We start from the raw sequence: 93690 nt of genomic DNA, 5'->3' as shown, positions 1-93690 counted from the left end.
CAAGGGCCGGTCGTTCATGAAACAGTCCTCCTGCGTGATAAGGCCTCGGTCCGAGTCCGCGGCCGGTACATGAGCGGGCGCCCCTCGACAGCAGACCATCGGGGGCACCGCGGACCCGAGGGCCCGGGATCACGCCGGAGAGGACGATCTGTCGGTCTCCGTCTTCCCCGCCCGCGCGACGCCGGCCCCTCGGCCGGTGCAACAGTGCCGGCCGCACCTGCTGTTCCCGCCGCACACGGGAACACCTCTGGGCCTCGGCGGCGGCCCCCGTGGCGTGGCTCAAGGGGCACATCTCGCAGCGCAGCGGACCGACGGCCTGCTCGCTCTCGTCGACGGCCGCCCAACGGATGCCCCAGCCGCACTTCGCGACGAACAGTCCAGGTCCGGGCATGGCCACTGAAGTCGCGGACATGCTGCACCGCCACGGAGTCGCTTGCGCAGTGGGTGCACCGGGACCCTTCACCAACGGAGCGCTGGTCGGGAGCGATCCTGACCAGCACTTTCTGCATTGAGTGAACTGCGGATCCCACTGTCAGAACGCCGACAGTCCGTTCGGGGTGCCGTTGCCGGTGGGGGGCGTCGTAGCCCGGAACCGCTGTGCAGAGGTAGTCGCCGTCGCAGGTGCCGGTGGAGCCGTCGGGCACGTCGTTGAGGCCCGCCGCACCGGCGGAGTACAGGCGCGAGGCGTCGGGGAAGGCGGCGGGGTCGCCGGCGAGTGCGATGACTCCGGCCAAGAACGGCGCCGAGGCACTGGTCCGCCCCACCACCGTCCAGTCACCGTTGCCCCGGGGCACGGAGGTGACGTAGACGGCGAGGCCGGTGTCGGGGTCGGCGACGGCGGACACGTCCGCGATCGTGCGGCCGGGGCAGTCGGTGTCCTGCTGCCAGGCCGGCTTGTCGACCCAGGCCGGGCAGCCGCTGCCCGACCCGGCCCAGGCGGACTCCTGCCAGCCGCGGTCGTTGTCGGCACGGGTGAGCGAGGTGCCCCCCACCGCGATGACGCTGGAGTATGCCGCCGGGACGGTCGGGACGGTGTAGCCGGAGCCGCCGGAAGAGGCGACCACCGCCACGCCGGGGGTGGATGCGCGGATTTTCGGGGTACGTGACCGAGGGATCGTCGTCAGGCTCGCTGCCGGGCACTGCGCAGTCGTCGAGTCGACGAATGTCACGCTGCAGGCACGCGCACGAGTCACTGGCCTCGCCGGGCGCTTCAACGCCCTGGTGACCGTGCGGCGATTCGGCCGGGACGCCACCGGCCTCCTGCGGCAGTAGACCGAGCGGGGCCGCACGGAGCTCACTGCTGCGGATGTCCGTGCCGACGCCGCCGTCATGGCGTGGGACGGCGGTGCCGACCAGCTCCGTTCCGAGGGCGCGACCGCCGTCCCGCGACCGCCGTCCACGACGTTTCCGGACGCCGCCGAGCGGCCGCGCCCGCCGAAGCCGCCGCGCGCTTCTCCTTCGCCTGGCACACCGGACGTGCCCTGAAGCCGGTGCCCTGAAGCCGCGGCACCGTGACGTTGCGGGTCGTCTCGCGTGGCACGGTGCGGCTCATCGGCAGCATGGAGCAGGCTTTCGGCGTGGAGGAGCTCGCGTGTCTTGCGGGCGGGGACGGGGCCGTCGGGCATGCGGAGGTACGGGGCGGGGGTTCGGTGGTGCTGAAGTGCGACGCGTGGCCGGAGTGGCCGGCGCCCCCTGGCTTCCTGTGTCTTGGCGTCGGGGACGCCGACGTCGTGCACTGTCGGGCCGTTGCGGTCGGCGGTATCTCGGTCACCGGGGTCACTCACGTGTTCTTCGGAGACCGGGTCGGTCGGGTACGCGATCCGCTGGGCGGCCTGTACCGGATCCGGACCCGTGTGGAGGAGCTGAGCCCACAGGAAAGGGAACGACGCCTCAAAGACCCGGAGTTCACCGAGGCTGTGGGGTACGTCCAAAGTGTCGACTTCTTCCCTTGAGCGCGTGCTGTGTTGGCTAGGCGGACCGGGTCCGGTGGCCGTTCGTTCCGTCGGAGCCGGAGCCGGAGCCGGAGCCGGAGCCGGAGCCGGAGCCGGAGCCGGAGCCGGAGCCGGAGCCGGACGCGCCGTGCGCTTGCGCCTGCTCACCCGCCTGCGCGCCCTGCGCCGCGGCGATCGGTCCCAGGTGCCGGGCGGCGCTGTCGAGGAGTCCGAGGTCGGCCTTGGTGTGCGCGATGGCGGCGTCGATCAGAATGGCGACCAGCGGCTCGTCGGTGTGGGCCCGGCGCTGCCGGGCCAGCCCGGCGAGTTCGGACAGGTAGGTCTGTCGCTGCGCCTCGATCAGCGTGGTCAGTGCCTCCGGGCCCAGGGCGGCGGCGCCGAGGAGCTTCAGGAACAACTCGTCGCGGAAGCCGCCGACCCGTACCCAGGACGTGGTCGCCCACGTACGCAACTCGGCCTCGCCGGCTTCGGTGAGCGTGTACAGGTTCTTGTCGGGCCGGTCGGCCTGGGTGACCTGCGAGCGGGAGACGTAGCCGTCACGGACCAGCCGTTCGAGGATCTGGTACAGGTGACCGATGTTGAGGCCACCCCACTGGGGGCCGATGGTCTCCTCGAACCGGGCCTTGAGTTCGTATCCGTGGTTCGGTCGCTGGGTCAGCAGCGCGAGCACGGCGTGGTGGAGCGGCATGTACCTCCCTTCTACGTTGTGACAACATACCCCTACATTGTGACAATGTATGAGGGCGAGGCTGCATCTATGGCTGTGAGCGTGGCGCTGCGCGGGGTGAGTCGCCGATACCCTGGGCTGACCGCTCTGGACGGGGTGGACCTGGAGGTCGCGGCGGGCGAGGTGGTGATGCTGACCGGGCCTTCCGGTGCCGGCAAGTCCACCGTGCTGCACCTGACGGGTGGCATGGACCGGCCCGACGAGGGGCACGTCGAGATCGACGGGACCGAGCTGGTGTCCCGGAGCCTGGACGCCCACCGGCGGCGCATCGGCTTCGTCTTCCAGCGCTTCCATCTGCTGCCCGCCCTGACGGCGCTGGACAACGTGCTCGCCCCCGTACTGCCGCGCCGGGTGGATTTCGACCGACGCGAGCGCGGCACGGAACTGCTCGAAGCGGTCGGCCTCGCGGACCGGTCCGATGCCCTGCCTTCGCAGTTGTCGGGTGGTCAGCAGCAACGCGTCGCCGTCGCACGTGCGTTGGTCAACCGGCCGGGACTCCTGTTGGCCGATGAGCCGACGGGCAACCTCGACAGCGTCATCGGACGGGAGATCATCGACCTGCTGATGTCGCTGCGCGAGCGGTACGGCATGACGATGCTGATCGCCACCCACGACGCGGAGGTCGCCGCCAACGGAGACCGGATCGTGCGTCTGCAGGACGGCAGGATCACCTCCGACCAGTGCGTCACGCCGTCCGGCGACGTGCTGAACCGGCTGGGGGGCCTGCGCCCGTGATAACGATGAACCTTGATCAGCTCCGGCGGCGGCGCGGGCGCGCGCTGGCCCTGGCGGCCGGGATCCTGGTGGCGGCGACCAGCTTCACCCTGCTGACCGCGACGGTGAGCACGAGCAGAGCGACCACCGTGGGCACGGTACGGAAGAACGCACGGTCCGCCTATGACGTCCTGGTGCGTCCGCCCCACGCGCAGACGGACGTCGAACTGCAGAGCGGAATGGTCGCGCCGAACTTCCTGTCCGGCACGTTCGGCGGTATCACCATGGACCAGTACCGGCGCATCCGCGCCATGGCCGGGGTCGACGTGGCCGCACCGGTCGCCAACATCGGCTACCTCATGGTGGCGACCACCGTCAGCGTGGACGTGTCCCGCTTCCTGGACAGCCAGGCGTCCCGGCAGATCCTGCGCCTGCGCCCCACACTCACCGCCGGGCTGGGCACGTACCGCACATCCGACGAGTACGTGTACCTCACCCGCAGCCCCCTGACATCGGGCTCGTCCGCGGACAAGCTCTTCCAGTCCGACACCCTGGAAAAAGGGGCGATCGACAAGAGCACTCAGCGCTACCAGCTGAAGGGGAAGTACGACGTCTGCTTCTACTTCAACCGGGACAAGTCCGAGCAGACCGAGTTCAACCTGGAACTGCCGCTGAAGCCGAACATCATCGCCGAGGACCTCAGGGCGAAGTCGCCGTTCGACCCGGACCTGAGCTCACTGATGAACTGTCAGTCCGGGCGGGACAAGGCCACGATCGACGTTCCGGTCGCCTACCCCGTACTGCTGTCCGCCATTGACCCGGCGGCCGAGGACCGGCTGGTGGGTCTCGGCACCACCGTCACCTCGGGCCGCATGCTCACCGAGCAGGACAAGCCATGGGTACTGTCCTCCGCCAAGAGCGTTCATGGACAGCGCGATTCCTACATCCCGGCGATGCTCAGCAGCAAGCCGGTGACCGCCGGGAAGCTGACTGCCTCCGTCGAGCGGCTCGACATCGGTGACCCGGTCAAACTCCCCTCCGAACTCGGCAATCCGACAGCCGACAGCTTCGTCCGCGGCCTGCACGGCACCCAGGTGGGGCACGTCGGCGTCGACCTGAGCAAGGGCTACCGCAAGGCGCTGGGCGAGGACTCCTTCGACACCGACGTCTACTGGACGGTCGGCCCGGTCGCGTACCGCCGCACGGCCGGCGGTGACCTCGCCGTCGAGGCCCAGCAGCCCCAGAAGCCCGGCCTGTGGGTGACCAACGGGGACCAACAGCCGTTTCCCTATGTTCCCGAGGAGAACCAGGGCAAGCAGTACCGGAAGGTGACCAGCCACGCCTCCACGAGCTGCATCGGTCTCGGAACCTGCGACGGTGTCGACTCCGGACGCCTGCCCAACCCCTTCGTCCAGCTGGTCGGCCGCTACGACACCGGCAGGCTGCCCGGTTTCTCGCCCTTGTCCGACGCACCGCTGGAGACCTACCAGGCACCGCAGGTCACCGGCGCGGACGACGGCACCCGCAAGGCCCTCCACAACAAGCCACTGCAGCCCGACCGCAACCTCGGCGGTTACGTCAGCCAGCCGCCCACCATGCTGACGACGATGGACTCCATCACCGCGCTCACCAAGAGCCGTCGGGTGCCGAGCCTGCAGGACAAGGCGCCGGTCAGCGCGATCAGGATCCGGGTGGCAGGAGTGACCGGCGTCGACACCGCCTCCCGGGCGCGGGTGAACGCCGTGGCAGGGGCGATCCGGGCCGCCTACCCACGACTCCAGGTCGACGTCACCGTCGGCAGTTCGCCCGCCCCGCGGACGGTGGCCCTGAACGCCTCGGCACAGGTGACGGAGCGCTGGGTCGCCAAGGGGGTGGCGCTGCGGATCCTCAGGGCGGTGGACACGAAGAGCGCGGTGCTGTTCGTGCTGGTCCTGGTCGTGTGCGCGCTCTTCCTCGGACAGGCGGCGCTGGCCTCGGTGCGCTCACGCCGCACGGAGATCGGCACACTGCGCTGCCTGGGCTGGAGCGGTGGCGAGGTACTCCGTCTGGTCCTCGGTGAACTCGTGTTGATCGGCCTCGCCGCCGGAGCCGCGGGCGCGGTTCTCGCATATGTGCTGGGCCGGATGCTGGGACAGCCCGATGCCGGCGGCAAGTCGTTGCTCGTGCTGCCGGTCGCGCTGCTCCTGGCCACTGCGGCGGGTCTGATCCCCGCCTGGCTCGCCACCCGCCTCGGGCCGATGGAAGCCGTCCGGCCCCCGGTGACCGCCGCCCGCCGCGCGCGCCCGGTGCGTTCGGTGGCCGCACTGGCCATGTTCAACCTGCTGCGGGTACGGGGTCGCACACTGCTGGGCGCGGCGGGACTGGCGCTGGGCGTGGCCGCCTTCACCGTGCTGCTCGCCCTGACACTGGCCTTCCGCGGCGAGGTGGCCGGGTCACTGCTCGGAAGCGCCGTGGTGGCACAGGCACGCGATGCCGACTACCTCAGCGTGGCACTGTCCCTGCTGCTGGGCGCCGCCGGTGCCATCGACGTCCTGGTCCTCTCGCAGCGCGAGCGCGCCGCCGACCTCGCCGTGCTGCGGGCGACCGGCTGGACCCATCGCGAACTGGCGCTGCTGACCGTCTACGAGGGGATCGGACTGGCGCTGCTGGGCGGCCTGTCAGGCGCGGTGGCCGGCCTGATCACCGTGGTCTCGCTCGGCCAGGGCCTGCTGCACGGCCGCCTCCTCGCGGTCGCCGGCGCCGCGCTGCTGGCCACGCTGGCTGCGACCGTCCTGGTGTGCGCGGCACTGACCGTGCCGATCCGAGGCCTTTCCCGCATCGCCCCTGCCCGCCTCCTCGCCGCAGACTGACACCCGCATACGTCTCCTCCCCGGGCCCGTCACCTCCCTCCGCCGAGGTGACGGGCCCAGCAACGGCGGGCGTGGACGTCAGGCGATGGTCCAGTCGCCGAGCCGGCGGGCGAGACCGGCGACGCCGAGGGCTCCGCAGGCCGTGCCGCACATGAGCGCCGCGGCCGCCTTGGACCGGCAGCCGAGCGGCATGTGTGTCACGGGTCAGGCAGGCCTCGGTGGTGCTCGGGCTGAGCAGGTGCATGCCTTGGTGCGGTGACATGAGCTCATGGACGTGCAGTGGCAGAAGTTCGAGCCGTTACTGCCCGCCCACGGCAAGCCCGGAGGGCAGTGGGCCGATCACCGCGCAGTAGTCAATGGTGTGTTGTACCGGGCCGGTACCGGGCTGCTCCGGCCGGACCTGCCCGAACGGTACGGCCCTTGGCAGACCGTCTACGAGCGCCACTGCCGCTGATCGGTGGACAGCATCTGGCGGCAGATCCTGGACGAGTTACAGATCGAGGCGGTGCCACCGATCCCGACGGGACACTGGCCAAGGCGGTAGAGGCGGAGACTGCGCAGCGCAGACGGGATGGGCGGTGAACACCGACTCCACGTCCTGCCGACCGCATCAGCACGTGGCCGGGGCCCGTCACCGGCCGCCGCGCGACCTTCCATAAAAAGGGGCGGTGCGCGTGTGGGGGAGGATGGGCGGGAGGCACTGGGGCGCTGGCTGACCAGCAAAATCCATCTGTTGGCCGACGGCCGGGCCCACCCACTGACCTGGCAGATCTCGCCGAGACAGCGGGGCGACAGCCTCATGTTCATCCCCGTGTTGGAGGGCGTACGGATCCGTCGGCGCGGGCCGGGCTGGGGCTGGGGACGGCGTCGTTCCTGGAGGAGGTGATCGGCCACCGGCCGGCGACGCCATCGGCCAAGAGAGCGTGAGCATCCGGCACCGAATGCGGCAGCCCCCGCACCCGCTCGAATTCCCTGTGCACCAGCACACCTTCAGACATGATCGGCGTGGTAGGCACACCTGCCGGCTCCAACCACGAACCAGTGAGCTTCGGAGCGGAGTTCGGTGACCGGCTGCCTGGTCGCTCAGCCTCAGACGCGGTGTCACCCGAGGTTGTTGCCCCAAAGAGAGGTGTCGGTGCTCTTGAGGCTGGGGACGCCGCCGTACGTGCCGCCGTCGACGGTGACGAGCGGGGCGGAGAGCTGGTCTTCCAGAAGTCCGTCGCGGACCCGCACGATGGTGCTCTCGTGGTCGGTCCTGCCGGGCTTGAACGTCTTACCGTCGATCGCGGCCTTCAGGTAGTACAGGGCGTACTTGGCATAAAGGTTGGTCGGCTGGGACACGGTGGCGTCGATGTTGCCGTCGGAGATGTTCTCGAGTTCCCTGGGAATGCCGTCGTTGGAGACGACGAAAACGTGTTTCTCGTCCTTCGGGCTGACCAGCAGCCCTTCCTGCTTGAGCACGTGGAGCGTGCCGGAAAGGGCCAGGCTGGACTGCATGTAGATGCCCTTGATGTCCGGGTGGGCTGTGAGGTCGGTCTGGAGTTTCTGCGCGGCGACGGCGCCGTCCCAGTTGGTGGCCTCGCCGAACACCTTGATGCCCGGGTAGTTCTTCTTCATGCAGTCGTTGAATCCCTCGGTACGGTCACGGCCGTTGATCGATGCGAGGTCGCCCTCGAGCATCACGACCTTGCCCTTGCCGCCCAGCTTGGTGCCCAGGTACTGGCAGGCCTTCTCGCCGTAGGCGCGGTTGTCGGCGCGGACCACCATGTAGACCTTTCCGGTGTCCGGACGGGTGTCGATGGTGACGACCGGTATCTTCGCCGCCTGCAACTGCGCCAGGATCGGTGCGATGGCAAATGTGCTCTGCGGGGCCATCGCGATGCCCTCGACGCCCTCGAGAATGAGGGTCTGCGTGTTGGTGGCGAGTCTGGCGATATCGTTCTGCGAGTCGGTGGTCTTGAGTGAGAGACCGAGTTGCTTGGCGTACTCCGGTGTGTACCTGATGTACGCGTTCCAGAAGTCGGTGTCGGACCGCGGGTAGTCGACGCCGACCAGCGGCTTGACGCCGCTCGACGTGGCCGTGCTGTCGCCGCCGCTGCAGGAGCTGAGCAGCACCAGTGCCGAGAGGGCGGAAGCAGTGGAGCAGAGGACGGATCTCAACCTCATCGGTACTTCCTTGCGCTGGGTCCCGAAGCGCCTGCCGTCTACCCGTCGGAAGGGCTGACTGTGACATCCCAGCTCAGTCGGACCACGGGATGGTAGCGGATGTCATGTGACCAGCAGATTCACATCATCAATCGTGTCGAATTTTTGATCGGGTCTGTGCAGGGAGAGATGGGCATGTCACGTCCGGCCTGCACCGGATTACCTCGTCACCCGACATGTATATGAAAACGCTTTAATTGTATCTAGTTATTTATCCTGCATGTCTGTTGACGTGGACGGGATGGCCGCGGCGCTGGGCGGTGCCGCGGAGAACGCCAGAGTGACCATGTGGGAAACGTCCGCCACGAATCCCTGCTGCATCTGCTGCACGAGTCCCTCCCCGAGTACCTCGGCGGTCTCAGGACCGCCACCCCGCTCGCGGCTGTCACCCGGACCATGAAGCACCTACATGCATCAGGTGGCCGCGCCGTCCCCGTCCCAGCCCAGCACGATCGGCGCCCCGGCGCCATGCCCGGGCCGCTGCGGGCATCACCGACGCCGCCAGTGGAGGTGTCAGGCGCGCCCGTGCGCCTGCTGCGTGAGTCGGGACAGTGAGTCAACGACCACCGCGGCGAAGAGCACCCCGCCCGTGATCACCAGCTGGACGGCGGTGGGCGTGTCGGTGAGGGCCATGCCCGAGGCGATCGACTGGATGACCAGGATGCCGAGCACCGCGGACCAGGTTGTACCGCGTCCTCCGAACAGGCTGGTGCCGCCGATGACGGCGGCGGCGATGGCGTTGAGCAGCAGGACGCCGGAGCCGGAGTTCTGGCTCACCGACGTGATGCGCGAGGCCAGGAACAGGCCGCCGGTCGCCGCCAGGGTGCCGGAGACTGCGAGCACGGCCGTCTGTACGCCGGTCACGCTGACACTGGCACGACGGGCCGCCTCGACGCTGCTCCCCAGTGCGTAGACCTGGCGTCCGTAGGGCGTGCGCCGGAGCATGATGTCGAGGCCCGCCACCATGGCGAGGAAGATCAGCAGAGCCAGCGGCAGGCCCTGGAACTGGTTCAGCAGGTAGGCGGAGACGAACGCGATCACCGCCACTACTCCTGTGCGCACCCCGATGGTGTGCAGCGGGCGGTGTGGCATGCCGACGGCCCTGCGGCGGTGCCAGCTCAGGTAGGAGGTGAGGAAGACCAGAGCTGTGGTGAGTGCTGCCACCGCGTAGGCGACGCCGTCGTCGGTGAAGTAGTAGCTGGTCAGGTGGGCGATGAGCCCGTTCTCGTCGAGGTTGATGGTGCCGCTGGTGCCGAGGATGGCGAGCATGAAGCCGTTCCACGTCAGCAGCCCGGCGAGGGTGACCACGAAGGCCGGCACCCGGGTCCTGGCGACGGAGTACCCCTGGACGGTCCCCGCCACGGTGCCCGTCAGCACGGCGACGATCAGGGCGAGCCATTCCGGCACGCCGTTGTTGACGCTGAGCACGGCGAAGACCGCGGCGGCGAGCCCGCTGATCGAGCCGACCGACAGGTCGAGTTGACCGAGCAGCAGCACGAAGACGATGCCGACCGCGATGAGCCCCGTACCCACGATGTCCACGCTGAGGTTGGACAGGTTGCGGGGTGAGAGGAAGGTGGGGTTGATGCACTGGAAGATGATCCAGACCGCGGCGAGGACGAGGGTGACGGGAAGGCGGCCCAGCTCACCGGCGCTGAGCCGGTGCCACCGGAGGGCGATCCAGCCCGCCACAGCACGGGTGGTTGCCCGCATGGCGCGGCGCTGTCGGGCTGCTACGAGATCGGCCCGCGTCTCATCCGGCATGTCGCGCATCCCTTTCACCACTCGGCCTCGCGGTGGGCCGGCCGACGGGGCGTGTTGTCCGTGGCGCCCGTGATGGAGGAGACGATCTGCTCCCGGGAGGTGGTGCTCACGTCGAAGATGCCGTTGTCGCGGCCGAGTCGCAGCACGGCGGCCCGGTTCGCGAGGGCCTCCACATCGGCCATGTTGTGGCTGATGAGCGGGATCCCCAGGGCGTTGTGGCGGAGACGGTCGAGGAGGTCGAGAACCTCGGTGGTCTGCCCGAGCTCCGGCGCCGCGGTCGGTTCGCCCAGAAGAAGGGCGTGCGGATCGCCGAGAAGCGAACGGGCGCTGGCGACGGTCTGCCGCCGGCCGACGGACAGTGGCACCAGGGGACCGCGCAGCTCGGGGACGCTCCGGGTCAGGCGCTCCAGCAGCTGCCTGCTGCCGCGTTCCGTCTCCACCTCGTCGAGGAAGCCGAACCTGCGGATCTCTGGTCCGAGGAAGAGGTCGCCGACGGCGTCGAGGTCTGTGCACAGCGCCAGGTCCTGGCAGACGGTGGCGATGCCGAGGTCCCGGGCTTCCTGGGGACGCGGGATGTGAACGGTCCGGCCCTCCCGCTCGATGCTCCCCTTGTCCGCGGGAGCGACCCCGGAGATCACCTTGACCAGGGTGGGCTTGCCGGCTCCGTCGTAGCCGAGCAGGATCAGTGCCTGGCCGGCGTGGGTTTCCGGCTCGATGTCCCGGAGGGCCTCGATGACGCCGAAGCGCTTGCACACACCGTCCAGGGCGAGCAAGGGGGGCGGCAAGGGAATCATCTCCTTCCCGGGCCCGGCCGACCGGTCCCGCCTGTCAGGTCAGCCCGGACTTGTGGCATTCGCCCGCGAGCGGCGGGGCACAGATCTGTTCGAGCGTGTACACGCCGTCCTTCACCAAGGTGTTCTTGATGGTGTCAAGGGTCACGGGCACCGGGGTGAGCAGCACGGCCGGCACCTCCGCGCCGGTGCGGGTTTTCACCCGCCTGGTGGCCGCCCTGTCGAGGCGCTGTCCACGCGCGGCGGTAACCGCCATGGCGCCGCCGGCGGCAGCCTCGGGTCCGAACGGCTTGTAGACCGTCATGTACTGATCGCCGCTGACGATGCGCCGAACGGCTGAGAGCTCGGCGTCCTGCCCGGTGACGGGCGGCAGCGGGCTGACCTTGTTGGCTTTGAGGGCGGCGATACTGCCGGCGGCGAGGCCGTCGTTGGCGGCGTAGACGCCGTTGATGCCGGCGGCGCCCAGGGCGGAGATGGCCCCGGACATGTTCAGGTTCGCCGCCTCCGTGCTCCACTGGGGTGTGTCGTACTCCTTGGCGATGGTCACCTTCCCCTGGAGTTCGGACAGTGCGCCCTGTTTGAACCACAGCGCGTTGGGGTCGCCGGGGTCGCCGTTCATCATCACGATCCGGCCGCCGTGCGCCTTGGCGCCCATGGCCGTCAGCAGCGCCCGGCCCTGGAGCCTGCCGACCTCCTGGCCGTCGAAGGAGACGTAGCCCGAGATCGGGCCCTCGGCGAGGCGGTCGTAGGCGATGACCGGGATGTGCGCGGCCGCTGCTTTTCCGACCCAGGCGCCCATGGCCCTGGCATCGACGGCCGCCAGCACGATGGCATTGACCCCACTGGCTATCGACGAGTCCATCTGTTCCTGCTGGATGGCCACGTCGCCCTTGGCGTTGGCGTGCTCGATCGTGCATTCACGGCACAGCTGCCGGATCTTCTGATCCAGCAGAGGCCTGTCCTGCGTCTCCCAGCGGGCGGTGGTGGAGTCCGGCAGCAGCACGCCGATCTTCCGCGCGCTCCCTGGCCCGGAGGTGTTCCCGGCGCCCCACCCGCAGGCGGTGAGGGACACGGCCGTCGAGATCGCGGCCAGGGCGAGGGCGGTGTCCCGAACGCAGACATTCATGCGCGAGGCCTCCCTCCTCCCTGGAGCCATGCGGTTGCAACCGCGGTGCAGCGGCGTGGCCCACCGGGGCGGGGCGGGGTCTCGTCCCGTACCCGCCCGGACCGGGTGAAAGCGGCAAAACGACCTCCTCGCCAGTGTGACACCGGCCATCGCGAACTGTGAACTCGGTGCCGCGCAGCCCGAGGTGAAGTCAATCTGTCCTGTTCATCCCTCTATATGATTCTGGTAGGGGGGCCAACGGCGGCCGGTCGGCACCCCGGCACGGACGGGAGGTGGGTGCGGACATGCCTCACAACGGCAGTGCCCAGGCCGGAGTTTCGCGGCCGGGGACAGCCGAGGCGGGCGTCGCGGACACCGGTTCACGACCGGGGCCGGAGACCCCGGTGAGCGTCCGCGCCCTGACGTTCGCCGGAACGGCGCCGGCAGTGCTCTATGCGCCCGGCGCAGGATCTGACGACCTTCGGTCGGAGGACGCGGCCGGATGCGTACCTGCCGAGTACGGACTGCCGGAGCGCTTGGTCCTGTCCGGCGGCTCGCCAGCGGCCCACGCCTTCCGTGCGCCCCACCCCTTGCGGCCGACCCCCTTGGCACTCGCCTCCTACCCTGAGGGCTGTCCCGCGCCGCTGCGAGTCTGGGCATCGCTCGGCGCGTTGCTCCTCGGCGCCAACGGCAGACGGCTCGGCTGCCTGATCGTCGCGGGCGCCGGTGAGAACGGCTTCGAAGCCGATCAGCAGCACTTCCTGGAGCGCTGTGCCGACGCGGTCGCCGACGTGCTGGAGGCCGGGGCCGAGGCAGGGGTGCCGTCGGCGCCCTTGAGTTCGACGCTGTGCGAACCGGTCCGGATCGGGCCGGACGACTTCGACGGCAAGGCGGACTCCCTGCTCGCGCACGTACTGCCGGAAGACTTGCACGCGCTGATGTCGGTGCTGGATCCGTCCGTCCAGACGGCCGGCCGACGGGAACCGGACTTCCGCGTCCGATGCCCCGCCGGTGAGATGAGCCGGCTGAGTCCGAGGTGCCGGGTGGCGGCAGGTGCCGACGGCCGGCCGGATCAGGTGCTGGGCGTGGTGACAGCGACCTCGGTCCTGCACCGGGGCGCCGATCGAGTGGCCCTCGCCGAGCCGCGGCACGAGCGGCTCCAGGTCACCCTGCTCGCCCCGCCGCAGTCTGCTGCCCGGCCGCAGGCATGGCGTCTCCAGTCGCCTTGGGGGTGGCCCGACGCACCCTTCAGCGCCCTGCCGGCCCTGCAGATGACACTGGGAGACGGTCGTATGGACCTGTGGCCGACAGGAACCGCCTTCGAATCGGGACTCGACGGCATCGGCCCCGGAGGCCTTGCGGTTCTGTCGCTGCCCGCCGGGGGCCAGGCCGCCGGCCCGCTGCCGCGACGTCTGCCCGAGATTCCCGGCGGGATCGCCGTCGCCCGCTACCTGTCCGCCCGGCGAGGACTGCAGGTGGGCGGCGACTGGTACGACGTGATCGCTCTTTCCGAGGACCGGGTGGCGCTGGTCATCGGCGACGTGCAGGGGCACAGCGCCGCAGCCGCGGCGATCATTGGCCAGATGCGTACCGCCGTCAGGGCGTACGTGGTGGAGGGCCACCCGCCCGACGTGGTCGTCTCGCACGCCAACCGCCTTCTCGTCGGCATGGAGACGGATCTCTTCGCCACCTGCTGCTACGCAGGACTGGACATGGACGAGGGCGACGTCCTGTTCGTCCGGGCCGGGCACGTCGCACCGCTGCTGCGTCATCCCGACGGCAGCACCGATGAGGTCCGGGTCGAGGGCGGCCTTCCGCTGGGTATTTGCACGGAGGCGGACCTCCCCGTGACCGCGGTGGCACCGGCGACCGGAACGATGCTCGCCCTACTCGCCGATGGGCTGATCGAGGCCGCCGACCTGTCCCTGGACGAGGGCATGCGCCGCACGCGCGCCACCCTCGCCACCGGACGCGAGGACGGTGACCGATCATGACGTACCGTAGTCGAAGCGTGGCGTCCCGTACGCGGTATGTCATCGCCGCGCTTGTCGCGGGCCTGCTGACCATGCCCTCGGCCGCCTGCACAGGAGGGGGAAAGGCCACCACGGACAGCTTCACCGTCGGCCTGCTGCTGCCGAGCCGGGTGGTGCCACGCTGGGAGAACTCCGACAAGCCGCTGATCGAGCAACGGGTGAAACAGCTCTGCCCACACTGCAGCGTCACCTATGCCAACGCCGACGACGACTCGGCGGCCCAGCGGCAGCAGTTGACCGCCATGATCACCAAGGGGGTCAGGGTCCTCATCCTCGGCGCCACAGACAACAGGGCGCAGCGCTCTTCCGTCCAGGAGGCGTACAACGCGGGCGTCCCCGTCATCGCCTACGACAGGCTCGCCGACGGTCCGATCTCGGGCTACGTCAGCTTCGACGGCGTACAGGTCGGCACGCTGCAGGGCCAGGCCCTCCTCGAGGCCATGCACGCCCCGACCAAGGACCGGACCATCGTCATGATGAACGGCGACCCGACCAGCCCCAACGCCGCGTGGTACAGGAGGGGTGCGCTGTCCGTCCTGCGGGGCAAGGTGAGGATCGGCCGTTCCTACGACACCCCGGGCTGGAGCACGGACAACGCGAACGCCAACATGTCCGCCGCCATCTCGGCCCTGGGCCCGGACCGGATCGACGGCGTCCTGGCCGCCAACGACTCCATGGCCGCAGGCGTCATCTCCGCACTCAAGAGCGCCCACGTCAGGCGCCTTCCACCGGTCACCGGCCAGGACGCCGACCTCGACGCGGTGCAACGCATCATCAACGGCGAGCAGTCCATGACGGTATACAAGTCCTTCCGCGCGGAAGCCGAAGCAGCCGCTGCCATGGCCGTCGCCCTGGGCCGCGGCGAGAAGCTGCACACCATCGCCACGACGACGACCGACAGCCCCACCACCCACCACATCCCGTCCGTGCTCCTCACCCCGGTCACCGTGACAACCGCCAACATCAAGCAGACCCTCGTCAAGGACGGCGTGTACACCATCGCCCAGATCTGCACACCACAGCTGCGGGCCGCTTGCGCTAGGGCAGGGTTGACTCCGTAGACGGGTGTGTCAATTTGACGGCTGATCGAGGTTGCTGGGACTCTCCCAGGTTTTCAGGCGTTGAAACGAGACGCCCTCCTCGCGTATCAGGACCCGCAGGCCCTCGTGAGCTCTTCTGCTCATGCCGCGAGGGCGAGGCCACAGTGGGCGTGACCTGTGTGTTCGCCGAGAGCCGGTAGTCGTGGCTGGAGGCCGCCACGCTCCGGTCCCGCACCGGGATCAGAGTGCCGTCCACGATCCACGACCGCTCCGCGGTCCCCGCCGGGTGGTCGACGCGTTCGATCGCGAGCAGGGGATCCAGCTGCTGAACGCGACCCGGCAGACCGTGGAGGGGGAGTCCCTTGATTCCACAGAACACGTACTACGCGGAGTCGAGCTTGTCAGGCGTGCCGGGGGTTCAGGCGCAAGATCTGGCTGGCACGGGCGGATCAAGGTTTGCTGGTGCAATATCCAGACCGTGTGAGCGCCTTTTTCATTTGTCACGTTGCATCGTTGTCGGCACTTAACACTTTCGGCCTTCCGCCTGTCACACAATGTGTATGTTTTGGATAGAGTGGATGTATGTCCTCGATGCCCGTGCACCGCCGCCAGCCGACTCTGAGCAACCCGCGTGTCCAGCGCACTCGTGCCCGCATCATGGCCATCGCGCGGGAGCTGTTGCGCGAGGTCGGACCGACGGGGTTGAGCTACGCGATGCTGGCGGAGCGGGCCGAGGTCACCCGTCAGACGGTTTACCGGCACTGGCCCAGTCGTGCCGCTCTGCTTCTCGATCTCATCCTCGAAGGACCGGACCTCGGTGACTACCCCGAGCCGGGCAGTGATGTGCGCGCCGTGGCCACCGCCTGGCTCATAAGTCTGCGCAACGGCACCAGCGACCCCGCCACCCGGTCCGCTGTCCTCGCGGTCACGGCCCACGCCGACCACGACTCCGACAGCGCCCAGGCCCTCGCCCGTCTCATCCAGGACCGGCGCGCGGCCCTGAACATGCTGTTGGAACCCTCGGGCGTCCACATCGACGACGACGAATTCACCATGCTCTACGGGCCCGTCCTGGCCCGGCTCCTCGTCGACCGCGGCGAGGTCACCGACACCTTCGTCAACGTTGTCGTCACTCAGTGGCTCGCCACTTTGGAACGGGCAGGGACCGTTTCCCAGCCGTGCGCCCCCGCCGGGACCTGAGCTCAGGCGCACGCGCCCACTACCAGGCCACCCCCGGCGCCTCCCGGTGTCACGGAGCAACAACGAAGCGGCAAGCTCTACCGGTGCAGCCGCTCCCACTTCGTACAGGGCGTCCAGCCCCTGCGGGTACCTCGCTCTCCTCGGCTGAATGGCATTGCCGGCGCGGGCGGCATCCGCGACAGGTGCGCGGATGCCGGGCCCGTCTTATGGGGTGTCGCCGTGGAGGGCGGTGATGAACTCGGCCAGGACTGCACCCCGGGGGCGAGGGCGTACAGGCCGCAGTCGGCGTAACCGTGGTTGATCTCGCCTTCGGCAGATCTGGCGGGGTTGGGTTCGGTCAGAACGGGACGGAGTCCTTCATCAGGCGCGCCAGGATCGCGTCGAACACTTCATCGGTCACGAGGAAGGCGATGTGGCCACCTGGGTGAACCGCCCCCAGTCGACGGGGCGGGGGCAGCCGTCAGGCCGGCCAGGAACGCGGCGGACTGCCGCCGGTCGCGGGAATGGACGATGATGTGGTTCAACTCGTTGGCCATGTCGGCTCCTTGGGCAGGTGCGGGGCCCGCTGTGGCGCGGTGGGATCACGGGCCCACATCAGCGATTCGACGAGCCTGAAGGCGCGGTGCCTCCGGCTCGGGCCATGGATCTGCGCTGCGGACGGGGCTTGCCCCGATGGCCCGGTGCTCCTGCCCGACGGCTCATGGCCGGCTCGGAAGGTGCGGCTTCCGCGGGATGTCCGCTGCCGGTCCTTCGCTGCCGCGTGCGGCTCCTTCCTCATGCCCGCCTCGCAGGCCTGGTCGCATCGGGCCGGGCCGGTCAGCCGGCGATGCCGTCCAGGTCGGCGACCGCGTCGTCCGGCAGGGCCAGGCTGGTGGCGCTGATGTTGTCCTGCAGGTGCTCCGGGGAGGAGGTGCCGGGGATGAGAGCGATGTTGGGTGACCGTCGCAGCAGCCAGGCCAGTGCCACCTTCTGGGGTGAGGTCTCCAGACGGGCGGCGACCTTGGCCAGTGTCTCGGACTGCAGCGGGGAGAAGCCCCCGAGGGGGAAGTAGGGCACGAAGGCGATGTTCTCGGCCGCCGTGCGCTCCATGAGGGCGTCGTCCTGCCGGTTGGCCAGGTTGTACAGGTTCTGCACGCTGACGACGGGCGCGATCGCCAGAGCCTCGTCCAGCTGCGCCGGGGTGACCGTGCTGAGCCCCAAGTGCCGGATCAGTCCCTGCTCGCGCAGCTCGGCCAGCGCGCCGAACTGGTCGGCCAGCGAGTCGCCGTTCGGGGCGTCCGCGGTACCCAGCCGCAGGTTCACGACGTCCAGGGCTTCCAGGCCGAGGTTGCGCAGGTTGTCGTAGACCTGTGCCTTCAGGTCCTCGGGGTGACGGGACAGCATCCAGCTGCCGTCGGCTGCGCGGCGGGCGCCGACCTTGGTGACGATGTGCAGCTCTTCGGGGTAGGGATGCAGGGCCTCCCGGATGAGCTCGTTGACGACCACGGGCCCGTAGTAGTCGGAGGTGTCGATGTGGGTGATGCCGGCCTCCACCACCGCGCGGAGCACCGCGAGCGCCCGGGCGCGGTCCTTCGGGGGGCCGAAGACGCCGGGTCCGGCCAGCTGCATGGCGCCGTAACCCACGCGGGTCAGGGTCAGGCCGTCGGCCGGAGTGATGGTGCCGCCGAGCTGTGCATTCATTTCGTACCTCTCAGGTTGTCCGGGCCACCGTCGTCGGGCCGTGGCCTCGCTTGGTAATCATACATACTGTGTGATACACCGAAGGTAATCACACGCACTGAATGATTCAGTGGTGGGGATTGCCTACCCCTCGTTTCCAGGAGCTTTAGATGTCTGCTGCGATCACCTACTCCCAGTACGGCGCGCCCGATGTGCTGACCCTGTCCGACGTCCCCACGCCGCAGCCCGGTCCGGGCCAGGTCCGCGTCCGGGTCCGCGCCGTCGCCGTCAACCCCATCGACCTCAGGGTCCGTTCCGGCGGGATGGCGGGGGTCTTCCCGGTCCGGTTCCCGGTGATCCCCGGCCAGGACGTCGCCGGCGTGGTCGACGAGGCGGGCGAGGGATCGGGCTTCTCGCGCGGTGACGAGGTCTTCGGATCGGTTCACGGCGGCGGCTACAGCGAGTACGTCCTGCTGGACCAGCCGTTCGCCAAGCCGAGGGACCTGTCCTTCGAGGACACGGCGGCCCTGATCACGGTCGGTGAGACCGCCTACCGGGCTCTCGAACACCTCGCCGTCGCGCCCGGGCAGACCCTGCTGGTCCACGCCGCGGGCGGCGCTGTCGGCGCCGTCGCGGTGCAGCTGGCCGTCGCCCGCGGCATCACGGTGGTCGGCACCGCCGGCGACCACGACCTCGACCGGGTCCACAGCCTCGGGGCCACGGCCGTCCGCTACGGCGAAGGCTGGGCCGAGCGGGTCCGGGCCGCCGTACCGGAGGTGGACCACGTGCTCGACACCGCAGGCGTCGGTGTCCTCGCCGACTCCGTCGCCCTCACCGGCGATGCCGCGCGCGTCGTCACCATCGCCGACATGACCTTCGCCGAGCACGGAGTGCTCTTCACCGGACTCGACCCGGCCGACCGGTTCCCGCAGGCCCTGCCCCTGCTCGCCGACCTCGTGGCCGGCGGCCGGCTCTCGGTGCCGGTGTGGCGCACCTTCCCCCTCGGCGAGGCCGCCAAGGCCCACGCCGAGATCGAGGCCGGCCACAACCGGGGCAAGGTCGTCCTCCTCCCCTGACCGGCGGCGTCCCCCACCGGCGCGACGGCTGCCCGGTGAGGGCCCGCAGCCCCTTCGGCACCACAAGAAAGCGAACCGAACATGAGCACCCAGACCGCAATACCCGACGCCGACCTCGTCAGGATCGTCCAGGCGTACTACGACGCCGTCGACTCCAGGGACGCCGCCCGCGTGGCCGGCACCTACCTCGACGTACCGACCACGACCCTGCAGTTCAACGCCGACGAACCCATCATGACCGCCGAGGCCGTCAGGGAGTTCACGGCCGGGTTCTTCCGCATCACGTCCGTCAGGCACACGATGATCGAGATCTGGACCAGCCCGCTCATGGGTGATGTCGTACCGGTCGACCTGCCGCCTGAGCGGTCCCCCTCGACCATGACCGTGGTCTCCACCGCCCTGCCGACCTTCTCCGTCGACACGAGGTCGGGCGTGAACCGTCTCGCGCTGCCGGCGACCTCGATCTTCACCGTCGACGTCGCATCGGGGAAGTTCGTCTCGGTCCACAACATGTTCGACATCGCCAAGGTCTACGCCGCCCTCGTCGGCTGACCGGACACGGACGCCCACACGCAGGCCGCGAGTACGGGGAGCGGTCCCGGACAGGACGGGCTCGGTGCGGCATTCGCCCGAGCTCGCACAACGCAGCCGGACCCCGCGCTCAGGTCCCGCGCCCGACCAGAGGCGTACGGCCGTCGGCGCGGGACCGACGGCGCGCGACCGACGGCGCCACATTCGGCCGACACCCGACCGGACCGAACCGGAGGTACCCGAAATGCTCAAGAAGATCCGTGAGGACCTGTGGGAGACCCGGGGCGAATCCCCGTTCCCGGGACTGACCACACACGCATACCTGTGGACCCCCCGGTCCGGAGGCAACGTGCTGTTCTACTCGACCGTCACCGATACCGACTTCGATGAGATCGAGCGTCGCGGCGGCATCGCGCACCAGTATCTGAGCCATCACGACGAGGCCGGGCCGATGGTCCGCGAGATCGCCGACCGGTTCGGCGCCCAACTGCACGCCGGACGCGGCGACGCCAAGCGGATCGCGAAAGTCCTCGACGGCGGCATCTGGCTGGACCACCGGCAGGTGGACGACAACGGTGTAGAGGTCATTCCCACGCCCGGCCACACCCCCGGCAGCACCTGCTATCTGGTGAACGGCGTGACCGGCGAACGCTACCTGTTCACCGGCGACACCATCTACACCGAGCGCGACGGCTCATGGGCTGCCGGAAATCTGTCGTTCAGCAACCGGAAAGCCCTGGCGAGCAGCCTGGAACTGATCGCCTCCCTGCGGCCGGACGTGGTGGCATCCAGCGCCGCTCCGGGCGGTGTCGGAGTGCACGACCTGCAGGGCGTCGACGACTGGGCGGGCAAGGTACGTGAAGCGCTCGCCCCTCTCAGCCGCTGACCGACCGGAGGACGTGTCACTGGTCGTCGATGTCCCGTCGGGCATCGACGACCGGCAGCAACTCGCGTGGGTGGGACCAGACGGTGTGGGGACATCCGCGAGGCGCTCCAGGACCATGACGAACGCTGACCTGTGCCGGGCACCAGAAGGGAAGGGCCAACCGAGGTGGTGCGCGTCGTGTGACGGAACTGTGGAACCTGGCGAAGGGCCTGCCGGCGCCCGCAACAGAGGCAGGGCCCGCCCCAGGACTGCGAGCCTCGGTTTCGCTGACGACGCCAGCGGAGGCGGGTGGCAGCTCCGCCGGCGAGCGAACGCCCCGGTGGCGTCGCCCGCGTCGACGACGGCTTCACCGCCTCTGAACTTGGCCGCCCCGTACTCACTACGCGAGGAGACTGAAATGCATACGCGCACCCTGGGCCAGGGCCTCGAAGTCTCAGCCATCGGGCTTGGCGCCATGGGCATGTCCCAGTCCTACGGTCCCAACCCGGGCGACCGGCAGGACATGGTCGCTGTCCTGCGGCGCGCCCTGGAACACGGCGTCACGTTCTTCGACACCGCCGAGGTCTACGGCCCCTGCGCCAACGAGGAACTGGTGGGCGAGGCCCTCGCGCCCGTGCGCGACCAGGCGGTGATCGCCACCAAATTCGGCTCGCGTATCGAAGACGGGCAGACCACCGGCCTCGACAGCCGCCCGGAACAGATCCGGCGCGTGGCCGACGCCTCCCTGCGCCGCCTGCGCACCGACAGGATCGACCTGTTCTATCAGCACCGCGTGGACCCCCAAGTACCGATCGAGGAGGTCGCAGGCACCGTCGGCGACCTCATCAAGGCCGGCAAGGTGCGCCACTTCGGGCTGTCCGAGGCGTCGCCCTCCACCATCCGCCGCGCCCACGCGGTCCACCCCGTGACCGCCGTGCAGAGCGAATACTCCCTGTGGACCCGCGACCCCGAGCCCGAGGTACTGCCCGCGATGGCCGGACTCGGCATCGGATTCGTGCCCTTCAGCCCGCTGGGCAAGGGCTTCCTCACCGGTACGGCCGACGCGGCAACCACCTTCGCAGAAGGGGACATCCGCGCCACGATCCCATGCTTCACCAGCGACAATCTCACAGCGAACCAGGCACTGGCCGACCAGGTCATCCCGCTCGCCCGGAGCAAGAACGCCACCCCCGGCCAGGTGGCCCTGGCCTGGCTGCTCTTCCAGCGCCCCTGGATCGTCCCCATACCCGGCACGCGCCGTATCGAGCGGGTGGAGGAGAACACAGCAGCGACCCAGGTTGCGCTCTCCGCTGATGAGGTAGCCGACCTCAATGCCGTGGCAGCGCGCATCGGCGTGCACGGAGACCGGTACGACGAACGGCACATGGGCTTCGTCAACGGGTGATCCCGTAAGACAGTCAGTGCCGGACGCCGGACGCCGAACGGCACCGAAGGGCACCCTTGACGGGCCGTCCCGGCTCACTCGGGCCCCGGCGCTCACCGAACTTCCCGGCTCACCCAAGAACCGCCATCACCGACAGCTTCCCGACAGAGCAACGACACCGCTCTCAGTCGACACGGAGGAGACATGCAGGCAACGACCAAGCCGACGGCCCTTGTGACCGGCGGCAGCCGAGGAATCGGCGCAGCAACTTCACGGGAACTCGCAGCCCGCGGGTACCGCGTGGCCGTCAACTACTTCTCGGACCGCCGCGCTGCCGACCGGGTCGTCAAGGACATCGAGGCCGACGGCGGCGAAGCCTTCGCCGTGCAGGCCGATGTACACGATCCCGGCCAGGCGGCGGAACTGCTGCAGCGTGCCGCAGCCGACGGGCGCCTGGACGTTCTTGTCTGCAATGCCGGCGCCCGCTTCACACCCACCCCTGTACAGACTCTTGCCTGGGACGACTTCAAAGCGAAGGTGACGGACGAACTCGCCTCCGTCTATACCCTCACCCAGCGGGCTCTGACGATCATGGGCGCCCAGGGGCATGGCCGGATCGTGTACGTGTCCAGCGCCGTGGCCGACGGTCCGCCGGCCCCCGGCATGGCTGCCCATGGCACTGCCAAGTCCGCCCTGAACACCTTCGCCCGCTTCGTCGCCTACGAGGCCGGCCCGCTCGGTATCAACGTCAACGTCGTAGCACCCGGCTTCGTCCGCACCGAGCGCAGTGCCCAGATGCCGGAGCACTTCAAGCGGCGTCTGGTGGAGCACACCCCCCTGGGGCGGGTCGCCGAACCGGAGGACGTGGCCCGGTCGATCGCGATGCTCGTCGGTGAGGAAGCCGGCTTCATCACCGGCGCAATCGTCACCGTCGACGGCGGCCACGGCGTGGCACGACCATAGAGGGGGAGGTTTCGACTCGTTGTGTGAGCACACGCGACGTGGAAGCCGCCCCGGGTCTCCCGGTGGGCGTCGGGTGCGCTCGGTGTCGGCGACGAGGAGAGCGCCCAGCGTCTGCAGACGTGGCTGAACACCGGGACGACGTGGGTGAGCCGACTGCTGCAGCAAGCGGTGTACAGGCTGCTGAGTGATCCGCAGGTGCACGACCTGACCGCTCAGGCGCGAGATGCCTACAGAGGACTTCGCCGCGCACTTCCACGGCGACCGGCTCGGCCAGCTGCTCGGGCAGTCCCGCTCTGGTGCCGATGCCGACGTCCAGCTGGGCCAAGACCGGGCTGGTGGCGTGCTCCAGTGCGGCGAGCAGACGGATCTTACGGCCGTCCGCTTTTGCCGCGCCACGCAGGCTCTTGCCGTCCACCGCGAGTCCGCGCAGCCCGGTCGCCTTCGGGTGACGGTCGGCAAGCCAGCGTCCGACCGCCCGGTCCAGCGCGTCGCCGTCGATGCGGGCCAGCGGTCGGCGGACCGTGGTCTCGGCGGGCAGGACCCGCCTGGGCAGAAGCGGATCGGGGTCCGCACCGACCTGTTCCAGCACACCCGGGGGCATCGGCGATCCATTCGCCGACCGCCAGCAGTGAGGTCGCTCCGGCCGGCACCGCGCGCGGTGATTTCCGGCTGCGAGTTCCTCAGTGCATTCGAGCGAGCACTTCGTCGGTCGACAGCAACTCGTGGGCGAAGAAACGGTAGTTGATGATCGCCGCCTGATAGCCGTCGCCCCAGACCGGGTGTCGGGGCCCAGCGGTTGCGTTCCTTACTACGGCGACCTCAAATCCCTCCAGCTCGGGAGCCCCTTCACCGCAGCCCGGCCTGAGTGGCTGTTGTCGTACCGATCTTGCCGGGTGCGAGTTCGAGTGCGGTGACTCGGCTGCGTGATCTTTTAGTTCCGGCGTGCAAGAAGGCCGGGCCTCCTGCTGAAGGTGAGGCGACGGACGGCAACCGTCGGACTTCCGCGTCAGGCGGAGAGGCGGGGCGGGCGTCGAGTTCGGCGGCACGCACCCGCAGGTCGCTCAGGGCTGTTTGGGCGAGGGGCGGGAACGCTTCGTCGTCTTCCGCCTGCATCCAGCGCTCGACGGCGATGGCGAAGGCGAGCATCGCCAATTGCGCGCCCAGTCGGGCGGTCAGATCGTCCGTGCCTCGTTCACGCAGGGCGGCGCTGATGGAGGCAGCGATCCGGGCACCCTCTTCCTGGACTCAAGATCCAGTGTCGAGGTGTCCACGATCAAGGTGGAGGGCCCGAGGCCGACACACCCGACCTCGTGGATCTCACACGAGCCGAAGCGGGGACGCGTCGTGCCAACCGCTCATCCGAAGGTCGAGTCGAAGCCGGTCGAGTGTCTCGGGGTGGGTTGCCGGTCCGGTATATCCGACCTTGCCGATGAAGGCGGCCGCGTCGTTGCAGTGGACAATCCAGTGCGGATCCTGCGAGGCGTGGAAGCCGGGGGTGCGGCGGGTGGCCTGTTCCAGGGTCTCCTCGCTGACGCCGTCGAGTCCGTACAGTTTCAGGTCCCGATGGGCGTCCCGCACGGTGGTGGCCTCGTCCGCCCGACGCCGACCAGCAGGGGAATCGGCACCGCCCTGCCTCCTTTCGTACGGCATTCCACGCCCTGAAGCCCCTCCTCCGCGTGCGGTGTCAAGGAGATCGGGGGGATCCTCGAATGGGAGGACCACGCTCGGCATGCAGGCGACGCCCGGACCATCCGCTCGAACGGACCTGTTCACCGTCGTTCCCAGCTTCTTACGAGACGGAGGCCGCCGCTATGCAACCAGTCGTCATCGTGGGCCTCGACGGCTCGCCCGAGAGCCTCGCCGCTGCCCGCTGGGCCGCCGACGAGGCAGAGAAGCGCAAGCTCACCCTGCGCCTGCTGCACGCGTGGCCGATGCTGGCCCCCGAACCGGCCCGCGTTCCCGCCGAGGCCGACCAGAACTACTGGGCGAGGCGTCTCGTCCACACCGCGCGGGCGGAGCTCCAAGCCCTTCACCCAGGACTGTCCGTCGTCGGGAGCCTGGTCGCCGACGATGCTCAGAATGCCCTCTTGCGAGCGGCGTCGGAGTCGGAGATGACGGTGCTCGGTTCGCGAGGTCTGGAGTCCGTGGAGAGCTACTTCCTGGGTGATGTCAGCATGCCCGTCGTGGCACGGGCCGAGCGGCCGGTGGTGCTGGTCCGCGCCGGGAGACGGGAGGAGGGGCCGCCCTCAGCCGTCCCGGGCCGCGTGGTCGTGGCTCTGAAGCTGCACGGATCCTGCGACCACCTGCTCGATTTCGCCTTCCATACCGCTGCGGCCAGGGGCGTTCCTCTTGTGGCCATCCACGGCCGAAGTGTTCCGCTCCATGCCCGTGTGCCCTGGGGTGTGGATCACGACATCGCCGAAGAGATGACGCGGGACGTGCAGAAGCAGTTGAGCAAGGCGCTCCATCCCTGGCGCGAGAAGTACCCGCGGGTGGAGGTGGCCGACGGCATCGGTCTCGAAAGCCCGGCCAAGGCCGTCGTGCAAGCGGCCGAAGGCGCCGTGCTGCTGGTCGTCGGCCGACGCGAACACCGTCATGGTCTGGCGCCCCACCTGGGTCCGGTGGCGCAGGCCGCCATTCATCACGGGCGCTGCCCCGTCGCGGTCGTTCCTCATGGCTGAGCCGGGTCCCGGCAGGGAGCAGGTGCTGTCGGCGCCACAGCCGGATGTGTCCGTGTTCCGGTCCGGTGCCCGGCACAAGGGCGAGCCACCGCCGCGCGCCGGGGTGTGCGAGACCCACACCGCGACGCTGTTCTTCGTCGGCGACCGGGTCTACAAACTCAAGAAGCCGGTCGATCTGGGATTCCTGGACTACACCACGGTCGCGGCGCGCCGGGCCGCGTGCGAGCGCGAAGTCGCCCTCAATCACAGGTTCTCCCCCGACGTCTACGTGGGTGTGGGCGAGTTCCGCGGCCCCGATACGGAGGCGTCCGAACCACTCGTGGTGATGCGCCGCATGCCGGAGGACCGCCGCCTCTCCCACCTCGTACGGGAAGGGGCCGTCGTGGACGACGTCCTGCGGACCGTGGCCCGCCACCTGGCCGCGTGGCACGCGACCGCACCCCGCGGCCCCGACGTGGACGAACAGGGCACGCGGGACGCGCTGTCAGCACGGTGGGAGGCAAGCTTCGCGCAGGTCCGCGCGTTGGCTGCCGATGTGCCCGGGCCCGAGGCCGAGCGGCTGGTACGCCGCTACCTCGCCGGTCGCAGGCGGCTGTTCGACACCCGTATCGAGCAGGGGCGGGTGGTCGACGGCCACGGAGACCTGCTCGCCGAGGACATCTTCTGCCTCGACGACGGACCCCGCGTCCTGGACTGCCTGGAGTTCGACGACCGTCTCCGCCGTCTCGACGGCCTGGACGACGCCGCCTTCCTCGCCATGGACCTCGAACGGCTCGGCGCCCCGCAGGACGCGGCGTACTTCATGACCCGGTACTGCGAGTACTCCGGAGACCCCGCGCCCCCTTCCCTGTGGCACCACTACGTCGCCTACCGTGCTTTCGTCCGCGCCAAGGTCTCCGTGATCCAGGCCCGTCAGGGCACGCCCGACGCTGAAGCGGCCGCGCGGAGGCTTGCCGCCATGGCACTGCGCCATCTGCGGACCTCCAGCGTCTGCCTGGTCCTCGTCGGCGGACTCCCGGGCAGCGGGAAGTCCACCCTCTCCGGAGCGCTGGCCGACCGGCTGGGCGTCACCCTGCTCAGCAGCGACCGTATCCGCAAGGAGCTGGCCGGCATCCCCGCCGAGCAGTCCGCGGCAGCCGGCTACGGCGAGGGGCTGTACACGCCCGAGTGGACGGCCAGAACCTACGCCGCCCTGCTCGACCGCGCAGCCGTCCTGCTGGCCATGGGCGAGTCCGTCGTGCTGGACGCCACCTGGTCCGATGCCGGGCAGCGGGAGGCGGCTGTGCGGATGGCCGAACGCGCCAGCGCCGACCTGGTGGCCCTGCACTGCCGCGTTCCGGACGATGTGTCGGCAGCCCGCCTGAGTACGCGCACGCCCGGTGTGTCCGACGCCGGTCCGGACATCGCCCGCGCCATGGCCGCCAGGGAAGCGGCGTGGCCCGAAGCCGTACCGGTCGACACCAGCGGTGCGCTGGAGCCCGCGGTCGAACGGTCGCTGACCGCCGTACGCCCGTGGGATATCGGCCGGGCCCCGGTCTTCCGCCGACACCACTCGGATCCGGCCCAGGAATGCACGGGCGGCCGTGCTGTCGTGGATCACGGCGGGGGAGACCGTGGAGAAGCGGGGGAGTGAATACCGTGCGAGCGCTGGTCCACCACGGCCGGGCACTCACCTCGTGGGACACCGTCCCGGCTCCTGTGACCAAGGAGCCGGCCGACGGGGGCTTACACATCGGCGCCACCACCGTCTGCGGCAGTCCCCGGAACCGGCAGGGCCGTCGGCGAGGACGTGAACCGCACCCCGTCCCGCTCATGAAGGGGCATCCGGGGAACGGGAGCACACCCGTTCTCGCCGGTGTTCAGAGACGGTCGTGCTGAAGGACGGCGGTGCCGCCGCCGGCCCGCACGGCCTCCACTACCTCCTGGTGCAGGCTTCGGCTGTCCTGCAGTGAAGGACACGGCACCGGACTGCCGGTGACGGTGAACCACTCGGAGGTGCCGCTGTACTGGATCTTCACATCCGCCTGCCTGCCGTCCCAGGTGGTGTGTACGGTCAGCTCCCCGGTGACGATCCCGGCCTCGCAGGTACGGACGCCCCCCTGCCCCGTGAACACGCCTGTTGTCGTCCACGATGTCTGGACCATGGCGCCTTCAGCCTTTCTCGTGAGTGCGGAGGTCGCGCCTTCTTCCGGCAGTCGGCCCCGCTTCCCGGTGCCGGCTCTCTGCGGGTCCGCGGTTGCGGCCCCAACGTCGCGCCCGGTTTCGCCTTCGACAAACCGCTTGTGACCGCGCGGACTCCGGACGGTGTTCTGTCGGCTTCCCGGTGGACGGCAGTGCTCCGTCCGAGGCATCCAGGCACTGGGGCGCCGACGTCTTCAATCGGGCCTTCTCGGCTCGCAGGAGCCGGCCCTCGAAACTGGGTGCACCTCCCGGACGTCCTCCTCGATGTCCTCCTCGTGGCCCGGTCCGGAGCGCCGTGGCTCGGCGCGGCTGGGGCCTACGGACATCATGCGTGTACGCCTCGCACGACGGCAGGGGCCGAACGGTCCTTCGCGGGACCGGTCGGTCCGGCCGGTGACAGCGGGAACCTCCCCCTTCTTGTCGAAAGCGTGTCGGCAGCCGCGCTGTCCGGGGCAAGCCGTGGCGACAGTCCCGTTCGCCTCAGCCCGGATGCGGGACGACGGCCACTGGGCACTGTGCGTGGTGCAGGAGGGTGTGGGCGACCCTGCCGAGCTGGAGCCCGAAGTGGCCCTGCCTGCGCCGGGCGCCGACGACGATCAGGTCGGCCCGGGCCGCCGCCTCCAACAGGACTCGGTGAGCGGGCCCCTCGACGACATGACGACGCACATCGACCCCGGTACGGTCCGGTACGGCCTCCCGCAGCGCGTCTCCGAGCGAGGCCGATGCCCGCTCCTCGCGCAGCCGGGCGGCATCGTCCGCGATCAACATGTGGTCCACCGGCTGCTGGGACGGAATCCGCCACGCCCGTACCGCCGTCAGGGCGCAGCCACGCGCCTCTGCCTCCCGCAGGGCGAACCGTACGGCCTCGGCCCCAGTCCCGTCGGCCGTGTCACCGACCGCCACCACGACGCTGCCGAAGGCCCCCTCGCGATTGTTCTCCGTGCCACGGACCACGACAACCGGGCACACGGCACGGGCTGCCACCGTGAGGCCGACGGACCCCAGCAGCATCCCGGCCACCTCACCACGTCCCCGGCAGCCCGTGACCAGAGCGAACGCCTCCGGTCCGGTCCGCAGCAGCGCCGACACGGCGTCCAAGGCCAGCACCTCCGCCGACACCTTGACCTCAGCGTCGCGCAGCCGGGCGCGCTCCGCGCAGGAGGCGATGATGTGCTCCGCCGTCACCTCCTCGGCCGGGCGGTCGGTGCCGAAGGACGGCCGGGCTCTCTCGTACTTCTCCCACAGGGAGGCGTGGACCATGTGCAGCGGGACCCCGTGCCGGGCCGCCTCGTCCACCGCCCAGTCGACCGCCATGAGACTGGAGTCCGACCCGTCCACGCCCACGACCAGAGGGAGTTCCATCGCCGTCACCGCCTTCTCCGTACGGCTGCCGAGCCCCCTGTGACTACCGTCGCACCGCCTGCGGCCCGCCGCGACACACCACCGGGCCTGCGGCCGGATTGCGGTGCGCCGGGGTGTGCCGATGCTGGTGCGTACGGCCGGGTGAACCGCTCCGGCACGCTGTCGAGGAGGCGGGACATGCCCGATACCCCGCACATCGTCGGCGATGTGATGACCGTGCCCGCTGTGGCCGTGGGGCGTGACACGCGGGTCAAGCGGATCGTACGGGTCATGGGGGAGCGGAGGGTGAGCGCCGTACCGGTGGTGAGCGGCGCAGGAAAGGTCGTCGGTGTGGTCTCCGAGGCCGACCTGCTGCCCAGGGAGGAGTTCCGGGGGCGCGAGCCCACCCGCTTCGAGCGGATCCGGCGCCGGTCCGACCTGGCGAAGGCCGCGGGAACGACGGCCGCCGAGCTGATGAGCACGCCCGCTGTCACGGTCCACCCGGACGTCACGCTCGCTCAGGCGGCCCGCCTCATGGCCGTGAATCACGTCAAGCGGCTGCCCGTCGTCGACGACGAGGAGCGGCTTCGGGGCGTCGTCAGCCGGGGCGACCTGCTGAAGGTCTTCCTGCGGTCGGACGAGGACATCGAGGAGGAGGTCCGCCGCACAGTGGTGTCCTACCTGTTCCCCACGTTCGCCCACGCCATCCACGTCTCCGTGCGGGACGGGGTCGTCGAGCTCCGCGGACCGGTCCACGACACCTCACTCATCTGGGTCGCCGAGCGCCTCGTCGGTACGGTGGAGGGCGTGGTGGGGGTCGAGTCCCGGCTCAGCGGTGAGGAGGCCGGCCCGGGCGGAACTCGAACCGCCCGGTGACACGCGGCTGGGACTCGCGCGACGGGCGGCGAGCACGGTCCAGCCCTGGCTCAGGGCCTCGTCGACCTCGTCGCCTCGAAGGAGGCCCTCCGTACCGGCGGCTCGCAGGGGGTGCCGTCCTCCTGGTGGAGTGTCGGTCGTCGAGGTGAGCTCGCATGATCGCCGCCCTCTGCGCAGAATGGTGCTGTACCGAACCTGTCACGCGGGACCCACCGCCGCACGGGCGAGAGTGTTGTGACCACGAGGCGGGTGGCCCGTATCCGGGAGGCACCATGCACCACCGAACGGTCGAGGAGCTCATGACCCGGCCCGTTGTCCAGGCACGGCGGGACACCCCGTTCAAGGAACTGGTCAGGCTGCTGGCGGACAACGACGTCACCGCCGTACCCGTGGTGGACGATCTGGGGCGCCCGATGGGGGTGGTGTCCGAGGCCGACCTGCTGCGCAAGAGCGCCGATCAGGCCGACCCGACGGGCAGGACTCCCGTCCCGCACCTGGAAGCCTGGGAACGGGCGAAGGCCGAGGGGTCCCGGGCCGAGGAGCTGATGTCGGCTCCCGCGGTGTGCGCGCGTCCGGAGTGGAGTGTGGTGGAGGCCGCCCGCCTGATGGAGACTCAGCACGTGAAGCGGCTGCCGGTGGTCGACGAGGCGGACCGGCTGCTGGGCATCGTCAGCCGTGGTGATCTGCTACGGGTCTTCCTGCGCGGCGATGGCGCCATCCGTGAGGAGATCACGAGGGAAGTGCTGCACCGCACGCTGGCACTCGAACCGGCGGACGTGGCGGTGGAGGTGCGTGAGGGACGGGTCGAACTCAGCGGCACCGTGGAGTACCGGAGTCTGATTCCCGTCGTCGAGCAGTTGTGCCGGGGCGTGGACGGCGTGGTCTCGGTCGCCGGGAACCTGGCCTGGCGGAGGGACGATGCCCGGCCCTCTGCCGCTGGCTCCTGAGTCCGCAGCAGCTGTCGGGAAGCCGTGCCGCGCGACGCGTGGCGTCCTGGTCAGGGGCCTCACGGCGCGGAACCGGTCGCGTCCCTGGACCTGCCGACCAGGAAGCGCGTTGCATCCGACAGGGTGGTGAGTTCCGGGTAGTCCTCCTCGTCGATACGGACTCCCGTGCGCTCGGACAGCAGCTCCACCAGACTGAGGAAGTCGAGCGAGTCGAGTTCGAGCACGTCACGGAACCTGTCGTCCGGCTGGACCAGGGTGAAGTCGGCGTCGGGAACGATCCGGGTGATCGACTCCTTGACCACCGCCGTGGCCTCCGCGTCGGTCAGGGGCTTCACAGGACTCACAACTCCTCCGGTTTCCGCAGCAGTCGGTCGACCGCCGTGAGATAGCGCGCTCCCACGGCGCCGTCCGTGGCCCGGTGGTCGGCAGCCAGGGTCGCCGTGACCACCGGGCGCACGCCGAGCATGCCCCCGGCCGCCCAGGGCCGTTCGACGACCGCGCCGAAGCCGACCAGGGCCACCTGGGGTGGATGGATGACGCCGTACACGCTCTCCACGCCCTGGTCGCCCAGGTTGGTGACCGTCAGGGTGGCGCCGGACGTCTCGCTGCCGCGCAGCCGTCCCCGGCGGGCGCGCTCGACGAGGTCCTTGAGGCGGTTCATGAGGGCGTCGGGTGACAGAGTGTCGGCGCCGTGGATCACCGGCGCCAGCAGCCCGCCCTGCCGGAGCGAGACCGCGACGCCCAGATTGACCTCGCAGGCGGGGACGAACCCGTTGTTCTGCCAGTAGCCGTTGAGGCTCGGTACCTCGCGCGCGGCCAGCGCGGCGGCCCTGAGCAGCAGGGCCGCGGACACGAGGCGGTCGGCGGGCGGACGGCCGCGGTTGACCCGGTGCAGCCAGTCCACGGCGGCCGTGAGGTCGATGCTCGTGGACAGGTAGTAGTGCGGGATCTCCCGTTTGGAGCGGCTCATGAGCTCGGCGATGGCCCGGCGCATGACGTCCGCACGCTGTTCCGGGCGGTCGGCGGCCGGCAGGGCCATGGGCGCTCGCCGTTCACCGTCCTGCGGGGGCCGTTTCCGCTCGCCTTCACCGGTGTGGGCGCGGACGTCGGCCGCCCGTACGGCCCCACCGTCCCCGCTACCCCGTACTTCCGTCAGGTCGACGTCGAGTTCGTGGGCGATCCGTCGTGCGTACGGTGTGGACCGCACCCGGGGCGCGTGGGGCGGCGGGGCGTGTTCCACGTCGGCGCGGGTGATCCGGCCGCCGGGTCCGGTGCCGTGCAGTGTCGTCAGGTCGACGCCCCGCAGCGCCGCCAGGTGCCTCACCAGCGGTCCGGCCCCGAGCGCCGAGGTGACCTCGGTGCACTTGGGCGGTGGGGGCTGCGAGGGTCCGGGCGTCGTGGGTGTGGGCTGCCTGGTCGGCTCCTTCCCGATGCGTACCGGCTCCCGGACCGGCTTTCGACGAGGTTTCGGGTGTTCGTGCGGTGCGGCGGCCGACTCCTGTCCGGCCGCCCGTACAGGCGTCGTACTCTGCACGGCTGGCTCGGCGACCGGGGTGCGGGCCGCCCCGGCCCTGCCGGTCGCCGAAGTTCCGGGGGAACCCGCCCGCGCTTCCGCCGCGGCCCTGCCCTCGATTTCCGCGAGAGGGGTCCCGACCGGCACCCGGGTGCCCGCCGGGACGAGGAGTCGTTCCACGGTCCCCGACTCGAAGCACTCGACCTCGATGGCCGCCTTGTCGGTCTCCACGACCGCCACGACATCGCCCTTGCGCACCTGGTCTCCGGGAGCCACGAGCCACTCCTGGAGCACTCCCTCGTCCATGTCCGCGCCGAGTGAGGGCATGGTGAACTCGCTCATGTCAGCCCGGCCTTCCGGTGGCGGGCGCGGGCTCACCGACCGTGCGGCGGGCGGCCGCGACGATTCCGTCCACCTGAGGCAGCGCGGCCTCCTCCAGCCGGCGCGCGTACGGCATGGGCACCTCGGCGCTGCACACCCGCTCGACGGGGGCGTCGAGGTCGTAGAAGTGCTGCTCGGTGAGACGGGCGGAGATCTCCGCGGCGAGGCTGCCGGTGCGCCAGCCCTCGTCGACGACGACGGCCCGGTGCGTGCGGGCGACCGAGCCGCCGACTGTGGCGTCGTCCAGGGGGCGCAGGGTGCGCAGGTCGACGACCTCCGCGCTGATGCCGCCGCTCGCGAGGTCGTCCGCGGCGGCCAGTGCCTTGGGCAGCGAGCCGCCGTAGGTGATCAGGGAGACGTCCGTGCCGGTTCGGCGGACGGCCGCGTGGTCGAGGTCGACGGGGCCGGCGTCGGCGGGCAGTTCGCCCGAGACGTTGTACAGGCTGCCGTGCTCGAAGATCAGCACGGGGTCGGGGTCGGCGAGCGCGGGGGCCAGCGTGTGGCGGGCGTCGGTGAGGGTCGCCGGGGCCAGGACCCGCAGACCGGGGATGTGCGCGTACCAGCCCTCCAGGCTGTGCGAGTGCTGCGCCGCGAGCTGGCGCCCGGCGCCCGTGGTCATCCGGATCACGATCGGGACCGGTAGCTGGCCGCCCGACATGTGCAGCAGGGTCGCCGCGTTGTTGAGGATCTGGTCCAGGGCGAGCAGGCTGAAGTTGACCGTCATGATCTCGACGACCGGCCGCATACCCGCCAGGGCCGCGCCGATGCCGGCGCCGACGAACGCGGACTCCGACAGCGGGGCGTCACGTATCCGGTCGGGCCCGAACTCCTCCAGCAGGCCGAGGCTGACGCCGAAGCATCCGCCGTACCGGCCCACGTCCTCGCCCATCAGGAACACCCGCTCGTCGGTGCGCAGCGCCTCGCGAAGGGCCTCGCGCATCGCCTCCCGGTAGGTCGTCCTGCGGTCGGAGGGGACGGCGGGCTTCGGGGTACGGGTGCGGGTCGCGGTCATGGCGGGCTCGCCTCCACCGGGCTGGTGACGTACTTCAGCAGATCCTCGACGGGTTCCTCGGGCGCGCGCTCGGCCCCCTCGACAGCCGCGTCGATCTCGGCGGTCAGGCGGTCCTCCAGGGCGGTGCGCGCTCTGTCGGACAGCTCCTTCGCCTCGCGCAGCCGCCGGGCGAGTCCCTCGACCGGATCGCGTTCCTTCCAGTGCTCGATCTCGGCCTTCTCGCGGTAGCGGTCGGAGTCGTACATGGAGTGCGCGCGGAACCGGTACGTGCGCATCTCCAGGAAGTGCGGTCCGCCTCCGCCGCGCACCCCCTCGGCGGCCCGCCGGGCGGCGTCCTCGACGGCGAGGACGTCCATGCCGTCGACGGCCCAGGAGGCCATGCCGTAACCGGCCGCACGCAGCGCGAGGTCGGTCTGGGCCTGGTGGCGGGCCAGCGCGGTGCCCATCGCGTACAGGTTGTTCTCGCAGACGAGCAGCAGCGGCAGCCCCCACAGCGCGGCGAGGTTGGCGGTCTCGTGGAACTCGCCCTCGGCGAAGGCGCCGTCACCGAAGAAACAGCAGGTGACCCGGTGTCGGCCGGTCATACGGTCGGCGAGCGCGAGGCCGGCCGCGAGCGGCAGTCCGCCGCCGACGATGGCGTTGCCGCCGTAGAAGCGCCGGCCGGTGTCGAAGAGGTGCATCGAGCCGCCGCGGCCGTGACTGCAGCCGGTCGCCTTGCCGAACATCTCCGCCATGATCGCCTCGGCCGGCACCCCGCGGGCGAGTGCGTGCCCGTGTTCCCGGTACGTCGACACGACCGCGTCGTCGTCCGTGAGCGCCTCGTTGACGCCGACGGCCACGGCCTCCTCACCGATGTACAGGTGCATGAAGCCCTTGATGCGCGCCGCGCTGTACAGCTCCACGCAGCGTTCCTCGAACCGGCGGACACGCAGCATCGACTCCAGCAGAGCCAGCCGGTGGGCGGTCTGAGGGTTTGCCCGGGTGCGGGTGGTGCTCATGTGGACCGCTCCGTCCTCTGCGAGGGCCGTGGCGGGGCTTCCTGCGGAGCTTCCTGCGGGGAGGAGGCGCCGTGTGCGGAATCCTCCAGGGTGGAGATGTCACCCTCGGGCAGGCCGAGTTCGCGTGCCCGCAGCAGGCGGCGCATGACCTTGCCGCTGCGGGTGTGCGGCAGCTGCTGGTCGAAGGCGATCTCGCGGGGTGCCACGGCCGGGCCCAGCCGGCGCCGGGAGAAGGCCAGCAGGTCCTGCCGCATGGCCGTGGTCGGATCGAAGCCCGGTCGCAGCGCGACGAACGCCTTGACGATGTTCCCGGCCACGGGGTCGGGCCGGCCGATGACCCCCGCCTCGGCGACCGCCGGATGTTCCATCAGGGCGCTCTCGACCTCGAACGGCCCGATGAGGTGGCCCGCCGACTTGATGACGTCGTCGGCCCGGCCGACGAACCAGTACCAGCCGTCCTCGTCACGCCGCACCAGGTCGCCGGTGAGGTACCAGCCGTCCGCGAAGGCCGCCTCGGTGCGGCGCTCGTCGTGCAGATAGCCGCGGAACATGGACGGCCAGCCGGGCCGCAGCGCCAGTTCGCCCTCCGCGCCGGGCTTCTCCAGCACGGTGACGTGCCCGTCGGCCACCTCGGCCCGGCCGTCCTCGCCGCGCCGCAGCACCGCGGCCTCCACCCCGGGCAGCGGACGTCCCATCGAGCCGGGGCGGATGTCGCAGGCGGCGAAGTTGGCGATCATGATGGCGCCGGTCTCGGTCTGCCACCAGTTGTCGTGAACCGGCAGCCCGAGCACGTCCCGCCCCCACAGCACGGCCTCCGGGTTGAGCGGCTCGCCGACCGAGGCGATGAACCGCAGCACACCCAGGTCGAACGAGCGCGGCAGGTCGTACGGCCCGGTCCGCGGTGTCGTCCGCATCAGCATGCGCAGCGCCGTCGGCGCCGTGTACCAGACGCTCACCCGCTGCTCGGCGAGGATCCGGTACCAGCGGCGGGCGTCGTAGTCGCCCTCGTCCACCACGACCGTCACACCGTGCATGAGCGGGGCGACGATCCCGTAGGACATGCCGGTGACCCAGCCGGGATCGGCGGTGCACCAGTACACGTCGTCCGGGTGCAGGTCGAGGGCGTACCGCGCGGTCACGTAGTGGGCGACGGCGGCCTCGTGCACGTGCACCGCCCCCTTCGGGGTGCCCGTGGTGCCGCTGGTGAAGTGGAGCAGGGCCATGTCGTCCGGGGAGGTGGGCGGAATGATGAACATGTCGTCCGCGCCGGCCATGAGAGCGTCGAAGGAGAGCGTGCCCGCCGACGCGTCCGCTCCGTCGCCGACGATCAGCACATGCCGGAGTCCGGGCAGCTCGTCGCGCTGTCCGGCGACCTTCCTGCGGTACAGCTCCGCTGTGGTGACCAGGACCCGGGCATCGCTCAGCCGCAGTCGTCGGCCCACCGGGTCAGGGCCGAAGGCGGAGAACAGCGGACACAGGACGCTGGTGTTCTTCAGCGTCCCCAGGACTACGGTGTACAGCTCGGGACACCGTCCCAGCAGCGTGACCACCCGCTCGCCCCGGCCGATCCCGAGGGCGCGCAGCACATTGGCGAACCGCGCTGTGGCACCGGCCAGATCAGCGTAGGTCACGCGCGTCACCGAGTCCCGACCCACACAGCGCAGGGCGACCGTCCCCGCGCGGTCCGACGCCGCGTGCCGGTCCACGGCCTCGTACGCGATGTTCAGTCCCCGCCCGCCGGGCAGTCCCAGCAGCGCGTCCCGCGCCCGCGACCACGAGAAACCCGCGCACTCCTCGTCGTAGTCACGCAGATTCGGGGCAGCCCCGGGCGGGGTGTCCTTCCGGATGGTCTCCCCTCTCATACGGCCCCTCCTTTCGCCGGGCCTCCTTCGATCATCCGTCCGGTCGGCCTCTCCCGCACCGGGGCGAACGGCCCCCTGCTCATGGCCGAACGGCTCAGTGGCACGGCTGCCGATCGCTTGAGACGATGACCGGGAACGGCCCCGGAAGAGTCACGCCCTATGACAGTCATGAGCGGTCGGCCCGGCCCGGCCGTGGGCAATGAGGGGCGAACAGGTCTCCGCGAAGGAGGTCGGTCATGACCGCCGACGCCGATGCGAACGTCTCCCCGGCCCCCGCGCCCGGCGGGGTCGTCATGGACAAGGACGGAATGGCCGCTCTGGTCGACGTGCTGACCGGGCGGGGTTTCACGGTGGTGGGACCCACGGTGCGGGACGGTGCGATCGTCCTGGCGGAGCTGCGGTCGGCCGACGCGCTGCCGTACGGCTGGGGCGTCGAGCTGGAGGCCGGGCGGTACCGGCTGCGTGAGAGGCCCGACGGTGCCGCCTTCGCGCATGCGGCGGGACCGCAGTCCTGGAAGCCGTTCCTGCACCCGCCACGGGTGCGGGAGTGGAGCGCCGACCGGGCGGAGGGGCAGTTTGTGCTCACGGCCGACCGGCCCGCGCTCCCGCGCTACGCCTTCCTCGGAGTACGCCCCTGCGATCTGCGGGCCATCGCCGTCCAGGACCGGGTGCTGACCGGCGGGGCGTATCACGACCCTGGTTACGAGGGGCGGCGCTCCGGAGCCCTGCTGATCGTGGTCGAGTGCACGGAGCCCGGCGCCACCTGCTTCTGCGTCTCGATGGGCACCGGCCCCGCCGCCGGCCCCGGCTACGACTTGGTCATGACCGAGGTGGTCGACGGGGACGGGCATCGTTTCTGGGTGCGGAGCGGCAGCCCGGAAGGCGCCGCGATCCTGGCCGAACTGCCTGCTCGCCCGGCCGACCCGGAGACCCGGGAGACAGCGCGTGCGGGTGTCGAGGCCGCCGCGGACCGCATGGGCCGCACCATGCCCGAGGCCGATCTGCGGGAGCTGATGGCCACAACGCTCGACGCGCCCCGCTGGGACGACGTCGCCGGACGGTGCCTGACCTGCGGCAACTGCACCATGGTGTGCCCCACCTGCTTCTGCACCACCACCGAGGACGTCACCGACCTCACCGGCGACCACGCGGAGCGCTGGCGGCTGTGGGACTCGTGTTTCGACCTGGACTTCTCCCAGCTGCACGGTGGTCCGGTCCGCGCCTCGGCGCGCAGTCGCTACCGGCAATGGATGACCCACAAACTCGGTACCTGGTACGACCAGTTCGGCTCGTCCGGCTGTGTGGGCTGCGGACGCTGCATCGTCTGGTGCCCGGTCGGGATCGACATCACGGAGGAGGCAGCCGCCCTGCACGACTGGACGCGTTCCGGGGAAACGGAGCAGCCATGACCGCCGTGGCACCTCCGCTGCCGTACCAGGTCGCGGGCACCCGGGGGGAGACCGCCGACACCCGTTCGATCGAGCTGGTGCCGTCCGGACACGGACTCCCGCCGTTCGCACCGGGACAGTTCGCGATGATCTACGCCTTCGGGGTCGGCGAGGTGCCCGTCTCGGTCAGTGCCCTGCGCGGTCACCAGGGCGGCCTTGTGCACACCGTGCGTGCCGTGGGAGCGGTCTCGTCCGCGCTGTACAGGCTGCGGCCGGGGGGCACCGTCGGCCTCAGCGGGCCGTACGGTACCGGCTGGGACCTGACGGAGGCGGCCGGGCATGACCTGCTGGTGATCGCCGGCGGTATCGGACTGGCCCCGCTGCGGCCGGTCGTGCACGCCGTCCTGGAACGACGGCACGAGTACGGTCGGCTCACGGTCCTGGTGGGCGCCCGTACCCCCGCCGAGCTGATCTACCGGGACGAGATCGACAGCTGGCACGGCCCGGCGCACGTGGTGGTGACCGTCGACCGCCCCGGGCCTGGCTGGCACGGTGCGGTCGGCGTGGTCACCACGCTCCTGAACGGCCTCGACCTGCGCCCCGAACGGACCCGCGCGCTGGTGTGCGGGCCCGAGGTGATGATGCGTCACACCGCACGGGACCTCGTGGCCCGGGGAGTGGTCCCGGACCGCGTCCAGGTGTCCCTGGAACGGAACATGCGGTGCGCCACCGGCCATTGCGGCCACTGCCAGCTCGGCCCGCTGCTGCTGTGCCGGGACGGTCCGGTCGTCGGCTACGACCGCGTGGCACACCTGCTCCTGGTGAGGGAGTTGTGACATGGTCATCGAGCCCGGTCCGGCCCCCGATCCCCGGCCCACGCTCGCCGTGTGGAAGTTCGCCTCCTGCGACGGCTGCCAGCTGACCCTGCTCGACTGTGAGGACGAACTCCTCGGCCTTGCCGACCGGGTGAGGATCGACCACTTCCTGGAGATGACCTCCGTCGAGGGTGCCGACGGGGAGCGCGCCCGGCTGGAGGGCCGGGGGCCGTACGACCTCTCCCTGGTCGAAGGGTCGATCACCACCCCCGAGGACGCCGAGCGGATCCGGCACGTCCGTCGTGTCTCCCGGTACCTGGTGACCATCGGAGCCTGTGCCACCGCCGGCGGCATCCAGGCCCTGCGCGACTTCGCCGACGTCGACGAGTTCCTCGCCGCGGTCTACGCCCGCCCGGAGTACATCTCCACGCTCGGGACCTCGACACCGATCTCGGCCCATGTCCCGGTCGACTTCGAACTGCGCGGCTGTCCCATCGACCGCCGCCAGCTCCTCGAAGTCATCACCGCCTACCTGGCCGGACGCAAACCCCGGATCCCGAGCCACAGCGTCTGCTTCGAGTGCAAGAGACGCGGCACCACCTGCATCACCGTGGCCCACGGCACGCCTTGCCTGGGCCCGGTCACCCACGCCGGATGCGGCGCGATCTGCCCCGCGTACGGACGCGGCTGCTACGGCTGCTTCGGACCGGCGAGCCGGCCCAACCTGCGCTCCATGATCGCCCAGTTGCACCACGACGGGATGAGCGAGCGGGACATCCAGCGTGTCTTCCGCACCTTCAACGCCACCTCACCGGAACATGCCCCCGTACCCGAACTCGCGGCCGAGGAGTGCCACAGCTCCCGGACCGGCTCGGAAAACCGCCCGGAAAGGCCCGCATGAACCCTCGCGGAACCCGTGTCCTGCGGCTGGACGCGCTGGCCAGGGTGGAGGGCGAAGCGGCCCTCCACATGAACGTCCAGGACGGTTCGGTCACCGGGACACGGCTGCGCATCTACGAACCGCCACGCTTCTTCGAGGCACTCCTGACCGGCCGGGGCCACACCGAGCCCCCCGACATCACGTCCCGCATCTGCGGCATCTGCCCGGTCGCCTACCAGATGAGCGCCTGCCAGGCGATCGAGAACGCCTGCGGAGTCACGGTGGACGGCCCTCTCGCCGACCTGCGCCGCCTGCTCTACTGCGGCGAGTGGATCGAGAGCCACACCCTGCACATCCACCTTCTGCACGCGCCGGACTTCCTCGGCCGCGCGGACGTGGTGGAACTCGCCCGCGACCAGCGCGCGGCCGTGGAACGCGGCCTGCGGATCAAGCAGACAGGCAATGCGATCCTCGAACAGCTCGGCGGCCGACCCATCCACCCGGTCAACGTCCGGATCGGCGGCTTCCACCGGACCCCGGCACCGGACGAACTCCGGCCCCTGGCGGACCGGCTGCGCCAGGCCAGGGAGGACGCCCTGGAGACGGTCCGCTGGGTGGCGGCGTTCGACTTTCCCGACGCCGTGTGCGACCACGCCTTGTTCGCACTGAGCGACCCCGGCCGCTACGCCATCGACTCCGGGACGCCCACGGTGGCGGATCCGGCGCCGCTGGAGTTCCCCCTGTCCGAATTCGAAGAACACGTCCGGGAAGAACAGGTACCGCACTCCACCGCGCTCACCGCCACCCTGGACGGCCGCCGCTTCCTGACCGGCCCGCTGGCCCGCTACGCGATCAACGGTCGTTGGCTGCATCCTGTGGCCGCCGAATCGGCGCGGCATGCCGGGCTGGGCGATCCGGCCTCGGGCGCGGTCTGCGACAACCCCTTCCGGAGCATCGTCGTACGAGCCGTCGAGGTCGTACAGGCCGTCGAGGAGGCCCTGCGGATCATCGACGGCTACGAACGGCCTCCCCGGCCCGCTGTCGAGGTCCCGCCGCGCGAGGCGGTCGGCGTGGGAGCCACCGAGGCGCCACGCGGTCTGCTGTACCACCGCTACACCCTCACCGGGGACGGCACGCTGACCGGGGCTCGCATCATCCCGCCCACCGCCCAGAACCAGACGGCCATCGAGGAGGACGTCCGCAGGGCGGTGCAGTCACGCCTGGACCGGGACGGTCCCGACATCAGCGACGTCGAACTCACCCACCTGTGCGAACGAGCCATCCGCAACCACGACCCCTGCATCTCCTGCGCCGCCCACTTCCTCGACGTGACCGTGGACCGCGCATGAACGGCCGGGTCGTGGTGATCGGCGTGGGCAATCCCCTGCGCGGTGACGACGGGATCGGCCCGGCCGTGGTGGAGGCGCTGCGGGGCCGGGTGCCCGACGACACCGTGCTGGCGGTCAGCGACGGCGAGCCCGCCAGGCTGCTCGAACTGTGGCGCGACGCGCACACCGTGATCGTCGTGGAAGCCCTCCGTACCCACCCGGCCCGGCCCGGTGAGCTGCACACGCTGACACCGGCCCAGGCCGCCGGGCACACACGGGCCACGGCGAGCACGCACGCCTTTGGCCTGGGGGACTGTATGGCCCTGGCTGAGGCTCTTTGCCGAATGCCGCCGGAACTCGTGGTGCATGCCATGGAGGTCGCCGACATCGGACTGGGCGAGCGTCTCAGCGACGCCGTGCGCTCGGCCCTGCCCGGACTGACCGACCGCGTGGCCGCCTCCGTACGACAGGCGTACGAGGGGAACCATGAGCCGTAGGGGGTGGCGGCAGGTGCTCCTGCGTGGAGCGAAGCGCCGGGGCGTTCGGCCGGCCACGGTGCTGTCGCGGGGGTGTCTCGCCTGAGGCCCTTCGTGCAGATCTCACCCGACCGCACCTCGTGACTCCGCCCGCGCGTGCGGCTTTCCGCCGGACAGACTCCGCACACGGGCTCCGTTCATGAGTTCCTTGTGAACGCAGCCAGTCACGTCAGCCCACCGCTTCCGTAGGGGGCGTACAGGTCGAGCAGGCGGACCCGGGAAGCGTGCAGCCGCTGGGCGGTCACCCGCCCGACCCAGACGGCGATCGCCCGGCCGAACCCGGCGTCCTCGGCGCACATCTCCAGGACCGACCCGGCGTCGAACTCCCAGGCCCGCACCGGGCTCATCGCCTCGGCACCCAGTTGCCACAGGTACGGCGGGAAGTGCCAGGACCAGCCGACGAGTTCACCCTGCCCGAGGGTCTCGATGACGGCGGTGCGTCGGCCGGGCACATGCAGGTCCAGGGCGACGGTCCCGGTGCGCACGACCCAGAAACGGTCGGCGTGCCGACCCTCTTCGAACAGCCGGGTCCCGGCCGCGAAGGAGACCTCGCGGGCGAGCCGCATCAGCCGCTCGCGGTGCACGGACTCAAGAGCCGCGGTCATGGTGGTGGCGGAGGCCATCGCACGGACTCCTTTCAGCGGGGCGTGTCCTTCCAGCCTGGGCTCATCCGGAGCCCGGCACCACTGGTCGCCCGGGACTCTCCGGTCCACTCGCGCGGCGCCGCATCCGCACCGCGCGGTGTGGCAGGGTCCCGCCACACCACCGGGCCTCCGGCCGGATTGTGGTATGCCAGGGTGCGGTGACGGCCCAATGGATTCCGAACCGCACGGTGCCTCATGCTCGGGTGGCGTTCCTCATTGGTCGGCCGCGGTGATGCGGCGGCCCGTCAGGCTCGTGGGCCTGATCGAGACCCACATCTCCCGCACACCCCCGGCCCAGGGCGTGGTATGCGCACGCCGGGCGAGCCCGCGCACGGCCTCCGGCTCCGTCACGATGCTCGCGGGGCCGACGGCGAGCACGCTCCAGCCCTGGCTCAGGGCCTCGTCCACGTGGTCCACCTCGAAGGCGACCTCCGTTTCGGCTGCCGACGCGGCCACCGAGTCGGGGGCGGTCCGGAAGACGATGGCGTCGTCGACGACCTCGTAATTGACAGGCACGATCGCCGGGCGGCCGTCGGACGACGACACCGCGATGCGCCCCACGCCGTGCGTGGCCAGCAGGGCGCGGCACTCTTCCGTGTCCAGGTCCCGCAGCCGCGGGTGCAGCAGAGCACGGCCCTGACCGGGCGGAAGATCCATGCCTCCGCCACGCAGGGCGGTGACCGAGGTGCCCAGTGCGGCGGCCAGCTTGATCAGAGTCGCTACGGAGGGATCGGCGGGCTGTTCTTCGAGGTAGGCCAGGTAGTCGGGGGCCATCCGGGCTCGGCGGGCGGTTTCCGCACGGCTGAATCCTTGCCTGCGGCGTTCCGCGGCCACACGTCGGCCGATGTCGCCGGGATTGGCCTCCCCGGCCGGGAGTACGACCTGCGTCGTACTGACATCCGGCTGTACCGCTCGGCCGGCGCCGGGCTGTCCGTGCTCAAGATGGTGGATGTGGGCGTCGGAGCCCGGGAAGACGAGCGTCACCTCGTCCGTGTCCGACCAGCGCACGTCGTAGGGGGGTGTGCCGTCCTCGTGGTGGAGTCCGACGATCTCGCCGTCGCGCCTGGCGGCTCCGGTCGCCGGGCTCTCGATGACGAGCTGGTCGCCGAGGTGAGCTCGCATGATCGGCCCCTCTCCGCAGAATGATGCTCCATCCAACGTGCCACGCGGGACACGCCACCGCACGGGGCGGGCCCTCGACGCCGGCGACGTGGCGACCCGTGGTCTTTCGCCACCGGGCACATCGGCTGCCGGAGGGACTGCTCCCGGCACCCTTCTTCCGGTTCCTGCCTTCGCGTCCGCCCGGAGTCAGACTGGCCATCCGGAGGTCTCACCGGCGGTCGGCCGGTTTCCGGCCATCCCCTGGATGTCTCGGTCGGCGGTGTCCAGCAGCTGCCGGGCGAGATCGTTCAAGACCTGCCCGCTGCCGGTTCGTCGCCGATCTCCGGCACGTTCGTGTCCGCCGGGTGGCAGTGCGCAGTTCCGTTGCCGGCATGCAGTCGTCTTCCCCGAAGAGATGGAGGCGTATCTTCCACTGACCTGTGTGCGACATCGCTTTCTCCTCGTCTCGGCGCGATCACCTCGGCAGATACCGGTGTGACCCGGGGGTGGTCGGTCTCCCGCATCTCCACCGTCGGACGGAAGCCGCATGCGTCACAGGGCCGAAGAGTCTCTCTCGGACCGACGTGCGGCCCAAGAGAGCGGACGGGCCGCCGCAGAGGTGTCCGGGCGCCCAGGAGCATCTCGACGGGCCCAGGTCGGCTCGTGCGGTTCTCCTGACTCTCAGCCGAACAGACTCCGCACACGGATCGTCTCCACGTGTCGCCACGTACCGTCCGACAGGAGCAGCCAGTCGTGCTGCGCCCGACGTAGGCGGACGGAACCGGCCGTTGGTTTCGCGGCCTGCGACCGGGCTGCGCTCGCCGACGGCAGCCGGTCGCCGCATCGGGAGCGCGCGGCCCGCCGGCCGACAAGGGTGCGCTTGCTCATCGTCACTCCGTCCGTCCGCGGAACCGCCGTTTCCGCGTCCTGGCGTGACAGCCCTCGCCCGCTCCAGCGAGTCGGACCTGTCCGCGCGGCCAGGACGGGTCGGCGGCACTTTCCAGCATCACTCCCGGGGTGCCCTGTCCAGTGGGGCCGAACGGCACTCACGAAGGACCGCGCGGCCCCTGCCCGGAGGGATGTGCGACGGAGGAAGGTGGGGCGGTGGGGCATTCGACCTTGTCGAAGCGGAGGGCCGTGCCATGCGGACACCGCGTCTTCCCGGTCGCCGACACACATCCGGCCCACCCGGCAAGCGGGCTCGGCGTGCGGCAGACGGCGAACCGGGGTCACTGGAACGGCCGATGGACCGGCTGGAACGCGGACTTCAGGTCTTCCTGGCCGTCATCGCACTTGTGGCGGTGCCGTTCGGGGCATGGTGCGTCGGACATGCGGTGTACGACCACCACATGCTGGCTCGACAGACGCGGCTGGCACGATTGCACCCGGTGACGGCAAGCCTGCTGACGGAAGCGCGGTCGAGCGGCGACCGCCCCGGCGCGCAGTCCGGTTTCCACGCGCTCGTGCACTGGAGCGACCGCAACGGCGACCACACGGGCGCCACACCGGTGCGGGCCTGGCTCCATCGCGGAGCCACCGCGACCGTGTGGCTGGACGCCCACGGCGACATAGCCGCGCCGCCCCCGGCCCGGGACTTCGCGGCGACCGCCGGTGTGGCGGCGGGGTGCGCGACCGCATTCAGTGGTGTGGCCACCGCCTGTGGCGTGCGGTGGGCCCTCGGTAAGTGCATCGACCGCCGTCGCCTCGCTCAGTGGGCCCGCGAATGGGAACGCGTGGAGCCCGACTGGGTGACGCGCTACACCCGCTGAGACCTTGGGCCGGACCCCGCGCACGCCGAAGGAGAGGTTGGGACACATGGATATGGATCTGGTTACCTCTGCTCCCAAGGCGGTGGTGGTGGGCGTCGACGGGTCGCCGTCCTCGTACGACGCGCTGCGCTGGTCCGTGCGGTACGCGGGGCTGGTGGACGGGACCGTGGACGCGGTCGCGGTGTGGGGGCAGCCCGGCCTGTACGGCTGGTCGGCGCCGGCCGTGGACATTGACGTCGACGAGGAGGAGGCCCGGCAGGGGATGCTTGAGGAGCTGACCTACGTGCTCGGCGCGGACACGGCCTCGGTCCGCGCCCGTCTGGTGCACGGAAACCCCACCGATGTCCTGCTGCGGGCCGCCGAGGCCGGGGAGGGGTCGCGCGCGCACTGATCGGCTCCGTCAGCCGGCATGTGTCGCAGCACGCGCCCTGCCCGGTCGTGATCGTACGGTCTGGGACAAAGCGACCGGTCCGTGACCGGCCAACAGGCGTAGGTCCGGTCCGGCCGGTCACGGTGCTTCCCCCCGTTGTGTCACGCTTGCCGGACGCGGCTCACGTCCGGGTGGGAACGGCGATGACGGGGCAGCGGGCGTGGTGCAGTACGCCCTGGCTGACCGAGCCCAGCAGCATGCCCGTGAAGCCACCGCGGCCCCGGGTGCCCACCACCAGACCCAGCGCGTGCGCCGAGGCTTCGGTGAGCACCTGCACCGGATGGCCGACGACCAATTCGTGCCGGAGTTCCACCTCCGGATACCGGGCTCGGCGGCCGGCCACCGTCTCGGAGAGCAGCCGACGGCACTCCTGCTGGGATTCGTACTCGTCGAAGATCTTCAGGTGGCCGGGCTGCCACACGTACAGCGCCCGCACCTCGGCACCGCGCAGCGCGGCCTCCTGGAAGGCCAGGTCGACCGCGGCGGCGGAGTCGCGTCCGCCCGGATCCACGCGGAAGCGGGACAGGAAGTCCAGAGCGGACTCCAGCCCAGCGGCGACCAGGAAGCCCCGGCCGGGCGGCAGCTCGCGTACGAAGAGGCTGAACGTGGCCGGGGCGCGCATATCCTCCCGGAGACGGGACAGGGCCATGGTCACTTCGTAGAGGTCTGTGGTGGTGACGTCGGACATGGTGATCGCCGCCGGGTGTGATGGTGCCCCGCTCTCCGGTCTGGCCGCGAACCGGCGGCGGAAGAGGGACTTCAGGGACCCGGACCCGGGCCGTTCGGCCCCTGCCGGGGCGGGCCCGGCGAGCTGGACTGGAGGTGTCGGCAGACACGACGACCGCCGAGGAGGTACGGCGATGGCCACACTGATACACAGGCAGAGGTTCCCGTTCCCGGACGTGCCGGAATGGTTCGAGACCTTTCCCAGCAGGCTGACGATGCCCGCGGTCCGGATCGAGGACTACACGGAGGGCGGCCGCTATGTCATGCGCGCCGAACTGCCGGGTATGGTCCCCGAGGACATCGACGTCGTCATCGGCGACGGGGTGCTGACGGTCGAGGCCGAACGCACCGAACGGGACATCGACAAGAGCCACAGCGAGATCCGGTACGGCGCGATGAGCCGTAGCGTGACCCTGCCGTCCGGCGCCGACGAGGACGACGTCAAGGCCGACTACACCGACGGCATGCTGACCATCAGCGTGGGTCTGGGGGCCGAGAAGGCCGAGGCCAGGCACATCGAGATCCAGCACGGCAGCTGACGTGGCATGTTCCCTCTCCGGCGGGCCCCGAGCGGGCCCGCCGTCGTGCACGTGCTTGGTTACGTGCTTGGTCCCGGCGTCGTACGCGTGCCCGGTCCCGGTCACCGGGCGCTGCGCGCGGCGGCCCAGCGGCGTCGTACCGCCTCCTCGTGCTCGCCTTCCTCCAGGGCCAGTTCCACCGCCGTGAGTTCGTCCCGCAGCCGGGGGATCCAGTGCCGGCGCAGGGCACGGACCCGTTGCCGGGTGCGCACCGCCTCGGCGGCGAGCAGGTCCGCTGCGGCGCGCTGGACGGCGTGCTCCGCGGCGGCCCGGACCGCCGCGCGGTACGCCGTCTCGGCATGCGCGAGCGCGCTGTTGGGCGGGGTCGGCTCCTCGGGTGAGCGCACGGCATCCTTCCAGGACACGGTCGCGGGATGCCGTACGCCCATGAGCGCGGCCCATGTGACGTCGGCTGCGGCCCGGTCCGTCGGCGCCGCCTCGGCGAGCGCGGCCTCGCCGCCGAGCAGCACCCCCCGCACCAGCCAGGTGTCCGCCTCGGCCAGCCGCTGCCGCCAGACCTCGCCGGCCTCCTCAGCCGCACGGCGTGCCACCCGCTCCCGGTCGAGCAGCAGCCGGAGTTTGCGTTCGAGCAGATCCGCTCCGCGCAGCGCGGTGGCGAGGCTGCGGCGCAGCTGTAGCCGCCCGGCCCGGCCCGCCGGTACCCGGCTCACCCGCCCGCTCACGGTTTCTCCCCCTCCGGGGCACGGTGGGCGTCGAGCAGCTCCGCCGGGATCATGCCGAGCTGGCTGCGCGGCAGCATCAGCAGCACCTCCCAGGCACGGTCCAGGGAGTCGTCCAGCGTGCGGTTCTCGTCGGTGGCCTGGGCGAGGAACCGCTGCCGGAAGGCGTCCTGAAGGTCCAGATGGCGCAGGTCGACGGGGCTGAGCGCGGGCCGGCCGATCAGGTCGGCGAGTTCCCGCACCTGCCGGGCCCGGGCCAGCGCGGCGAGCAGCTGCGCTGCCACGACCGGATGGTCGGCCCGGGTCCGTCCCTTTCCGGCGCCGTGGCGCATCAGCCGGGACAGCGAGGCCAGCGGGTCGACGGGCGGATACGTGCCGGCCGCGTACACCTCGGCGGAGAGCACGATCTGCCCCTCCGTGATGTAGCCGGTCAGGTCGGGGACGGGGTGGGTGATGTCGCCCGCCGGCATGGTGAGCACCGGCAGGACGGTCACCGATCCCGGCCTGCCCCGGATCCGCCCGCAGCGCTCGTAGAGGGAGGCGAGGTCGCTGTAGAGGTAGCCGGGGTAGGCCCGGCGGGCGGGGATCTCGCCCCGTGCGGCCGACACCTCGCGCAGCGCCTCGGAGTAGGCCGTCATGTCCGTCATCACCACCAGGACGTGACGGCCCTCGGCGAACGCCAGATGCTCGGCGACCGTCAGTGCGAGCCGTGGGGTCAGCAGCCGCTCGATGACCGGGTCGTCGGCGGTGTTGAGCAGCAGGACCAGCTCCAGGGCGGCCGACCGCTCCGCCAGCCCGGCGCGGACGAACGCGGCGTCGGCGTGGGTGAGACCCATGCCGGCGAAGACCACGGCGAACGGCTCGCCGCCGCAGGTCGCCTGGGCCGCGATCTGCACAGCGAGTTCCAGGTGCGGCAGCCCGGCCACGGAGAACACCGGGAGCTTCTGGCCGCGTACCAGGGTGGTGAGGACGTCCACGGCGGTCACGCCTGTCAGCACCGGCTCGTTCGGCGGCTCCCGGCGCACCGGGTTGATCGGAGCGCCGCCCACCGCGGCGTGGGTGGCGCCCAGCACCGGCGGCCCGCCGTCGGCCGGTTCGCCCCGCCCGTTGCACACCCGGCCGAGCCACCCGGGGCCGACGGGGATGCGCAGGGGGGAGCCGGAGAAGGCGACGCGGGTGCAGCCGCGGTCCATGCCCGCGGTGTCCTCCAGGACCTGCACCACGGCGAGGTCCCGGTCCACCTCCAGCACCAGGCCGTGTCGTCGGTCCTCCGAGCCGAGGGCGATCGTGGCGGACTCGTCCCAGCCGACGCCGCACACGCCCTCCAGCACCACCAGGGGGCCGCGCAGTTCCCGCACCCCGGTGTACTCGACGTCCCCGGTGTACTCGACGTCCCCGGGGTCCACGGGGTCCACGGGCCCGCTCATCCCGCCGCCTCCGCGAGCCGGGCCAGCACCGTGTCGCGGGCCGCCGTCACCGGCGCGGTCTGCGCCGGGCCGGCGTCCTCACGGGCTCGCAGCAACGGGGTGAAGTCGACCGCCTCGACGGCGTCCGCCGTGGTGCCGGAGTCCACCAGTTCCAGGCAGCGGTCGACCACCGCCAGCGCGGCCCCCACCAGGGCGGCCGTCTTCTCGGGCGCGCTGTAGGCGTCCGCCGGGGACAGCGCGCTCTGCTGGATCACGGCCTCGCGCAGCAGCCGCCCGGCGAGCACGCTGATCCGCTCACGCGGCGGCAGGGCCGTGATGCCGACCAGTTCGACGAGGTCTGCCAGCCGGTCCGCCTCGGCGAGCAGTCGGGCGGCCCGTCCTCGCCGGCCCGCCCAGTCAGGGTCCCCGGCGCGCGCGTGGGCGGCGGCCAGGGCTGAGGCGTCCCGGGAGAAGGAGTCCGACCACGAGACGGCCGGGTAGTGGCGGGCGTAGGCGAGGTCGCGGTCCAGGCTCCACAGGCACCGTACGAACCGTTCGGTGTGCGCGGTGACCGGCTCGGTGCGGTCACCGCCCGGCGGGGAGACGGCGCCGAGCACCGTGACCGACCCGGTGTCGCCGCCGAGAGTGCGTACGGCCGCGGCCCGCTCGTAGAACGCGGCCAGTTGTGAGGCAAGTCCGGCCGGATAGCCCTCCTCGGCGGGGAGTTCGCCCATCCGGGAGGCGAACTCCCGCAGCGCCTCCGCCCAGCGGGACGTCGAGTCGGCGATGACGACGACGTCGAGGCCCATGTCGCGGAAGTACTCGGCGACCGTGGCCCCTGTGTGCACACTCGCCTCCCTGGCCATCATCGGCATGTCGGAGGTGTTCGCGATCGTCACCGTGCGCTCCGACAGCCGGCCACCGGTGCGCGGGTCGGACAGCTCCGCCAGCTCCTCGATGACGTCGGCCATCTCGTTGCCGCGCTCTCCGCAGCCGACGTAGACGATGACGTCGGCGTCGCACCACTTGGCGATCTGCTGGAGCAGCATGGTCTTGCCGGTGCCGAATCCGCCGGGGACGGCGACGGTGCTGCCCCGGGCCACCGGAAAGAGCAGGTCGACGGCGCGCTGCCCGGTGTGCAGCGGCAGCTCGGCGGGAAGCCGCCCCGCCACCGGGCGCGGCCGGCGCACCGGCCAGGTCTGCGCCATGCGCACCTCGTGCCCGTCCACGGCGGCCAGCACGGCGTCGGCGGCGTACTCGCCCGCATTCGCCAGGGCGCCCACCGCGCCCGAAAGGCCGGGCGGGACGAGCAGCCGCAGGGGCACGGCCGCGCTGATCTCGCCGAGGACGTCACCGGCCGCGACCCGGGCGCCCTCGGCCACCCGTGGGGTGTACCGCCAGCTGCGCCCGTCCGGCGCACCACCGGGTCCGCCGGTGAGCAGCAGGTCGCCGGCGCCGTACAGCGGACGCAGCAGGCCGTCGAAGACACCTCCGAGCAGCCCGGGGCCGAGCCGCACCCACAGCGGGTGGCCCTGTGGTTCGGCGGGGTGTCCCGGTGCCAGACCACCCGTGTACTCGTACGCCTGGACGGTGGCCGTGTCCCCCTGGACGGCGACCACTTCGCCCGGCAGCCGGGCGGTTCCCAGCAGCACCAGGTCGTGCATGGCCACGGACGCCGGGCACGCCATCTCCACCAGAGGCCCGGCGACGCGCAGGATCCGCGAGGACGTGACGGTCACGGCTCGCCCCAGAGACTCTCGATCCGGGCGCCCAGGCGTTCCAGAGCGCGGTCGGCAAGGGTGTCCGCGGAGAGGTCGAGGTGGCGTCCGGGTACGTCGGCGGTGACTCCGCCGCCGGGTACGGCCGTGATCCGCGCGTCCGCGCCGAGCAGCGCCCTGGCGATCTGGACGAGACGGTCGGCCGGGACCGGCGCTCCGGACGACGCTCGCCGTGCGCCGGAACGGGCCTCGTCCCCAAAGTCGGTGTCGGGCTCGGCACGAACCTCGGGTTCCCGGCCCGGCCGGGAGCTCTCCCCGAGCCTGCCCGGTGGTACCCCGCGGTCGGCCAGCGCCCGTCGTACCCCGGCGCGCACCCCGGCCCGCAGATCCGCGTACACCTCGGCGCGGGCCGCCAGTTCCCGGCTCCAGGCCTCCTCGGCGGCGCGCACCCGCTCCCGCGCGGCCGCGGCGCGTCCGTCGGCGGCGCCCAGCTCCCGCGCCCGGGCCAGCATCCGCTCGGCGTCGGCGCGCGCAGCACGCAGGACTTTCGCCGCATCCGCCCGCGCCCGCTCCACGGCGGCCTCGGCCTCGGCCCGGGCGGCACGCAGCAGTTCGGCGCGCACCGGATCCAGCTCGTCCACTGCCGTCATCGGGGCATCACCACCGTCAGCGGCCTCGCCTGATCCGGCTCCGGCCCCATGGCCTCGGCGCCGAGCGTCTCGGCGGCCGACGCGGTCAGGATCACCAGGACGACGGTGCCGGGCAGTTCCCGCCAGGCACGGCGGACGGCGTCCGGATCCTCCGCCACCAGCACCTCGACCCCGGCCAGAGCCAGCCCGCCCACGCTGGTCCGCGCGCCGATGACGGCCACCCTCCCCATGGTCACGCCTTTCCGATCAACAGGATCGCGACCACCAGCCCGTACACCGCGATGCCCTCCGCCAGCCCCACGATCACCATGGCCCGGCCGAACATCTCCGGGCGCTCGCTCAGCGCGGCGAGCGCGGCGGCCCCCGTGTAGGCGACGGCGATGGCGGCGCCGATCGAGGCGCCCGCCACCGCGATGGCCGCCCCGATCAGGGCGGAGCCGTTGACCCCACCACCCCCGGCCGCACCCTGCGCCGAGGCCTGTGCCGGGCCCGAGAGCGCGGTGGCCAGGACGGCGCACGCGCCCGCCAGCAGAACCAGGTCGGTCGCCAGAAGCCAGCGGAACGCGTGTCTGGTCCGGCGCTGCCGCAGCAGCCGTACGGCACCGAGCACGGCCGCCAGGACCGGCAGCACGATCAGCCAGGCGAGCATGTGATCACCTTCGTAGGAGCGCGTCGGCAGGTTCCGCCGGAGGAACGTGCCAGGGACGGAACGGACGGCCCTCCGTCTCGAAGAGCCGGGAGAAGATCTCGTAGAACTCCAGCCGCAGGGCCTGCACCCCGGCCACCAGGGCCTCCAGACCGAAGGAGAGGGCCGTCCCGACGGCGAACAGCAGGACGGCGCCCGCCCACCAGGCCGGACCGCGTGCCGCCAGGCCCGTGGTGCCGCGCCACACCAGGTCGGCGAGCGCGGCGTGGGTGAGGCCGAAGGCCGCGAGCCGGGCGAAGGACAGGGTGTTGGTGCCGGTGCGTACGACGATGTCGAGGAGCCGTACCCCGGTCTCCGCGAGCCCCGCGCCGCCGCCCGCCGTGGCCCGGAACAGCCCCAGAGCCACCAGCGCCAGCCCGGCGGACGCGAGCGAGGCTCCGGCCACGGCGGCCGACGGCACGTGCAGGACGAGCCCTGCCGCTGCCAGCGCGAGCCCCAGGTAGAACAGCAGCCCGGCGACCCCGGACGCCGCGTACAGCCCAGCCGCCCAGCCGCCCTCCCGCATCCGGTTCACCGCGCCCGCGGCATGCGCGAGCGCCAGCAGCCCGGCTCCGAAGACCACCGCCGCCGCCAGCAGCCGGGCCGGGCTCTCCAGCGGCGCCAGCCACAACACCGGCAGCACGCCGGTCGGCCCGAAGAACTCCCCGTAGGCGGCGCCCGCCAGCATCGCGGCCAGCCCGGCGCCCGCGAGGAACGGCCACAGGCGGTGCAGCGGGGTGAGCCGCTGGGGCCGTCCGAAGCGCAGGGCCAGTGCGCCGAAAACCAGCAGGGCCCCGTGCCCGACGTCACCGAACATGATCCCGAACATCACGACATAGGCGAGGCCCGCCGGCCACGACGGGTCGAGGTCCGCGTACGACGGTGTGCCGTACGTCGTCACCAGAGGCGTGAACGAGACCTCCCCGGCGGTTCGCAGCAGCGTCGGCGGATCGGTGCCGCGCGGAGACGGCAGCGGCAGCAGCGCGCCGCCCGCCGCCGCGAGCCGCCCGGAGACCCGGGGCACCTCGCCCGCCGGACACCACCCGGCGAGCGCCGACACCTCCCCCTGCCGCACGGCGCCCCCCGCGCGTTCCTCCAGTTCGGCCTCCCCGGCCAGCAGGCTCGTCTCCCGCCGGTCTTCGAGCCGGTCCAGGTCGGGTGCCGCCACGGCCAGGACGGCCCGCCCGGCGCCCTCCGGTCCACCCCGCCCCTGAAGCCGCCGCAGCCGCAGCGCCGCGGGCCCCGGGGCCGTCTCCTCGACACGGTCCAGCTCCACACAACCTGCTTCGGCGATCCGCACCAGCGCGTCCCGCAGCGCCGCCCGCGGCACCACCACCGCCACACGGCGCATCCGGACCGGTGTCATCCCCTCAGGCCAGGGCATCGAACGCCTCCCCGGGCCGCCCTCCCCGGGCCGCCGACTCCAGGGCGGCCCGCACCCGCCAGGCGTCCACGGAGAGCACCGCGACCGCGCCGACGACCACGCCCGGCCCGTGCCGGCCGTCGCGCAGGAGAGCCGCCCCGTCGTCCCGCACCGTGCGCCACCAGCCGGCCTCCGCCCGCCACAGCCCCGCCGGCTCCTCGACGTCCGCCAGGAGCCGCCGGGCCGACGCCGGAAGACCGGCGCGGAACTCCTGGTACGAGGCGGCGGCCGGCGCCCGTCCCCCGAGCAGCCGGGCCGCGTCCCGCAGTACCGGCGCCGGCAGGGAACGGCCGTGCACGAACAGTTCACGCGCCGTCAGCAGGGCCGCGCGTGCTACCGCCCAGTCACGCGCCTGCGGCACTGTCAGGGCAGTGCGCCGCGCGGCGGCCATCCGCATGCCCGTGACCAGCGCCCACGGCGTGTCGCCGCCCGGATCGCCCCACGCGGACGCGGCGAGCGCGGCACGCAGTTCCGCCGGGGTCACCGCCCGGTCAAGGCGCCGCCAGGCCGTCTCCAGCGCTCCGAGCCGGTACGGCGGGACGTGGCCCTGCCGCTCGGGGTGTCCGGGGGACAGCCGGGCGACCACGTTGGCGACCTCGAACCCCGAGACGAGCGGAACGAGCAGCCGGGCCCCACCCCGCGGCAGCCAGCCCGCCAGCACCCTCAGATGCCACAACAGCGTCGCGGACACCGCGCGTTGCGCCTCGGACAGCCCGGCCGCCTCCCGCGTGTACCTGACGTACGACGTCCCGCCGAGCCGCCGCAGCGCCTCGTCGAGCGACGGGCACGCCGCGATCTCCCGCGCCCCGGAAGCACCCGGACACCGGACGGCCAGGGCCCGGGCCCGGACCGCTCCGGCCACCCACCCGGCGCTCACGGCGCCGCGTCCGTCCCGGCCGCCGGCCGCAGTGCCTGTGCCACCGTGTCATCCACCAACGAGGGCAGCCCCGCCCGACCCCGCTCGCGCACCGCGTCCGCGGCCCGGTCACCGGCGGCGCGCACGGCATCCGCCTCCCGCAGCGCGTCCCTTACGACGGGCTCGGCAGCCTGACGCCGTACCTCGGGAGCCTGCTCCCGGGCGGCCGCCACGATGCCCTCGGCCTCTCGTCCGGCGTTCCGCCGGATCGTCTCGGCGGTCTCCTGCCCAGCCGCCCGGATCCGGGCAGCCTCCTGCTGTACAGCCGTCAGCCGGGCCAGGGCAGGCGCCAGTTCCGCGGTGCGTTCCGCCGTCCGGTCGGGGGGCACGCCGGTTACGGCCGCCCCCGGCGTCCCGGTCGGACGGAACCGCTCCAGGAAGTCCCGCAGGCTCATGTCCCGGCCTCCTGCCGGTCGGCTGCTCCTCCAGTGTCACCGTCCTCGCCCGCGCCCGCACTGGATAGGGCCGCCATGCCGTTCCATCAGGGCCGTTCGGCTCTGGACGGCCGACGGCGGAGCACAAGACTGGAACGGTAGGCAACCCGACGGACTGAGGAGGCCACCGTGAATCAGCACGAGAACTTCTCCACAGGGACCGAGGCACGGCGGTCCACGCCCTCCCGGCCCTGGAGTCCCGGCGAAGGCGGGCGCCAGGACATGCTGGTGCGCTACCTGGGCGTCGTGGCCGCCGCGGCGGCCGAACACGCCGGGCCGGAGAAACAGCCGCCGGCCGCTCCGGTCAATGCGTCCCCAGGGCCGGCGACCGGCTCCGGCACGCCGTTGGTGCGGGACGTGATGGACGTGCCCGCTGCCTGGCTGCGTGACGACCTGCCGTACCGGGAGATCGCGCGGCTGCTCGCGCGCGAGCACGTCGGTGCGCTGCCGGTCGTGGACGCGGAGGACCGCGTGGTGGGCGTCGTCTCCGAGTCGGACCTGCTGGCGAAGGTGGCCGTCGAGGCTTCCGGCCACCGTCCCGGGCCGGTCGGCAGGCTGCGGGAGCGGCGGCTGCACGACAAGGCCCAGGGCGAGACGGCGGCCGACCTGATGACCAGTCCCGCGATCACCGTGCTGCCGGGTGCCACCGTCGCGGAGGCCGCCTGGCTCGCCGCGTTGTCCCGGCTGAAGCGGATCCCGGTCACCGACCGCGAGGGCCGGCTGGTCGGTGCCGTCGGCCGCGACGTGCTGCTGCAGACCCTGATCAGGGACGACGCCGGGATACGGGCGGAGGTCGAGAACAGGATCCGCACCGTCTGCGCCCCGGGCGACCGCACGACCGTCGAGGTGACCGTGCACGACGGCATCGTGGAACTGGCGGGACGGGTCCCGGTGGCGACCCGTGACCGGCTGGTGGCCGAGACCGAGGCGATCGCCGACGTGATCGACGTGAAGAACCTCCTCACCACCGCCTGACTCCCGCTCAGGAAGGCGGACACCGTGACCCGCACCGTCACCGTGGGAGTCGACACCTCGCGGGCAAGCCGCGCCGCCGCCGACTGGGCGGCCCGTGAGGCGAGGCTGCCCCTGCCCCTGCAGATGCTCCATGTCTGCGAGCCGGTGTCCGGGACGCGGGCACGGTGGTCCGGCCCGGAGACGAAGCACGACCGGTCCGCACGGGACTTCGCCCAGGCAGTGGCCGAACTCCGGATGAGCCACCCCGGCGTGGAGGTGATCACCGATCGGGTCACCGGCGACCCGGCCACCGCCCTGGCCGGGGCGGCGGACACGGCGGAGCTGCTGGCGCTGGGCTCACACGGCCTCGGCGGCCTCGGCGGGTTCTTCGTCTGCTCGGTCGGACTGAACGTCATCGCTCACGCGGCCCGGCCCGTAGTCCCTGGCCGTTGTGGGCCGTCGGATCCGCACCGGTCCTCTCGGTACCCACATCGGGCATGTCACCCATGTTGTTCTGCATCACGTTGTCGCGCCTGTCGCCGTGGTGGTCGCGCACGACTCCTGAGGCATCTCGACTACGGCGAGTACGACAGGGGAGCCGATGGACTGTGCTCTCGTCGTCGGTGCATCCGAAACCTCAGCAGGGAGGCGCACCGACGGTCGACGGAACCGTCGTTCCGTCGACCTCCACGGTGACCTGCGGCGATTGCCGCAGCGTGTGGTGGATTGTGCAGTGGTCGACCACGGCGCCCAGCGCGCTGAGCTCGGCCTCGCCGAGACCGGGCGGCACCGTCACGCGCAGTCGTACCGACGCCACGCGGGCCGGCCGGTCGTCCGCCATGGTGAACACCGCCGTCACACCAAGACGTTCGACGTCGAGACGGTGACGCTCCAGGAAACCTCGCGCGTAACGAGCGATGCAGGTGGCGAGCGAGACGACGAACAGTGCCACCGGCGTGGGGGCCGATGCCGTCGCCCCTGCTTCAAGGGGCTGATCGGTGACGAGGGTGTGGCCCCGCACCGCCGCCGTGAGTGCCTGGTGCCCGAAGTGCGTCACCTCCACGCGTCCGGCCGGCAGGGGAACGAATGGGACCGCCGGACAGCTCGTGCTGGTCATCGCTGGTCCTTCGACAGTTCCGGGTGCTGGTGCTGAGGACCTTCCGGGGTGGTCGGCCACGTCAGGGCACGGGTGATGTCGGCGACGGTGAGGATGCCGACGAGACGGCCCTGGTCGAGGACCAGGGCGCGCCGCACGGGGCTGTCCTGCAGCCGGGGCAGTACGTCGAGAACCGGCTCGTCCGGGGCGGTTGTCACGACTTCGCCGAGGGGGCGCATCACCTCGCGGACCGTCGTGTGGTCACGCGCCTGCGGTGGTACGGCCTGCACCCGGCGCACGGTGAGCAGGCCGGTGACCGAACCGTCCGCGGCCAGCACCGGGAAAGCCGAATGACGGTAGGGGCCGAAGGGGCCCTCGGCCAGGAAGTCGGAGAGGCTCACCGTTGCGGCGACGGTGACCGGGGCCGGTGTCATGACGCGACGGACGGGAACGCCGTCCAGGACGCCCTGGATCTGCGCCTGCCGGGACTCCGCCGTGGCGGCGGCGATGAGGAACCAGCCGATGAGCGCGGGCCACAGGCCGGACAGATCACCGGCGAACAGCACGTCCGCGAAACCGGCCAGGACCAGGAACCAGCCCAGCGCCCGGCCCGCCGCCGAGGCACCCCGGGTGGCACGCAGCCGGTCACCGGTGCGATGCCACAGGTACACCCGCAGCAGTCGGCCCCCGTCCAGCGGGGCTGCGGGAAGCACGTTGAAGACGGCCAGCAGGATGTTGATCGCGCCCAGCCAGGCGACCGCCTCGACGACCAGCCCGGACACGTGCAGCGCGTCCAGTCCCACGGCGGCACCGGCCAGCACGCCCCCGGCCAGCAGGCTGGTGAGGGGGCCCACTCCGGCGATCCGCAGCTCGGCGCCCGGCGACGGGGCCTCGCCGCGCAGCCGGGCCGCGCCGCCCAGCATCCACAGCGTGATGCCCTCCACCTCGACGCCGTTGCGCCGGGCGACCACGGCGTGCGCCAACTCGTGCGCGAGCAACGAGAAGAGGAACACGACGGCGGTCAGTACGGCGAGCCCCCAGTACGTGGCGGGGGAGTGGCCGGGGCGGGCGGCCGGGAAGCGGCCGTGCGCCAGCGCCATGGTGATCAGTGCGACGATGACCAGGACGCTCCAGTGCAGACCGACCCGGACACCGGCGATCCGTCCGAGGGACAGCGTCTCGTCCATGAACCTCGCCTCACCTTCCGGCCTTCCGCATGGCGCAGAGCACACCCGCGGCACCTACAGCGTGCGGCGGCGTCCGCTCGATGCGGAGTGGGCCGACCGGCTCTCGACGGGGACACCCGGCCCCGATCATGGCCGCCGGGGAGGGGCGAGTCTCATGCGCCCTGACCGTCCCGTGCACGGCGCAGCACGCTCGGCCGATCCGGGTCGTCCTGTCGGACAGTGTTCCGCTCGCGCCGGGGCGCACGGCCTTCCCCGGCGGAGATCCGGTGCAGACCGGACCGATTCTCCACGAGCAATCCCCGGGGCACGCGTTTCGAGCGACTTCCCGCTCGCGCGGGGTTGCACACCCGGCCGAGCGGCACCCGCGCGCTCGGAACACGGGCCCGTCCCCGCAGGGCGGCCGACTCTCTTCGGCGTGCCGTCCTGCGCCCAGGAGGGATACCGTGGAGGCGATCCGTGGATGCCGGGCCCGTGCGCCGGGACCGAGGAGGAGCACGGTGGAGACTCCCGACGAGCTCCGCGTCCTGCTGCCCCAGCTGAAGCTGGACGAGTTGCTGGAGGAGCTGCAGGCCAGGCTGGACGCTGCCCGGGGCACCCGGGACCGCATGCAGAGTCTCCTGGAGGCGCTGCTTTCCGTCGGTCGCGAGCTGGACCTGGGGCAGGCCCTGCGCTCCATCGTCAAGGCGGCCGCGACCCTGGTGGACGCCGAATACGCGGCCCTCGGCGTCATCGGACCCGACGGCGGCACCCTGTCGGCGTTCCACACCGTCGGTATCACCGAGAAGCAGGTCGCCGAGATCGGACCGCTGCCCGAAGGCCACGGCATCCTCGGCGAGCTGATCCGCAACCCGCAACCCCTGCGTCTGGAGAAGCTCTCCCAGCACCCCGCCTCCTACGGCTTCCCGGACGGCCATCCGCCGATGAACAGCTTCCTGGGCGTGCCGATCCGGGTCCGGGACCAGGTCTTCGGCAACCTCTACCTGACCGAGAAGCGCGGTGGACTGCAGTTCGACGAGGAGGACGAGGCGGTGCTGTCCACGTTGGCCGTGGCGGCCGGCGTGGCGATCGACAACGCCCGTCTCTACGAGGACTCCCGGCTGCGGGAGCGGTGGCTTCGGGCGAACGCGGAGATCACCCACAGTCTGATGTCCGGCAGCGGTCGTGCCGAGGCCCTGCACCTGATCGCCGAACGCGCACAGGAGATCTCCGGCTCCGTCCTGGCAGCGGTCGCACTGCCCGTGGAGGGCAGTACGTCACTGGGCGTCGAGATCGCCGTGGGACTGGACGCGGACGCGCACCGGGGACTGGTCCTGCCCCTGCGCGGATCTTTGATGGGGCTGGCGTTCTCCGCCGTCGCGCCGGTCGCCAGCGACGACGTCACCCACGACGCCCGGGTCTCTCCCGAGCCCCCGCGCTTCCACGGGCTCGGCCCCGCCGTGGCCGTCCCCATCGGCACCGGCGGGGGCGGGGTACGAGGAGTGGTGCTGCTGGCCCGCGAAGCCGGGCGACCGGTCTACTCCCACAAGGAGACCGAGATGCTGCAGGGCTTCGCCGCTCAGGCCGCGATCGCGATGGAGCTGGCCGGGCGACGACAGGACGCCCAGCTGGTCGCGGTGCTTCAAGATCGCGACCGGATCGCCCGGGATCTGCACGACCTGGCCATCCAGCGGCTTTTCGCCACCGGGATGACCCTGCAGAGTGCCGAGCGCTTCATCGAACAGCCGGAGGCGTCCGAGCGGGTTCTGCGGGCCGTCGACGACCTGGACGAGATCATCAGATCGTCGATCTTCGGCCTCCGGGCTCGTGGCGACGTAGCCGGCGGCGGGCTGCGCGCAAGAACCGTCCAGACGATCGGCCAGGCGGCACCGGTCCTGGGCTTCGCGCCCAGCATGCGCATGGAGGGCCCGCTGGACACCGACGTGCCCCGCGAGATCGGCGACCACGTCGTGGCCGTGCTCTCCGAGGCTCTGACCAACATCGCCCGACATGCTCACGCCTGCCTGGCCGGGGTCGAGCTGACCACCGACGGCCGCGAGATACGTCTGACGGTCTGGGACGACGGCGTGGGAATTCCGTCCGACGGCCGCCGAAGCGGGCTGCGGAACATGGCCGAGCGTGCGGAGCAGCTCGGCGGGGAGCTGGAGATCGTACGTCCGGACGGCGGTGGCGTCACGCTGGAATGGCACGTCCCACTGCCGACGGAGTAGACGGGTTCGGTCGGCAGTGGGGTCGACCGGGCAGTGGGTCGGGGCCACTAGGCCCAAGACCCGACAGGTCAGAGGCCGCAGCCTGAAGGTGCCCCGTCACGGCAATCGAACCCTTGGAGGACGGCATGGACGTCGCTCCGACCGTCGTGAACGACGTGATGACGCACCGGGTCGTCGCCCTGCGCACCGGTGCGGCCTTCAAGGACATCAGCGGCCTCCCCGCGCTGGACGAGACGGGAGCGGTCGTCGGCGTCGTCTCCGAGGCCGATCTGCCGCCCAGGCAGGGGTACGCCGACGTGGTCGAGCTGATGACCACCCATGCCGTCACTGTGGCGCCGGACGCCACCCGCGCCCACGCTGCCCACCTCATGGCACGCCGGTGGGTCGAGCGGCTGCCGGTCCTCGGCCGGCACGGCACCCCGAAGGGCTCGGCTCCTCGGTACGTGCACCGAGGCGATCCGGGTCGACGTGCACGACGGTGCCGTCACACTGGCCGGGCGGGTCCACGAAACCGCCCTGATACCGCTCGCCGCACAGCTCTCACCCGCGGTTCCGCTTGTGGTCGACGTGGAGTGCGCGCGGGCGACGCGGGCTCCGGGAGAAGGCGGCGGCCATGACACGGACCCCTCCGGCAACCGTCACGCCGATACGGCTGTGGCACTGGCGGCGTAATCCGCTCAGGCGGCACAGCGACGTCGTCGAGGGTTGGATCGTCCTTGCCGGCTGGGCACTTGCCCTGGCCTGCTCGGTCCTCGCGGGCACGGTGGGTGCGCAGGTCAGTGACTCGGCGTCGTCGGCACGGCTGGTGCAGGTCCACGCCGCGATCGCCGTGGTCACCGACGACACGGCGAAGGTGCCGGTCAGCAGCGGGAAATTCGATGACGGGCGGGTATGGGCCACCGTGCGCTGGACGGACACGGACGGCACCACTCACACGGGCCAGACCATGGTTCCCGCGTTCGACCCCGTCGGCGCCCGCGTCAAGATCTGGGCGGATCGGGCGGGTCGCGTGGTGAGCGCACCTGTCTCCGGCAGGGCGGCCACCGTACAGGCAGCCCTGACCGGTGCCCTCGTCGCGACTCTGGCCGGTGCCACAGTCTGGGCCGTCGGCAAGGGCATCCGCGTACGACTCATCCACCGTCGTATGGCCGAATGGGACGACGAGTGGAAGCGAATCGGACCGCGCTGGGGAAATCTCAGCGGAGGAAGAGGCTGAATCTCAGCGGGGTCAGGGAATTGAAGACGGACGTGTCAGCCGCACAACCGAACCGCACCCCGCTCACCGTGTCATTCCCCCTCGGCCACCCTGATCCGGCAGTCCACGCTCACCACGCCCTCGACGGCCCGCACCAGGCGAACGGCGAGCGGTATCCGGTCAGGCTCCCGGACCCGCCCGGTCAGCGTCGCGACACCATCGGTGACCACGATGTGCACGGGCTCCACCGGAGCCGGAAACAGTATGTCGACGACGTCACGCCGGATCTCGTCGGCCAGATCGTTGTCGGGACGCAGGAACACCTTCAGCAGATCCCCTCTGCTGACCACGCCTTCGAGCAAGCCTTCGGCGTTCACCACCGGCAGCCGCTTGACGTGCCGCAGTGCCATGATGCGTGCGGCCTCCGCGAGTGTGGCGCCGGCGTGCACGGTGACGGCCGGCGTACTCATCAGCTCCTCGGCGGACACCGCCGTGGCCTTCGCCAGGTCGGGCAGTTGACGCGACGGGGCGAACGGGTCCGGATCGCTGTCCCACAACTCCTCCTTGGGCAGCAGATCGGCCTCGGACACCACTCCGATCACCCGCCCGTCGCCCTCCAGCACGGGCAGAGCGCTCACCCTCCACTGGTCCATGCGTTCGACGATCTCCTTGAACACAGCCGTGCGGCCCACCGCGACGGCGGCCGGTGTCATCACGTCACGCACGCGATGCGGGCCGCTCCGTACGGTCTCCATCCCGTCAGGGCCGCCGGTCATGTCAGGCCACCGCTTCCATAGGGGCGTACAGGTCGAGCGGACGGACCCGGGAGGCGCCCGGATGCCACAGGCGCAGCGGGAAGTGCCAGGACCAGCCCAGGAGTTCGCCGTGTCCGAGCGTCTCCGTCACAGCGGTGCAACGCGCACGCACGTGCCGGTCCAGTGCGACGCCGTTGCGCCCGTTCCGGAATCGGGCGGCGCGCCGGCCAAGAACCGTGGGCGGCGTGAGGGGCTGTCATCGCACAGGCTCCCTTCGACGGGGCGCGTACCTCCACTCTGTACGCATCCGGAGCCCGACACCACCGGCCGCCGCGTCTCCTGTGGGCAGGGGCCTTCAGGCTCGTCAGTAGGGGAGCTGCCGCCCGGAAGGCATAGCAGATCGGGAGGCTCGGGCTCGCGCGGAGTCCGGGGCGATGGTCCACCCTCGCCCGCCTCACGGGGGCCGCCTCCTCGGCGAGGGGCCCGGTTGTCCGGTGCCACCGGACGAAAGCCCTGCCCATAGGCACCCGACTCGACCATGCGGCGACCGCCCCCGACCGGGAGGCCGGTCAGGCCACACCAGAGGGCCGAGCCGAAGCCTCAGCACCAACGACGCCACACACCTCGATGTGGCACGGCCAACCGTGCTCGAGGTCGTGCTACAGCGCGGCTGTAACGGCTCCCGGCGTCCGCAGGCCGGAGCGAATCCGGGTCGATCTTCGCGGTGCGAGCGCAGAGCGACGTTCGCAGCCTGGGGCCTCAACGACGAAAATGCTGTGACCGGCGGAAATGCTTCCGACGGTCGGACGCCTCAGACGTTCCTGCACTCTCGTCTGCAACGGCGACTTCTGCAACCACTGGGCCTTCCGCACCCGCCGCGGGCATGATCGCCTCTCCCCCCGACCGGAAGCGGTACACCCTCATTGGTTGATCAGGATTTCTCCCTGGAAAGCGGGCAGCGCCCCGCGCGGAATTGCCGTTCTCCTGCCTGTCTGTTGCCTCGTTGCCGGGCGGGGCGGTGTGCGCATACTTCGGCAGGCCGGAGCTGGGGGGATCGAATTGGGCAGGCTGCTTGTCGTACCGGTACATCTGGACGCGCTGTGCCTGGCGGGGGAGCGCCAGGTCAAGGAGCCTTTCACGGACTTCACGCGGTTGCCGTACACGGACCCCGCCGACGGGCACGACCACCAGGCGGACATGCCGTACGTCAGCGAGACCCTGCTGTCGGTGCCGTTCCAGGACCAGGGCTTCCGGCTGAAGGCGGGCGTCCATCTGCACTGGTCGTTGCCCGACGCGCTGACCCGGCTGCCGTCGCCGGACGCGGCGGGCGGGGTACCGGTGGTGCCCAACCGGTGGCTGGTGACCCGCAGCGCCGGCGGTGCCGTGGCGCAGCAGTGGGTGGTCGAGAGCGACTTCCTGGCCGAGGACAACGCGGGCGGAGTGCCCTATCCGTACATCGCGGACCAGATGGACGAGCCCGAGCAGCTGCCGTACCGGCTGCTGGGGCGCAGGATGCCGCTGACCGCCGGGCGGCCGGCGGGGCGGACCGGCTCGGCCGACCCGGCGGAACGAGCACGGTATCTGCGGGCTCTGACGGCGGTGGGCTACGGGGAGCCGACCTTCGCGTCGTTCTATCCGCATTGCCACAGCGTGTTCGGGCTGCACGACCCGGCATTCCGGGAGGTGCCGCCGCAGGGCGTGACCTACGACGTGCTGGGCTGGTACGAGGACCTGGGCCAGGATGTGCTGGCGGTCGCGCTGGGGGCGCCACGGGATGCCGGGACCGGCTGGCCCGACGTGCTGCGCGCCGCCTTCCGTTGGACGGCCGCGGACAGCGGCGCCGCACCGGACCGGATGGTGTGCTGGGGGCGGATCGCATTCGCGCCGGCAGCGGGGGAGTCCCAAGACACCACAGGTGACGACACCGGAGTGTGGGTCGGCAACACCCCGACAGAGGCACTGGCGGCCCATCTGGGCGCCGTGCTCGGCGACGTCGGCCTGGTGCCTGACGACCTGGAGAACCTGCTGGAGGCGCTGGCCTTCGCCGAGGACCTGGAGTCGGCCCCGTTGGACGTCGGGCTGAAGCTGCTGGAGGCCCGGCACGCCGACACCTTCCGGGCCGTGCCGTCCGGGAATCTGCGGGCGGTGACGGACGAGCGGGCCGGCCAGGGCGCGGATGCCGACCTGACCGCACTACCGCGTGCCGTCGGGGCCGCGCTGAACACGCTGAACGTCGCACAGGCGGCCTGTGACCGGGCGGGCGCCGAACTCACCGGGCTGCGCCTGGAGCTGTACGCCGACTGGTACCGCTACATGCTGTGCGTCTACCCGCCGGACACCAGCCGGGACAGCTACCCGAACCCCGATCAGGTGCTCTTCCACCTGCGTCGCCAGGCCGCCCTCATCACCCGCCGCGTAGACCGCGCCGAAGCCCTGGGGCAGGACCGCGACGCCGCGCGGGCCGCCGCCGAGGCCCAACTGCCCGACGGCTACCGGCAACTCGAGGACGACATCACCCGCGGCCGCAAGAAGATCAGCGACATCCAGCCCGCTGACCGCGCCGCCCGACGGGCCACCCGCCACAAGCCGAGCACCGAACTCGTGCTCGTCAGCATGACGGTCTGCTGACTCACCCACCAGCCGAATCCCCGGGTCAGCACGCCCGAACCTCAATAGCCGGCAACGCCGTTTTCACCCGTCGGCGTCACCGCCGAGAGCGAACTGCTTCGAGGCCGTGGCTGTCAGCATGTCCGCAAAGGGGACTCGGCCACGACCACGTGCCCCGGGCCGGCAGATCTTGCGCCGGTCCCCGGGGCCGAGGGCGAGCTGACGGGTCAGTAGCTGAACTGCTGGATCTGCTGGTCGCCCGGTCCGTACGTCCAGCCGGTCCTGGTGCTGGGATCCAGCTGGACGGCGTTTTCGGCCCCGCCGTGGTTTCCGATGGCGAAGCCGGTCAGGGTACGGATCACCGTTCCGGTCGTGAGATCCACGACGGCGAGCTGGCCGGTGGCGTTGTTGTCCGGCACCCACATTCCCGAGCCGAAGTACGCCTGGCCCGCCGGCGTCGGGTACGAGACCACGGCGATCCGGTGGGTGCCGTCGACCGCGAGCGCCGAGGGCCTGCCCAGGCGCAGGGTGACGACGTTGCCGGCCTCACCGGTCGTCTCGACGAGCGAGCCGAGCGCGCCCGTGGGGACGATGTTGATGCTGGGGACGGCTGCGGAAAGGTTGAACAGCGACCCGGCCCCGTCGGAGGCGATGCCGTGGCTGCACGCTGAGGTGCTGCCGACGCCGGTCACGGTCCGGGCGGCCAGGTCGATTTTGGCCGGTGTGATTCCGCCGAGGCAGTTGTAGGGCCCGGCGGCCTTGGCCAGGAAGACGTTCCCGGTGGAGGAGTCGACGGTCAGCAGCGTGTACGTTCCGGCGGCGACCCCGCTGGGGTCGGCCGCGATCGGATCGCCGGTGCTGCCCGCACCGAGGTCGACGGGCAGGACCAGGTCCGTCTTGTCGGCTCCGCGCAGGAGCAGGGCACCCCTGCCGTGGACGGCGTCCACCCGGCCGGTGACGTAGCTGTACTCGGCGGCCGGCAGCACGGTGACGCCGGTGAGCGAGTCCGTCGCGGTGTTCCAGGTCTCCACCCGCACATCGCCGCCGGCCGAGGCCCGGTGGACCAGCAGTACGCGGTTCGCGGTGGCTCCCACGACCTCGTAGGACGAACCGGAGCCCGGGTCGGAGGTGATGACGTCGCCGTAGTCTCCGGTCGCCGTCGAGTAGTGGCGGACCTCGGTGCCGCCCGACGTGGTGACGAGTGCCGTCACGGAGTGGGAGCCGGCCGCGGCGAAGCTCTGCACCCACGAGCCGTCGGGCGCGAGCCCGTCGTCGAAGGCCAGTGTCGACAGCGGGGACGCCTGCCCCACGACCTGATCGTCGCGACCGAGGGCCAGCACCCGGACGTTGTAGCTGTCCGAGCTGCCGAGTCCCAGCGCCGCGGCATTCAGCCGTACGGACCCCGAGGTGGCGGGCAGCTTCCGGTGGAGCACCGAGGGGCTGTTCACACCGTCGTGATCGAGCCGGGTGCCGTTGGCGTTGGTGAAGGTGTTGTAGGTGCCGTGCAGGGTGGGGGCCGGCGCGGAGAACTCCACCTCGGCGGCCTGCGCCCCTCGGACGTTCCGGGCGTCGTAGCGGAGTGTGAATCCGGAGGTGGCACGGGAGACTTCGGCGACGTGGCCGGCGATGCCGCCCGCCCCGGTGAGGACCGGAGCTGCCGGGCGGTCGGCCGCCGTGCCGCCGGCCACCCGGATCGGGGCGAACTCCCCGTACGCGACGGACGTCGGTTTGCCGCCGAAGCCCTTCTGGGCGATGCCGATGCCGTAGAGGCCGCCGCCGTTCGCGAAGGCCTGCGCGGGAATGGTCACCGTTCCCTTCACCGCGGTCAGCGCCTGATGCCAGCCGGCGGTGAAGATGGGAGCGAGGCTCGGGTTCCAGTGGCCGACCGTGGACACCACGAGTTGCGGGTCGGAGGTCGATGCGACACCGGTGAGGTCGTACGTGACGGTGACCGGTTGTCCGGCGGCGACCGTCGCGGGAGCCTTGGGGGCGGTGGCCTCCGCATAGGTGCCGTCGGTCGGACCGATGGCAAGGGTACGGGTGGTGCTCGCGCGGGTGCGTCCCTGGACCAGGACCCGGTAGGTCACCGTGATCTGCCGGTCCGTGGCGGAGGTGAGGGGCAGATGGGCGGCGGTCAGGAGCTGCGCCGGTGTCACGCGTATCGCGGGATCGGCGGAGCGGAAGACGGTCGAGCCGACAGTGAGGGTGTACCGGGCGTCAGCCGGCACTCCGGTGGTGTCACCGGCGAAGGTGACCGGGCCGACGATGCCCTCGCCGTTTCCGCCGGCGGAGCGGTCGCCGAGGTCGATGCGGCCGGGGTCGGTGGTCTCCGTGAAGGCGCCGCCGAGGTCGCCGATGGTGACGTGGTGAGCGACGGACAGGCGCACCAGCGACGGGGACCCGGAGTCCCGGCCCAGCACCCTCTCGGCCGCGGCCGTCACGTCGACCTGCGGGCCGACGTGCAGTGAGCGGTCGATCTGCGCCGGGGTGGAGACCGCGCGGCCCGTCTTCTCCAGAATGTCCCGTACCTGTGCGGGAGCCAGCCGGTGGCCGCCGAGCCGCCCGGCCTGCAGTACGACGGCTGCCGCGGCGGCGATCTCGGGAGCGGAGGCGGACGTGCCGCCGTTGAGGGACACGCTGACCGACTGCGCCGTGCCCCGGGACGGGTGGGAGAAGGCCAGGATGTTGTCGCTGGGGGCCGAGAGGTCGACACGGCTGCCGAAGCCCGACGAGAAGGTACCGAAGCCGCTGAGCCGTGTCTCGGCGGTGGTGGCGTCGCCCCGTGCTCCTGCTGCCAGGGTGTCGTCGAGGGTGCTGCCGCCGGCGGCTATCGCACCGCTGTCGGGTACCCGTGACGGGGTTGTGGACTCCGCGTCGTCGGATATGTCGGTGGCGGAGCGGCTGTCGGAAGCGAGGTCGGTCGCAGTGCTTCCGCCGTCGGGTCCGACGGAGGCGGGGGTGTACAGGCGGGTGCCGTCATTGGAGGAGATGGACACCACGATGCCGTCGTGGACGATGGAGGTGACGACGGAGCGGATGACCGGGTCGTCCTCCAGGTAGCGCCCGGCGTAGCCCTCGGCGTCGGTGCCGAAGCCGAGGCTGGCGGTCATCACATCGGGCTTGGGTGACTGGTGGGCGGCGGCCAGCAGGGCGCCCGCGATCCGGTCGGTGGTCGGCTGCTGCGGAACGACCAGCCGGTAGTCGGCCCCGGGGGCGATACCCAGAAGGTCGGTGTAGCCGCTGCCGGTCGCCTCGGGGCGCTGCCGGTCGTGGGCGAGCGGTGCCATGACGCCGAAGTCGAGCAGGACCTCGTCCAGAGACGGATCCTGCTGCTCGGTGGACGCGGCGCCGTCCAGACCGCCGGAGTCCTCGGCCACATAAGTGGGGATGAGCGGCATCGACGGCAGATCGAGGTAGCGCTGACCGTCCTTGAGGACAGTGGTCGGGCCATTGGCCTGAACGTACGAGTCGCCGGCGTCGGCCATCGACTGGTCGGTGAGATCGCCTATCGAGACGTTGGTGATGGTCTCGCCGGTGCCGGGCTGCTGGCCGTAACGGCTCTGGAGCAGGGAGAAGGCACCGATCGCGTCCACGCCACCGGAGTTGAGGAACGCCTGCGCGGAGGTGGTGAGGGCGGCGTTGGCCGGCACGGTGTCCGCGGGCGACGCTGCCGTTGCCTTGCCGGCTTTGGCGGAGTCGGTACGGGGCGCGGCGGGGAAGGAGCCGATTGCCGCGGAAGGCAGCGTCCGCGCCCCGGTGTTCATCGTGTTGACGTACCGGTCGGGTTCGGCGTCGGCGATCCCCTGAGTGCCGCGCAGGGCGCGGGCGACGGCGGCGGAGTCGCGCCGGCCGGTGGCGAGCACGTAGGTACGGGACAGTGGGGCGTCGTCGCCCTGGACCAGCGGGTGCAGTGATGTGGCACCGAGGGCACGGAACTCGGCGTTGAGCGCTGCGCGGTTGGTCCGCGGGGCCCGGGCGGCGACGCGTGTCCCGTGCAGGAGAGAGCCGGTGACCGAGGTCTGCTGGTCCAGGGTGACCAGGATCTGGCCCGGGACGACGCCGTGCCGCTGTTTGTCGGGTGCGGGCGACGCCTGCGTGGCGGGAGTGCCGCCCGGGGGAGTGGCGGAGGCGGGCGCGGCGGCGGATGCGGGAAGGGCCACGACTGTGCCGGCGACGGTGAGGGCGAGGACGGCGCAGGCGCGCAGGAGCCGGACGGCCGGTGGTCTGGAACGGGGCATGGGGCACCTTCCGCTGTTCGGTGTGCTGACACGCGACAGGGACGTGTGCCTGCGCGTCACCGCTGCACAACGCCCCTTTTCCTGACGGGAAGATGCCAATGTCAGCGACCCGGGCGCAAGAATGCGGCTGTGGCCGTCTTCCGCCAGGTGGCGGCTGGTTGCCAGGAACCTCCGGAGTGGAAATGGAATTTGACGTCGTCGGACTCGGCGCCGAAACACAACTCGTCTACACCACACTGGTCGGGCTGCCCCGCAGCACCGCCTCGCAGGTCGCCGGAGCCTGCGGGATGAGCGTGGGCGCGGTCGGCAGGTTGCTGTCCGTTCTGGTCAAGGACGGACTTGCCACCAGGTCCGCGGGCCGCCCGCCCCGCTTCACCGCCGCCGCTCCCGATGTGGCGGTCACGGAGCTGATCCAGGAACGCGAGCGCCGGCTCGACGCGGCCCGTTCCCTGGTGCAGCGGCTTGCCGAGAAGCACCGTGAGGCTCACCGGATCAGCGACCCGAACATGGCCGTGGAACTGCTCAGCAGCCACGAGGACGTCAGCGCGGCCGTCCAGCGGCTCAGTGAGGGTGCCCGGCGTCAACTCCGCGCCTTCGACCGGCCTCCCTACGTCGACCGTCCCGGAAGCAACCTGGAGAACCAGCGTCAGCGACAGCGCACAGGCGTCGCCCACCGAGTGATCTACGACCGGGCCGCGATGGACTGGCCGGGCCGGCTCCAGGACGACATCCTGCCGAGCATACGCGGCGGCGAACAGGCGCGGGTGCTCGCCGAGTTGCCGCTGAAACTGGTGATCTCCGACGACAGAACGGCGATAATCCCCTTCAGTCTCGCGCCCGGTGGCCACTCCGCCGCCTATCTCATCCACCGCTCACCGATGCTCGTCGCCCTGGAAGCCCTGTTCGAAGGCGAGTGGGAACGCGCGACACCGCTTCAGGACACCAGGTCCCAGGTCGCAGGGCCCGGCAGTCCCGATGCCGACACCCTCGCCCTGTTCCGGCTCCTCGCCTCCGGTTGCTCGGACGCGGCCATCGCCCGTACCCAGGGCTGGAGTCAGCGCACCACCCAGCGCCGCATCCAGCGGCTGATGGCCGACCTGGGCGCCGACACGCGCTTCCAGGCCGCGGCTCAGGCGGCCCGCCGCGGCTGGCTGCAGTGAACCGGCAAGATGAGCACCTGTTTCTGAACCGCGAGGAGTGGGATGCAGGCGCTGCAAGTGGCGCGTCCCGCGTGACCTGACCTCACCGGCCTCCACCACGATCTCGCCGGACGTGGGCGTGTAGCAGCCGCCGGCCTTCGTGAACGCCGGTCCGGCCTGGGGGACCAGGCGGGGCCGGTGAGGGAGGCGGGTGCCGTGGACGGGGCGTCGGGCTTTTGGTGTGCGGCGGCGGCCTGTTCGGGGGCGTCCTGAACGATCTGTTCAAGGGCGAGGATGCCGCCGATGCGGACGTAGATCTCGTCCGAGCCGAGACGTTCCAGGGCTTTGGTGAAGCGGTCGGTGATCTGGTCTCGGAGTGAGCCGGTAGATGCGGGTGGGACAGAGCAGCGCGACGCCGACACCGATAGTCGCGGTGAGCGCCACCGACACTCCGGTCGGCTCTCAGCGTGTCCCCGGACACAGCGCGAGCAGAGGGAACGCCAGGAGACAGAGCAGCGGATACAGGAGCAACGCCACGCAGACGTTCTGTGTGACGTACAGCAGTACGGCGGCGCCGACCTCAAGGCCCGGAAGGGCCCGTGCCACAGACAACGCGCCATGCAGCACAGGGACACCTCCAGCGAACCGACCGCCCCGACGAGGACCACCCACAGCCGCGCCTCCCAGTCAACAGAGGCTCGGTCGACCGGACGTCGCAGTGAGCGTGACGACAGCTGCCACTCCTGTGACTCCGATGACGTCCTGATCTCCGTCCGAGAGCAGCGCCGCGTCAAGTCGCTGGAGGGTGACGCCGGCCTGCTGAAGGACTGCTGAACCAGTGAGCGGCATGGCGAGCACGCGGACAGCGCGGTCGGATCGCACGGTGGCCTGCTCACGCACGATCCGGACGTGTGCCGTCGCCCTGGTACGCCGGACCATGACGTTGAAATCGACGATCGGCCCGCCTGGCAGCGCACATTCGGTGACGGCGTCGCCGGAGAAGGCGAATGGTTCGTGGGGGTCCACTCGACGGGGCACCCCGTCCACCACGAGTCTCATCCCCGGTCCGTCGACGACTGTGATGATTCGGTCTATTCCACTGAAGACGGAGAACGAACCGCTGTGTACGACGTCGGCGAGGCTGATACGCCAAGTGAAATCATCCAGCCCCGCTCCCGGGGGCTCAGCGGCAACCTCCCGGGTAACACCTCCACCGTTTTTCCATGCCGACGGAGTGCGCTCGTCTGATCGGAATATCTCCATCACCATTCACCTTTTCTTTCCCGCCCGCTGGGACTTCACTTATCCGGTCCTTCAAGTAGTGCTACGCAAAAGGCCGTTGAAACTGGTGGAGGAAGGCGGGTACCTGGCCAACGGCTCGGGTACCGGGGGTCCTCGGCCCCGTTGGGGCGTGGGACGGTTGCCAGGCTGCGGCTGTCCGCTTCACACAGCCTGGCAACCGGTCCGGGGCATGCCGAGTGTGCGCCGACGGACCGGGCGGCGGCCGCGCGGGCTCGCCGTCCGACCCTGCCTGCTTGCCGGCGACGGAGTTTCGGCATGGTGTTCTTGCTCCCCATCACATCCTTGGGCTGCCGCTGTGGTCACGCCTGGCGGCCCGCGCCTCTGGACGTGAGGATGCGGTGGATCAGACGGGCACCGGCACGCGCCGTGCGATGGTCGACGTCGAGGTCCGGGTTCAGTTCGGCGACGTCGCAGACGGCCAGCTTCCCGCTTGCCGCTATTGTGGCGCAGACGTGCTCGACGACCTCCATCGGTACTCCGTAGGCGGCAGGGGCACTGACGCCCGGGGCCACGGCGGCGGGGAGCACATCGAGATCGATGCTGAGATGTACGACGTCGCAGCTGTCGATGAACTCGCCGATGAACCTCTCCACCCGTGGTAGGTCGAGCAGACCGCACTGGGTGTCGGGCAGGTAATGCACGCCCAGTTTGTCCGCGGTGTGGAACAGCCGCTGGGTATTGCTGGGCTGGCTCACACCGAGCACCCAGTAGTTCAGCTGCCGCTCGCCCTGTTCCTCATCCTGCGCCATCTGCAGGAACGGCGTGCCGGAGCTGGGCTGCGCATCATCGCGCAGGTCGAAGTGGGCGTCGAGGTTCAACACCCCGAGGCGGCCGCCCTCGCGCAGTGCAGAGCTGTCGGCGAGTCCCAGGTAGCTGCCGTAGGCGACCTCGTGGCCGCCGCCGAGCACTACGACGGGGTGGCCTCGGTCGACGAGTGAGGTGATCACCTGGCCTAGGCGCTGATGTCCGGCTTCCAGGTTGCCGTCGCGCACTTCGATGTCCCCGACGTCCAGCGCCTGCAGCGGCGTCGGCAACGCCATGGACGCGAGTGCGCCGCGCAGCGCGCGGGGCCCGTTCGCCGCACCCTGACGGCCCTTGTTGCGCCGGACTCCCTCATCGCTGCGGAAGCCGACGAACGCCACGTCGCATGGTTCCGCGTGGTCGGCGTCGCTGCTTACGACGTGGTGCCAGCGCAGGTTGTCCGTGCCGGGCCCGTCGCTGCGGCCGGTCCACGGCTCGTAGGTCACGTCCACAGCGATGGTCACGGTTTCGGCAGTCCTCACTTCGCGTCGTACTCGGCCATCGGGATGCGCACTCCGCGTTCTTTCGCGACAGAGGCGGCGTGTTCGTAGCCGGCGTCCACGTGACGGATGACGCCCATGCCGGGGTCGTTGGTGAGTACGCGGGCCAGCTTCTGAGCGGCGAGTTCGGTGCCGTCGGCGATGCACACCTGGCCGGCGTGGATGGAGCGGCCCATGCCCACGCCGCCACCGTGGTGGATGGAGACCCAGGACGCTCCGGAGGCTGTGTTCACCAAGGCGTTGAGCAGTGGCCAGTCGGCGATGGCGTCGGAGCCGTCGAGCATGGACTCGGTCTCGCGGTACGGCGAGGCGACGGAGCCGGAGTCCAGATGATCACGGCCGATCGCGATCGGGGCGGACACCTCGCCCGAAGCGACCATCTCGTTGAAGCGCAGACCGGCGCGGTGGCGCTCGCCGTAGCCCAGCCAGCAGATGCGCGCGGGCAGACCCTCGAAGGCCACACGTTCGCCGGCCATCCTGATCCAGCGGTGCAGGTGCTCGTTCTCCGGGAACAGCTCCAGGACGGCCTTGTCGGTGGCCTCGATGTCCTTGGGGTCGCCGGACAGCGCGGCCCAGCGGAACGGGCCGAGTCCCTCTTCGAACAGTGGGCGGATGTAGGCCGGCACGAAGCCGGGGAAGTCGAAGGCGCGCTGGTAGCCGGCCTTGCGGGCTTCGTCGCGGATGGAGTTGCCGTAGTCGAAGACCTCGGCGCCCGCGTCGAGGAAGCCGACCATGGCTTCGACGTGCTTGGCCATGGAGGCCCGGGAGCGCTCGGTGAAGTCAGCGGGATCCTGGCGGGCCCGCTCGTGCCACTCCTCCACGCTCACGCCGACAGGGAGGTAGGACAGGGGGTCGTGTGCCGAGGTCTGGTCGGTCACGATGTCGATGGGTGCGCCGATCTCCAGCAGCCTGGGAAACACCTCGGCGGCATTCCCGGCCAGGCCGATGGACAGCGGCTTGCGGGCGTCCCTGGCCTCGACGGCGAGCCGGAGCGCGTGGTCCAGGTCGTCCGCCGCGACATCGAGGTAGCGGTGGGCGATACGGCGCTCGATCCGAGTGGGGTCGCAGTCGACGCAGATGGCGACTCCGTCGTTCATCGTCACGGCGAGCGGCTGGGCTCCGCCCATGCCGCCGAGGCCGGCGGTCAGGGTGATGGTGCCGGCCAGGGTTCCGTCGAACTTCTTGCGGGCGACGGCGCCGAAGGTCTCGTAGGTGCCCTGCAGGATGCCCTGGCTGCCGATGTAGATCCACGAGCCGGCCGTCATCTGTCCGTACATGGTCAGGCCTCGGGCCTCCAGCGACCGGAACTCCTCCCAGTTGGCCCAGTCGCCCACCAGGTTGGAGTTGGCGAGGAGCACCCGTGGCGCCCATTCGTGAGTGCGCATGACGCCGACCGGCTTGCCGGACTGCACCAGCAGGGTCTCGTCGTTCTTCAGCGTCTTCAGGGTGCGGACGATGGCGTCGTAGGCGGCCCGGTTACGGGCGGCCTTGCCGGTGCCGCCGTAGACGACCAGGTCTTCCGGATGCTCGGCGACCTCGGGGTCGAGGTTGTTCATGAGCATCCGCAGGGCGCCCTCCTGCTGCCATCCGAGACAGTTCAGTTCGGTGCCACGGGGAGCGCGAATGTCGTCGACACGGGGGGAAACGCGGGTCATGTTGGCCTCCTGGCGGCGATCCGGTCTGTTGCGTGTCCCATGACAGACGACGGGACGGGCGGGAGCCAGCGGCACCTGTCCGAGTTCTCGGATCCGAGAATCCATCTCTGCGTCCGTGCGTGGGGGCAAGCGGGGCCGAAGACCGGAGCTTCGTTCCTTCCGGCGGAGGACCTCGCGAACACCAACCCTCAGAGGTGCGATCGCGCGGGCGTCAGTCGCATGCCGGCTTCGACGGCGGTCGGCCGGACACTGCAGCTGTCAGCCGTTTTGCGCCCTGTTGCAGGACCTCCCGCACATGGTCCGCGTCGTGTCTTTGGTAGTGCAGGTGCCATGTGCTGCTGAGCGCCGCTACGGGTCGCCGGTTGTGGTCGAAAGCCGCGACGCCCATCGAACGGAACCCCTCGGAGACCAGCTCGACCTCCTCCGACCAGCCGCGTTCGCGATCCCGCGCCAGCAGGTTCAGCAGTTCGGGCAGCGAGCGAGGGCCCTTGCCGGTACGAGTGATGAGGTTCCCCGGTCGCGGGAAGAGTGCCGCCAGCTGTGCCTCCGTGGAGTGGGCCAGGATCGCGCGGCCGTTGGCCGTGAGGTGCGCAGGTAGCCGGACACCGATATCGGTGACAAGAGTTGCTTCGACATCCCCCGCGCGGCCGGTGACCGGGCGTTCCTTGAGCAGGTAGACCGTCTCAGCACCGTAGAGAATGCCCAGGTGAACCGTCTGTCCGAGCCGTTTGGCAAGGTCACGCAGGATAGGACGGGCGAGTCGTTCCAGGGGTTCGTGCCGCAGGTAGGCGGAGCCGATCTCGAAGGACGCGACACCCAGGCCGTACGCCTGTTCGTTGGAAACATAGGTGACGAAGCCGCGCTCCTGCAGGACCGTGAGGATGTGGTAGGCGGATGATCGAGGGATGCCCAGGTCCCGGGCCAGCGTCGCCGCTCGGACGAGACCTGAGCGGCCCGCGAGGTAGAGAAGGATGTCCAGTGCGCGCCCCACGGCCGGCGAGGCGCTCGATGCCGTTTCGCGTCCGCGTCCACTCACCTGTTTTCACCTCCCGACAGGTTTCGACGAGTAATGCTTGCAAGTGTGAGGACGTCGGCGGCCGATACGGCTGGCCGATGCGCCGCGGCACAGGAAACTCCGCCTCCGCGGGTGAGGCCGATGCTCCTGGGCGGGTCCCGCCGAAATCCGTCGGGGCACGACGGAGTCGGCCCATGTGGTGTGACCGCCCTGGTCACACCACATACGGTGCTGCACCGTACTCGAAAGACGGCAGCCTGGGCATCGCACGCCCGCGGACGAGGGCTGGAGCGGCCGAACGGTCGGCTCGCCCCCCGGCGGCCTTGAGGAATCGGTTCGGCAACCGTGAGACGCACATCGTGCTTTGAATGAATATCTACATTCACCTATTGTTTGAGTGGTTGACTTCATGCATGCTGTCGCTCGTCCGCATTACGAGCTGCCGGGAGGCATGCATGGCAACAGGCACGGAGGCGGCAACAGACCGCGTTGCGGCGGCTTCGTCGTCCACCGCCCCGGCGGAACCACTGACCGGCTTCCACCTTCGGGTAACGGCCACCACGTTCGGAGCGAACTTCTCCGACGGCTACGCCCTGGGGATCATCGGCGCGGTCCTGCCCGTACTCAACACAACCATGCACCTGTCCGGTGTCTGGCAGGGGCTGCTCGGTGCGTCCGCGCTCATCGGGCTGTTCTTCGGCAGCATCGTGCTCGGGCGGGTGGCGGACGTCATAGGGCGCCAGAAGCTCTACCTCTACAACTTCGTCCTGATCGCGATCGCCTCCGCGGCCCAGTTCTGGGCGGGCACCCCCCTGGTTCTCTTCCTGCTCCGGTTCGTGATCGGCTTCGGCCTGGGCGCGGACTACGCCGTCGGCCCGACCCTGCTTTCCGAATTCGCCCCGCGCCGGCTGCGCGGCGTCCTGCTGGGCTCCCTCACCGTCCTGTGGACCGTCGGTTACGTACTGGCCAACATACTGGGCACCTACCTCCCCATCAGCGACAATGCCGCACACTGGTTGCTGGCCAGCGGAGCACTGCCCGCTCTCCTGGTGCTGCTGCTGCGGATCGGGATCCCGGAGTCTCCGAGCTGGCTCGCCACGCGTGGCCGCGCCGCCGAGGCGGCGGAGATCCGCCGCAAGTACCTCGGACAGTCGCAGGCCACCGCCGCGGACGCGCAGGCCGCAGCCCTCGAACAACCGCCGACCGCCCGCTACCGCGAGCTCTTCGCTCCGGGCCAGGCTACCAAGACCTGGTTCGGCGTCGTCTTCTACAGCGCCCAGGTACTGCCGTACTTCGCCATCTACACCTTCATGGCCCAGATCCTGGGCACCATGCACATCTCCGACGCCGACACCCAGAACCTGGCACTCAACGTGGCCCTACTGCTGGGAGGCATCATCGGACTGTGGCCGGTACAGCGAATGGGGCGCCGGCCGTTCACCATCGGCACCTTCGCGATCCTCACCGTATGTCTGGCAGCGATGGCCGTGCTCAGCGGCACCTCCGGCTGGTTGCTGATGGTCCCGTTCCTCATCTACACCTTCGTCATGGCCGGGGCGTCCAACATCACCCAGGTCTACCCGGCCGAACTGTTCCCCACCTCGCTGCGCGCCTCCGGAGTCGGCTTCCTCAACGGCACCAGCCGGATCGCCTCAGCGGTGGGAACCTTCGTCCTGCCGGTCAGCCTGAGCCAACTCGGCGTGGCCTGGTCGATGGCCGGTCTGGCGCTGGTGCTGCTCGTCGGCACCCTGGCCAGCCTGGTGTGGGCACCCGAGACCCGCAACACTCTCACCGCCGAGGACTGGCACCACTGATGTCACCCGTCCACCTCACCCGCGACGGGCACTCCCTCAGCGCCGCCCAGATCTCTGACCTCGCCCGATGACCGGCGATAGACCGAATCCCGGCGGCTCCCGGCGGGGCAGGTGCCGCTTTGCCATGATGATCAGCCGTGCTCCCGCGCGTGGCCTACTCCACCTTCACGAACACGGTCTCCTTGATGCGCCTGCTGTCGTCGTCGCACGGCAAACAGCAGTTGCCGACCCGGAAGGGTCCTCCGTGGGAGGAGCGGGCGGGGGAGTGTCGTACCGGCCGAGGCCGCCTGTCGTGCCCGTCGCCGAGGTTTGCGGGGCGGCTGTCGTCCGCACGCGACACCCGATCGTTGGCATGTGTGCGGGTGACAAGCACGGAAACGTCCGCGCTGCAAAGGCAGTTCGCGCGCCCGCAGCGCGTACACGGCCCCAGCGGGCGGCTGTCCTTGTCGTGCCGGTTCCGGCACCCGGCAGCGGCCCGAACTGACCACGACCGCCCAGGTCCCGCGATCGCGGCAGGACCCAGGCACCGCCGGCACGGGGCGTCTCCCCGGACCGGACCTGCACCGGTCGGCTGTGCCGAGCTGGGCATCCGAGGTGCACCAGACCCCCCTTCTCGCCCGGTGCCTCGGACTGCTGGACGTACGTTCAACCTGAGTGATGTGGCAGCGGGATTCCCGTGACGGTGATCGAGCCGTTCAGTGCGGGATCTTGGGAGAAGACATGGGCCCACGCGACCTTCAGGCTCCGAGCCGTTGCCGGGACGGTCTGATCCAGCGTCAGCGTGTCGGAGACGGTGCCGCCGGCCGGTACGGTGATCGGTGCGAGCGGGCGTGCCGTGTAGGTGTTGCCCTGGCCGTCGGTCGCGGTGAAGTTGGAAAAGATCGGCAGGGTCACCTGTGCGGCGGCGCCGTCGTGTGCGCTGACCGTCAGACTGACGTTCCCACCTGTGTTGACGACCTTGACGACGGTCACGGTCAGGTGGCCGTCGGCGGCGGACCACGCGCCGGTGGTCGTCGCGGCGGGCGGTGGTGTGGGGCTCGTCGTCTGGCTTCCGGTCCCGGAGCCGGCCGACTGGCCGAGTCCGGTCTCGCCGGTCGGCTGGCCGAGCCCTTGAGCGAGCCCTTGAGCGAGCCCTTGAGCGATGGATGCTGGTGTAGCGGGCTGGTCGTCGCTCTGCCACTCCCCGGCGATGCGCCCGCCCACGGAGGCGAAACCGATCAGGAAGATGTTCAAGAAGACCAGGCCCGCCAGCATGGGCACGGTGCCTTGCCTGGCGCCGCGTTGGTCCACCACGCAGCGCATCGGGTTCCCCGCGCTGTAGCGGATCTTGACCGGATCGCCGGGGATCAGGAGTTTGTCGACCGCGCTGCGCATCGGTGAGGCGGTGATCAGCTCACCGGTCTGCGTAGTGAAGCGCACCACCGGGCGAATCGTGGTGGAGGAGGAGCTCAACTGCGTGCTCGTGTCGACGTGTTGGGTCACCGTGATGTTGATCCGCACGACCTCGCCGGTCGTGGGCACGCCGCTGTTCAGCAGCTGACTCCGGCGTGCCCACCACAAGAAGGCGCCGACGTCGACGGCCAGCAGGCCGGCTAGCGGCAACAACACGAATAGCAACCACATGACTGCCCCTCAACGTCAATCTCTCGAATCGTCAGGAGTCCTACCCTGCGCCGAATCCTGGCGTCAACTTCGGTCTTTCAGCCGTAGTCGCCCTGTGAATTGCGAATTCCGACCGAAATATGCGGAAGGATCCCGCCATCTGATCGCAGTCGGCGGTGCGCAACCAGGAGTGCGGGGCCCGCGCTCCTGGTTTGTTCCGGTGAACCTTCCGGTATTCCGTCCGGTATTCCGTCCGGTATTCCGTCCGGTTCTTCTTCTTGGTGTCCCTGTCCGCATCGATGTTTTGGTGTGCGCGGTCAGGTCCGTCGACGATCAAGTTTTCCCCACTTAGTGCGGTTTGAGCGTCACGTGATTCCCCATACTGAATTCTCCTAATTGTCCATGGGTGCGACGGTGTTCGGGATCGACGGACCTGGTCATCTCGGAGCCGTGGATGGTCCTCGACCTGTGGGTCCCGAAGGCCGATGGGCAGCCCGGACGGCAAGGAGAACGTTCGTCGTGGTCGACAGCGCCGAGATCTACATCGACTGGTACGCGGGGCGCTCGAAGAGCGCGCTTGCCGGGTCTTTGGGCGTGGACCCTGAAGAACTGGAGCACCTACGTCACCATCGTCGGCGCTGACCGCGCCGAGGAGCAGGTCGACCGCAACGGCGCACCCGGAACGGTGCTGGTCCGGGTGCGCCCGACGAAGGTGATGACCTTCGGCGCCGTCACCGGAGCCCGATCGACTGCGAACGAGACCATCAGGCCGACCCTACCGTGGAGTCGGCCACTCAAAAGATCTCCACAGCGCGAGGGATTGACATACCGATACCGCTGCGGTCCGACCCTGGACGAGAACGGTCCGGTCGCCTGATGCGATGAGTGCTGCCGGCCGTGCCCGCGCGACGATCCCGGCCGTCTGCTGCCGCTCGCGGGCCCGGCGGCTGGGACTACGCCGGTGGTGCCGTCCCGAGACATGTATGCGGTATCAATGGTACCGTCGATACCATGTCGGATCCCAAAGCGATGAGCCTGCGCTTCCCCGACCCTGCGCAGCGGGCCGCAATCGCGGCAGCGGCCAAGCAGGCGGGGGTCAGCATGCAGGAGTACATCCTCTCAGCCGCCTATGACCGCGCGACCGCCGTGGAGCAGCGGTTTTTGGACGGCTTCAAGGCATCCATGGCCCGCAGCGGTGCGGCTTTCGCAGCCGAGCCCAGCAGTCTGGATCCCAGCGCCGATCAGCGCGCTGCCGAGCAGGAAGCGCAGCAGGAACTCGGGCATCAGCAGCGAGGCCACGCCGCGTGACCCAGCCGGAACCCCTCCATCCTCTCGACGTCACCTTTCTGCTTCACGCCGCCGAACTGCTCGACGGCGATCCGCAGGTCGACGACTACGGACCGCTCTACGCCGCTGTCGTCCGCGTCAATGCCAGGGCGATGGAGCGCGACATCTACGGATCCCTGTACCTCAAGGCGGCTGCGCTGTTGCAGACCCTGGCGAGACTGCCGTGCCTTGAACATTCCAACGAAGCCTTCGCCTGGCATGCGACCGAGGCCTACTTGATCCTCAACGCGCACGCACTCGACTACCCGCCCAAAGCAGCCGTCGCACTCGTACGCGATGCGGCCTCCGGAGCGCTCGGCGTCGCCAGGATCGCTCGCCAACTCCGCGACTGGGCCGCCGTCTGATCCGCATCCGCCAGGCGGTGTCGCCTGTCGCTCCCCGGCGGTCGGGGAACTCCTGGACTTGAGCGCTCAGCTCCACGCCCGGCCGGTACCGGCGACGCAATGTGAGCGTGGGAACGGATACGGACTCCGGTCCGGGGCCAGCGCATCCCTCCTTCCTACGTGGCTTCCCCACTTGACGTGTGCGAAGTCGCGTCACACCTTGAGCCGGTCGATGCATCGCCCGGCCGTGGCGCGCTGTTTGTACGGCTCGGCGTCAGAGGCCGGTGGCAGCCGCGGTGAACGCAGCACGGCCGGGCTCTTTCGTGTCAGGCCGGCTGCCAGGAGAGGACCGTCTGATACTGCGACTCGATGCCGCCGGCCGCGATGATGCTCGACGGAACCTGGGCCGCTCCGGTGATGGCGTGGTTGTTCTGGATCAGGACGTTCTTGCTGTCGTAGTCGGACGGGCCGTTCGGCCAGTAGTTGCCCTCGATGTCCGTGGGGTCGTAGGTTCCGTCTCCGGCGGTGTAGTTCACGTGTTTGCTGCCCCACGGTGAGACGTTGATGTTCCACACCGCGTTGCCCAGGATCGACACGTAGGTGGCGCCGTTGTCGGTGTACAGGACGTGGCCGCCGGAGGTGTTGAGCTGGTCGTGGACCACGTTGCCGGTGACCTTCTCACCGCTTGCCATCGAGGTGCCGGTGATTCCGTTGGTGTAGACGGCACCGCCGTCCCCGAGCAGTGACATGTGATCGTAGATCAGGTTGTCCGAGATCGTGTTGTTGTTCGAGTAGTTCGGCTGCGCGGGCAGGCTCACCTTGTCGGGCCAGCCGCCCCAGCCGATGGAGATGGCCGTGTAGGGCACGTGGTCGATCTGGTTGTGGGTGATGGTCGATGTCTCGATGTATCCGGCGTCGATGGCGACCCCGCCGTGGTATTCGGCGGCGGTGTCGTAGAAGTGGCTGTCTTTGACGGTGATCCCGCTGGTGTGCTGTGCCGAACTGCTCGGCTGCGGGGTGTCCACGCCTCCCAGATCGAGGCCGTTGCCGGAGATGTCGGTGAACACGCAGGCGGTGACCGTGTCGTTCTGCGAGCCGTTGCCGAGGTCCAGCCCGGCCGCACCGAGATGGACGAAGTAGTCGTGGTCGAAGTGAATGTTCTTGTCATAGGTGAACCGCACCGCGCCGGGCATCTTCGTCCAGTTGCCGTAGGGGCAGGTGCCGCCTGACACGAACTGGCACAGTCCCTGGGTGGCGTAGCCCGTGGTACCGGTGACCTGGTACGTTGCCTGGATTTCGGAGAAGCCCGTGCCGGTGTTGGAGGCCGTGTAGTTCGCGTAGCTGAACTGGATGCCCTGGAAGCCGACGTGACTGGGCTCGTCCGAGGCACTGCCGGACGTCGCCGCCAGGGTGTCGAGCGAGGGTGCCTCGACGTCCGCGGTGGTCAGGTCCTCCCCGGAACGCGGAATGTAGTAGAACCGGTGCTCGTTCTTGTCCAGATAGAACTCGCCCGGCTCGTCGAGGAGTTCGTAGGCGTTCTCCACCGCCGTCGGCGCCTCGGTGACCGACTTGCGGCCGACCAGGTTGTAGGTGCGGCCTGAGCCGTCGGTACGCATGACGCGCTGGGTGGAGTTGTTCCAGCAGGGCTGGGCCATGGTGATCGCGGTACTGGTGACCGAGGCGACCGGACAGCGCGGCTCGGTCCACAGCCCGAGTCCGCCCCGGTAGACGAACTCGATCGACGACGGATTGCGCCAGCCGGCCATCGGGTCACCGGACGCCGTGGTGTATCCGGTCGCCGTCTGCGTCAGCGAAACCGGCAGGGCACCGGTCGCACGCTGGGCGCGCACGCCGCCCACGTACAGTTGCCGGGTGTCCAGGCCGGTGGGGGCCGGGGCGGACCAGATGCTGCTGCCCGCGCTGGTCCGCGCCCAGCCGGTGATCTGGACACCGCCGCTGATGACCGGGGACTGTCCGGGCGCCGCCTTCCACCAGACGGTGCCGGCCGACCCGCCGCCCGAGTCCGCGGCAGTGAAGGTGAGCGTCTTGGTCAGCCTGTAGACGCCCCCGGCCAATGTCACGGTGATCGGTCCGGACGTCGACTTGTCGATTGCCCGGACAGCCGTCTGCGCCTTGGCCAGCGTGTGGAAGGGAGTATCGGCGCTGGTCCCCGGATTGCTGTCACTGCCGCTGGGCGAGACGAAATAGGTGACCGCGGTCGCCGCGTGTGCGGGCAGAGCGAGCGCTCCGACGGACAGGAGCGTGCAGAGTACGGCTGCGGCGACCCGATAAGGCCCGATGAATAAGCGGAACCCTCTGACGGGTTTCGCGAAGCGCGCTTGCTGTCTTGTTGGAAACATGCAGGCAAAGTAGAAGCGCGACTGCGAGACGTCAATGCCGCGACGAGGAAACATCGGATCAATAACCGGTCCGTGGCGTAGCCGACGCTGTCACAAGTGGCTGGAAATCCCTGACCACCCTGACCGCGTCGGGCGACCTCAACACTGGAGGGACGTCCACGTCGCGCGGATGTCCGGATGGCCGATGGCCGCGAGCGGCATGTCCGCATAGCGGACCTTTTGACCCGGCGCAGCACCGAGCGCGGCCGCCATCGCCGCGGGCGTGGGCGCGTCGCTGGCCAGTTCGATGCGCTGCCGGATGTACCGATCGGGGCCGAACAGCGCTTCGGCGGCGAATGCGCCGAGGTCTGGACGGGCGGGGTGTGTCAATTTGACGGCCCTGTCTCACTTTCGGTGGTGACGGAGTGTCGTGACGCGTCGGCGGCATTCGTGTGAAGAATGTCAACGAGCTTGTCCAGATGGTGTTTTCGGGCCTGTTCCCGCTGGCCATAGACGACGTGGTCGACGAGGGTGAGCGGATCGCGGTGCGGGCGAGGACGCCGCAGGACATGGCGCCGTGTCCGGCGTGTGGGGTGTCTTCGGGGCGGGTGCATGGCTATCACTGGCGGACCGTGGCCGACGTACCGATGGACGGGCGGCGTGGTGGTCCGTGTGCGGGTGCGGCGTCCGGTGTGTCCCACCCGCGGCTGCCGACATACCTCCCGCGAGCAGGTGCCCGGGGTCCTGGACCGACACCAGCGACGCACCACCCGTCTGACCAGGCAAGTCAAGACCTTGGTCAAGGAGTTGGTGGCCCGGGCCGGGGCACGTTTGCCGGCGATACCCGCGTCGGGCATCTCGCGTCACACGGCTCTGCGTATCCTGTTGTGCATCCCGCTACCCGAAAGGCGGACGCCCCGTGTGATCGGCGTCGACGACTTCGCTCTGCGCCGAGGCCATCCGCCGGGCCCTGCCCCGTGCGACGCAGATCGGCGATCGGTGGCATCTGTGGCGCAACCTGTGTGAAGCCGTCTTGAGCGAGGTCAAAGCGCACGGCACCTGCTGGGCCACCGTGCTGGACGCCCCCATCTATGACGGGCCTTGAGCCCGGACGACGCTGGAACGCCGGCATCAAGTCCATGGCCTGCTCGACCAGGGCGTGGGTCTGATCGAATGTGCCGGCGCCTACAGCTGGCCCTGAACACCGTCAAACGTTACGCCCGAGCCGACCGGCCCGAGCGGATGCTCCGTGTCCCAAAGTACCGCGCCATTCTGGTCGATCCGTTCCGTGAGCACCTGCACCAACGTCGGGCCGAGGACCCAGGCGTCCCGGTCAATCGTCTCTTCGAAGAGATCAAGGCCCTGGGGTTCACGGGCTGCCTGAACCTCAAGGGAACTTGAATTCGGTCTCGGTCGCGCCCCGAAACCCGACTTCTGAGCCCTTCACCTGGGCCAGGACGGCCACACCGGTGACTTCCCGATCGGCCTCCACGAACTCGATCTGACCGTCAATGGCGAAGTCACGTCTGGTGTCGTTCCACATGGCCGGCGTCGGAGACGGTCATGTCGACGAATGCCTCGCCCCGGAACCCAGCCCGCTGCTGGCCGCTGCGCTGCGGCATCCGATGAGTGCTCCGAGAAAGACACCGGCATGCCCGCCGCAGCCCGGCCGGATCTACGAGGCCGAGGCCGCGCGTTGTTGTCCCACCCCATGGAGAGATCCTCCGTCCTTCACGCCTGGTCCAGGTCGACTCAGGAGAAGAGCGACCACCGACAACGACCGGTGCACGCATGCGAGAGGAGGCCCAGAAGCTGTAGTACAAGGCTCTGCCGGTGTGCACCGGGGCGGAGGGCGTACGGTTGGTGACGCTATGCTCACACGGTGGGCCGGAATCCCCGTCGCGCCGTCGTCGTGGCTGATGGAGGATCGGAGAAGGAGCCAGCCCGGTTGAGTGCGAGGTAGGGGGAGGCGATCGGATGCGGCAGGCAGGTGTGCTCGATGTCGGGTGCCACAGTGCTTTGCTGACGGTCGTGCGGCGGCATCCGGGTACGGTGCTGAAGCCGGTGTTCTCCCGCAAGGTACGGCTGAGACTGCACGAGACCCTCGACCACAAGGGTCGGTTGGACAAGGCCGGCATGAAGAGCGTCGAACGGGCAGTGGCCGAGGCCGTCGCCGCTGACGCACGTCTGCACGGACCGCAAGTGTTCGCGTTCGCGACCTCCGTGATCCGGGACGCGCCCAACCGCGACGAGATCATCGCGCGCGTGGCACGCACCACGGGCACCCGCCTGCGTGTGCTGACTGGCGAGGAGGAGGCGCGGCTGGCTTACGTGGCGGCCCGCCAGTGGTCAGGCCCGACGGCCGGTCAGCTGCTGGTCCTGGACATCGGCGGAGGCACTGTAGAGATCGCCTCCGGCACCGGAGAGCAGCCCCGCGCCGTCTACTCGCTGCCACTGGGCGCTCGCAGGATCACACGGGACTGGCTTCCTGCCGGCACCGTACCCTCCCAACGCCGTCTGGCCGAGATCCGGCAGCACCTCCGCCAGTCCCTGGAAGGCATCCCCGGCCTACCTCAGGCCGCACCGGGCGGGCGGGTGCTGGCCTGCTCCAAGACCTTCGAACAGCTCGCCCGGCTCGCCGCCGCACAGGGCGAGACATCGCGATCCGCAGGGCGGCTGGAGCTACCCCAACTGCGCAGGTCGGTCTCCACACTGGCCGACGTGGGACCGTCCCGCCGTGCCAAGTTGCCGGGCATCTCCCGGCACCGCGCCGAGCAGTCCCTGGCCGGAGCCCTGGTCGCGCAGGCTCTCATGGAGGCATGCGAGGCCAAGAGCGTCGAGATCTGCCCCTGGTCCACCAGGGAAGGACTACTACTCGAACACCTCGGCGTGCCCCACACAACCGCCGGCGGTGCCCGCCTCGTCGGCTGACCCGACCGACCTGGTCGCGCGCTTCCGAGCCCACCGGGAACGGATCGCCCAAGGCCGGTTGCGAAAGCACCGGCCGCGTTACTACGAGCGGATTCAAGCGGTCGGCCTTGCCCAGGTCCACGCCCGCCCCTCCTTCCGGCCCCGGCCATCCCGACGGCGGTGCCCGCCCTTCCAGAGCCACAGGATTCGAAGACGCCCTCTTGCGCGCTCGTGGCAACAACACTGAACTCCTGCGCTCGGCCCTCGCGTCCGACTACCAAATGGCTTGGTAACTGACGTGCGACACCGGCTATCACCGAGTTTGGGCAGCACTTGATGATCACAGGGCCGGGAAATGCCGATGAGGACTGACATCGGTCAGGTGCTTACGTCCGCGGTCCCGTCGCGGTGTTCCTGGCGGATTGTCTTCTGCTGGCGATGGAAGCACGGGGCTGGATCTACTGGCGCAAGGCCAAGAGCCCGTCGTCCATCGGTGTCGACCTAGTCCAGAGGGTGCCCCTGGGGCCCAGGACGTCAAGCGTGTGGGATCACTGGACGAAGGCGATGATGAGAAACACGAAGGCGGCGATGAGCGGGGAAAGGCACGCGGTCACACTGAGGAAGAGCTTGAGCCGGTTCCAGCGGTGGATCCGGCGGCCCTCGGGGGTGTCGGTGCGCCAGGTGGGATCGACCTCGATCACGCCGTCGATGACGTCGGGCGCGACGCGGCGGGCGTCCGCGGCATCGAAGGAGTACATCGGGGAGCCACGGCCGCCGACGGGGTAGTTGTAGCCGTAATGCACCGTGTATCTGACACCGGCCTGGTCGGCGACGTGCCGGAGGATGTAGCCCTCCGGCCTGATGTGCCAGAGCCTGCCGGTGCGGCCGTGAAAGATCCAACGTACCTGCTGATCGGGGTCTTTTCGCACGGCGGCCTCCCCCGGACCCATCCACACGCCAGGCTCAGCGTGGCACCCGTCGCAGGGTCTGTCGATACTCATCGAGCCCGGTGCAGCCTTGCTTCAGTCGGTACGACCCAGGCGCGGGGCGGAACTCGAGGGCTGGGACCAGCTCCTGCACCGCCGACCCGGAAGGGACCCTCGATGACCGGCCCGCACCACACCTGACCGAGCCCGCCTCCGATGCCGCCTGCGGCGCCCTGCGGCTGCCGACCATGCGGGCCCAGTTCGCCGACACCGTCAACCGAGCCGAACGCGAGCACCTGTCCTACCCAGGCTTCCTCGCCGAACTGTTGATGGCCGAGTGCGAGGACCGCGACCGCCGCTGCTCCGAACGGCGCATCCGTGCGGCCGGCTTTCCGCGCTCGAAGTGGCTGGCCGACTTCGGCTACTCGGCCAACCCCAACGTCACACCCGCTCTGGTCAACAACCTCGCCACCTGCGAATGGGTCAAGAAGGGCGAGCCGCTCTGCCTGATCGGCGACTCCGGCACCGGCAAGACCCACCTGCTGATCGGACTCGGCTCCGCCGCGGCGATGGTCGGCTTCCGGGTCCGCTATGCGCTCGCAGCCCGCTTGGTCAACGAGTTCGTCGAAGCAGCAGACGAAATACATCTGCCCAAGACGATTGCCCGCTACGGCCGTGTCGATCTCCTCTGTAATGATGAGCTCGGCTACCTCGAACTGGACCGTCGCGGCGCCGAGATGCTGTTCCAGGTTCTGACGGAGCGGGAGGAAAAGAACTGTGTTGCGATCGCCTCGAACGAGTCGTTCGGGGGCTGGAGACCTTCACCGACCCCCGGCTCTGCGCGGCCATCGTCGACCGCCTCACCTTCAACGGCACCATGATCGAGACCGGCACCGAATCCTACCGCCTTGCCCAGACCAAGGCCCGGCAGCAGGCGAAGAAATAGCGACGTGACCGTGCCATCACGCCGGTAATCTCCACGGGTGTCGCTGACTCAATACGTCTACTTCGCGCTCTCCAGCAAGCGCACCACCGCCGACGAGATCACCCGGCTGCTGGGCATCAAGCCGGATGAGACGACGGTGAGGGCGAGCCGCAGCACCTCACCAGTCACCGTTCCGTCCTGTCATCACTGGAAGATCGTCTGCCGTGATCGCGAGCTGCGGGTCAACGAACAGATCTCCCGAGTCGTTGGAAGGCTCCAGCCCCACACGGAGGCCATCGCCCAGCTGGCCAGCTGCCTTACAACCGAGGAAGCCCCCGGAAGCGCCGTTCTGCAGGTAGTGCGCTACTTCAACGACACTGACCGGGAGGCGGAGCTCCCTTCACCAGCCGACAGGGCGAACCTCTTCGGCTGGCACCTGGACCGCGACGTCCTGGAGTTCCTCACAGCAACAGGAGCAGAGCTGGATGTCGACGAGTACGACATGGCAGCAGAGGACGACTGACTTCCCGTCCATCTCCAGCCGGGGGCCAGAGCTGACCAAAACCCGGGCCCACTTCGAGGTTCGGGCACGGATTCCGTGAAGTGGATCACGTGACGGTTACGGCCTGTGGCCGGCCGGAGTCTTGGTCGACGGCTGGGCTGGGCGGATCTCTGTGAGCGAGAATGTTCGGCATGACGACTTGAAGAGCACCGGCCGGGCGACAGCGTTGGCGAAAGGTCGGGAGCTGGGACACGATTCCCGACGGCGATCGACGAGTCTGCGCCGTCTGCGGAACGCCCGTCTCTTCGTACCAGCATCGCTTCCATCCGCCAGAGTCCCCGAAGTTCGAGCGCTGTATCGGACTCGCTTGGTGCGCAGGTTGCCGGATCTACTCCGGCAACATGGTGTACGTCCCGCGGAAGCGAGTCCTGGTCGACCGCCTCGCCGCTCTTCCTCCTGAACAGCGAGAGCGGCTCCTCCGTTCGGAGACGCGACTGATCGAGTTCCTGGACCGCCAGCCGGGCCATCCCCGAGTTCCTCGGGCTCCCGGCCCCGGCCGTGACCTGTTGGACCTCCGCTCACGCTGACCTGCACTGGGCGAACGTCACAGCACCGCTGAAGGTGTTGGACTGGGAGGGCTGGGGGCGAGCTCCAGAGGGGTTCGACGGCGCCACGCTCTACGCCTGCTCGCTGCTCCAGCCGGACACCGCCGCCCGCGTCCGTGACGCCCTCCCCGTGCTCGGCAGTCCGGCCGGCCTCGCCGCCGAAGCAACCGTGTGCGCCCAGCTGCTTCAGACCGTGGCCCGCGGCGACAACCTGGTCCTCGAAGACCAGCTCCGGCACTGGGCTGACGAACTCCGCTGACGCTGACCGAGCCCCCTCATGCCCTCACGTGGCCGTGGCTCCCCTCCCGGATGCGAGGTGAGCCACGGCCGCCGACGCTGGAACCATGAGGGCCACTGCTACCTGGTCGGGCACCATCGCCTTCGGGATGGTCTCTTCTCTGAACCAGGCCGATGTCTTCCTCGCGTGGGTCCACCGGAGACGGGTGCGGCGCTGGCGGCGCCGTCCGCGGACGGCATGTCGCGGCCAAAGATTGGGGACCTGCTGGTCTGTCTCTCTCCATCTGCTGGTCCGCCTCTATACAGCGGGTTTCTAGCGTCGTTGTCGTTCCCCGGAGCGCCGGCCCCACGGCTCTCCGAACTCGCAAGTGATGCCCAGTGTTTGGAGACACCCTGATGCGTGCTCTGCCCCGTCGTGCCCTCCTCGCCGCTCCGGTCGCCGTGCTGGCGTTCGCGCTGACCGCCTGTGGCGGATCCGACTCCAGCTCCGACAGCTCCAAGGCCGCGGCCACCCAGCAGCAGGACCAGAGCGCGGGCGGTGCCGACGCCAGCGATGAAGCGGCCGGTGACACCGACGACAAGACCGAGCCGCCGCTGACCGGCGACGTCAAGACGAAGGCCGAGGCCGCTGCGCTAGCCGCATACCCGGGCACGGTCGTGAAGTCCGAGGAGGACGCGGAGAAGCCCGGCATGTACGCGGTGGAGGTGAAGCAGGCCGACGGCACCTCGATCGAGGTGTACCTCGACAAGTCGTACAAGGTCACCGACACCAAGAAGGAGGGCACCGAGGAGACCCAGGACGCCAGCTGATGACCGGGGTCTGACCGAGGAAGGGAGAAACCCGATGCCGACGTCCGAGCCCGAGCAGCCCTCCTCTTCGCCCACGGACGCAGAGGTGACGACGATCCTGGATGCAGTATCCGGCGCCCCGGCACCGGGCGGCTACGGCGGCCGCTTCGCGGAGGACGCCTTCGACTACCCCTCGTCGACCGCGCACTCCTGGTCCGCCGACCCGGCCCCGACGGAGACCGGTGAACCGGGCCCCGAACCGCAGGGGACTGCCGACCGACGCGACCGCAAGCGGGGGACGGAGCGTAGCGCGGACAACTGGCGGCAAGCGGCCGGCCGTCCCCGGTCAGTCCTCACGGTCGCCGCCGTGCTCGTGCTGCTGGGCGGTTTCGGGCTCGCTCTGTCCACGGTCAGCGACACGGTCACCTCCCCACCCGTCCCGGGCAGTACCGTCCAGGTCTCCGTGCCGAAGCCGTCGGCCACGCAGTCGTTGTCGCCGACTGCATCGTTCACCGCCGTGCGGCCTGGCGACGCCGCGAGCCCGACCGTTGCACCCACGCAGAGCGGCCTGCCGCCGGGCACCGGCGAGGACCGGGACCGTGGTGACGAACACGGGCGGGAGGACCAGGGGCGTGAGGACGGCGACAACGCCGGCGGCTGACTCTCCAGTCGGCGTTGCCCGGCGTCCCGCCACCGCTGCCCGGCCGACGCGGTACTCCCGTCCCCGTCGGCTGGGCGGTACTTGTCTGCCCACCGTCGTCCCGTACGTTTTCTCCGATCCCTGGCGGCTTCCCATGAACCCTCCGACTTCCCTGGCACAGCTGTGCGAGCCTGGCGCCATGCGGCTGCTGCTCATCGAAGACGACGACCGAATCGCCGGCCCCCTCACCGAGGGCCTGGGACGCTACGGGTTCACCGTGAACCACGTCCGCACCGGCGCCGCCGGCCTCGCCGACACCACGGCCGCGCCGGACCTGGTCCTGCTGGACCTCGGCCTGCCCGACATGGACGGCCTGGACGTCTGCCGCAGCCTGCGCGCCCGCTCCGCCGTCCCCATCATCATGATTACCGCACGGGGCGAGGAGGCCGACCGCATCGTCGGCCTCGAACTCGGTGCCGACGACTACCTCGCCAAGCCCTTCGGCGTGCGGGAGCTGATCGCCCGCATTCGCGCCGTCACCCGCCGCGCCGGAGCCCCCGCCTACACACCGACGGGGCCCGCGGAAATCCCCGAACCGCGCCGGCCGCCCTCCGGCGCACAGGAGCTGGGCCCGCTGGCGATCAACCGCCGCACCCGCGAGGTCCACCTCAACGGCCAACACGTCGCTCTGACGCCTAGGGAGTTCGACCTGCTTGCCTTCCTCGCGGACGACCCCGGCACGGTGTGCTCCCGACAGCAGATCATGGACACGGTCTGGGACCCGCACTTCTTCGGCCCCACCAAAACCCTCGACGCTCACGTGGCCGCCCTGCGCCGCAAGCTGGGCGATCCGGGATGGATCACCACCGCCCGCGGCATCGGCTTCCGCCTCACCATCCCCAGCGAAGAAGCCGCCGCCGCCGAGGCGGCCCGATGACCCGACGCATCCTCCTCAGCTACCTCGCCCTGACCGTGCTCGTGCTGGCCGGCCTGGAGATCCCACTCGGCTACATCTACGCCCGCGGCGAGACCTCCCGAGCCTCCCAGAGCGTGGAACGCGACGCGGCCATGCTCGCCGAGGTCACCGAGGAGAACATCGAAAAGGGCCAGCTCGACGCGCTGCCGGACGTGGTCGGTGACTACGCCGCCCGCACCGGCGGCCACGTCGTCGTCACCGACAAACAGGGCATCGTCCTGGCCGACTCCGATCCCGCCGGCCGCACCGGCATCAGCCTCGCCGCCCAGCCGGACATCGCCCGCGCACTGAACAACGAACTCACCGTCACCACCACGACCGACAGCAAGGGCCGTGACGTGCTGTCCGCGACCATGCCCGGCTCCTCGGGCACCACCATCCGCGGCACCCTGCGCCTGATCTATCCCCTGGATCAGGTCAGCACCCGCGTGCACCGCATCTGGGGCGCCCTCGCACTGGCCGGAGCCTGCATCCTCGCCGTGGTCACCCTGGTCGCCTTCAGCCTGGCCCGCTGGATCACCCGCCCGCTGCGCGGCCTGGAAGCGGCGACCGATCAGCTGGCCGAGGGGCAGCTCACCGCCCCACCCGACGCCACCGCCGGACCACCAGAACTGCGGCGCCTGGCCACGTCGTTCACCCACACCGCGACCCGCCTGCAGCACCTGCTCAAGGCTCAGCAGGCGTTCGCCTCGGAAGCCTCCCACCAGCTGAAAACGCCGCTGACCGCGTTGCGGCTGCGCCTGGAGAACTTCGAGCCCCACCTTGACCCGCGCGCGCACGGTAGTCTGGAGGAAGCCGTGGGCGAGGTCGAACGCCTCGGCCGCATGGTGCAGGGCCTGCTCGCGATGGCCCGCCTGGAGAACTCCGCGACCACCCCGGAGCCGGTCGACCTGGACGCCGTCGTCGTGGAGCGGGTGGCGATGTGGGAGCCGCTGGCGGCCGAGCAGTACGTCACCCTCGACATCACCGGCCGGCCCGCCGGCCACGTGTGGGCGATCCCCGGTGCCCTGGAACAGATCATCGACAACCTCCTCGCCAATGCCCTGCGCGTCTCCCCTCCCAGCACCACCATCACCCTCCACCGAGCCCCCGGCAGCGAACTCCACGTCATCGACCAGGGCCCCGGTATGAACGACGCCGACCGCGAGCGCGCCTTCGACCGGTTCTGGCGCTCCTCCGACTCCCACCACGACGGCACCGGCCTCGGCCTGCCCATCGTCCGCCACCTCGTCGACACCTCCGGCGGCGCCATCACCCTCCACCCCGCACCCGGAACCGGCCTCGACGCCCGCATCCGACTGCGCCCCGTCCTCACGCGCCCGCGCGGGCCACGCGGGCGCGTGGGGGAGGACCTCGGCTCCAGCTGTACTGTCAGCCACCGAACGCCGACGGCCCGGGGCGGCTGACATTCGGCGGGTGACCGGCGCGGACCAGGTCCTGGACGTCCGGCCGGCCGTGGAAGACGCCGGCGCCCCATGAGGCCGGCGGTCGCGCCGTGCGGTGGGGCGGACCGTAGTCTGGATGGGCTCGGGGCCTGCGACGGAGAGGTCTGGGATGCCCCGGAGTATCTGGGCCGGAGCGATCAGCTTCGGTCTCGTGACGATCCCGGTCCAGCTCTACGCGGCTGTCGAAGAGCACACCGTGTGGCTCTACGAGACCCACACCGCCGACGGCAGCGGTGTCCAGCACCGCCGCTTCTGCGCGGCGGAGGGCCGGGAGATCAGCTACTCGGAGGTCGGACGGGGCGTCGCCCTCCCGGACGGCCGTACGCTGCCGCTCACCGAGGACGACCCGGCCCGCCTGCCACTGCCGACCAAGCGCACGATCACGGTGGTGGGATTCATCGACCCGAAGGGCATCATCCCGATCAGCTACGACCAGCCGTACTACGTCGCTCCCGCCGAAGGGAACGCGGACCGACCATACGCCCTCCTGGTAGAGGCCCTCTCCCGGACCGGGCTCGTGGCCATGGCCAAGGTCACGATCCGTAGCCGCGAACGCAAGGCGGTGGTCCGTACTGGCGGAGACCCCTTATTCCTTACGTGTGGTATTCCCTGCGCTCAGGCTCTGCGACGCTGCGGCCATGGGCAACCGAGTCGCCTGGCGAACTTTGAGGAGCCACCGCAGACCTCGGCGGCTCGGCGCGGGTCAGCTGCGACGAGTTGCTCAGCGAGCCGTTCAGCTTGGCCTGTCGGGTCGTCACTGGAGGAGGCGAGGATCATCCGGAACTGCAGCCATGGACGGTCTTCCCTGACAGCGGAGCGGCCTGGATGGAAGAGGAAGACGTTGACCTGGTCCGGTTCCCAGGGCCAGGCGGACACGGCGCCGAGTTCGCACTCCCACCGTG

General features: G+C 70.5%; 84 protein-coding genes and 7 pseudogenes. 46 read left to right on the top strand and 45 right to left on the bottom strand.

Going from position 1 to position 93690, the window contains the following annotated elements; translation table 11 throughout:
• Positions 1 to 819: 819 nt before the first annotated feature.
• Together ACIRR9_RS47735 and ACIRR9_RS47730 are read left to right on the top strand one after the other, a co-directional pair.
• A complete protein-coding gene (locus tag ACIRR9_RS47735; protein WP_403765720.1) occupies positions 820 to 1038 on the top strand; it encodes a hypothetical protein in 219 nt (72 codons plus the stop codon).
• Positions 1039 to 1541: 503 nt separating this feature from the next.
• Positions 1542 to 1952, top strand: a complete 411-nt coding sequence (locus ACIRR9_RS47730) for a VOC family protein (protein ID WP_403765717.1) — start codon at positions 1542 to 1544, stop codon at positions 1950 to 1952.
• Positions 1953 to 1968: 16 nt separating this feature from the next.
• Here the strand turns inward: ACIRR9_RS47730 and ACIRR9_RS47725 are convergent, their stop codons facing one another.
• Complete coding sequence (locus ACIRR9_RS47725) at positions 1969 to 2640, bottom strand: PadR family transcriptional regulator (RefSeq protein WP_403765714.1); 672 nt, start codon at positions 2638 to 2640, stop codon at positions 1969 to 1971.
• 69 nt (positions 2641 to 2709) lie between these two features.
• Between ACIRR9_RS47725 and ACIRR9_RS47720 the strand changes: the two genes are divergently transcribed.
• Both ACIRR9_RS47720 and ACIRR9_RS47715 read left to right on the top strand, forming a co-directional pair.
• Positions 2710 to 3414 (top strand): ABC transporter ATP-binding protein, encoded by a 705-nt coding sequence (locus ACIRR9_RS47720; RefSeq protein ID WP_403765711.1) that lies wholly within the window; start codon positions 2710 to 2712, stop codon positions 3412 to 3414.
• A 5-nt stretch (positions 3415 to 3419) separates the two neighbouring features.
• Positions 3420 to 6242: an FtsX-like permease family protein gene (locus tag ACIRR9_RS47715; protein WP_403765708.1), complete on the top strand. Its 2823-nt coding sequence runs from the start codon at positions 3420 to 3422 to the stop codon at positions 6240 to 6242.
• A gap of 78 nt (positions 6243 to 6320) precedes the next feature.
• On the opposite strand, the gene ACIRR9_RS47710 is transcribed toward ACIRR9_RS47715, so the two are convergent.
• Positions 6321 to 6443 carry a hypothetical protein gene (locus tag ACIRR9_RS47710; RefSeq protein ID WP_403765705.1) on the bottom strand — a complete coding sequence of 41 codons (123 nt, stop codon included), beginning with the start codon at positions 6441 to 6443 and terminating at the stop codon, positions 6321 to 6323.
• A 67-nt stretch (positions 6444 to 6510) separates the two neighbouring features.
• On the opposite strand from ACIRR9_RS47710, the gene ACIRR9_RS47705 reads away from it, so the two are divergent.
• Positions 6511 to 6696, top strand: a complete 186-nt coding sequence (locus ACIRR9_RS47705; protein WP_403765702.1) for a transposase — start codon at positions 6511 to 6513, stop codon at positions 6694 to 6696.
• Positions 6697 to 7343: 647 nt separating this feature from the next.
• Here the strand turns inward: ACIRR9_RS47705 and ACIRR9_RS47700 are convergent.
• From ACIRR9_RS47700 to ACIRR9_RS47685, 4 genes are all read right to left on the bottom strand, one after another.
• On the bottom strand, positions 7344 to 8408 hold the full coding sequence (locus ACIRR9_RS47700; RefSeq protein ID WP_403765699.1) for a sugar ABC transporter substrate-binding protein: 1065 nt from the start codon (positions 8406 to 8408) through the stop codon (positions 7344 to 7346).
• A 552-nt stretch (positions 8409 to 8960) separates the two neighbouring features.
• Complete coding sequence (locus tag ACIRR9_RS47695; RefSeq protein ID WP_403765696.1) at positions 8961 to 10220, bottom strand: sugar ABC transporter permease; 1260 nt, start codon at positions 10218 to 10220, stop codon at positions 8961 to 8963.
• Between the two features lie 5 nt (positions 10221 to 10225).
• Complete coding sequence (locus tag ACIRR9_RS47690) at positions 10226 to 11005, bottom strand: ATP-binding cassette domain-containing protein (RefSeq protein ID WP_403765693.1); 780 nt, start codon at positions 11003 to 11005, stop codon at positions 10226 to 10228.
• A 34-nt stretch (positions 11006 to 11039) separates the two neighbouring features.
• A complete protein-coding gene (locus ACIRR9_RS47685; protein ID WP_403765690.1) occupies positions 11040 to 12128 on the bottom strand; it encodes a sugar ABC transporter substrate-binding protein in 1089 nt (362 codons plus the stop codon).
• 284 nt (positions 12129 to 12412) lie between these two features.
• On the opposite strand from ACIRR9_RS47685, the pseudogene ACIRR9_RS47680 reads away from it, so the two are divergent.
• Both ACIRR9_RS47680 and ACIRR9_RS47675 read left to right on the top strand, forming a co-directional pair.
• Positions 12413 to 14071 (top strand): annotated as a pseudogene (locus ACIRR9_RS47680) (SpoIIE family protein phosphatase); the annotation flags it as partial.
• 47 nt (positions 14072 to 14118) lie between these two features.
• Positions 14119 to 15201 carry a sugar ABC transporter substrate-binding protein gene (locus ACIRR9_RS47675; RefSeq protein WP_403765688.1) on the top strand — a complete coding sequence of 361 codons (1083 nt, stop codon included), beginning with the start codon at positions 14119 to 14121 and terminating at the stop codon, positions 15199 to 15201.
• A gap of 151 nt (positions 15202 to 15352) precedes the next feature.
• Here the strand turns inward: ACIRR9_RS47675 and ACIRR9_RS47670 are convergent.
• A pseudogene (locus ACIRR9_RS47670) lies at positions 15353 to 15537 on the bottom strand (IS5/IS1182 family transposase); the annotation flags it as partial.
• A 225-nt stretch (positions 15538 to 15762) separates the two neighbouring features.
• Here ACIRR9_RS47670 and ACIRR9_RS47665 point away from each other — a divergent pair.
• The gene (locus ACIRR9_RS47665; protein ID WP_403765685.1) at positions 15763 to 16380 is read left to right on the top strand and encodes a TetR/AcrR family transcriptional regulator; all 618 of its coding nucleotides are present in this window, start codon (positions 15763 to 15765) and stop codon (positions 16378 to 16380) included.
• A gap of 816 nt (positions 16381 to 17196) precedes the next feature.
• On the opposite strand, the gene ACIRR9_RS47660 is transcribed toward ACIRR9_RS47665, so the two are convergent.
• The gene (locus ACIRR9_RS47660; protein WP_403765682.1) at positions 17197 to 18060 is read right to left on the bottom strand and encodes an oxidoreductase; all 864 of its coding nucleotides are present in this window, start codon (positions 18058 to 18060) and stop codon (positions 17197 to 17199) included.
• Between the two features lie 149 nt (positions 18061 to 18209).
• Here ACIRR9_RS47660 and ACIRR9_RS47655 point away from each other — a divergent pair, with 149 nt between their 5' ends.
• From ACIRR9_RS47655 to ACIRR9_RS47635, 5 genes are all read left to right on the top strand, one after another.
• The gene (locus ACIRR9_RS47655; protein ID WP_403765679.1) at positions 18210 to 19115 is read left to right on the top strand and encodes an NADP-dependent oxidoreductase; all 906 of its coding nucleotides are present in this window, start codon (positions 18210 to 18212) and stop codon (positions 19113 to 19115) included.
• A gap of 81 nt (positions 19116 to 19196) precedes the next feature.
• A complete protein-coding gene (locus ACIRR9_RS47650; RefSeq protein WP_403765676.1) occupies positions 19197 to 19667 on the top strand; it encodes a hypothetical protein in 471 nt (156 codons plus the stop codon).
• Positions 19668 to 19995: 328 nt separating this feature from the next.
• The gene (locus ACIRR9_RS47645; RefSeq protein WP_403765673.1) at positions 19996 to 20532 is read left to right on the top strand and encodes an MBL fold metallo-hydrolase; all 537 of its coding nucleotides are present in this window, start codon (positions 19996 to 19998) and stop codon (positions 20530 to 20532) included.
• A gap of 397 nt (positions 20533 to 20929) precedes the next feature.
• Entirely contained in the window at positions 20930 to 21916 is a 987-nt protein-coding gene (locus ACIRR9_RS47640) for an aldo/keto reductase (protein WP_403765670.1), read from the top strand.
• Positions 21917 to 22099: 183 nt separating this feature from the next.
• A complete protein-coding gene (locus ACIRR9_RS47635; RefSeq protein WP_403765667.1) occupies positions 22100 to 22858 on the top strand; it encodes an SDR family oxidoreductase in 759 nt (252 codons plus the stop codon).
• A gap of 1317 nt (positions 22859 to 24175) precedes the next feature.
• On the opposite strand, the gene ACIRR9_RS47630 is transcribed toward ACIRR9_RS47635, so the two are convergent.
• Entirely contained in the window at positions 24176 to 24436 is a 261-nt protein-coding gene (locus tag ACIRR9_RS47630) for a CbrC family protein (RefSeq protein ID WP_403765664.1), read from the bottom strand.
• A 233-nt stretch (positions 24437 to 24669) separates the two neighbouring features.
• Here ACIRR9_RS47630 and ACIRR9_RS47625 point away from each other — a divergent pair, with 233 nt between their 5' ends.
• Positions 24670 to 25539: a universal stress protein gene (locus tag ACIRR9_RS47625; RefSeq protein ID WP_403765661.1), complete on the top strand. Its 870-nt coding sequence runs from the start codon at positions 24670 to 24672 to the stop codon at positions 25537 to 25539.
• Positions 25540 to 25642: 103 nt separating this feature from the next.
• Complete coding sequence (locus ACIRR9_RS47620; protein ID WP_403765726.1) at positions 25643 to 27172, top strand: AAA family ATPase; 1530 nt, start codon at positions 25643 to 25645, stop codon at positions 27170 to 27172.
• 226 nt (positions 27173 to 27398) lie between these two features.
• On the opposite strand, the gene ACIRR9_RS47615 is transcribed toward ACIRR9_RS47620, so the two are convergent.
• Positions 27399 to 27683 (bottom strand): hypothetical protein, encoded by a 285-nt coding sequence (locus ACIRR9_RS47615; RefSeq protein ID WP_403765658.1) that lies wholly within the window; start codon positions 27681 to 27683, stop codon positions 27399 to 27401.
• Between the two features lie 517 nt (positions 27684 to 28200).
• Complete coding sequence (locus tag ACIRR9_RS47610; protein ID WP_403765655.1) at positions 28201 to 29082, bottom strand: universal stress protein; 882 nt, start codon at positions 29080 to 29082, stop codon at positions 28201 to 28203.
• Positions 29083 to 29259: 177 nt separating this feature from the next.
• On the opposite strand from ACIRR9_RS47610, the gene ACIRR9_RS47605 reads away from it, so the two are divergent.
• Both ACIRR9_RS47605 and ACIRR9_RS47600 read left to right on the top strand, forming a co-directional pair.
• Positions 29260 to 29937: a CBS domain-containing protein gene (locus tag ACIRR9_RS47605; protein WP_403765652.1), complete on the top strand. Its 678-nt coding sequence runs from the start codon at positions 29260 to 29262 to the stop codon at positions 29935 to 29937.
• Positions 29938 to 30209: 272 nt separating this feature from the next.
• The gene (locus ACIRR9_RS47600) at positions 30210 to 30884 is read left to right on the top strand and encodes a CBS domain-containing protein (RefSeq protein WP_403765649.1); all 675 of its coding nucleotides are present in this window, start codon (positions 30210 to 30212) and stop codon (positions 30882 to 30884) included.
• Positions 30885 to 30943: 59 nt separating this feature from the next.
• Here ACIRR9_RS47600 and ACIRR9_RS47595 read toward each other — a convergent pair whose 3' ends face one another.
• The 5 genes from ACIRR9_RS47595 to acsA are packed head-to-tail and all read right to left on the bottom strand — an operon-like array spanning position 30944 to position 36650.
• Positions 30944 to 31219, bottom strand: a complete 276-nt coding sequence (locus ACIRR9_RS47595; RefSeq protein ID WP_403765646.1) for an acyl carrier protein — start codon at positions 31217 to 31219, stop codon at positions 30944 to 30946.
• A 5-nt stretch (positions 31220 to 31224) separates the two neighbouring features.
• Positions 31225 to 32739 (bottom strand): dihydrolipoamide acetyltransferase family protein, encoded by a 1515-nt coding sequence (locus tag ACIRR9_RS47590; RefSeq protein WP_403765643.1) that lies wholly within the window; start codon positions 32737 to 32739, stop codon positions 31225 to 31227.
• A gap of 1 nt (position 32740) precedes the next feature.
• On the bottom strand, positions 32741 to 33790 hold the full coding sequence (locus tag ACIRR9_RS47585; protein ID WP_403765640.1) for an alpha-ketoacid dehydrogenase subunit beta: 1050 nt from the start codon (positions 33788 to 33790) through the stop codon (positions 32741 to 32743).
• Positions 33787 to 34788, bottom strand: a complete 1002-nt coding sequence (gene pdhA, locus ACIRR9_RS47580) for a pyruvate dehydrogenase (acetyl-transferring) E1 component subunit alpha (RefSeq protein WP_403765637.1) — start codon at positions 34786 to 34788, stop codon at positions 33787 to 33789. Before pdhA ends, ACIRR9_RS47585 begins: the two co-directional genes overlap by 4 nt.
• Positions 34785 to 36650, bottom strand: coding sequence for an acetate--CoA ligase (gene acsA / locus ACIRR9_RS47575; protein ID WP_403765634.1), 1866 nt, complete (start codon positions 36648 to 36650; stop codon positions 34785 to 34787). The genes pdhA and acsA overlap by 4 nt, the downstream gene beginning before the upstream one ends.
• Positions 36651 to 36886: 236 nt before the next feature.
• On the opposite strand from acsA, the gene ACIRR9_RS47570 reads away from it, so the two are divergent.
• Genes ACIRR9_RS47570 through ACIRR9_RS47550 form a run of 5 tightly spaced genes read left to right on the top strand, consistent with a single transcriptional unit; the run spans position 36887 to position 41558 of the window.
• Positions 36887 to 38059, top strand: coding sequence for a 4Fe-4S dicluster domain-containing protein (locus tag ACIRR9_RS47570; protein WP_403765631.1), 1173 nt, complete (start codon positions 36887 to 36889; stop codon positions 38057 to 38059).
• Positions 38056 to 38874: an FAD/NAD(P)-binding protein gene (locus ACIRR9_RS47565; protein WP_403765628.1), complete on the top strand. Its 819-nt coding sequence runs from the start codon at positions 38056 to 38058 to the stop codon at positions 38872 to 38874. Before ACIRR9_RS47570 ends, ACIRR9_RS47565 begins: the two co-directional genes overlap by 4 nt.
• 1 nt (position 38875) lies before the next feature.
• Entirely contained in the window at positions 38876 to 39754 is an 879-nt protein-coding gene (locus tag ACIRR9_RS47560; protein WP_403765625.1) for an oxidoreductase, read from the top strand.
• On the top strand, positions 39751 to 41082 hold the full coding sequence (locus ACIRR9_RS47555) for a Ni/Fe hydrogenase subunit alpha (protein ID WP_403765622.1): 1332 nt from the start codon (positions 39751 to 39753) through the stop codon (positions 41080 to 41082). Before ACIRR9_RS47560 ends, ACIRR9_RS47555 begins: the two co-directional genes overlap by 4 nt.
• Positions 41079 to 41558 carry a hydrogenase maturation protease gene (locus ACIRR9_RS47550; RefSeq protein ID WP_403765619.1) on the top strand — a complete coding sequence of 160 codons (480 nt, stop codon included), beginning with the start codon at positions 41079 to 41081 and terminating at the stop codon, positions 41556 to 41558. The genes ACIRR9_RS47555 and ACIRR9_RS47550 overlap by 4 nt, the downstream gene beginning before the upstream one ends.
• A 203-nt stretch (positions 41559 to 41761) precedes the next feature.
• On the opposite strand, the gene ACIRR9_RS47545 is transcribed toward ACIRR9_RS47550, so the two are convergent.
• From ACIRR9_RS47545 to ACIRR9_RS47535, 3 genes are all read right to left on the bottom strand, one after another.
• Positions 41762 to 42220, bottom strand: a complete 459-nt coding sequence (locus ACIRR9_RS47545; RefSeq protein WP_403765616.1) for a Crp/Fnr family transcriptional regulator — start codon at positions 42218 to 42220, stop codon at positions 41762 to 41764.
• A 234-nt stretch (positions 42221 to 42454) separates the two neighbouring features.
• Positions 42455 to 43363: a pyridoxamine 5'-phosphate oxidase family protein gene (locus ACIRR9_RS47540; RefSeq protein ID WP_403765613.1), complete on the bottom strand. Its 909-nt coding sequence runs from the start codon at positions 43361 to 43363 to the stop codon at positions 42455 to 42457.
• 287 nt (positions 43364 to 43650) lie between these two features.
• Positions 43651 to 43866 (bottom strand): dsRBD fold-containing protein, encoded by a 216-nt coding sequence (locus tag ACIRR9_RS47535; protein WP_403765610.1) that lies wholly within the window; start codon positions 43864 to 43866, stop codon positions 43651 to 43653.
• A 720-nt stretch (positions 43867 to 44586) separates the two neighbouring features.
• Between ACIRR9_RS47535 and ACIRR9_RS47530 the strand changes: the two genes are divergently transcribed.
• Both ACIRR9_RS47530 and ACIRR9_RS47525 read left to right on the top strand, forming a co-directional pair.
• On the top strand, positions 44587 to 45111 hold the full coding sequence (locus ACIRR9_RS47530) for a hypothetical protein (protein WP_403765607.1): 525 nt from the start codon (positions 44587 to 44589) through the stop codon (positions 45109 to 45111).
• Between the two features lie 52 nt (positions 45112 to 45163).
• Positions 45164 to 45573: pseudogene (locus tag ACIRR9_RS47525) on the top strand (universal stress protein); the annotation flags it as partial.
• 89 nt (positions 45574 to 45662) lie between these two features.
• On the opposite strand, the pseudogene ACIRR9_RS47520 reads toward ACIRR9_RS47525, so the two are convergent.
• Positions 45663 to 46043: pseudogene (locus ACIRR9_RS47520) on the bottom strand (universal stress protein); the annotation flags it as partial.
• 15 nt (positions 46044 to 46058) lie between these two features.
• Positions 46059 to 46229: pseudogene (locus ACIRR9_RS47515) on the bottom strand (nicotinate phosphoribosyltransferase); the annotation flags it as partial.
• 172 nt (positions 46230 to 46401) lie between these two features.
• Here ACIRR9_RS47515 and ACIRR9_RS47510 point away from each other — a divergent pair.
• Positions 46402 to 46806, top strand: coding sequence for an Hsp20/alpha crystallin family protein (locus ACIRR9_RS47510; RefSeq protein WP_403765604.1), 405 nt, complete (start codon positions 46402 to 46404; stop codon positions 46804 to 46806).
• A gap of 101 nt (positions 46807 to 46907) precedes the next feature.
• On the opposite strand, the gene ACIRR9_RS47505 is transcribed toward ACIRR9_RS47510, so the two are convergent.
• The 9 genes from ACIRR9_RS47505 to ACIRR9_RS47465 are packed head-to-tail and all read right to left on the bottom strand — an operon-like array spanning position 46908 to position 54718.
• Positions 46908 to 47528 (bottom strand): V-type ATP synthase subunit D, encoded by a 621-nt coding sequence (locus tag ACIRR9_RS47505; RefSeq protein WP_403765601.1) that lies wholly within the window; start codon positions 47526 to 47528, stop codon positions 46908 to 46910.
• Positions 47525 to 48952: a V-type ATP synthase subunit B gene (locus tag ACIRR9_RS47500; protein WP_403765598.1), complete on the bottom strand. Its 1428-nt coding sequence runs from the start codon at positions 48950 to 48952 to the stop codon at positions 47525 to 47527. The genes ACIRR9_RS47505 and ACIRR9_RS47500 overlap by 4 nt, the downstream gene beginning before the upstream one ends.
• Entirely contained in the window at positions 48949 to 50670 is a 1722-nt protein-coding gene (locus ACIRR9_RS47495; RefSeq protein ID WP_403765595.1) for a V-type ATP synthase subunit A, read from the bottom strand. Before ACIRR9_RS47495 ends, ACIRR9_RS47500 begins: the two co-directional genes overlap by 4 nt.
• A complete protein-coding gene (locus tag ACIRR9_RS47490) occupies positions 50667 to 51299 on the bottom strand; it encodes a hypothetical protein (RefSeq protein ID WP_403765592.1) in 633 nt (210 codons plus the stop codon). Before ACIRR9_RS47490 ends, ACIRR9_RS47495 begins: the two co-directional genes overlap by 4 nt.
• Complete coding sequence (locus ACIRR9_RS47485) at positions 51296 to 51529, bottom strand: V-type ATP synthase subunit F (protein WP_403765589.1); 234 nt, start codon at positions 51527 to 51529, stop codon at positions 51296 to 51298. Before ACIRR9_RS47485 ends, ACIRR9_RS47490 begins: the two co-directional genes overlap by 4 nt.
• A 2-nt stretch (positions 51530 to 51531) precedes the next feature.
• Positions 51532 to 51948 (bottom strand): ATP synthase subunit C, encoded by a 417-nt coding sequence (locus ACIRR9_RS47480; RefSeq protein ID WP_403765586.1) that lies wholly within the window; start codon positions 51946 to 51948, stop codon positions 51532 to 51534.
• A 4-nt stretch (positions 51949 to 51952) separates the two neighbouring features.
• Entirely contained in the window at positions 51953 to 53368 is a 1416-nt protein-coding gene (locus ACIRR9_RS47475) for a V-type ATPase 116kDa subunit family protein (protein WP_403765583.1), read from the bottom strand.
• Positions 53355 to 54284, bottom strand: a complete 930-nt coding sequence (locus tag ACIRR9_RS47470) for a hypothetical protein (protein WP_403765580.1) — start codon at positions 54282 to 54284, stop codon at positions 53355 to 53357. The genes ACIRR9_RS47475 and ACIRR9_RS47470 overlap by 14 nt, the downstream gene beginning before the upstream one ends.
• Positions 54281 to 54718: a hypothetical protein gene (locus tag ACIRR9_RS47465; RefSeq protein ID WP_403765577.1), complete on the bottom strand. Its 438-nt coding sequence runs from the start codon at positions 54716 to 54718 to the stop codon at positions 54281 to 54283. Before ACIRR9_RS47465 ends, ACIRR9_RS47470 begins: the two co-directional genes overlap by 4 nt.
• A gap of 168 nt (positions 54719 to 54886) precedes the next feature.
• Here ACIRR9_RS47465 and ACIRR9_RS47460 point away from each other — a divergent pair, with 168 nt between their 5' ends.
• Together ACIRR9_RS47460 and ACIRR9_RS47455 are read left to right on the top strand one after the other, a co-directional pair.
• Positions 54887 to 55732, top strand: a complete 846-nt coding sequence (locus ACIRR9_RS47460; protein WP_403765574.1) for a CBS domain-containing protein — start codon at positions 54887 to 54889, stop codon at positions 55730 to 55732.
• A 24-nt stretch (positions 55733 to 55756) separates the two neighbouring features.
• The gene (locus tag ACIRR9_RS47455; RefSeq protein WP_403765571.1) at positions 55757 to 56407 is read left to right on the top strand and encodes a universal stress protein; all 651 of its coding nucleotides are present in this window, start codon (positions 55757 to 55759) and stop codon (positions 56405 to 56407) included.
• Here the strand turns inward: ACIRR9_RS47455 and ACIRR9_RS47450 are convergent.
• Together ACIRR9_RS47450 and ACIRR9_RS47445 are read right to left on the bottom strand one after the other, a co-directional pair.
• Positions 56349 to 56828 (bottom strand): OsmC family protein, encoded by a 480-nt coding sequence (locus ACIRR9_RS47450; RefSeq protein ID WP_403765568.1) that lies wholly within the window; start codon positions 56826 to 56828, stop codon positions 56349 to 56351. The two genes, ACIRR9_RS47455 and ACIRR9_RS47450, sit on opposite strands and share 59 nt — an antisense overlap.
• Positions 56825 to 57994 (bottom strand): site-2 protease family protein, encoded by a 1170-nt coding sequence (locus ACIRR9_RS47445; protein ID WP_403765565.1) that lies wholly within the window; start codon positions 57992 to 57994, stop codon positions 56825 to 56827. Before ACIRR9_RS47445 ends, ACIRR9_RS47450 begins: the two co-directional genes overlap by 4 nt.
• A gap of 497 nt (positions 57995 to 58491) precedes the next feature.
• Here ACIRR9_RS47445 and ACIRR9_RS47440 point away from each other — a divergent pair, with 497 nt between their 5' ends.
• The 3 genes from ACIRR9_RS47440 (at position 58492) to ACIRR9_RS47430 (ending at position 61417) form a co-directional block, all read left to right on the top strand.
• A complete protein-coding gene (locus ACIRR9_RS47440; protein ID WP_403765562.1) occupies positions 58492 to 60201 on the top strand; it encodes a GAF domain-containing protein in 1710 nt (569 codons plus the stop codon).
• 125 nt (positions 60202 to 60326) lie between these two features.
• Positions 60327 to 60818, top strand: a complete 492-nt coding sequence (locus tag ACIRR9_RS47435; RefSeq protein ID WP_403765559.1) for a CBS domain-containing protein — start codon at positions 60327 to 60329, stop codon at positions 60816 to 60818.
• Positions 60815 to 61417 (top strand): hypothetical protein, encoded by a 603-nt coding sequence (locus tag ACIRR9_RS47430; protein ID WP_403765557.1) that lies wholly within the window; start codon positions 60815 to 60817, stop codon positions 61415 to 61417. Before ACIRR9_RS47435 ends, ACIRR9_RS47430 begins: the two co-directional genes overlap by 4 nt.
• Positions 61418 to 61488: 71 nt before the next feature.
• On the opposite strand, the gene ACIRR9_RS47425 is transcribed toward ACIRR9_RS47430, so the two are convergent.
• Together ACIRR9_RS47425 and ACIRR9_RS47420 are read right to left on the bottom strand one after the other, a co-directional pair.
• Positions 61489 to 62172 carry a CBS domain-containing protein gene (locus ACIRR9_RS47425; protein WP_403765554.1) on the bottom strand — a complete coding sequence of 228 codons (684 nt, stop codon included), beginning with the start codon at positions 62170 to 62172 and terminating at the stop codon, positions 61489 to 61491.
• 1 nt (position 62173) lies between these two features.
• A complete protein-coding gene (locus ACIRR9_RS47420) occupies positions 62174 to 62302 on the bottom strand; it encodes a hypothetical protein (protein WP_403765551.1) in 129 nt (42 codons plus the stop codon).
• A 908-nt stretch (positions 62303 to 63210) separates the two neighbouring features.
• On the opposite strand from ACIRR9_RS47420, the gene ACIRR9_RS47415 reads away from it, so the two are divergent.
• A complete protein-coding gene (locus ACIRR9_RS47415; RefSeq protein ID WP_403765548.1) occupies positions 63211 to 64779 on the top strand; it encodes a hypothetical protein in 1569 nt (522 codons plus the stop codon).
• A 206-nt stretch (positions 64780 to 64985) separates the two neighbouring features.
• Here the strand turns inward: ACIRR9_RS47415 and ACIRR9_RS47410 are convergent, their stop codons facing one another.
• Positions 64986 to 68996 carry a hypothetical protein gene (locus ACIRR9_RS47410; RefSeq protein WP_403765546.1) on the bottom strand — a complete coding sequence of 1337 codons (4011 nt, stop codon included), beginning with the start codon at positions 68994 to 68996 and terminating at the stop codon, positions 64986 to 64988.
• A gap of 182 nt (positions 68997 to 69178) precedes the next feature.
• On the opposite strand from ACIRR9_RS47410, the gene ACIRR9_RS47405 reads away from it, so the two are divergent.
• Entirely contained in the window at positions 69179 to 70156 is a 978-nt protein-coding gene (locus ACIRR9_RS47405) for a TrmB family transcriptional regulator (protein ID WP_403765543.1), read from the top strand.
• 441 nt (positions 70157 to 70597) lie between these two features.
• Here the strand turns inward: ACIRR9_RS47405 and ACIRR9_RS47400 are convergent, their stop codons facing one another.
• The 5 genes from ACIRR9_RS47400 to ACIRR9_RS47380 form a co-directional block, all read right to left on the bottom strand.
• Positions 70598 to 70741, bottom strand: a complete 144-nt coding sequence (locus tag ACIRR9_RS47400; protein WP_403765540.1) for a hypothetical protein — start codon at positions 70739 to 70741, stop codon at positions 70598 to 70600.
• 81 nt (positions 70742 to 70822) lie between these two features.
• Positions 70823 to 71404, bottom strand: coding sequence for a HutD family protein (locus ACIRR9_RS47395; RefSeq protein ID WP_403765537.1), 582 nt, complete (start codon positions 71402 to 71404; stop codon positions 70823 to 70825).
• Between the two features lie 332 nt (positions 71405 to 71736).
• Positions 71737 to 72702, bottom strand: coding sequence for a formimidoylglutamase (gene hutG, locus ACIRR9_RS47390; RefSeq protein ID WP_403765534.1), 966 nt, complete (start codon positions 72700 to 72702; stop codon positions 71737 to 71739).
• Between the two features lie 14 nt (positions 72703 to 72716).
• Positions 72717 to 74393 (bottom strand): urocanate hydratase, encoded by a 1677-nt coding sequence (gene hutU / locus ACIRR9_RS47385; RefSeq protein ID WP_403765531.1) that lies wholly within the window; start codon positions 74391 to 74393, stop codon positions 72717 to 72719.
• 211 nt (positions 74394 to 74604) lie between these two features.
• Positions 74605 to 75429, bottom strand: a complete 825-nt coding sequence (locus tag ACIRR9_RS47380) for an IclR family transcriptional regulator (protein WP_403765528.1) — start codon at positions 75427 to 75429, stop codon at positions 74605 to 74607.
• Positions 75430 to 75863: 434 nt separating this feature from the next.
• On the opposite strand from ACIRR9_RS47380, the gene ACIRR9_RS47375 reads away from it, so the two are divergent.
• A complete protein-coding gene (locus tag ACIRR9_RS47375) occupies positions 75864 to 77222 on the top strand; it encodes an MFS transporter (RefSeq protein ID WP_403765525.1) in 1359 nt (452 codons plus the stop codon).
• A 645-nt stretch (positions 77223 to 77867) separates the two neighbouring features.
• Here ACIRR9_RS47375 and ACIRR9_RS47370 read toward each other — a convergent pair.
• On the bottom strand, positions 77868 to 78845 hold the full coding sequence (locus ACIRR9_RS47370; protein ID WP_403765522.1) for a DUF3592 domain-containing protein: 978 nt from the start codon (positions 78843 to 78845) through the stop codon (positions 77868 to 77870).
• A gap of 498 nt (positions 78846 to 79343) precedes the next feature.
• On the opposite strand from ACIRR9_RS47370, the gene ACIRR9_RS47365 reads away from it, so the two are divergent.
• The 3 genes from ACIRR9_RS47365 (at position 79344) to ACIRR9_RS47355 (ending at position 80515) form a co-directional block, all read left to right on the top strand.
• On the top strand, positions 79344 to 79466 hold the full coding sequence (locus tag ACIRR9_RS47365) for a hypothetical protein (protein WP_403765519.1): 123 nt from the start codon (positions 79344 to 79346) through the stop codon (positions 79464 to 79466).
• A gap of 369 nt (positions 79467 to 79835) precedes the next feature.
• The gene (locus ACIRR9_RS47360) at positions 79836 to 80132 is read left to right on the top strand and encodes a DUF1778 domain-containing protein (RefSeq protein ID WP_403765516.1); all 297 of its coding nucleotides are present in this window, start codon (positions 79836 to 79838) and stop codon (positions 80130 to 80132) included.
• Positions 80129 to 80515 (top strand): fic family toxin-antitoxin system, toxin component, encoded by a 387-nt coding sequence (locus ACIRR9_RS47355; RefSeq protein ID WP_403765513.1) that lies wholly within the window; start codon positions 80129 to 80131, stop codon positions 80513 to 80515. Before ACIRR9_RS47360 ends, ACIRR9_RS47355 begins: the two co-directional genes overlap by 4 nt.
• Positions 80516 to 80820: 305 nt before the next feature.
• Here the strand turns inward: ACIRR9_RS47355 and ACIRR9_RS47350 are convergent, their stop codons facing one another.
• Positions 80821 to 82854, bottom strand: coding sequence for a fibronectin type III domain-containing protein (locus ACIRR9_RS47350; RefSeq protein WP_403765510.1), 2034 nt, complete (start codon positions 82852 to 82854; stop codon positions 80821 to 80823).
• Between the two features lie 138 nt (positions 82855 to 82992).
• Positions 82993 to 83223 (bottom strand): hypothetical protein, encoded by a 231-nt coding sequence (locus ACIRR9_RS47345; protein WP_403765507.1) that lies wholly within the window; start codon positions 83221 to 83223, stop codon positions 82993 to 82995.
• 56 nt (positions 83224 to 83279) lie between these two features.
• Between ACIRR9_RS47345 and ACIRR9_RS47340 the strand changes: the two are divergent.
• Positions 83280 to 84222, top strand: a pseudogene (locus tag ACIRR9_RS47340) (transposase family protein); the annotation flags it as partial.
• On the opposite strand, the gene ACIRR9_RS47335 reads toward ACIRR9_RS47340, so the two are convergent.
• Positions 84221 to 84376, bottom strand: a complete 156-nt coding sequence (locus ACIRR9_RS47335) for a DUF4365 domain-containing protein (protein WP_403765504.1) — start codon at positions 84374 to 84376, stop codon at positions 84221 to 84223. The pseudogene ACIRR9_RS47340 and the gene ACIRR9_RS47335 overlap by 2 nt on opposite strands.
• 434 nt (positions 84377 to 84810) lie before the next feature.
• Here ACIRR9_RS47335 and ACIRR9_RS47330 point away from each other — a divergent pair, with 434 nt between their 5' ends.
• The gene (locus tag ACIRR9_RS47330; RefSeq protein ID WP_403765501.1) at positions 84811 to 85764 is read left to right on the top strand and encodes a Ppx/GppA phosphatase family protein; all 954 of its coding nucleotides are present in this window, start codon (positions 84811 to 84813) and stop codon (positions 85762 to 85764) included.
• A gap of 527 nt (positions 85765 to 86291) precedes the next feature.
• Here the strand turns inward: ACIRR9_RS47330 and ACIRR9_RS47325 are convergent.
• Complete coding sequence (locus ACIRR9_RS47325) at positions 86292 to 86672, bottom strand: hypothetical protein (RefSeq protein ID WP_403765498.1); 381 nt, start codon at positions 86670 to 86672, stop codon at positions 86292 to 86294.
• Between the two features lie 245 nt (positions 86673 to 86917).
• On the opposite strand from ACIRR9_RS47325, the pseudogene istB reads away from it, so the two are divergent.
• The 8 genes and pseudogenes from istB to ACIRR9_RS47285 all read left to right on the top strand — a co-directional run.
• Positions 86918 to 87615 (top strand): annotated as a pseudogene (gene istB / locus ACIRR9_RS47320) (IS21-like element helper ATPase IstB).
• 37 nt (positions 87616 to 87652) lie between these two features.
• On the top strand, positions 87653 to 88117 hold the full coding sequence (locus tag ACIRR9_RS47315) for a DUF4279 domain-containing protein (protein WP_403765495.1): 465 nt from the start codon (positions 87653 to 87655) through the stop codon (positions 88115 to 88117).
• 537 nt (positions 88118 to 88654) lie between these two features.
• Positions 88655 to 88960 carry a hypothetical protein gene (locus ACIRR9_RS47310; RefSeq protein WP_403765493.1) on the top strand — a complete coding sequence of 102 codons (306 nt, stop codon included), beginning with the start codon at positions 88655 to 88657 and terminating at the stop codon, positions 88958 to 88960.
• A 374-nt stretch (positions 88961 to 89334) separates the two neighbouring features.
• A complete protein-coding gene (locus ACIRR9_RS47305) occupies positions 89335 to 89748 on the top strand; it encodes a peptidase (protein ID WP_403765490.1) in 414 nt (137 codons plus the stop codon).
• A gap of 34 nt (positions 89749 to 89782) precedes the next feature.
• Complete coding sequence (locus ACIRR9_RS47300) at positions 89783 to 90388, top strand: hypothetical protein (protein WP_403765488.1); 606 nt, start codon at positions 89783 to 89785, stop codon at positions 90386 to 90388.
• Positions 90389 to 90566: 178 nt separating this feature from the next.
• Positions 90567 to 91304: a response regulator transcription factor gene (locus ACIRR9_RS47295; RefSeq protein WP_403765723.1), complete on the top strand. Its 738-nt coding sequence runs from the start codon at positions 90567 to 90569 to the stop codon at positions 91302 to 91304.
• Complete coding sequence (locus ACIRR9_RS47290; protein ID WP_403765486.1) at positions 91301 to 92749, top strand: sensor histidine kinase; 1449 nt, start codon at positions 91301 to 91303, stop codon at positions 92747 to 92749. The genes ACIRR9_RS47295 and ACIRR9_RS47290 overlap by 4 nt, the downstream gene beginning before the upstream one ends.
• Positions 92750 to 92939: 190 nt before the next feature.
• On the top strand, positions 92940 to 93690 hold a 751-nt coding region (locus tag ACIRR9_RS47285; RefSeq protein ID WP_403765484.1), incomplete at its 3' end, for a Ku protein.

The organism is Streptomyces sp. NPDC101234 (assembly GCF_044767525.1).
In the GTDB taxonomy this organism is placed as follows: Bacteria; Actinomycetota; Actinomycetes; order Streptomycetales; family Streptomycetaceae; genus Streptomyces; species Streptomyces sasae.
Note: the sequence above shows the minus strand (reverse complement) of the source record. Positions and strands in the feature narration are given on the sequence as shown.

What these genes read in the sequence shown, in the direction of transcription:
- ACIRR9_RS47725 (WP_403765714.1), bottom strand. Translation starts at nt 2,640, where the DNA reads ATGCCGCTCCACCACGCCGTGCTCGCGCTGCTGACCCAGCGACCGAAC.
- ACIRR9_RS47720 (WP_403765711.1), top strand. Translation starts at nt 2,710, where the DNA reads ATGGCTGTGAGCGTGGCGCTGCGCGGGGTGAGTCGCCGATACCCTGGG.
- ACIRR9_RS47715 (WP_403765708.1), top strand. Translation starts at nt 3,420, where the DNA reads ATGAACCTTGATCAGCTCCGGCGGCGGCGCGGGCGCGCGCTGGCCCTG.
- ACIRR9_RS47705 (WP_403765702.1), top strand. Translation starts at nt 6,511, where the DNA reads ATGGACGTGCAGTGGCAGAAGTTCGAGCCGTTACTGCCCGCCCACGGC.
- ACIRR9_RS47700 (WP_403765699.1), bottom strand. Translation starts at nt 8,408, where the DNA reads ATGAGGTTGAGATCCGTCCTCTGCTCCACTGCTTCCGCCCTCTCGGCA.
- ACIRR9_RS47695 (WP_403765696.1), bottom strand. Translation starts at nt 10,220, where the DNA reads ATGCGCGACATGCCGGATGAGACGCGGGCCGATCTCGTAGCAGCCCGA.
- ACIRR9_RS47690 (WP_403765693.1), bottom strand. Translation starts at nt 11,005, where the DNA reads ATGATTCCCTTGCCGCCCCCCTTGCTCGCCCTGGACGGTGTGTGCAAG.
- ACIRR9_RS47685 (WP_403765690.1), bottom strand. Translation starts at nt 12,128, where the DNA reads ATGAATGTCTGCGTTCGGGACACCGCCCTCGCCCTGGCCGCGATCTCG.
- ACIRR9_RS47665 (WP_403765685.1), top strand. Translation starts at nt 15,763, where the DNA reads ATGTCCTCGATGCCCGTGCACCGCCGCCAGCCGACTCTGAGCAACCCG.
- ACIRR9_RS47660 (WP_403765682.1), bottom strand. Translation starts at nt 18,060, where the DNA reads ATGAATGCACAGCTCGGCGGCACCATCACTCCGGCCGACGGCCTGACC.
- ACIRR9_RS47655 (WP_403765679.1), top strand. Translation starts at nt 18,210, where the DNA reads ATGTCTGCTGCGATCACCTACTCCCAGTACGGCGCGCCCGATGTGCTG.
- ACIRR9_RS47650 (WP_403765676.1), top strand. Translation starts at nt 19,197, where the DNA reads ATGAGCACCCAGACCGCAATACCCGACGCCGACCTCGTCAGGATCGTC.
- ACIRR9_RS47640 (WP_403765670.1), top strand. Translation starts at nt 20,930, where the DNA reads ATGCATACGCGCACCCTGGGCCAGGGCCTCGAAGTCTCAGCCATCGGG.
- ACIRR9_RS47635 (WP_403765667.1), top strand. Translation starts at nt 22,100, where the DNA reads ATGCAGGCAACGACCAAGCCGACGGCCCTTGTGACCGGCGGCAGCCGA.
- ACIRR9_RS47625 (WP_403765661.1), top strand. Translation starts at nt 24,670, where the DNA reads ATGCAACCAGTCGTCATCGTGGGCCTCGACGGCTCGCCCGAGAGCCTC.
- ACIRR9_RS47615 (WP_403765658.1), bottom strand. Translation starts at nt 27,683, where the DNA reads ATGGTCCAGACATCGTGGACGACAACAGGCGTGTTCACGGGGCAGGGG.
- ACIRR9_RS47610 (WP_403765655.1), bottom strand. Translation starts at nt 29,082, where the DNA reads ATGGAACTCCCTCTGGTCGTGGGCGTGGACGGGTCGGACTCCAGTCTC.
- ACIRR9_RS47605 (WP_403765652.1), top strand. Translation starts at nt 29,260, where the DNA reads ATGCCCGATACCCCGCACATCGTCGGCGATGTGATGACCGTGCCCGCT.
- ACIRR9_RS47600 (WP_403765649.1), top strand. Translation starts at nt 30,210, where the DNA reads ATGCACCACCGAACGGTCGAGGAGCTCATGACCCGGCCCGTTGTCCAG.
- ACIRR9_RS47590 (WP_403765643.1), bottom strand. Translation starts at nt 32,739, where the DNA reads ATGAGCGAGTTCACCATGCCCTCACTCGGCGCGGACATGGACGAGGGA.
- ACIRR9_RS47585 (WP_403765640.1), bottom strand. Translation starts at nt 33,790, where the DNA reads ATGACCGCGACCCGCACCCGTACCCCGAAGCCCGCCGTCCCCTCCGAC.
- pdhA (WP_403765637.1), bottom strand. Translation starts at nt 34,788, where the DNA reads ATGAGCACCACCCGCACCCGGGCAAACCCTCAGACCGCCCACCGGCTG.
- acsA (WP_403765634.1), bottom strand. Translation starts at nt 36,650, where the DNA reads ATGAGAGGGGAGACCATCCGGAAGGACACCCCGCCCGGGGCTGCCCCG.
- ACIRR9_RS47570 (WP_403765631.1), top strand. Translation starts at nt 36,887, where the DNA reads ATGACCGCCGACGCCGATGCGAACGTCTCCCCGGCCCCCGCGCCCGGC.
- ACIRR9_RS47565 (WP_403765628.1), top strand. Translation starts at nt 38,056, where the DNA reads ATGACCGCCGTGGCACCTCCGCTGCCGTACCAGGTCGCGGGCACCCGG.
- ACIRR9_RS47560 (WP_403765625.1), top strand. Translation starts at nt 38,876, where the DNA reads ATGGTCATCGAGCCCGGTCCGGCCCCCGATCCCCGGCCCACGCTCGCC.
- ACIRR9_RS47555 (WP_403765622.1), top strand. Translation starts at nt 39,751, where the DNA reads ATGAACCCTCGCGGAACCCGTGTCCTGCGGCTGGACGCGCTGGCCAGG.
- ACIRR9_RS47550 (WP_403765619.1), top strand. Translation starts at nt 41,079, where the DNA reads ATGAACGGCCGGGTCGTGGTGATCGGCGTGGGCAATCCCCTGCGCGGT.
- ACIRR9_RS47545 (WP_403765616.1), bottom strand. Translation starts at nt 42,220, where the DNA reads ATGGCCTCCGCCACCACCATGACCGCGGCTCTTGAGTCCGTGCACCGC.
- ACIRR9_RS47540 (WP_403765613.1), bottom strand. Translation starts at nt 43,363, where the DNA reads ATGCGAGCTCACCTCGGCGACCAGCTCGTCATCGAGAGCCCGGCGACC.
- ACIRR9_RS47535 (WP_403765610.1), bottom strand. Translation starts at nt 43,866, where the DNA reads ATGCGGGAGACCGACCACCCCCGGGTCACACCGGTATCTGCCGAGGTG.
- ACIRR9_RS47530 (WP_403765607.1), top strand. Translation starts at nt 44,587, where the DNA reads ATGGACCGGCTGGAACGCGGACTTCAGGTCTTCCTGGCCGTCATCGCA.
- ACIRR9_RS47510 (WP_403765604.1), top strand. Translation starts at nt 46,402, where the DNA reads ATGGCCACACTGATACACAGGCAGAGGTTCCCGTTCCCGGACGTGCCG.
- ACIRR9_RS47500 (WP_403765598.1), bottom strand. Translation starts at nt 48,952, where the DNA reads ATGAGCGGGCCCGTGGACCCCGTGGACCCCGGGGACGTCGAGTACACC.
- ACIRR9_RS47490 (WP_403765592.1), bottom strand. Translation starts at nt 51,299, where the DNA reads ATGACGGCAGTGGACGAGCTGGATCCGGTGCGCGCCGAACTGCTGCGT.
- ACIRR9_RS47485 (WP_403765589.1), bottom strand. Translation starts at nt 51,529, where the DNA reads ATGGGGAGGGTGGCCGTCATCGGCGCGCGGACCAGCGTGGGCGGGCTG.
- ACIRR9_RS47480 (WP_403765586.1), bottom strand. Translation starts at nt 51,948, where the DNA reads ATGCTCGCCTGGCTGATCGTGCTGCCGGTCCTGGCGGCCGTGCTCGGT.
- ACIRR9_RS47475 (WP_403765583.1), bottom strand. Translation starts at nt 53,368, where the DNA reads ATGCCCTGGCCTGAGGGGATGACACCGGTCCGGATGCGCCGTGTGGCG.
- ACIRR9_RS47465 (WP_403765577.1), bottom strand. Translation starts at nt 54,718, where the DNA reads ATGAGCCTGCGGGACTTCCTGGAGCGGTTCCGTCCGACCGGGACGCCG.
- ACIRR9_RS47450 (WP_403765568.1), bottom strand. Translation starts at nt 56,828, where the DNA reads ATGACCAGCACGAGCTGTCCGGCGGTCCCATTCGTTCCCCTGCCGGCC.
- ACIRR9_RS47445 (WP_403765565.1), bottom strand. Translation starts at nt 57,994, where the DNA reads ATGGACGAGACGCTGTCCCTCGGACGGATCGCCGGTGTCCGGGTCGGT.
- ACIRR9_RS47435 (WP_403765559.1), top strand. Translation starts at nt 60,327, where the DNA reads ATGGACGTCGCTCCGACCGTCGTGAACGACGTGATGACGCACCGGGTC.
- ACIRR9_RS47430 (WP_403765557.1), top strand. Translation starts at nt 60,815, where the DNA reads ATGACACGGACCCCTCCGGCAACCGTCACGCCGATACGGCTGTGGCAC.
- ACIRR9_RS47425 (WP_403765554.1), bottom strand. Translation starts at nt 62,172, where the DNA reads ATGACCGGCGGCCCTGACGGGATGGAGACCGTACGGAGCGGCCCGCAT.
- ACIRR9_RS47410 (WP_403765546.1), bottom strand. Translation starts at nt 68,996, where the DNA reads ATGCCCCGTTCCAGACCACCGGCCGTCCGGCTCCTGCGCGCCTGCGCC.
- ACIRR9_RS47405 (WP_403765543.1), top strand. Translation starts at nt 69,179, where the DNA reads ATGGAATTTGACGTCGTCGGACTCGGCGCCGAAACACAACTCGTCTAC.
- ACIRR9_RS47395 (WP_403765537.1), bottom strand. Translation starts at nt 71,404, where the DNA reads ATGGTGATGGAGATATTCCGATCAGACGAGCGCACTCCGTCGGCATGG.
- hutU (WP_403765531.1), bottom strand. Translation starts at nt 74,393, where the DNA reads ATGACCCGCGTTTCCCCCCGTGTCGACGACATTCGCGCTCCCCGTGGC.
- ACIRR9_RS47375 (WP_403765525.1), top strand. Translation starts at nt 75,864, where the DNA reads ATGGCAACAGGCACGGAGGCGGCAACAGACCGCGTTGCGGCGGCTTCG.
- ACIRR9_RS47370 (WP_403765522.1), bottom strand. Translation starts at nt 78,845, where the DNA reads ATGTGGTTGCTATTCGTGTTGTTGCCGCTAGCCGGCCTGCTGGCCGTC.
- ACIRR9_RS47360 (WP_403765516.1), top strand. Translation starts at nt 79,836, where the DNA reads ATGTCGGATCCCAAAGCGATGAGCCTGCGCTTCCCCGACCCTGCGCAG.
- ACIRR9_RS47350 (WP_403765510.1), bottom strand. Translation starts at nt 82,854, where the DNA reads ATGTTTCCAACAAGACAGCAAGCGCGCTTCGCGAAACCCGTCAGAGGG.
- ACIRR9_RS47335 (WP_403765504.1), bottom strand. Translation starts at nt 84,376, where the DNA reads ATGTGGAACGACACCAGACGTGACTTCGCCATTGACGGTCAGATCGAG.
- ACIRR9_RS47330 (WP_403765501.1), top strand. Translation starts at nt 84,811, where the DNA reads ATGCGGCAGGCAGGTGTGCTCGATGTCGGGTGCCACAGTGCTTTGCTG.
- ACIRR9_RS47305 (WP_403765490.1), top strand. Translation starts at nt 89,335, where the DNA reads ATGCGTGCTCTGCCCCGTCGTGCCCTCCTCGCCGCTCCGGTCGCCGTG.
- ACIRR9_RS47300 (WP_403765488.1), top strand. Translation starts at nt 89,783, where the DNA reads ATGCCGACGTCCGAGCCCGAGCAGCCCTCCTCTTCGCCCACGGACGCA.
- ACIRR9_RS47295 (WP_403765723.1), top strand. Translation starts at nt 90,567, where the DNA reads ATGCGGCTGCTGCTCATCGAAGACGACGACCGAATCGCCGGCCCCCTC.
- ACIRR9_RS47290 (WP_403765486.1), top strand. Translation starts at nt 91,301, where the DNA reads ATGACCCGACGCATCCTCCTCAGCTACCTCGCCCTGACCGTGCTCGTG.